The organism is Gemmatimonas sp. (genome assembly GCF_021298855.1).
In the GTDB taxonomy this organism is placed as follows: domain Bacteria; phylum Gemmatimonadota; class Gemmatimonadetes; order Gemmatimonadales; family Gemmatimonadaceae; genus Gemmatimonas.
Map to the genome: position 1 here is coordinate 57,672 of NZ_JAJTHI010000022.1, position 115,343 is coordinate 173,014.

The window sequence follows — 115,343 nt, forward strand, 5'->3', positions numbered from 1 at the left end:
CGCCTGCTCACCGGGCGATTCCCCTTCGAACGCAGCACCCCCCTCGGCGGTGCTGGTGGCGCACGTGAACACGGCGCCGCCCCGCCTGCACGAGCTGCGCCCCGATCTGCCTGGCTGGCTCGATACGCTGGTGGCGGCGCTCCTCGAAAAGCGCCCCGGCGACCGTATCCCATCGGCGCGGGCCCTGCTGGAATCGCTGGGCGAATCAGGCGTGCTCGCGCCGCAGGGCAAGGCACCGCCGGGGCCCACCGCCGGAGCGGAGGCGTGGCTATCCTCGACCGAGGCGGACGCCGTATGGGCGCGGGCGGCGGAGCTTCAGGCAAACACCGGCATGATGGTGCCGCCGGCGCAGTTCCCGGCGTCACCACCGGCGGCGTCGCCAACCCGCGGCTACGACGTGACAATGGTGAAGGACGCAGCGTCGGAGGCCGGTATCGCGCCCCGGTACGTGGAGCGCGCCCTCGCCGAACGCGAGGTGGCCAACGCCCTTGCCCAGGTCACGGTGGTACCGGGCCCGCGCATGCAGAAGCCACGCAATGCCTGGCTGGGCGAATACACGAAGATCGAGTACGAGAGTGTGCTGGACGGCGAGATCTCCCTCGAGGCGTTCGAGGAGCTGGCCGACATCGCACGTCGCTCACTGGGCGACCTGATCGCCGTCAACGCGGTGGGGCGTACACTGACGATCAACGTGAACAGCGCCCGGCAGGCTCAACAGGGGATGGTGCGGCTGCTGCAGGTCACGGTGGCCGTGCGCAACGGGCGTACCACCGTGCGGGCCTACGAGGACCTGAGCGGGGTGGCGGCCGGCGTGTACGCCGCCCTTGGGGCCGGGATTGGGGTGGTGGCCGGCGGGGTCACCGCGGCCACACTGTCCAAGTCCATGGGCTCGCTGGTCGGCGTCGGTGCCTGGCTGGGGATTCTCGCCGGGACCCTCGGCGGCGCGCGGGTGGCCTTCCAGTTCAGCTCCCGGTCCAAGCAACAGGAGTTGCGGGACCTGGTGCTGGAGCTGGCACGGTTCGCCAGCGCCTCGCTCGCCCATCCTGAACGCCCCACGCCCCCCGAACCCCGAGACCCTTCCGCCAGCCGCTAGCTTTCAGCGCATGACCAAGAAGCGTTTGATCGTCGTCGGGGATCGTGTCCTGGTGAAGCTCGAGGATGGGGAGCAGCGCTCGAAGGTGGGGCTGTATCTCCCGCCAACGGCGGTGGACAATCAGGCGGTGCAGGGTGGGGAGATTGTGGCCACTGGGCCTGGACTGGCCCTGCCGGATCTGGCCGATCAGGGGGACGAGCCGTGGCGGATTGGCGGACAGGCGGGGCGCGAGGCGCGCTACGTGCCCATGCAGGCCCAGGTGGGCGACTACGCGCTCTTTTTCCGCAAGGCCGCCGTGGAGATCACCTTCGAAAACGAACAGTATCTCGTGGTCCCGCAGGCCGCCATTCTGGCGCTGGTGCGGGAACCCCGAGAGGATATCCCTGACTACTGAAGGAGCCGGCACACATGATGTACCCCGAACAGCTGCTCATTCCCATGCGCCAGGAGCTCACGCGGCTTGGCGTGGAGGAGCTCAAGACGGTGGCTGAGGTCGATGCGAAGTTCGCCGAGCACAAGGGCACGGCGCTCGTGGTGGTGAACTCGGTGTGCGGGTGCGCGGCCCGCAACGCGCGTCCAGCGGTCGCCATGGCGCTCCAGCACACCGTGAAGCCTGATGTGGCCACCACGGTGTTCGCCGGGCAGGACAAGGAGGCCACGGAGCGGGCGCGCAGCTACTTCACCGGCTACCGGCCGTCGTCCCCCAGCATCGCCCTGCTCAAGGACGGTGATGTGGTATTCATGCTCGAGCGGTACCAGATCGAGGGGCGCAGCGCGCAGGAGATCGCGGCCGACCTGACGCACGCGTTCGACGAGCACTGCGCGCCAGCGTGACCCGAGGCCGCCGGCGGGGGATACACCCGCCGGGCGGCCTCGGGACCGCGGCACCGGTCACCCGTTCACGCGAATCCAGCGCGCGATTTCGGCGAGTGACGGCCGCTTGCCGTACATGAGCAGCGCCGTGCGATAGAGCCGCGCCGCCGCCACCATGGCGGCGAGGGCCGAGATCACGAGGAGCACGATGGAGAGCACCAGTTCGCTCGCCGGCACCGACGCCAGCCCAAGCCGCAGCGGCATGAGGATGGGCGACGAGAATGGCACGATGCTCATCGTGCGGGCAATGGGGCCATCGGGGTCGCTCAGCGCGGGCTGCAGCAACGCCATACTCCCCACCAACAGCGAGACCAACGGGGTCTGCGCCTGCTGCGCCTCCTGCTCGGAGCTCACGATGGAGCCCACCGCGGCGAAGAGCGCCGCGTACAGGATGTACCCAAACACGAAATAGGCGAGCAGCGGGGCCAGTTCGAACAGGGTGAACGCGGGGAGCGTTATGCTCGTGCTCGTAACCCCGAGCGCACCCAGCAGGCGCCCGCGATTGGCCAGCAGCGTCACCGCGCTGGCGGTCCAGAAGCCCAGCTGCACCAGCGCCACGCCGCCAATACCGAGCACCTTGCCCGTGAGCAACACGCGCGGCGACACGCTCGCCAGCACCAGCTCCGAGACGCGCGACTGCTTCTCCTCGGTCACGCCCCGCAGCACGATCTGGCCATACAGCACGATGATCAGGTACAGCAGCAGCGCCACACCAGCGCCAAACAGCAGATTCACCTGCGCCGACCCGCTGCGGCCATCCCTCATGACGCGTTCCACGGTGGCCGTTATGCGCAGCTTCGCAATGCGCTGCGCCTGCTCGAGGTCGATGCCCGCATCGGCCACGCGCCGCCGCAGTAGCTCACGCTCGGCAGCCGCCTGCACGCGCTCGGAGGTGACGATCGGCGCCCCGCCGGCCAGCAGCAGCCGCATACTGCCCACCGCCAGGGTGTTGGCGTCGATCACCGCCACCGCCGGCAGCGCGTTGCTCCCCAGGCGCGTGCGCAGCGAGTCCAGCACCTTCCCGGAGTCGGTGGCCGTCACGGCAATGACGGTGGCCCGCTGGCCGGTGGCCATGAGTCCCCCCGCCAGCTCCGTGGCTATGCCGTCTCCCATCGTCGTCCCGGTACCGTCAACGATCACCATGGACGAGAAGTCCACCGACCGCGACGACAGGTATGCCAGGTACGGCGGGCCGATGAACAGCACCGCAAAGAGGAGGGGAGCGAAGAGCGTGCTTGCCAGAAACCACTTGGAGCGGACGCGCTCGCCGAACTCCCGTTCAATGACCGCCAGCAGCTTACCCATGTCCGCTCACTCCCGGTTCCACACCTGTCGCTCCCACGCGCTCGAGGAAAATGCGATGCAATGACGCCTCGGTGCGGTCGAAACGCACCACCTCCGCATCGTGCGCCAGCAGTGCCTTGAGCAGCTGCTGGGAGTGCACGCCGGGCACGAGATCCACTTCCACCTGCTGGCCATGATCATCGAGATGCGCGACCAGCGACGGGTCAGCCAGCACCGCGCGCGCGCGATCGCGCCCGTCGTCGGCGAACTGGATGAAGACACGTCCCGGCCCGCCGAACTCCGTCTTGAGTGCCTTCAGCGACCCGTTGGCCACCACTTCACCCCGGGCAATGATGGCCACGGCGTCGCACATGCGCTCGGCCGCGTCCATGACGTGGGTGCTGAAGATGACCGTGCGCCCTTCGCGCCGGAGATCGAGCACGGTGTCCTTGAGCGCCTGCGCGTTCACCGGATCGAGCCCGCTGAACGGCTCGTCGAGAATCACCAGCTCCGGATCGTGCAGCATCGTGCCGGCAAACTGCACCTTCTGCTGCATGCCACGGGAGAGATCCTCCACCTTGGCCGTGCTCCAGTCCTGTTGCGCCCCGCGCAGCCCGAGGCGTTCGAGCCAGTGGTCGATGCGCCGGTCGGCGTCACGCGTCTCCAGGCCCTTGAGGCGGCCGAGAAAGCGCAGCACGCGTCGCACCTGCATCTTGCGATACAGCCCGCGCTCCTCGGGCAGGTAGCCGAGCCGGTCGGTGATGCCCGGGTCGGTGTTGGGACGTCCGAGGACCTCGATGCGTCCCGCGTCGGGGATCATGAGGTTGAGGATCATGCGAATGGTCGTCGTCTTGCCGGCCCCGTTGGGACCGAGCAAGCCGAAGATCGTGCCGGTGGGAACGAGCAGCGACACATCGCGCACGGCGAGGTGGTTCGCATACGCCTTGCGCACCTGTTCGACGCGAATGGCAACCGATGATGCAGACACCAGGGCAGGTCGTGGAGGAAGAGCGGTCAGCGGGCAGTCAGTATTCCCCCGCGAATGCGGTGGAAGCTAACCACGCGTCCTCCGGGATGTGGCTGGTGCTGGGCGCGGGCATGGTCGCGACATTTCTCTCGTCGCCGACGGACGGTGCGCTGCTGCCGCTGCGCCTGGGCGACCCGCGGTCCACCTTCTCGTGGTTTCCCGAAGTGCTCCGCGCCCTCGTCTGGCGACAGGCCGGGAGCGTTGGTCTCGCCCTGCTGGACGCGGGACTCATGGGCGCGTCGCTGCTGGCCGTGCGGGATCTGGCGCGCCGGGACCGCTGGACGTTGTGGGGGACACGCCTCGTCCTCGGGTTGCACGTACTGCTCTGGCGTGTCGTGCAGCCGGTCACGAGCCCACTGCTGGTGCTGGCCATCGCCCTGCCCCTGGCCTGGAGTGCTGCCCTGCGCCTGCGCGACGGCACATGGGGGGCGGGTACGCTGATGGCCGCCTTGGCCGCCACGCTGGCCGTGAACAGCCACGTCCTGTTCCCGCTGGGCATGCTGCCGGTGGCGCTCCTGCTGGCCGATCGCCGACAGGCGTCGCCCAACGCCATATGGCGCTTTGCTGCCGTCACACTGATTGGATGGTGCGCCACGCCATACCTGTTCGACCTGCCGGGCACACTCACGCGCTTCGTTGCGCGCGGCACGCTCGTTGGCGGCGGCGCGGCCATGCAGGAGCTTGCCCCCGGGTTCGCGGGGCTCGCGCACGCGCCACCGGACCTGCTGCTCGCGACCCTCTTCCTGCTGGTGCTGCCGCTGCTCCCGGCCAGCATGGGGCAGCACGTTGGCCGGCTGCGCTGGCTCGCCGTGCCGTGGCTGGCCGGGCTGCTGCTCTTCGCCCTGACGGTGCGCGGGCTGTGGCTCTGGTGGCTGTTGGCCCTGCCTCTTGTGGCGGCAACCATGGGCGCGATTCCGCTGCCCCCACCGCTGGTGCAATCGGAGCCCACGGGTGAATAGTGGGCCGTGGCGGCATTCGTCTCTTCCCACGATGGACTCCATGCGTAGTGCCCCATTCGTTCGTGCTGTCGCACCGCCTTCGCTTTCCTTCTCCCGCCACGAGCTCGCCGGCGCGTTCGGTGACCTCGGAACCGACCTCCCGTTGCTCGTGGGGGTGGTGCTGGCCACCGGTATGGACGCCCCTGCCGCCTTCGTCGCCTTTGGCGTGCTGCAGATCCTCTCGGGACTCGCCTACCGGCTGCCCATGCCGGTGCAGCCGCTCAAGGCCATGGCCGCCATTGCCATCGCCGGAAAGATCGCGCCGCCGCTGCTCGCCGCCGGCGGGCTCATTGTCGGCGTCACCATGCTCGTGCTCGCGAACTCGGGCGCCCTCGAGTGGATCGCCCGGACCGTCCCCAAGGCCGTGGTCCGCGGCATTCAGGTGGGGCTGGGTCTCCAGCTGCTCACGCTCGCCGTCACCCGGTTCCTCCCGTCGGGAGGAGGCCTTGGCTGGGCGATGGCCACCGCTGCGGTCGCCATCGTCGTGGGGCTCCGACGGAACCGCCTCGTGCCACCGGGGCTGCTGGTCCTCGCCCTCGGTCTGACGGTCGCTGCCGTCACCTGGCCCGCCGATCTCCCGGGTCCGTGGGGCTTCCATCTCCCCAGTCTCCCCAGCCGTTGGCCTACGCCGCAGGAGTTCGGGCGCGCGGCGCTGCTGCTGGCGCTCCCGCAGATTGCCCTGTCGCTCGGCAACTCGGTGCTCGCGACCCGGCAGGTGGTGACCGACTTCTTTCCCGACCGCGACCCCCCCTCGGTACGCCGCATCGGTACGACCTACGGGCTCATGAACCTGCTGGCGGCACCCGTGGGCGGGTTGCCCGTCTGCCATGGCTCCGGCGGGATCGTGGGCCATTACGTGTTTGGCGCCCGCACCGGCGGAAGCGCGGTCATTTACGGCGCCGCACTGGTGTTGGCCGGGCTGTTTCTCGTGGGGGACCCGGCCGCCTTTCAGCGGCTGGTCCCCGGTCCCATTCTGGGGGCCCTGCTCCTCGTCGAAGCGGTGGCCGTACTCCTGCTCGTTCGGGATCTGTGGCGGTGGCCTTCCGCCTTTGCCTTGGCGCTGGCCTGCGGCGCCACGGCCGCCTTTGCGCCTTATGGCTACGCGCTGGCCCTCGTGCTGGGCACCGTGAGCAGCCTTCCTCTCCGGCGCCGTTGGTCACTGCAGGCAGGTACCTGACAGGCTCCTGACAGGCTCCTGGCAGGCTCCTGGCAGGCTCCTGGCAGGCGGCCTGCGGGGCCTGCCCCCCGTCCGGGGCAACCCGTCAACCGGCTGCCGTTGACAGGATCGCGAAACACACCGTGACGTTGGTCCGTACCACAGGTATCCTTTGCATGGGCGTCGGGTATCCTCCGGTCTGTCCTCCCGGCGCCTCCCTCCAGAACGTCCCATTCTCCAGAGACCAGCCATGTCCTTGCCCCGTCGCCTTCTCGCCTCGCTCTCGCTTGTTGCCGCCGTGGCCAGTGTCGCTGCGGCCGCCCCGCGCATCATCGCCGACCTGACCGGCAAGTGGAACGTGTCGGTTGCCACCCCCGGCGGAGACCAGCCCTCCGTCATGACCATCACCCAGAAGGGCGACTCCGTGACCGGCACGCTCGAGTCGGAACTTGGTGCGGCCCCCATGGCGGGTGTGGTGAAGGGTGACACCCTGCGCTTCACCTTCCAGCTCGACATGGGCGGGCAGCAGCTCCTCATCAACGGCGTGGGCGCCATCAAGGACAAGGACAACATGAACGGCGCCCTCGATGTCTCGGGCATGGGCGTCATGCCGTTCACCGCCGTTCGCCAGCCGTAACACCGAGCGCGCGCCACTGTTCAACCAGCCGGACGAACTCGGCGCGATAGCCACCACGATCTTCCCCCAGCGCCGCGCGGGCCTGCTCCAGGACCTGCGCGGCGCTGCTGTTTCCCCGGTACTCGCTGTCGCGCAGCAGCATACCGAAGCTCGCCACCGCAGCAATGAACCGGGCATCGGTGCTCGGGCGTGCCGAGATTCGTGATGGCACGGCGTGCGACAGCAGCTGGCTCGACGCATTGCCGGGACGCTTGTAGCGCAGCTTCACGAAGAGCAGTTCGTCGCCAGCGGCGCCGCCGGCCCTCCGCATGGAAACGTCGGGTGTGACATAGCGCAGCGAGTCCACCGTACGCACGGGCACGGTGCCTTGCACCCCCGCGGGCACGACCTCGTACAGCGCCGTCACCTGATGCCCGGTGCCAATATCACCGGCATCCTTGGCGTCGTCGTTGAAGTCTTCGGTGGCCAGCAGGCGGTTCTCGTACCCGATGAGCCGGTACGACTGCACCCGTGAGGGATTGAACTCCACCTGCAGCTTCACGTCGTTGGCCACCGTGAGCAGCGTGGCCCCCAGCTCTTCCACGAGCAGCTTGCGGGCTTCGGCCGGCGAGTCCACGTAACCGGAATTGCCGTTCCCCACCTTGGCCAGCTTTTCCATCTTCGCTGCCTGGTAGTTGCCCGTGCCGAAGCCGAGCACCGTGAGGTACGTGCCGTCGCGACGGTGCTGCTCGACGAGCCGCTCGAGCTCGGCGTCGCTGCTCACCCCCACGTTGAAATCGCCGTCGGTGGCCAGGATCACCCGGTTGTTGCCACGCTCGAGGAAGTGCTCGCGTGCCGTGCGGTACGCCAGTTCGATGCCCGCCCCGCCTGCGGTGGATCCGCCGGCCTCGAGCCGATCGATGGCGTCGGCAATGCGCGCCTTCTCGTCGCCGCTGGTGCTGGGCAGCACCAGCCCCGCGGCGCCGGCATAGGCCACGATGGCCACGCGATCCTGCGGCCGCAGTTCGTTCACCAGCAGGCGCAACGACTGCTTCACGAGCGGCAGCTTGTTCCACTCGTTCATCGAGCCGGACACGTCGACGAGGAAGACGAGATTGCTGGGGGGCAAACTGGCCGTGGCGATGCGCCGTGTCTGGAGCGTAATGCGCACCAGCCGGTGCTGCGGCTGCCACGGGGCCGTCATGACCTCGCTGCTGATGGCGACCGGATCGGCGCCGCGGGGCTCGGGCAGCTCGTACGGGAAGTAGTTGATGAGCTCCTCGATACGCACCGCGTCCCTGGGCGGGCGCTGTCCGCTCGAGAGGAAGCGGCGCACGTTCCCGTAGCTGGCGCGGTCCACGTCGATGGAGAAGGTGGAGAGCGGGTTCGTGCGCACGCCGAGGAACGGATTGTCCTCGATCCGGTCGTACTGCTCGCGATTGGCACGGGCCCCGGGGGCGCGTCCGTCGCCCCGCCGAGGTGGCGCCACGTCCGACGCCGGGGCGCTCGCCAGACGGCGGGCGGATGGGACGCCGGCACCGGCCATCGGGGGCGCGGGCGTCGGCGCCATGGGCATTGGCGCGGCCGCCACCCGGCTGGCCGCCGCCTCCGCCGTCCCCTGCTTGCCGGGGAACGCCGTGACTCCGCTGGTCATGCCGTCGTTCAGCGCCGTTGCCGACGACGTGGTGCCAGGGCGCGGGGAAGCAACAGGGGCGGCGCCTCCGGATGCGGTCTCACCCGCAGGAACCGCTGCGGCTGGTACCACGGCCATCGGCGTGGTGGCGCCAGGTGCGGCCAGCGGCGGGGCCTCCGGCGTGACCGCAGGCGTGTCCGCAGGCGTGACCGCAGGCGCGGCCACTTTCCCGGCGCGTTCCGCCCCGCCTCTCCGTTCGGCATGCCGCAGCAGCATCGTCCCCCCGATCACCACAACCAGTCCGGCGGCCGCACGCCACCACCACTGCGGGCGCCAGCCGATCCCGCCGCCCTTGGCGATCGCGGCCCGCGCCTTCACCGCCGCGGGGAGCGCAGCCGGTGACGCGTCGAGCGCCCCCAGCACACGACTGCTGGCGGCCACCAGGCCACGCGCTTCGGCCACCTGGGCCGCGCACACCACGCACTCGGCCACGTGCCGCTCCACCCACGCGGCTGCGGCGGCATCCATCGCCCCATCGAGCCAGGCGTGAATCGTACCGTCCTCCACATGACCGGCCTCGTCGAACACGGGCGACAGGCGCTCCTCGGGTACCACGAACCCATCAGGCAACATCAGACCCCTCCATCGCCGCGCGCACGCCGGACCGGGCGCGCTGCAGCGTCTCGTAGACTTCGACCAGACGACGTCGGGCCCGGGAGAGCGTGGTGCCCACGCTCCCCACGCTCAGCCCCAGCGCCGCCGCGATTTCGTGATAGTCCAGCCCCTCTTCACGCATGAGCAGCGCCATGCGGTCGCGCTCGGCCAGCGCATCCACCGCCTCACGCGCCAGCGCCTGCTCTCGCAGACGGGCGGCGGTGGCTTCGGCCGTCTGGTCGCTCTCCGTTGCCTCATCCGCCAACGGTCCTGCCGCGTTCAGCTCCTCCTGCAACCGCACGAGGCGCAGGCGTTCCCGGGCATCGCGGCGCACTTCGTCGCGCAGCAGGTTGGTGGCCACGGCAAAGAGCCACGCGCGCTCCCGCGCCACCGGCCCCTGTCGCAGCGCCCGCACGAAGGTCTCCTGGGCCAGCTCCTCGGCGAGATCACGGTCGCCCAGGCGTCGCGTCAGATACCGGACGATGGGACCGTGATACTGCCGGAACAGTCGTTCGAGAGTGTCCATGATGGAAAAGGGTGGATGACAGGGTCGACCGGGGTACCCCCACGCCGTCACCCCGTAGGACGCCACCCACCGCGGAACTTGCACACCGGCTGGCCCGGGGGGATCCTTCGGAGTCCTTCTTCTCTCCTCCCGCAACACCACATGGCTCGGAACATTCCTGTTGCAGCGCTCTGTCTGGCCGTTGGCGCCGGTGCCACCTGGGCCGGTATCGGCGGCATTGGCGAGGTGCCGCCCCTGGGGGCGCTGCTTTCCCCCGCGGTCGGTCTGTGGGCCAACACCACCAACGACCTCCCCGCCACCGCGTCGGCGAAGATCCCCGGGCTGACCGACGCCGTGGACATCCGCTACGACGCCCGCAGCGTGCCGCACATCTTCGCGGCCACGGAACTCGATGCGGTCCGCGCGCTGGGGTATGTCGTGGCGCGCGATCGGCTGTTTCAGCTGGAGCTGCAGTCGCGTGCCGGTGAGGGGACGCTCACGGAGCTGGTTGGCGATGTGGCGCTCATGGCGGATCAGGAGACGCGCCATCTCGGTATGCCGCGCGCGGCCGAGCAGCGCATGCGGGCGCTCGATACGAGCAGCATGCACTACCGCATCCTCGCGGCGTACGCCGACGGCATCAACACGTACCGCCGCTCGCTCTCCACGGCGCAGTGGCCCATGGAGTACAAGCTGCTGCAGCGCCCCCCGCGGGAGTGGCTGCCGGTGCACTCCATGCACCTGCTCAACCGCATGGGCTACACGCTGGCGCACTCCCCCATCGAGCTGGATCTGCTGCAGGCGCGTGCGCTCGTGGGGGACAGCGCCGCCCGGGCGTTCTGGGACAGCTCCTCGCCGGTGCAGGAGCCCATTCAGCCGGCTCCCCGCAGTGCGCCGCGCGAGGCCTTGAGCGCCGTACCGGCGCCGGGCGCCCCCGACACCGCGGCGCTGCGGCAGGTGGCGGCGTTGGGGCATGGCGCCGGTGCGCTGCGCTGGTCACGCGATGCCACGGTCGACCCCGAATCGCGCTTCGCGCTGCAGCAGGAGCGCGCGTTCGCCTCGAACAACTGGGCCGTCGCCCCAGGGCGCAGCGCGAGCGGGCGGGCGCTGCTCGCGGGTGATCCCCACCTCGAGCTGACGTTGCCCAGCATCTGGTTCGAGGTCCATCTCGTGGTGCCAGGGGTGATGGATGTGGGCGGCGTCACCATTCCCGGTCTCCCCGGCGTGACCATCGGGTACACCCGCGCCCTGGCGTGGAGCTTCACCAACACCGGCGCCGACGTCATGGACTTCTGGCGCGAAACGGTGGACAACGCCACGCGCCCCACCCGCTACCAGCTGGATGGCGCGTGGCAGCCACTCGAAGCGCGCGTGGAATCGTATCGGGACAAGGCGGGGCGTCTCGTGGCCACCGATACCGTGTACTACACGCACCGTGGCCCCATGCGAAAGCAGGGACGCGAGTGGCTGTCGATGCGGTGGACGGTCCTGGAGGCGGGCAATGAGCTCATGGGATTCTTCGCCGCCCTGCGCGCGCCGTCGGCGGCGGGATTCCTCGATTCGCTGGCCGTCTACTACACGGCCCCGGCGCAGAACATGATCGTGGCCGACACCGCGGGCACCATCGCCATCCGCTCCACCGGCAAGCACCCCATTCGGGCACGGCAGGGGCGAGGCACGGAGATTCTCGACGGGAGCACACGCGCGAATGATTGGATCGGCTTCCGCACGGTCGCGCAGTATCCGCAGAGCCTCAACCCGGCCCAGGGATTCCTCGCGTCCGCCAACCAGGAGCCGGTCGATCCGCTGCTCGATTCGCTCTATCTCGGCACCGATGTGCACTACGAGATCTGGCGAGGGCTGCAGGTCAACCGCCTGCTGCGCGCCGACAGCCGCGTGACCCCCGACAAGATGCGCCGGATGCACACCGACCCCGGCAGCGTCCGCGCCGAGCGCCTGGCTCCCGCCTTCGTGGCGGCGGCGGACGCGCGGCGACTGCAGGGCGATACGTCGCGCAGTCTCGCCGCCGCGGCGGCCATGCTGCGCGCCTGGGACATGCGCTACACCAAGGACAACACCGGAGCGCGGCTGTTCGAGACGGCCATGGGGCGAGCGGTGTCGTTGCTGTGGGACGAGTTCATTCCGCCGGGGGAGTCGGCACCGTCGGTGCGCCCGTCGGAGTCGCGCCTGCTGCAGCTGGTGCGCGACTCCGCGAGCGTCTGGTGGGATGATCGCCGCACGGCCAGCGTGCGCGAGGATCGCGATGCACTGCTCGCGCGCGCGCTCCGTGCGGCATACGACACGCTGCGGGCCGAGTTCGGTGATCCGGCACAGTCGCCGTGGACATGGGGCACGGTGGCGCCCGCACGGCCGCGGCACCTGCTGCGGCTCGATGGGTTCGCGGCGCCGCCTACGCCGATCGACGGGGGCCGCGGTACCCTCAATCCTTCGGTGGGCTCGGCGTACGCCAACTTCGGCGCCAGCTGGCGCATGGTGGTGGAGCTCGACGGGACGCCGCGCATCCACGCGGTGTATCCGGGCGGGCAGAGTGGCAACCCGGCCAGCCCGCGGTACCTCGATCGCCTCGCGCTGTGGGGCAACGGGGCGCTCGACAGTGTCCGTACGCCGCGCACGGCATCCGAGCTGGCGGCGTCGGATGTGCGGGCCGTGCTCACGCTCACCCGCTGAGGAACCTGACCATGTCCACGATCTTCGTGTTCCTCGCCGCGCTGCTGCTCCAACTTGCGGCGCAGGCCTTCGGCGGGGTGTGGGGAGCGGCAGCGGGCGGCCTCCTCATCGGTGTCGCGCTGCGCCGTGCGGGCGCGTTCCGTATCGGCTTCACGGCGGCCGCCGCGGCGGCGGCACTGCTGCTGGGATGGGTGGCGCTGCGCGGCGGCAACGTCATGGCGTTCGCCGCCATGCTCGGCGGCAACTTCAAGCTGCCGGAGTGGGGCGTTCTCGTTGCCACGTTCGCGCTTCCGGCGCTTCAGGCTGGGGGCCTTGCCGGCGGAACGTCGAGACTGCTGCGCAACGATCGCGCGAACGCCTGACCAGCGGTCGGGGGTGGTCGTGGTCGGGGTACAGCCACCGCGGTCGGGGTACGGCCACGGCAGTCGGGGCCCTGCCACCGCGGTCGGGGCCTTACGAGCGGTCGGGGTCGTGGCCGGGCCCGGGGTGGGTCGGCGTTAGCGGGTCTCGGTCGGGGCGCAGCGGTATGGCAGCGCGGGGTGGGGTCGGGGTCTGGGGGCGCGCGGCGCTGCGCTGGCGCTGGGTCGGGGTCGACGGCGATACGGCGGTCGTGGCTCCGGCCGCGGTCGGGGGGCGCGACGCTGCGCTGGCTTCGTCGGGGTTGGGGCCCCGACCCCGACCCGCGCGCAAAGCGCCGCGCCTCCAACCAGGACCCCGACTGCTTCACCGCAGTCGACCCCGACCAGCGCCAGCGCAGCGTCGCGCACCCCCGGACCCCAACCCCACCCCGCGCCGCCGTGCTGCTGCGCCCCGACCTCGACGCTGGCCCAGACCCACCCCGGGCCCGGCCGCGACCCCGACTGCTCGTAGGACCCCGACCGCAGTGGCAGGGCCCCGACTGCCGTGGCAGTACCCCGACCGCGGTGGCTGTACCCCGACCCCGACCACCCAAGACCGCAGGTCAGGCGTCGGTCGTCAGCGCAGTTCGCCCGCGAGTTCTTGCCACACCCGCCGAATGGCGATCGGTGCCTGCTGGTCGACCAGGAACCAGGTGGCGTACGGCCCCCATTGCGCCTGCTTCACCGCCGCATCGAAGGGCAGCCCCGCGGCGCGCAGGCGGGTGGCCTCGGCAATGACCGCCGTGATGGCATCGCGGAACGCGACGAGCTCCTCGCGCGAGCGCTTGGCCTTTTCGATGAACCCGTGCCCCGGCACGAAGCGCTTCACCCGCTCGAGCGCGAGCGCCGCGTCAATCGCGCGCGCCCATTCGGACGGATACGCACTGCGCATCGCCGGAAACACGCGATTCAGGAACGCCTCACTCATGAACAGGATCTGTTCCCTGGGCAGATGCACCATGAGATCGCCGCCCGTGTGCGCGCGCCCCAGGAACCGCACGACGACCTCCGTCGTGCCGAGGTCGATGGTCTGCGTGGTGCCCGTCATGGCCGTGGGCGGCACCACCACCGGGCGCGCGGCCGTCGCCGCCGCCGAGTCGCGCTTGAGCTGCGCCAGCGAGGTGGGATGCACCACCCACGTGATGCCGGCCGGCAGCACGTGGTTGCCCGCCGTGTGGTCGCCGTGATCGGAGCCCACCACGTACCACTTGACCGGCAGCGGCGTGATCGTGCGGATGCGATCGAGCATCGTCTGCGTCGCCGCCGCCGATCCCTGCGCGTCGGCAATGAGCACGCCCTCCTTCCCGATCACGATGAGGCTCACCGTGGTGAAGCCCGGCTGGCGGATCTCCTCGTAGCCGTACACATGCTTCGAGAGCTTGACCAGTCGCGGGAACGCGCTGAGCGGAACGCCGCGCACTGCCGGATCGGCGGTACGGATCTGCGCCCGCGCCGCGGCGGGCACGGCCAGCGCGAGAAACAGCCAGGTGACGCCACGCAACGCGCGACGGAGCGGGGAAGTGGGCATGTCACGATTATGCCTCACCGTGCGCCCACCGGCAAACCGCGGCTCGCGGGGCGGTGATCCGCAACGTACAATCCCGTCGGCACGAGCCCGCCTCCCTTCCTCCGTTCACCCGCGCCACCATGCCTGCCACCGTTCTGGGCGAGTTCTTCGGCACCGTCATTCTCCTGCTGCTCGGCAACGGCGTCGTGGCCAACGTGTTGCTCACCGACGCCAAGGGACACGGGGGCGGGTGGATCGTGATCACCACCGGCTGGGCCTTCGCCGTGATGAGTGGCGGCATGGTCGCCGTGGCGCTCGGGGCGCCGGGCGAACTCAATCCCGCGGTGAGTCTCGCCAACGTGGTGACCGGCGTGTATCCGCTGGCCACCGGCCTGGCGCACGTGGGGGCGCAGATGCTGGGGGGCATCGTGGGCGCCACGCTCGTCTGGCTGCACTACCTGCCGCACTGGGCGCGCACGAACGATCCCGAACTCATCCGCGCCTGCTACTGCAACTCGCCGGCCGTCCGCAGCACGGGCCCCAATCTGGTGGCCGAGATCATCGGCACTGCGGTACTGGTCATTGTCGCCGGCGCCATTGGCGCCAAGGGCGTGCTGGGCGCGTCACCGGCCACCAACCTTGGCAGCTTCCTCGTGGGCTGCCTGGTGTGGGGCATTGGCCTGTCGTTGGGCGGCCCCACCGGCTACGCCATCAATCCCGCGCGCGACCTGGGCCCGCGCATCGCGCACGCGCTGCTGCCGGTGGCCAACAAGGGCGGCAGCGACTGGGGCTACGCCTGGATTCCCGTGGTGGGGCCCATCGTGGGCGCGACGCTCGCCGCGGGGCTCTGGAAGTCCCTCACGGCCTGAGCGGCGCGTACCCTCCGCCATGCGGAGCAACTCGAGGCGGGGTCAGCTGAGGCGTCGGTAGCGCCGCAGCCAGTCGCTGCTCCAGGTGGTGTAGTTGCCGTGGGTCAGCTCCTGGCGCGCCCGCGCCATGAGCGTGAGGAGAAAGGTGATGTTGTGCAGCGCCAGCAACCGCGGCCCCAGCGGTTCCTCGGTGACCATGAGATGCCGCAGGTACGCGCGATCGTAGTGCGTGCAGGCGGGGCAGGGGCACTCGGCCGTGAGCGGCCGGCGGTCGGTGCGATGACTGCTCTTCTGCAGCTGCACCTTGCCGTCGGGGGTGAACACCGTGCCGTGCCGCCCCATGCGCGTGGGCGCCACGCAATCGAACAGGTCCATGCCACGCCCCACGGCCTCGAGCAGATCGTCCGGGAAGCCGACCCCCATGAGGTAGCGGGGCCTGTCCCACGGCAGCAGCGGCGCACAGGTGTCGAAGGTGTCGTACATCGCGTGCTTGGCCTCGCCCACCGAGAGCCCGCCCACCGCCACGCCCGCCCAGTCGCCCGTCTGCAGGATGCCGGCAATGCTGGCCGCGCGCAGGTCGGCGTAGGTTCCGCCCTGTACGATCGGAAAGAGCGCCTGCGGCGGCGCCACGAGGTCGTCGATGTCGTGGTGCGTGTCGAGCCGCGGCGAACCATCGGTGGCCGCGTACGCGTGGACCGGTGCCCGGCCCTCTCGCGTGAGCCGGTCGAACTCCACACGGCAGCGCTCGAGCCAGCGCAGGCTGCGCTCCATGGCGTGGCGCGACGCGCGGTGATCGGCGCCCCCCTCGATCAGCTCGTCGAGCTGCATGATGACGTCGGCGCCGATGTTGCGCTCGATCTGCATGACGCGTTCGGGGGTGTACTGATGCAGCGACCCGTCGAGCTTGTTGCGGAACTCCACGCCGGCCTCGCGCACCGTGCGATAGCGGGCCAGCGAGAACACCTGATAGCCGCCGCTGTCGGTGAGCATGGGGCCCTGCCAGCGGGCAAACCCATGAAGCCCCCCGAGCGCGCGTACCATTTCGTCACCCGGACGCAGGTACAGGTGATACGCGTTGGCGAGAATCATGTGCGCGCCGGCGTCACGCACCTCGTGCATCGCCAGTCCGCGCACGCTCGCGTGGGTGCCCACCGGCATGAACGCGGGTGTGGCGACGTCCCCGTGCGGGGTACTGAAGGTCCCCGCACGCGCGGCGCCCTCCGTGGCGTCCACCCGAAAGGCAAAGCCGCTCACGACGGCCCGGGGCGTACCGCGCGTGTTCGCGACTCGCCATCCCGCTCCCGCGCCCGGCGCTCGGTTTCCTCGTCGAGCACGGCGCGAATGGTCCGCAGAATGGGATCGTCCGTCGTGTACTTCGCCCCGTACTGCAGGTTGAAGCGGAAGTCGAACCCCTCGGGCATCGCGCCCTGATTGTGCTGCAGGATGGTTTCCAGCTTGTCGAGCCCCTTCGCAATGCGCGCTTCGAGCGACGCCGCCTGCTCGTACTCGTCCCACAGCGCCACGATCTCGGCGCGGGTGTGCGCCGGCAACGGCGCGGTGAGCTGCAGCAGGTCCTTGCGCTCCTGCTCCGCCTTGTGCGGCATGCTCGCCTGCAGCGTGGCCGAGATGTCGCCGCCAATGGCTTCGCCCAGATCGTGCACGATGCAGATGCGCAGCAGTTTGCCCACATCCACCCCGGGGAAGCGCGGCGCGAACACCAGCGCCATGAGGCAGAGCCGCCAGGTGTGCTCGGCGACGCTCTCCTGCTGGCCGGTGGACGTCCACGCCACGCGCGTGGTGTGCTTCAGCGCCTCGGCGGCCCGCAGGAAGTCGAGGATGCCGTGGAGATCGGTGGGAGCAATGGACATGAGGGCAAACTATCTGGGCTCCCCATGTCCCGCAGGGCTCCCTGACGTGTGCACCCACCGCTCGACCGCTTTCGCCCCGCCGTTGCGGACGAGCCAGGCAAACACCATGGTGCGGGTCAGGCGCCCGGCGAGCAGTGCCAGCGTGAACGTCGTGAACGGCACACCGGCCGCTCCCGACGCCATGCTGGTGAGCTTGGTACTGAGGGGACTCATCGTGCTGGCGAAGATCGCCCAGCCTCCCCATTCCGCGAGCCGGGTGCGATAGGCCGCGAGGTCGGCTGGCGACAGCTCCACCAACCGCGTGACCGGGCCCTGCAGCCACACCAGCGCTTCGGCACCAACCCAGTACAGCACCATGCTGCCAATGAGCGTGCCGCTGGTCGCGACCAGCGCCAGGCGATAGGCACGCTCGGGACGTGCGATGGCGAGTGGCAGAAAGAACAGATCGGCCACTCCGGGGAAGACCAGCCCCTGCAGCAGCCCCCACGTGAACACGACGCTGTTCGACCAGCCGGCGTCGGCCCACTGCTGCAATCGCGCAAACAGGCGCGCGGCGGGACCGGGATGAGCCATGCCACAAAGCTACCGACCCGCGCAAACGGCGGCAGCACGCGCCGAAATCCGCCAGTGGGGCCCGAGCAGCGCGTCCCGCGGTAGATTCGCGCCATGCCCCCCTTCGTTCGCCATGCCGCGGTGCTGCTCGCGTGTTTCCTGGCCGGCTGTCGTGCGCCCGCGCACATGGATGCCCGGCCGTTGACCCTGGCCGCGACCATGGCCGATTCGGTGGTCACGACCCCGGTGGCCCCGGGTGCGCGCCTGCATCGGCTGGTGAACACCACGTTGCCGTGGCGCGCCTTCGTTCTCGAAGTGGATCTCACGTGCAGCCGCCTGCAGGCGCTCAAGGGCGGGGCAACGGCAGTGGGGCGCACCACGACCAGCCGTTTGCTGGCGGCGTTGCCCGACGACATGGACGCCATTGCAGCCATCAACGCCGACTTCTTTCTCTTCGCACCACCAGGGGTGCCCACCAACCTGCATGTGGAGCGCGCCGTGATGCTGGCGGGCCCCGGTCCCAAGCCGGTCATTTTCACCGACGGACGCCGGGTGCAGATCGATTCCGTAATCGCCCACGGACGGCTGACGACCAACGGGGGGGACCTGCGCCTCGAGTCGTGGAACCGCCCAGCTCCCACTCGCGTCGGCATCGTGGACGCGCGCTGGGGCGTGGCGCTCGATTCCCTCGAGCGCCGGCAGGTGTGGCGACTCGACCCGCTGGCCGGTCGTGGTGCCCGCGCGCCCGGCACCGCGGCCAGTCTCGACGGGCGCTACCGGGTGCGCCCTGCGGTGTCCGCCGATACACTCGTCTTCGGGGATACCCTGCTGGTGCACCTGCCGCCGCCTCGACCGGGCAGCCCCGCTCCCACCATGCGCGCCGGCGACACGGTGCGGATCCGGCTTGGCCTCGCCACTGCCCGCGGCCCGGTACGCATCACCGACGCGGTCGGTGGGCGTCCCATCGTGCTCGCCGACAGCACCATCACCCGCGACGTGGACACGGAAGGCAACGCGGGGTTCCGCAATCTCAACCCGCGCAGCGCCATCGGTGTCAATCGGGCCCGCACGCGCGCCTGGCTCGCGGTCATCGACGGGCGACAGCCCGGCTACAGTATGGGCATGACGCTGCGACAGGTGGGGGAACTCATGCAGGCCCTTGGGGCCACCCACGCCCTCAACCTCGATGGCGGCGGCTCGAGTGCGCTCGTCCTGCGGTCCAGCGGCGACACCACCGTACGCGTGGTCAACCGCCCGTCGGACCAAACCGAGCGACCGGTCGGCAATGCCCTCGCCGTGCTCTCCCGGTGCACCGGCACCTAGCACTCACCCGCACCCATTTCGTTCGCATGTCCGACACCCTCCGCATCGCCGGGGCGCAGCTCGCTCCCGTGTGGCTGCATCGTGACGGCACCATCGCGAAGGTCGTGCAGTCCATCACCGAAGCGGCGGCGGACGGCATCGCGCTGCTGGCGTTCCCCGAAGCGTTCGTGCCCGGATACCCGTTCTGGATCGAGCAGACCGACGGCGCACGGTTCGACAGTCACATGCAGAAGGTGCTGCACGCCCACTATCTCGATCAGGCGGTGCAGATCGAGGCCGGGCATCTCGACCCCGTCGTGGACGCGTCGGCGCGCCATGGCATGACCGTGGTGCTCGGCATCATCGAGCGACCACGGGACCGCGGTGGTCACAGCATCTACGCCAGCTGCGTCACCATCACGCCCACGCACGGCATCGTCACGGTGCACCGCAAGCTCATACCCACGTACGAAGAGCGGCTCAGCTGGGCCCCCGGTGACGGCCATGGCCTGCGCACCACCCGCGTGGGCGCCTTCACTCTGGGGGCGCTCAACTGCTGGGAGAACTGGCTGCCCCTCGCGCGCGCGGCGCTGTATGCCCAAGGGGAAGACCTGCACGTGGCCATCTGGCCCGGCAGTGTGCGCAACACCGAAGCCATTACCCGCTTCGTGGCGCGCGAGGGGCGGTCGTACGTGCTCTCCGTGTGCAGCGTGCTGCGTCGTGACCAGCTGGGGGCGCACATCCCGTTCATCGACGATCTGCGCGAACGCCTGCCGGAGGTGATCAGCGAAGGCGGCACGGCCATCGCCGCTCCCGACGGGACGTGGATCGTGGAGCCCACGCCGCACGTGGAGCAGCGGTTCGTGGCCGACATTCAGCACGCGCGCGTGCGGCAGGAGCGGCAGAACTTCGACGTCGCCGGACACTACGGCCGCCCCGACGTGCTGCGGCTGCAGGTGAACCGCGAGCGCCAGACCATCGCGCGGTTCGACGAAGGGGTGACCTGATTTCGCGGACACGCAGCCGCGATACCCTCGACGTCTCGCTTACGTGAGCGCCTCGCGCAGCGCCTGCCACGGCAGGCGTGCGCAGCCATGCCGCCCCGCGAACGGGGCAACGCCGCGCAATGGCGCGAGGACCTCCGGCAACTCCACCTCGCCGCCGCCGAGCATGCGTTCCACGGTCTCGCCGAGCGCGAGCGCTGCCTCCACCCGGAGCCCGCGCACCGCGTCGGTCATCATGCTGGCGCTGGCGGTGGCCACGGAGCAGCCGCGCCCGGAGAATGCGACCTCGGTCACCACCCCGTCCGCCAGGCGGACGGCCACCGTGATGTCGTCACCGCACACCGGGTTGCGCTGCGACGCCGTGGTGGTGGCGTGTAGGAGCTCGCGGCGGTTGTGCGGCGCCCGGTGATGCGCGAGCAGCGCTTCCTGGTAGATGGCGGCAAGGCGCGCCACGCTCGTGCCGGACCCCGCGGTCACTCCCGGGGCCCAGGCGTTGCGGCCGAACACGCCACCCCCGGAATCATTCGACGGAGGCGAACAGCTGCTGCGCCGCCGTGAGCGCACCCACCAGGGCATGTACGTCGGCCTCGTCGCTGTACACGTAGAAGCTGGCGCGGGCGGTGGCACTCACGCCCAGCCGCCGCATGAGCGGCTGCGCGCAGTGGTGACCGGCGCGAATGCATACGCCGTGCTGATCGAGAATGGTGGCCAGGTCGTGCGGATGCACGTCGGCGAGGGAGAAGCTCAGAACGCCGCTGCGCTGCGCGGGCGGTGGCCCATAGACGGTGACCCCGGGGAGCGCCCGTACCGCGGCCTCCGCGCGCTCCAGCAATGCCACCTCGTGTGCCCGCACGTTGGTCATGCCGAGCTGCTCGAGGTAGCGGATGGCGGCCGCCAGCGCCACCGCATCGGCGGCGTTGGGGGTTCCCGCCTCGAACTTGTGCGGAATGACGTTCCAGGTGCTGTCGGTGTCGCGCACCCACTCGATCATGTCGCCGCCGTACTGGTACGGCGGCATCTTCTCCAGCAGGGCGCGGCGCCCGATGAGGCAGCCGATGCCCATGGGCCCCAGCAGCTTGTGTCCACTGAAGGCGTAGAAGTCGATGTCGAGGGCATCGAACGTCACCGGCAGGTGCGGCACGGCCTGGGCCCCGTCCACGACGATAACGGCGGCCGACCGGGCCCGCACCAGATGCACCACCTCGTCGAGCGGCGTGATGGCCCCCACGGCATTCGAGACGTGGGTGATGGCCACCAGCTTGGTGCGCGTGGTCACGAGCGCACGCAGCTGGTCGAGGTCGATGGTCTGGTCGTCGCGCAGCTCCACGATGCGCAGCGTGGCTCCGGTGGCCAGCGCCAGCTGCTGCCACGGAACGAAGTTCGCATGGTGCTCGAGCGCCGTGATCACGATCTCGTCACCGGCCTGCACGTTCGCGCGCCCCCAGCTCGAGGCCACGAGGTTCATCGCCTCGGTGGTGCCGCGCGTGAAGATCACCGCGTCGGCATCCGCCACCCCGACGAAACGCGCGATCGTGGCCCGTGCCTCGTGGTACAGATCCGTGGCGCGCGCACTCAGCGCGTACGCCCCGCGATGGGGGTTCGCATTCGCGGTCGCGTAGAAATCGCGAATGGCGTCGAGCACGGCCGCCGGCTTCTGGGACGTGGCCGCGGAGTCGAGGTAGTGCAGGCCGGGATTGGCGGCCAGCAGCGGAAAGTCGGAACGCGGAGCAAGCGGGGAGAGCATTGAAGCCTTCTCGTGCAAGTGGAAAACATCGGTGACGACGGAGGCGGCGGGGAACGGGCTTTGTGAGATCAGTTCCCCTCGACCCCGCCCCCAACCAACACCACGCCGTTCACCTGCAGCACCGGGTAGACGCGCACGGCGTCCCCCTCCGACGGCCCCTGCACGCAGTGGCCGGTGCGGACATCGAAGCGCGCCCCGTGAAACGGACACTCGAGGCACCCCTCGGCCACATCCCCCCCGGAGAGCGGGAAATCGCGGTGCGGACACCGGTCTTCCACCGCGAACACTTCGTCGTGGACACGCACGAGGCACACCCGCCGCCCATCCACCAGCGTCACGGCGAGCGGGAAGTCCGAGGGCACCTCCTCCACACGCGCCACCCGTTCCCACGTACCGCCAACGCCCGCCGCGGGTTCCGTGCGCACGCCATCGTCAGACGCCACGCGCGGCTACTCGGTGCTGACGGCAGCTGGGCCTGCGGCTTCGCTTTCGAGCGCGGCCTTGAGCGTGTGCCACGCCAGCGACGCACACTTCACGCGCACCGGGAACCGCGACACACCGCTGAATACCACCAGCGGCCCGAGATCCTTGCCGGCGTCGGCATCCTTGCCCAGCACGAGCGTGTGAAAGCGCTCGAAGAGCGCCTCGGCTTCGGCCCGGGTCTTGCCCTTCACCGCCGCCGTCATGAGTGACGCCGACGCTTTCGAAATGGCGCACCCGTGGCCGGTGAACCGCACGTCGGTGATCGTGTCGTCCTGGAGCACCAGCGCCACGTGCACCTCGTCCCCGCAGAGCGGGTTCTTGCCGTCGGCTTCCCGATTCGCCTCCGGCAGCGCACCGAAATTGCGCGGCTTCCGGTTGTGGTCGAGAATGACGGACTGGTACAGCTCCTGAAGGTCGGTCATGGCAACCTTACTCGTTACTCGCCACCCGAAACCCGAAACTCCTCGTGGTCTGCGGGAGTTTCGGGTTCCGAGTCGCCGGTGGTGGGTCGACTAGTGACTCGAACTGCCCGTGAACCGCTCCACGGTGAGCTTCTCGAGCGCCTCCACGATGAGCGGGTTCTCGATGGTCTCCAGCACGTCCGCCGCAAAGGCGTACATGAGCAACTGCTTGGCCAGGACCTTGCCCACACCGCGGCTCTTGAGGTAGAAGAGCGACGTCTCGTCCATGCGGCCCACCGTGGCGCCGTGCGTGCACTTCACGTCGTCGGCGAAGATCTCGAGTTGCGGCTTCGTGTCGATCTGCGCCTTCTCGGAGAGCAGCAGCGTGTGGTTGGTCTGCTTGCCGTCGGTCTTCTGCGCCTCGGGGTGCACGTACACCTTGCCGTTGAAGACGCCGTGCGCGGCGTCGTCAATGAGCCCCTTGTAGGCCTCGCGGCTGAAGCAATTCTCCTTCACGTGCTCCACCCGCGTCTGGTGGTCGCCGTGCTGCTCGCCGTCGAGCATGTACAGCCCGTTGATGGTGCAGCCGCACCCCTCACCGCCAAGCACCGTGTACACATTGCTGCGCGACAGCGCCGCACCGGTCTGGAAGGTGAACGTGATGAAATGGCTGTCCCGGCCCTGGCGCGCTTCCACCGTGCCCACATGGTGGGCCGCACGGGCCTCGCGCTGAATGCGCACCACGTTGAGGGTGGCGCCATCCTCCACGAAGGCCTCCACTACCGCATTGGTGAAATACGGCACGTCGGCCAGGCTCACGTAGCTTTCCACCACGCTCGCCTTGGCGTGGCGTTCCACCACCAGCACGTGGCGCGGGTGGCTCATGACACCGGCGCCCGACTCGTCCATCACGTGCAGCAGGTGGATGGGATGCTCGATCACCATCTCCTTGGCCACGTGGATGAAGGTCCCCTCGCCGGCGAACGCCGCGTTGAGCGCGGTGAAGCCATCCCGGTCGGCCGGCGCCGCGGTGCCGAGCACGCGCCCGAGCTGTTCGGGCTGTTCCGCCGACGCCGTGGCCATGTCCAGCACGCGGATACCGGCGGGCAGCGCTCCCAGCGTGGAGAGCGACGGCGCGAAACGGCCATTCACGAACACCACCAGCGGCCAGTCGGCGCCGAAGGTGAACGGCGCCAGCGATGCCGCCGTCACCGCCCCGACGTGCGCCGGACGATCGATCGCCGGCACGTACTGCGCCGACGCGATGGCCGAGACGCTGGTGTAGTGCCAGTCTTCGTTGCGCGTGGACGGAAAGCCGAGCGTCTGGAAGGCCGTCGCCCCCGCGGCGCGCAACGCCCGGATCGAGCCGGGCGCGTCGGCCACCGACGCCTCCACGGCCTGTTCGGCAAATCGCAGCCCCGTGGTCACGCCACCGTCTCCAGCACCCAGTCGTACCCGCGCGCTTCGAGTTCCAGCGCCAGCGACTTGTCACCGCTCTTGATGATGCGGCCCCCGGCCAGCACGTGCACATAGTCGGGCACGATGTAGTTGAGCAGGCGCTGGTAGTGTGTCACCACGATGCTCGCATTGTCGGGGCGCTTGAGCGCGTTCACGCCCTCGGCCACGATGCGCAGCGCGTCGATGTCGAGGCCGGAGTCGGTCTCGTCGAGGATGCTGAGCGTGGGCTGCAGGACCGCCATCTGCAGGATTTCGTTGCGCTTCTTTTCGCCACCCGAGAAGCCCTGGTTCACCGAGCGGTTGAGCATGGACGCGTCCATGTCCACCAGCTTGAGCTTCTCCTCGACCAGGTCGAGGAACTCCATGGGGTCCACTTCCTCGAGCCCCTTCGCCTTGCGGATCTCGTTGTAGGCGGCACGCAGGAAGTACGCGTTGCTCACGCCGGGAATCTCCACGGGGTACTGAAAGGCCAGGAAGACTCCATGCTGGGCGCGCACCTCGGCGTCCATCTCGAGGAGATTCTCCCCCTGGTAGAGCACCTCGCCACCGGTGATCTCGTAGGCCGGATGCCCCGCGAGTACCTGGGCGAGCGTGCTCTTGCCCGACCCGTTGGGGCCCATGACGGCGTGCACTTCACCGGCGTTCACGGTGAGCGAGATGCCCTTGAGAATGGGCTTGCCGTCGATGGAGGCGTGGAGGTCTTTGATCTGGAGCATATATGGAGAAGTAGGAAATTTTGTGTGAAGCAGAGGAGTTTCGGGTTTCGGGTGGCGAGTGGCGGGTCGATCAGGAGCGGGGTACCCGCAACCGGATACCCGAAACTCCCCGACGCCCACGTCAACTCACCCCACCGACCCCTCGAGCGTGATGCCGAGCAGCTGCTGCGCTTCGAGCGCGAACTCCATGGGCAACTCCTTGAACACTTCCTTGCAGAAGCCGCTCACGATCATGCTCACGGCCTGCTCGGCGTCGAGCCCGCGCGCCTTGAGGTAGAAGATCTGGTCCTCACCGATCTTCGAGGTGGACGCTTCGTGCTCGAGCGTCGCGCTGTTGTTCCCCACTTCCACATAGGGAAACGTATGCGCACCGCACGCATTGCCCACGAGCATCGAGTCGCACTGCGTATAGTTGCGCGCCCCCTCGGCCTTGGGCAGGATCTGCACCTTGCCGCGGTAGCTGTTCTGCCCCTGCATGGCGCTGATGCCCTTCGACACGATGGTGCTCTTCGTGTTGCGGCCGATGTGGATCATCTTGGTACCCGTGTCGGCCTGCTGCTTCTTGCTGGCCACGGCCACCGAGTAGAACTCGCCCACGCTGTGGTCGCCCTGCAGGATCACGCTGGGGTACTTCCAGGTGATGGCCGAGCCGGTCTCCACCTGCGTCCACGAGATCTTGGCGTTCGTCATCGCCTTGCCGCGCTTGGTGACGAAGTTGTAGATGCCGCCCACGCCGTGCTCGTCGCCCGCGTACCAGTTCTGCACGGTGCTGTACTTCACCGTGGCGTTGTCGAGCGCCACGATTTCCACGACCGCCGCGTGCAACTGGTTGGTGTCGCGCTTCGGCGCGGTGCACCCTTCCAGGTAGCTCACGTAGGCCCCCTCATCGGCCACGATGAGCGTGCGCTCGAACTGCCCCGTTTCCGCCGCGTTGATGCGGAAATAGGTGCTGAGCTCCATGGGGCAGCGCACGCCCTTGGGGATGTAGCAGAACGACCCGTCGGAGAAGACGGCGCTGTTGAGCGCGGCGAAGAAGTTGTCGCTGTACGGCACGACCGAGCCGAGGTACTGCCGCACCAGCTCCGGGTGCTCGCGCACCGCCTCCCCGAAGCTCATGAAGATCACGCCGTGCTTCGCGAGTTCTTCCTTGTAGGTGGTGCCCACCGACACCGAGTCGAACACCGCGTCCACGGCCACGCCGGAGAGTCGCTTCTGCTCGGTGAGGGAGATGCCCAGCTTGTTGTACGTCTCGAGGAGCGCCGGGTCGACCTCGTCGAGCGAGGCGAGCGGCTTCACCGACTTGGGGGCGCTCCAGTAGCTCGCCGCCTGGTAGTCGATGGCCGGATAGGTGACGTTCGCCCAATGCGGCTCGGTCATGGTCTGCCAGCGGCGGAACGCCTTGAGGCGCCACTCGAGGAGCCACTCCGGTTCCTGCTTCTTGGCGGAAATGAAGCGGACCGTGTCCTCGGTCAGCCCCGGCGGCAACGTTTCCGTTTCGATGTCGGTGCTGAACCCGTACTGGTACTCGCGATTGACCAGCTGCTCGATGGTCGAACTCATGCCTGCTCCTGTTTCACCGTCGAAAGGTGACCTGACACGCCATATTCACAGTGACCGCAGCCGCCCAGCCGATGCGCCTGGCGCACGAGCGGGACACCCAGCAGTCGCTCCACGAACTTTTCTTCCACTGCACATGCCTGCGGAAACCGCTCGGCGATCTCCCGCATCGCGCAGTTGTGGATGCGGAGCGTGACGCGCGGTGCCTCGCTCGCCCCCTCATCCACGATGCGCTCCGGCAAGGTCGACACGACCTCCGCCATGTATCCCTTGGCCGTCAACAGCTCGGCCACCAGCGGTACCCGCTCTTCCAACGGCAACGCCTCGAGTACCGGCCCGGCTTCATCTGCCAGCCGACGCCACTCGGCCTCCAACACCGCCTCAACGGCCTGCTCGCCCGTATGGGTCCGTAACGCTTCGAGCGCCGTGGCCAGCACCTGGACGTACGACCGCGGAAACAGCGCTTCCCCGGCCGTGGTCAGAGAGTAGGCGAACACCGGGGCCCCCACGCCACGCACGTCCCGCTCGTAGCGCACCAGCCCGTCCTCCTCGAGCGCCTTGAGGTGCCGGCGCAGCGCGTTGGCGGTCAGGCCGAACTGCTCGCCGAGTTCGTGCGCAGTGAGCGGTTGCGCCTTGCGCAGCGCGACCAGCAATTCGGCACGAACCCCGCGAAATCCCCCAAGCGCCCCAACGACGTCCTCCATGCCGACAATATAGTTCGGCATTTGAGTTCGTCAACGAAAGTGTGCACGAATGCAGTGGATCTGGAGGGACAGGTCGCGCTCCGGCGGGAGTTTCCCCGCCTTGTGAAATGGTGTACTGTATGACATGCGTCATTCGGGTCGGCGTTCGGACCAGACCGGTCGCGAGCGAGGGGTTCGCGCCGTCAACGAAGCTGCTCCGCCAATGATGGCCGCGACACGCATCTCACTTTTGCCACGGGTGCTGCGGTAGTGCGACTGTCCGTATCGGTAGCCATAGTGGTGTTGCTGCTGGGGCTGTTCGCGCTGGCCCGGGCAACACGCATCAATCGTCAGTCTATCGAGCGGGATGGGCTCTCCCGCTTCCGCGACGCGTTCCGCGGCCGCTTTCCCGAGAATCTGCTGGCGCAGGTGTACGGCTATCTCGCCGAGCGGCACGGGGCGCAGGAACCGCAGTACATCGTCAATCCGACCGACGACCTCGCCCGCGTTTTCGGACTTGCCGATCTCGATCTCGAGGACGCCGTGCTGGTGATCGCCGATCGCGCCGGGGCTCGGCTGCCGCGCGCCCAGGAGCTCGACAGCCTCAAGACGTCAGTGCGCACCGTGGAAGACCTGCTGCGCTATCTCGAGCCGTACTTCCGCCCCCAGGTCGTCAAAGGGTAGCTGGCGGTTGAGCAGTCTTGGTCTGGTGCGTTTATGGCTCATTGGTGTTTCTGTAATGCTGGCGGCCTGTTCGCGCACGCGAGCGGAACCGGAGCCGCTCCCCGCTCCCCGGCCGCCCGAACGAGCGCCCGCGCCGACGCGGGCCATCGGAGCCACGCCCGGCCATAACGGCCCCCGCGACGCCGCTGTCACCGACGACGATCTCGACGCCCTGTGGCAGCGACAGCTCATGATCCCCGTCGAGGGGGCGGCGCGGCATACCATTCGGGACAACTTCACCGCCCCGCGCGGCAACGGACGCCTCCACGGCGCCCTCGATTTGCTTGCCCCGCGCGGCACCCCGGTCATGGCCGCCACCGATCACATCATCGGGCGGCTCGCTGAGGGGCCCGTGGGCGGCATCGTCATCTATGCCTACGACGCCGATGAGCGCTTCGTGTACTACTACGCGCATCTCGAGCGGTATCGCCGCGGCCTCGCCGTGGGCGATCGAGTCGCCAAGGGGTCCGTGATCGGCTACGTTGGAACGACGGGGAATGCGTCCCCCAAGACCCCCCACCTGCATTTCCAGGTGATGAAACGTGGTCGCGGGCGCGCCTGGTGGGACGGTCCCCCGATCAATCCGTTTTCGTTTTTCGCCTTCGACGGGATTCGTCCATGAGCATGACCGGCAAGGAGCGTGCGGGATTGCGCTCCGAAGCACACCACCTCGACGTCCTGGTGCACATCGGGCACGCGGGGATCACGCCGACCCTGCTCCAGAGCCTCGACGATGTGCTGCGGACCCGGGAACTGGTGAAGGTGCAGGTGGCCAAGGGGGGTGAGCTCTCGGCGAAGGCGGCCGCCAACGACGCCGCGCAACAAATGGGGGCCGAGGTCATCCAGGTCATCGGCCGCACCTTCACGCTCTTCCGGGAGAATCCGGAGCTCAAGCGCGGCGAGCTGCCGCCCTGGCGCCGGTAACGTCCGGACACTCTCCGCGCTTGTTCCGCGTTCACCGCGTAGTATCTTCCCGCATCGCCAGCTACCACCGTTCCGGCTGGCCAGACCCGAGCTTCGTCCCATGCCCTACGTCATCACTGAAGCCTGCATTTCCGTCAAGGACAAGTCGTGCGTCGACGTGTGTCCCGTCGACTGCATCTACGAGGGTGAGGACCAGCTGTACATCCACCCCGACGAATGCATCGACTGCGGTGCCTGTGAGCCCGAGTGCCCGGTCACGGCCATCTTCCCCGAGGAAGACGTACCGGTGCAGCTGAAGAGCTTCATCGGCAAGAACAAGGACGTCTTCAACGGCGCGAACCCGCCGGGGCGCCCCACACGCTGATCATCGGCGCTGTCGCATTGCCATGAGGGCCGCCACGCATCGCGTGGCGGCCCTTTGTTTGTATCCTGCTGCCTGCGTCCTGCTGCCTGCGTCCTGCTCCCTCCTGGAGCCGCGAAAAGGACGCAGGGGGCAGGACGCAGGGAGCAGGGAGCAGGGAGCAGGAAGGAGGCAACGGCTACAGCTGGCCCTTGTACCAGAACGCCGCGATGATCACCACGTACTGCAGCAGCGTCGACCGCTCGCTCCAGATGGCTTCCTTCCAGTCGTGCGGGCCTTCCGTGCTCCCCGCCGGCGGACGCCCGAACCAGCGCGGGGTGCGGGCCTTGTACTCCAGATACTCCTGCCCGAAGATCGATTCCAGCACCCCCTCCTCGTAGCGCACGATGAGCGTGTACTCGATCGCGAAAATCACGATGGCGACGGGCAGGAACCAGAACACCCCGCTCACGACCGTGAAGCCCATCCACGCGAAGAAATTGCCCACGTAGAGGGGATTGCGGCACCAGGCGAATGCGCCGTACGTGACCAGCCGCTGCACGTCGCGCGACCGTCGCCGCGTAACGGTCCCGGCCGCCGCCACGCCGGCGGTGCGAATGAGCTCCCCGAGCGCCACCAGCAACAGGCCAACCATCCAGGTGGTGGCGGTCTGGTTGCCGGGCGCGAGCAGGGGCACCGCGAGAAAGGGCACCGGCAGCCAGCCGCGATTCTTGAATAGCACCTGCCCGATACGGGCAGCGGTGGAACGTTCGGCGGCGGAAATGGCGGGCGCGGCGGCGTCGGTGGTCATGCCAGAGTGGCGAGAAAGTCGGAAAGGGCGTGCGTGGTGGCGGCAGGGCGCTCGAGGCAGGGGACATGTCCCGCTCCCGCAATGATTTCGAGCCGCACCCGCGCGGCGGAAGGTAATGCCTCGGCCATGGCGCGCGCCTCCTTGATGGGGGTCAGCGCATCGTCCTCGCCCACCACCACCAACGTCGGCACGCTGATCGTCCGCAGGGTTTCCCGCGAATCGGGACGGTCGCGCAGCGCCTGAAGCGCCCCAATCACCCCCGCCGCCGACTGACGCCCCATCATGGCCCGCAGTGCCGCCACGACCTCCGGGCGCCGGTTTCGCGTCGCCGGCCCCACCATGCCCGTGATCTGCGCGTCGGCAATGACCCGGGTTCCTCCCTGCTTGACCAGCGCCGCCAGATCATCGCGGCGCACCCGTCCTTCCTCGGTATCGGGCCCCGCCTTGGTATCGCAGAACACGAAGGCGCGTACCCGCTCGGGGTGTCGACGCCAGAGCGCCATCGCGATGTAGCCCCCCATGGACAGGCCGCACACCACCGCCTGCTCGAGCCGAAGCGAATCCAGCAGCATGACGACATCATCGGCATACTGGTCCATGGAGTACGGGCCGTGCGTGCTGCTGTGGCCGAAGCCGCGAATGTCCGGCACGATGCACCGCGCCTGAGGCGCCAGCGCCACCCGTTGCACTGCCCACAGGGTGCGATCGTGCGGAAACCCGTGCAGAAAGACGACGGGGAGTCCCTCCCCCTGATCGTCGTACCCGATCCGAAAGCCCGGAAACTGCGCGATCATGGCGGAGTCGTCGGGACGACGGGCGCGTCACCGGCTTCCACCATGGGCCCACGGTCGGCCTCCCCCATCACGTCCTCCGGTGTGATCTCCGCCCGCATCAGATCCTGCCGAGCCTTGCTGCCGCGCACGAGCAGCTTCTCCCGCGCGTTCTCCCGCTCGGCCATCATCCGCAGCGGCACGAGCACCGCTGCGGTGAGCGGCACCGCCACCATGAGGCCCAGGAAGCCGAACACCAGCGTCATGAGCGTCTGCGCCACGATGGTGATCGCCGGCGGGAGGTCCATTTCCCCGCGCATAAGGAAGGGGATGAGCAGGTTGTTCTCGACGAACTGAATCCCCCAGTAGGCGATGGCCACCGCCAACGCCTTTTCCGGCGAGTCGACGAAGCCCATGAGCACCGCCGGGATGGCGCTGAGCACCGGCCCCACCGTGGGGATGAACTCGAGCAGCCCCGCGATGAAGCCCAGGGCAAAGGCTGCCTTCACGCCGAGCAGCAGCAGCACCACGTACGACACCGTGCCGATCACAACCATGGCGACCAGCTGCGTGACCAGCCACTTGCGCAGCACTTTCGAGATCTCGGCCAGCACGATGCGCGTCTGTGCCCGCGACGTAGCCGGCACCATGGCCAGCATCCACCCGCGGTACACGTCGGGCTCGGCGCCGATGTACATGGCCAGGAAGATCAGCAGCACGAAGGCGGCGATGGCCGCCAGCGTATTCGACACGAATGAAAAGAGATACTTGCTGACACTTCCCAGGCCGTCGCTGAGGCGGCGCTTGATGGCTTCCGTGGCCGATTCGGTCGCCGCCTGGCCGGACGCGTCGACCGCCGGGGCTACCGGGGCCCCGCCGGAGGGCACCACCGCGGCCATCGAGTCCACCGGCGTGCCGGTGCCGGCGGCCGAGGAAATGAGCGACCCCAGCAGACCGCCACGCTTGCTGTCGATCCACGTCTGTACCTTCGACACGGCCGCCGGAAACTCCCGCTGCAGCTGCCGGCCCTGTTCCACCAGCGTGGGGGCCGTCAAGGCGAGCACCCCCCCAATCGCCCCCAGCGTCCCCAGCACGATGAGCGCCGACGCGATACCGCGCCGAATGCGGAACCGCTCGAGGGAATCGACCCCGCGGGCCACGGCCACGCCGAAGAGCGTCGCCAGGAAGACGAGAATCGCCAGCGAGCGGACCGACCAGAGCAGTTGCAGGCCAAACCACACCGCCAGCACCGTGAGCGCCGCGCGCGTGAGGTCGGCGGTGCGCCAGCCCCGCCGCTCCGGGGGGAGCGGGTCGGGGAGCAGAGTCTCGTCCTTGATGGTCATGGTCCCGAAACTACCGAGCAGTGTAGCTTACGGGGAGACATGCCACTGCCGCCCGCCCCTCTCTATCTCGACACGGCTGACGCCGTTGATCGCTTTCTCTCCGGACTGACCGGCGTGCGCGCGCTCGCGCTCGACACCGAAGGCGCGAGTTTTCACCGCTTCGTCGATCGCATCTATCTGCTGCAGCTGTCCACGCTGCACCATGAAGCGGTGATCGATCCCCTGCCCATCGGCACGCCGTCGCGCCTTGGCACCCTGCTCGAGGATCGCACCGTCGAGGTCGTGCTGCACGACGCCGATTACGATCTGCGCCTGCTGCACCAGGATTACGGGTGGCGTGTCACGCATCTCTTCGACACGCGCGTGGCCGCGCAACTGCTGGGCATTCGCGCGTTCGGGCTCGCCGCCCTGCTCGAACAGTTCTTCAGCGTGAAGCTGGACAAGAAGCATCAGCGCGCCGATTGGAGCATGCGCCCACTCACGGCCGACATGCTCGATTATGCGGCGCAGGACACACGCCATCTGCTGGCGCTACGTGACCGGCTGCACGATGAACTCGAACGCAAGGGACGCCTGCACTGGGCGCGCGAGGAGTTCGCGCGTGCCGAGGGCACGCGGTGGGACACCGACGGCGCCGATCCGGCCTTTCTCCGGCTCAAGGGAGCGCGGGACCTCACGCGCCGCGAACTCGCCAGGCTGCGCGAACTGGTGCAGTGGCGCGACGGCATCGCCGCCGAACTCGATCGCGCCACCTTCCGCGTGGCCGGCAACGAGGTCCTGCTCGACCTCGCCCGATCGGCGCCCACCACGCGCGAGGCGCTCTTCGGCGTGAAGGGATTTCCGCGCGGCATGAACGAGGGGCGCGCCACCGAGGCGCTGCAGGCGATCGCCCGTGGCAACGCCGTGCCCGACTCCGAACTGCCGCGATTCCCCAAGAGTGCGCGCTGGGATCGCGAGCCCGACTTCGACGATCGGGTGGCACGGCTCAAGTCGGTACGCGATACCGTCGCGGCCAGGCTCGACCTCGACCCCGGCGTGCTTTGCTCGCGTGACCGCATGGAGGCGGTCGCCCGCCGCAAACCGCGGCACGTGGACGATCTCGCCGAGATTCCCGAGCTGAGAAAGTGGCAGATCGAGGTCCTGGGCGCCGATTTCGTGAAGGCGCTCGCCGGTTTTGCGGCCAAGGACGATTCCCCGTACAAGCCCGGCTGACCTGTCGCACCAGCGCCACGTTCCTGTTGGGTGGCGCAACGTCCGGTTGTGGCGCCCGTCCAACGAGGCGGGCGGGGTGAGCAGGGACGGGGCGACGCGGGTTTTCCGTAACTGCATGCAAATATGCACGTTGCGTACGGTGTTCGACTCTCGATGGGCCACGTGACGAACGGCTGCGCTGCGGCACGTGAGGTGCGTACGGGGACTGGCACACGGTAGTCGACTCCTTCCGGATGCCTGACGCATGTCTGTCTCCATGCCTCCACGCTCGCTTTCGCCGATCTCCGGCGAATCCCCCCTCCACCGCTACCTCGGAGTGGCGGCCATCGCGGCGGCCATCGACCTCCTGACCAAGGAGGCCGCAGTTCGGTCGCTCGGGGAGTACGGCCTCTACACGCTTACCGACTGGTTCTCGCTGACGGTGGTGTGGAACCTCGGTGCTGCCGGCGGAACCGTGGTGGGGCCGTTTGTATGGCTCCTGAACGTGGTGGTCTCGGTGCTGGCGCTTGGCCTGGTCCTGTCGGTCGTGCGTCCCATGGCGGCGGTCGATCCGCGCTCGACGGTGGCGCTCGGTCTGGTCAGCGGCGGGGCGCTCGGCAACCTCGCCAGTATCGTGGCGGGCCCCAAGGGTGTGGCGGACTTCCTCGCGGTACGACTCACCCAGAACGTAACTATGGTGGCCAACGTGGCCGACCTGTTCCTCTGGAGTGGCGCGCTCATGCTGATCCCCGTGGCGATCACGGTGCTGCGCATGGCGCGCGCGGAACGGGGAGCAAAGGGCGTACCCGCGCGGGCGCGCATGGCGTGAATGCTGCCAGCCTCGCCCGGTGGGGGCTGGGCGAACGGGCAACGAGCAGGGAGCAGGGTGGGACATGACAAAGACCCGGAGCGCACCGCGCCCGGGTCTTTCCTTTTCCCCATATGCTTCTCCCTGCCTCCTGCTTCCCGCTCCCTGCCTCCCTGAGGAAGCAGTCCCGCCGTCCATCACCGGACGGCGATGCCCACTCAGAAGCCCATGTACGCGCGGACGCGCGGTTCGATTCGCTCGGGAGTCCAGGGCGGCGACCAGACGAGATTCATCTGGACATCGGTCACCCCGGGGAGCGTGCGGATCTGCTGTTCCGCTTCACCCATGATTTCGGGGCCCGAGGGGCACCCCGGCGAGGTGAGGCTCATGTCCACGCGCACTGTGCTCCCCTCGACAGTGATGTCGTACACCAGCCCGAGGTCGACGATGTTGAGGTTGAGCTCGGGATCCTTGACCCGGCGCAGTGCCAGCTTGGCCTGATCGGCCGATACGGCACCGGCGGCAGGGGCCGGCGTTTCGCTCATGACTTCGTCCATGGCAGGGTTCATACCGAACTATAGTCGGTAGAGCAATCCCCGGTTCCCAACTCGGGATTCCTCAGCCCTTGGAACGGGACGACGTCGCCTTGCCGCCACGCTTGGCCGAGGTGGTCTTCTTGCCGCTTGCCACCGACTTGCGCTTGGTGGCCGCCTTGCCTTTGGCGACCGAGGTGCCCTTGGCGGCTGCCTTGCTCTTGCCGACTGCCTTCCGCTTCCCGGCCGAGTTGGACGCCTTGCCGGTGCTGCGCGCGGCGCTGCTCCCCTTGGCCGACCGGCCCTTGGCGGCCGACCGCTTGGCGGCCGCGCGCCTGGCGGCGGCCGCCTTGCGGCGCGCACTGGCACTCGAGGCGCGGCGCGCCCGCAGGGGGCGATTCCAGTCCTGGGCCAGATCAGCCCGGAAGCTGGCCGGCATGGCCATGACGCCACCCGGGTCGTCCATGACGGCCAGCACGGCGGCATCGGCGAGGTCGTTGCGCACGTCGGCGATGACCTTGCTGGGGCGGCGCGCGCGCGCGGCATGCACCCGATTGGTCAGGAGCACCACGAACATCTGGCGATCGGGGTCAATCCAGAGCGACGTCCCCGTGAAGCCGGTGTGGCCAAAGGCGCGCTCACTCATGAACTGCCCGCACCCGGCGCCGCCGGCGCAGGTGTCCCACCCCAGCGCGCGGTGCCCGGCGGCACGGCGCGTGAACAGCTGTACGGTACTGTCGGCCACGATTCGGGTGCCGTTGTACACGCCGCCGTCGAGGAGCATCTGGGCGAAGACCGACAGGTCGGCGGCCGTGCTGAACAGCCCCGCGTGCCCCGCCACGCCACCCAGCGCGTACGCGTTTTCGTCGTGTACTTCGCCCCGCAGCGGATACCCGCGCGGCGGCGCGATTTCGGTGGGCGCAGTGCGCGCCGCATCGGCGTCGGAGAGCCGGAAGCGGGTGTCGTTCATGGCCAGCTTGCGGAACACCTGCTTCTGCAGCAACCCCTCGAGCGACTCGCCGCTCACCGCCTCGGCAATGAACCCGAGCAGGTCGGCGCCCAGATCCGAATACTCGTAACAGGCGCCCGGTGTGCAGTTGATGGGGGAGCTGATCACCGCGGCGCGAGCTTCCGCCGGTGTGCTCGCCATGCGCCACAGTTCGCGTCCCGCCGACAGGCCCGCGCGATGGGTGAGCAGGTGACGCACCGTGACCTGGTCCTTGAGCCCGCCGCTGAATTCGGGGAGGTACGTCGAAACGGGGGCATCCAGCTCCACCTTCCCCTGGTCAAAGAGCACCATGAGGGCCGTGGTGGTGGCCACGACCTTGGTGAGCGATGCCAGGTCGTACAGGCTTTCGTTGGCGGTCACGCGCGACGTGCGCGTCCAGTCGAGGGTGCCGTAGCCGCGTTGCCAGATGGCGTATCCCTTGCGCCCCACCACCAGCGACGCACCAGGATACCCGCCCGCCTCGATGCCGCGCTGCACCACCCGGTCAATGGTGGCCAGCCGTTCGGCCGACATGCCGACCGCCGCCGGCTCCCGTTCGGGGAGGCCGCCCGGCAACGGCCGGGCCACGGCAGTGACGTCGGCGGCAGCGATGGCAAGCGCGGCGAGCAGGAACACGTGGATTATCCGGCCGTAGAGTATGGCGAAGGGATGCACGGGGCCGCGCGCGGTGCCGCCCACGTGACGATCCCTCCGTGCCCTCAAGGCATCTAAGGCGACCGGTCACCCCCGTCAATACCCCGGACGGGTGAAACCGTCCGGGGGCAACGGCGGGTGTGTGACATGACGTCACCGGGTCGCAAGGGAGGGGGCAGGGGGGAAGGCAGTCAGGAAGAAGGACGCCGGTCGTGGCGTTCCCCCCCGCCCCCTGAACGCCTTCCCCTGCTCCCTGCGTTGTCATGAAACGCCGCAGGCAACCATCCCCCGCCCGCCTGTGACAGATTCCACAGCCCCCATGGAGACTGACGCCGCCATCGTTCGACGGGCGATTGACGGGGATGAACGCGCCATGCGGCTGCTGTGGAATCAGCATGCGCCGCACGTGGACGCGGTCGTCCGCCGCCTCGCCGGAGATCCCGACCTTGCCGAGGATATCGCGCAGGAGGTCTGGATCCAGATATTTCGTGCGCTCCCGTCCTGGCGTGGTGACGCCAAGTTCAGCACGTGGATTCATCGGGTGGCCATCAATCGTACGCTCAATGCGTTGCGCAGCGTGAAGCGGCTGGCGGCCACCGAAACGGGGATCGAGGAGGATTCGGCGATCGTGGAACAGGATGCGGAGCGCCGCATGTTGGCGCAGAGCATCGACGAGGCGGCGCGGCAGCTCAGTCCAGGCGCCCGCACGGTGTTCCTGCTGCACGACGTCGAGGGGTACACGCACGAGGAGATCGCGGCCGAGTTGGGGATCACTGCCGGTGGTTCCAAGTCGCAGCTCTTCAAGGCGCGGGCGAAGTTGCGGCGGCTCCTGGCGCCGTTCGTGGAGCAGCGGCGTGGCCACGAAGGCGCGGCCCGGCATTTTGCAGACGGATATGGTGAGTCTTATGGTGGAACCTATGCAGCCCAGTAGTCCGCACCTCGCTGCCGAGCGGCTGGCGGCGTTCGACGACGTTCCTCTGTCGGCTGGCGAGCTTGCCCATTTGGCGGCGTGCGCCGATTGCCGCACGGAGTACGAGGCCGTGACGGCCGTCGTCGCGATGGCTGGCGCGCTGGGGGCGCAGCCGCCATCGCCCGACGCACCGCGACTGGTCGAGTTCGACGCCATCCTTGCCGGCGTGGGCCGGAGCGAGGCAGCGCGTGCGGGGGCGTCGTGGGTCACCGGTGGGCAGAACGCGGCGGCCGCGCAGCATGTCGTGCGACCGGGTGCCGACAGCCCCGCCACGATGGCGCCACGTCGCGCGGTGGCGTCCCGCTGGCGGCAGGCCGCTGCCGCCCTGGTGCTGGTCAGCGGTGGGGCCATGCTGGGGCGCTTCACGAGCGGTACGGCGCTGACCGGGGCGTCAGTGTCCCTGGCAGGCGCTGCTGTTGGCGCGCGGCGGGCGCCCGTCGCGCCGGTGTCGCTGGCCGAACGCCCGTTTGCCGACGAGACGTACGGCAGTGTGGAGCAGGCCACTCTCGCGCTCAATGAAGCGCAGCGGGAGTACGAACGGGCGTCACTCTGGCTGGCATCGAACGACACGACGATGCGTGATCCGGAGGTGTTCCGGGCGCGTCTGGCAGCACTGGACCAGATGATGGAAGCCTCGCGCGTGGCGCTGCGGGATGCGCCGCAGGATCCGGTGCTCAATCACTACTATCTCGCCGCGTACAGTGCGCGCGAGGCCACGTTGCAGGCGCTCAGCAGCGCCCTGCCCGTGGACAAGATCATCGAACGGTACTGAGCGATGGGTGGCATGAGGGAGACGGGCGGCACGACCTCTCGGCGGCATACCGCCCCGCTGCTGGCGGTGCTGGCGGCCACGGGGCTCGTGACCGGGGTGCTCGATGCGCAGACGCCGGTGAGCAGCCGCACGCGCGCCACCGTCAGGCGGGTGGCCCCGGGACCGCTCACCAGCACCAACGTCTGCACCGAACTCGAATCGTCACCGTCGCCGCTGGTGCACGCGCCCGAGGGGTTGGCGCTGCTGCGCCTCAAGCGCCAGCTGGAGAGTGCGGCGCTCACGCTCGAGCAGCAGCAGCAGCTCGAACGCGACCAGCTGCAGCGCATTGCGCAGGTGCGGCGCGGTATGGATTCGCTCATGCAGGTGGTGGTGCGCTTCACGCGTGACGAAAATGCCGAGCGGGTGGAACGTGCGCCCGTCTACGCGCCGCCGGTGACCGGGCGGCGCATGTTCGTCACGGTGGACAGCGGGAATGGTCCGGTGACGATCGACATGGAGGCGATGATGCGCGGCGTTGCGCCCCTGGTGCGTCGGGCGGTCGACAGCACGTTCGTGCTGATCGCGCCCCAGGTCAATCGCGTCATCCGCGCGCTGCAGCCGCAGGTGGCGGCGTTCGCCGGTGAGGCGGAAGCGGCACTGCCGGGGGCGCTGGTGGCGCCGTCGGGGTACATGGGCCTGTCGTTGAGCGGTGCACAGATCCGCATCGTCACACCCGACGGCGTGATGACGAGTCACTGCGAGTACCCGCTCGTCGAGACGGTCGATGTGGGTTCACCGGCGGCGCGGGCCGGCCTGTCCGCCGGGGACACGCTGGTGGCGTACAACGGGCGCGACGTGATGCAGGCGGCGGTGAACTACGCGGAGCTCATCACCGCCGGCAGCACGGTAAAGGTGCGGGTGCGCCGTGCCGGCAAGCCGCGTGAGGTGCCGGTGCAGGTGGACGCGCGCCGCGACGAAAGCGCCGCCGCGCCGGTGCGCCTCCTGCTGCGGGGGACCCCCGATCGGTCGGCGCCGTTTCCGCCGCAGCTGTCGCTCCAGATGTTCAGCCCCAACGGGGTGGCCGTACTCGCCGGGGCGCAGTTCGCCACCATGGACGCCGACTTCGCGCAGAGTCTCGGGCTCGAGCCCGGCGTGCTGGTCCTGCGTGTGCCCGCCGGCACCCCGGCGGCCGACGCCGGACTCAAGGCTGGTGACGTCGTGCGCACGGTGAACGGCCTGGCGGTGCGCGACGTGAACGTGCTGCGGCGCGTCATGCAGGGGGCACGCGACGCGCGCCTGCAGGTGCAGGCACGTGGGGCGGCGCCGAGGGTGGTGACGATAGGCGGGCGGTAACGGCGGTCGGGGTCTACTGCAGACGGGAGACGGCAGGAACCACAGTGGGCAGACGGCAGGGATGCGGAAGAACAACACGGCGGCGTGCGCTGCGCGCCGCCGCCGATGTCCCAACCGCAAAGGAAATCGGGCGCCCTGCGAAGCAGTGGCGCCCGTTTTGTTCGACCACATCCCTGCGGCCTGCACACTGTGGTTCCTGCCGTCTCCCGTCTGCGGTCGACCCCGACTGCCGGCCCGCCCCCGGCTACCGCTTCACCGACCCCGCCGGCACCGAGTACACCAGACGTACCGTCGCCTTGTCCGCGTCACTCAGCTCGCGCACCCGCACGCGGGCCGACATGATGTTGTCGGCGTTCGTGGTGTGATCGAGGCCCAGCAGGTGTCCCACTTCGTGCAGCGCAATGGCCCGCATCTGCGGCGCGGTGATGGTGCCACCATTGGGATGGGACACGGCCAGCTGGATGTCACTTGAAAGCAGCCAGTGACTGCCGTCCCGGCTCCACACCGTCTTCCCGCTGATGCCGTTCGCGAAGTGATCGACGAAGTGCACGGTGATGTCGGCGCCCGCCGAGTCGCGCACGAAGGTGAAATGCACGGGAATGCCCGCCTGCGTCCAGGTATCGAAGGCATCGCGTACGGCAGGGGCGAAATCGGAATTCCACCCCTCCAACGCCACGGCGTCGCGCATGAAGACGCGCAACGGCCGCGTGACCCGCTCGGGCCAGCGGGCGATCGCCGAGTCGCGGGCGGTGAGCAGTTCATCCAGGTAGGTGCCGCTCGCTCCAACGGTCAGGCGGCGGCGTACATCGTCGAGGTCACGGCGGCGGTCGCGCCGTTCGCCACCGGTCACCAGGATCTCCTCGACGTGGCCGATGTCGGTATCGCCGCCCACGCTGCTGCTGGTTCCCGTCCCGCTGCCTGTCCGGTTGCCCGCGGAGCTCCCCGGGCCCGAGTCGCCGGTGGGACGCGCGATCCCGCGTGCCGGCCTGCCGGCAATCGTGCCGTCCGCCTCGTCGAGAACCGCCCGCCGCGCTCCCAGCGTCTGCCCACCAATGAAGCAGGCGAGTCCCACCACACCACAGGCGAGCAGCGTTTCGGTGAGCTTCACAGGTGCAACTCAGGAGGCCGGCGCGTCCTCCGCGAGGAAGGTGTGCACCGCGGCAAAGAATGCGTCGGGTGCTTCCCAGAAAGGGTTGTGCCCCGCCTCGGGAATGGGCACGAGGTGCGCGCGCGCCAGCAACCGCGCGGTACGCTCGGCCTCCGACAGCGGCAGGACGTCTGCCGCGCCATGGACGACGAGCGTCGGTACCGGCAGGTCACGAAGCGGGTCGCGCCAATCGTACCCGTCACGGCGCAGACGTGCCGCCACGTGGGCGCCGGTTTCGCTGTGGCCGCGCGGCGCGCTCACGTGGCGCGCAAACGCCGGGTCGGCGAACCAGGCCGGAAAGTACGCCTGCGCATAGTCGGCGTGAACGGTGAGATCGGGGCGCGTGAGCGCCTGCACATCGCACGCGGCCAGTCGGTCGTGCGCAGCCCCCGTGAGTCGGGCCAGCCCCGCGTCATGCAGCCGCGGCAACCAGTCGCCGGTCACCCCCACGGCGTTCACCAGCACCAGCCGCCGTACGGCTGCGGGAGTCGTGGCGACGTCCAGGGCGGTGGCCAGCATCGCGATGCCGCCCCCCCACGAGTGACCCAGCACATCCCACTGGGCAATGCCGAGCGCCTCGCGCAGCGCGGGCACGTCCCCCGCGTCGAACGCAATGCGCGACGCCTGCATACCGGGTGGCGCCTGCGACGCGCCTCGGCCGCGTTGGTCGTACAGCATGAGCTGCCGGTGGGTCGCCAGCGGGGCCAGCGCCGGCCACAACAGCGTGTGATCGAAGAGCAAGCCGCCGTTGATGCACAGCAGTGGTGGCGCGCCCTCCACCGGCGGTGTTTCGTACACGGCAAAATCAAGCCCGCGTGCCCGCACCGTGCGCCGCGTCAGTGGTGGCCGCGGCGGCAGCGTGCGACGGAAGGCGAGATAGCGGTCCAGGGCGGACACGGCGGTCAGCGCCGCCCCAGATACCGGTCGAAGTGCGCGACCAGTTTGCCCAGCAGGTAACGCGCATGCTGCGGCCGCGCCGTCCATCCGTGCGTCGCACTCGGCGCGATCACCATGTCGAAATCCTTCCCCTGCCGCATGAGCTCCTCGGCCAGATCGGCCGTGGTCTTGAATGGCACCACGTCATCCATGAGCCCGTGGATGAGCATGAGGTGATCCTGCAGCCCGCCCGCGTACTGCAGCGCGCCCCGCTTGAACGCCTCGGGGTGCGACTGCGGCCGGCGCGTGATGGCCACGTCGTCGCTTCCGTAGAACCGAGGGTCGGTGGCCGACGCGCCCGCCACCCCGGCCTTGAAGAGCCCGGGCCGCGTGAACAGCGCATACACCGTGATGAGACCGCCGTACGACGATCCGAAGATGCCGGTGCGTGCGGTGTCGGCCCACGGTTGCGCGCCGAGCCACTGCTTGGTGGCCGCGAGATCGTCGAGATCCTTGCCGCCCCACTCGAAGAGGAACGCCTCGCGGAAGGCGCGACCGTACCCCGTGCTGCCGCGCACATCCACCTGGATCACGGCATAGCCGCGCTGTACGAGCAGCTGCTGCAGCAGGGCATACGTGCCGCCCCACCGGTTGCGCACCGTGTTGGAGTACACCGGCCCGAAGATCACGGGCACGCGTTCGCCACGCGTGGCCGCCTCGGGGAGCCACAGCTTGGCGTGCAGCGAGTCGGCACCCGGCACATCGCCGGCACCGGGAAAGCGCACGTATTGCGGTGCCGCCACCCGGGCCGCCGCCAGCGCCGCGCCACCGGGCGTGGTGATGACCTGCTCGGCGCCACGCGGCCCGCTCACCAACACCAGATGCGGCGGCGTTACATCGTCGCTCACGATGCTCGCCACCGCGCGGCCGTCGGGGGCGATGAACACCCGGTGCGTACCGGCGCGGCGCGTGACCTGCACGGGGGCCTTCCCGCGATCCATGCGCCAGAGATGCCGTTCACTCACCACCGGAGCCGATGACAGCCAGGCGACCGCGCCATTGGGCAATGCCATGGCGGCGCCCTGCACGTCACTCGTGGCCGGCGTCACGGGCACCGGCGTCGTGTCGCTCAGAAGTACCGCGTACACTCGATAGCGATCGTCGCGATCGGTGGTGAGCAGCAGCGAACGGCCATCGTGCGCCCACGTGGACCCGTGTTCGGTGTAGATGCGCGATTCGCGGCGGTCGCTGTACACCAGCTGCGGTGCCGCGCCCGGGCGCACCACGTGCACCCAGCGACGCGTGGCGTCGTCGGCTTCGCGGTCCACCATGAGCACGCCCTGCGGCGACCACGCGAAGTTGAGGATCTGCACGGCCGTGGGGTCCTCGAATGCCAGCGGCGTGAGGGTGCCGCTGGCCACATCCACCAGAGCCACCTGCCGCGATTCGTTGGGATCCCCCGGGTACGAGCGACGCAGCTGGTTGAGCTGCGTGTCGGCGCCCAGATAGTACGGGAACGGCACGGTGCGCACCGCCCGCCGGTCCACCAGCTGCACGGCCAGGGTGCGACCATCGGGTGCCCACGCGAACGACGGCGCCGCGGTACCCCACGTGCCGGAGCCGATCTCGCGGTCGAGCCGCGCGTACGTACCGAGCGGCACGGTGGCAATGGACGGCACGCTCACCCGGGTCAGCGGTGCCGGCGTGGCCCGTGGGGCGGTGAGCGACACCGTCCACACATCGCCATTGCGCACGTAGGCGGCCCGATCGCCGGTCGGCGAGAGCGCCAGTTCGCGCGCGTCGGTGGCAACGACCGCCATGGTGTCGAGCGCGACGCGCCCCGCCGGAGCATCAGCGAGCGTCGCGCGCAGCAGCAGCTCGCCACGCAGCAGGTACAGGGCACGACTGTCGGCGCGCCAGGCGATTTCGCGTACGGCGGCGCCGCGAGCGGCCGGTGCCCCTTCGGCGGCGAGCGACAGCGCCCGGCGTGTGCGGCCGTCGGCACTCACCAGCCACACGTCGCGCGTGCCGTTGCCGCCGGTGCTGTCCCACACGAAGGCCATGGTGCGGCTGTCCGGTGCCCACACCACCGGCCCCGGGGTGCTGCCGGTGATGGCGCCGCTCTGCACGACCTGCGGCAGGGTGAGTGACTGCGCGGCGGCGCGCCCGGCGGGCAGCACCGCCGCGCCCGGCAGCGCCGCCAGCAGCAGCGCCACCGACCGCCGCGGCCGCCTCACGGGAAGATGCCCATGTCGACGTACGACTGCGCCACCTTGTTGATGGCACTCACCATGGCCGCCGTCCGCAACGTGACCGCGGGGTCGCCAATGCCACGGTGCACCTCGGCCAGCTGGCGATACGCCACGATCATCGACTCGGCGAGCCCCGAGGCCACCAGATCCTCCTCGTCGGCTCCCTCGGTGAGCGACAGCGCCTCGGCGTCGGTGAACGTCTGCCCCGTCTTGCTCTCGATGGCGCGCAGCAGCTTGCGCAGCGTCTCCTCCTCGTGACGCTTCTGCATGCGGCCGAAGCGCACGTGCGAGAGATTCTTGAGCCACTCGAAGTACGACACGATCACGCCACCGGCGTTGAGCCACACGTCGGGGAGCACGAGGATGCCGCGGGCGGCGAAGATCGCCTCGGCTTCGGGCGTGGTGGGCCCGTTGGCGGCTTCGGCGATGATCTTCGCCTGAATGCGCGGCGCGTTGTCTGCGGTGAGCTGATGCTCGAGCGCGGCGGGAACGAGGATGTCACAGGGCAGTTCGAGCGCCGACATCGCGTTGGGGATGTCCGTGGCACCGGGGAAGCCGAGCAGCGTGCCGTGCTGCTTGCGCCAGGCATCGAGCGCCACGATGTCGAGCCCCTTCTCGTTGGCCACGGCGCCGTTGTACTCGGCAATCGCCACCACGAGCGCACCCGCTTCCTGCAGGAAGCGCGCGGCCCAGTAGCCCACGTTGCCGAGCCCCTGCACGATGACGCGCTTGCCTTCGAGGCCGCGCGTGAGTCCGAGCTGCTTCATGGCCTCGCCGTCGTCGCACGCTTCACGCAGGCCGTAGAAGACGCCGCGGCCCGTGGCTTCCGTGCGGCCGCGAATGCCGCCCTGCGCGAGCGGCTTGGCGGTCACGCAGGCAATGGCGTCGAGTTCGCCGTTGGCGAGTGAGGCGTAGGTGTCGGCGATCCACGCCATCTCCTTGGAGGACGTGCCGTAATCGGGGGCAGGCACGTCGATGCCGGGGCCGATGAAGCGCTTGCGCACCAGCTCGAAGGTGTAGCGGCGCGTGATGCGCTCGAGCTCCGCTTCCGAGTACTGGCGGCGATCGATCTTCACGCCGCCCTTGGCGCCGCCGAAGGGTACGTCGACGATGGCGCACTTGTACGTCATGAGGGCCGCAAGGGCCTGCACTTCGTCGTCGCTCACATTGGGCGCGTAGCGGATGCCCCCCTTGGTGGGCGACTTGTGCTGCGAGTGCTCGGCGCGCCATCCATGGATGACCTCGATGGAGCCGTTGTCGCGGCGAATGGGGAAGCTCACCATGTAGACCGCGTTGCAGGCGCGGATCTGCTCGAGGAGCGTACGGTCGTGTTTCGTGTGAGCGGCGGCGCGATCGAACGCGGCGTTCACCTGGGCCAGGAAGCTCGTGGACACGGGGCGGGGGAGAGAGGTGGGAGGCGGCTCGCCCGTTCGCCAACGTCGGCAAACACGAGCCTGTGCAAACCGTGCAGATGTACCTACAAAGCTAGGCGGGGGAACCGCGCAACGGGGAGCGCCGAGGCCGGTGGTACGGGCCCCGTTCCTCAGGGTTCGGCCGTGTGCGTGCCGGCACGTACTGCCCGCGCGCGGTCGGCTACCACGGTTGCACGTGGTCGGCGAGACGCCCGGTTTCGATCATCTCGTGCAGCGCCTCGCCGAGCGCGCTGCTCATCGCGTTCACGCGTTCCCAGCGGGCGAACCGCTCGGCGTCGGGGAGCGTGTAGAAATCGCGGCGATCGGGGATCTTGCCGCCCGGGAGCGCGGCCACGAAGGCGGCACTGGGCGCGATGAGCAGGGTGCGCGCGAAGTTGCGCGCCCCGGCGCGGCGCCAGGGCAGGGACTTGTCGAACCAGCCAGGGATGACCCGATCCACGAAGTGCGGAAAGAGCACGAGCCCCTCGCCGTTGCCGTAATCGAGATCGAGGTGGTAATCGGTCACGCCGCCATCCCAATGCACGCCGGGTGTGTCGGGGATGCGTACGCCGTCGAGCAGCAGGGGAATGGAGCCGCTGGCCAGCAGCGCCGCCCGCACGTTGTCGGCCGTGAGGGGGCGGTGCACCGTAGGCAGGTCGCGCAAGTGGCAAAAGGGGGACGCGCGGCCGCAGGCATGGAAGATCGTGCGTCGCAGCTGCAGCGCGAGCGAGCGTCGTGAGACGAGGTTGGCCACCGCGGCAAACGCCATGGCGGTGGCCAGCACCAGGCGCGTCTCGCTTGCCGCCGGGCCACGCGCTTCGGCGGTAATGATGTGCACGCGCACCGTGGGGTGGCGCACGATCTCCTGCGCGCCGTGGGGGCCCAACAGATGGTCGAGGCAGCGGGTCAGCACCTCGGTCACCTGACGCGGCGTCGGATTCGCGGGATACACCTGATGGCGCGTATACGCGTCGTGTCCCCGCTCGAGGGCGGCCAGCGGGTCCTGCTGTGCCAGACAGGCCATGCGCCAGCTGCCAATGGAGCTGCCAATGGCGTGCAGCGGCCGCGATCGTGGCGCCTGAAGGAAGGTGCCGAACAGATAGCGGTCGAGTCCCGCCAGGGCGAGCCACTTGGCCCCCCCGGAGGCGCCGGGAAGAATGTCCACGTCCTCGGCGCGCAGCCCTCGTTCACGGAGCAGAGCGAGCGCATGCGGACCGGCGCGGAGAGTCAGGAGGCGCGACATGAGCCAAGGAAACTACGCGGGGGACCACGCGCGATCGACGACGCATTGGCGACCACGCGCTGGCGGAAACGCGTTGGCGGGGACGCGTTGGCACCAACGCGGAACAGCGTGGGCGCCAACGTGACACACGGACGTCCGGCAACTACGCGGGTCGGGGTCGGGGTCGGGGTCGGGGGGCGGCTGCGCCGGCGTCGTTGCCGGCGTCGGTGCCGGCGTCGGTGTCCGCGTCGGTGTCCGCGTCGGTGCCGGCGTCGGTGCCGGCGTCGGTGTCCGCGTCGGTGCCAACGCGTCGGTGCCAACGCGTCCCCGCCAACGCGTCCCCGCCAACGCGTCCCCGATCGCGCGTTCCTCCGCGCGTTCCTCCGCGCGTTCCTCCGCGCGTTCCTCCGCGCATCGTCCCCTCGTCGCCCCTGCGTCTCCCCGTCCAATCCCGATTGACGCGGTCGGCAATTCCCCTTATCCTCCGGTATACGTTTCTGAGAACCATTCTCATCTAGGGTCATGCGCGCGCTCCGCCCAATCCTCTTCTGGACTCACCTCGTGTCCGGTGTCGTCGCCGGGGCGGTCGTGCTCATCATGTCGGTGACCGGGGTGTTGCTGACGTACCAGAAGCAGATGACGCTCTGGGCGGACCTGCGCGGGGTCGAGGCCGGGCCTCCCACACCGGGGGCGGTGCGCCTCGCGCCCGACTCACTCCTGGCGATCGTCACGGCGCGCGGCGGCACGGCGCCCACCACCGTCGTCTGGCGCAATGGCGCCCAGATGCCCGTCGAGGTGCAATTCGGCCGGGAAGGGCGGCAGTACCTGAGCGCCTATACCGGCGAGGTCCTGGGCACCGGCAGCGTGACCATGCGCAAGGTCTTCAGCGTGGCAACCGAGTGGCATCGGTACCTGGCCATGACGAATGCGCAGCGTCCCACGGGCAAGGCCATCACGGGGTGGTCCAACATGGCGTTCCTCGTGCTCGTGCTCACCGGCATGGTCCTCTGGTGGCCGCGCAACCTCACCTGGGGTGCCGTGCGCAACGTACTGCTCTTCCGTCGCGGCCTCTCGGGCAAGGCGCGCGACTTCAACTGGCACAACGTCATCGGCATCTGGAGCGCCATTCCGCTGGCGCTGGTGGTGGCCAGCGCCACGGTGATCTCCTTCCCGTGGGCCAGCGATCTGGTCTACAAGGCCGTGGGTGAGGCGCCGCCGTCGCGTGCCCCCGAGGGGAACGCCGCCCGGGGCGCGACCATCGGCGCGTCTGGCAACGCGTCCGGCAACGCGTCCGGCAACGCGTCCGGTGGCGGGCAGCCCGCTCCCGTCGCCACGCCACGACTGGGCGATGTATACGCCGTGGCCGCCGAACGCATGCCCGACTGGCGCGCCCTCTCGCTCGCGTGGCCCAAGACCGCCGACGCACCGCTCGTGTACACCGTTGATCGCGGCATGGGTGGCGAACCCACCAAGCGGGCCACCCTCACCGTGTCGCGGAACGGGGAACCCACCTCGTGGCAGCCGTTCGATTCCCTCACCACGGGCCGTCAGGTACGCACCATCATGCGCTTCACGCACACGGGTGAGGTCCTCGGGTTCTGGGGGCAGACGCTCGCCGGTCTCGTGTCGCTTGGCGCCTCGGTGCTGGTGGTCACCGGCCTCCTGCTCTCGCTGCGACGGCTGCTGGCGTGGCGGCGACGCGGGGCGCGTGTGGACGTGCCGCTCACAGCGTAGCGAGCAGCGCACGGGGAACCGCCAACGCCGTTCACTGCTCCCGAAGACAGACGCGACACCGGTCGCGCGACAGCGGTCGCACGGCACGCGACAGCGGCCGGGGGCAGCACGTACCGCACCGTGGCATCCGACTGCGGGCATGACACGTGGGCGGTCACCATCCCCATGACGTCGCGTGACGACCACGGCATCCATGGGGAGTTCCGCGCTCCGGTCTGTGGCCAATACCTCGGCAATCCCACGCGCATCACCGGGCGACATCGGGGCACGGTGGCACGCGCCATCGCCGCCGACGTCGAACTCGCGCTCGATGCCGCCCATCGCGTCGCGCCGACCAGGGGTCGTACACCGTCAACAGGCCGGGCCATCACCCTCAACACGATCGCCGATCGCCTCGAGGAGAATCGCGAAGCGCTGGCCATGATCGAGACCATCCACCGCTGCCTCTCCGTCGCTGGTGTGCTGCGGGCGCGGCCGAGCACCCGCTGCCTGTACCCGGCGCACGCCGCCTTCGGCGGCGACAAGCAGCGCGGCATACGGCGGAAGAACCGCAAGATCATGCGCAGCCACTCCCGGCAGACCACGAACCTGCTGGTGCGCTACAGCCCCCACGCGCTGTGCGTCTTCTGAGCATCGGCGTGGTGCCGGCGCCTGCTCTGCGGCCACGCCCAGTCGGGGCGCTGACGCGTGAGAGGGAGCCGGGGCGGGGGACGCAGGGATAGGCTCACCGTTCCCCTCCACTCGAAACGCGAAACCCGAAACTCCCCGTGATCCGCCGGGAGTTTCGGGTTTCGTGTCGCGGGTAGCCGGTTCGCGAGATCAACGCACCGACACGATCACGCAAGCCCCACACACTGTGCCGTCAGCTCCCACAGCCGTTCGCCCAGCTGCTGGTTCTGCGCGCGCGCCGTCAGCTGCTGCGCGAACGCCTCGCGCCCCTGCTGCTGCCGATTGCCCCAGCTCCAGTGCACACCGCTGCGTTCGCCGAACCGGGGGTCGGCTACCACCTGCGCCAGGCGATCACCGGCAAGTTCCTGCGTCACGTAGCCCTTGGTGATGTTCTTCTGGAACCACGGAAAGATCGTCTGGAACGCGCGCGGGGTGTGCCGGAACAGCGGGGTGTCGGCCACGCAACCCGGGTACAGGGTATTGAACACGATGCCCGTCTTTTCGTGAAAGCGCCGATGCAGTTCCCGCCCCGTAATCATGTTGCACAGCTTCGAATCCTTGTACGCCTTGCCCGGCTTGAATGCCTTGCCGTTGATCATGGCGATCGGCGCCTTGAAGCCCGCCGCGAGCCCCTCGAGGTTGCCGATGTCGGCCGGCGCCGGAATGGGGATCTTGCCGCCGAACTCCTCGTAGTTGGCCGTGACGGTGCCCAGGATGATGAGGCGACGTGACGGATGCGGGCTCTGCTCGAGGTCGGGGAGCAGCAGGTTGGCCAGCAGGAAGTGCCCGAAGTGGTTCGTGGCCACGCTGATCTCGTAGCCTTCGGGGCTGCGCGCCGGTTCGGTGAGGCGCGGCAGGTACACGGCCGCGTTGCACACGAGCGCGTCGAGTGGGCACCCCAGCGCCCGGAAGGCGTCCACAAAGGCGCGCACGCTGGCCTGGGAGCCCAGATCGATATGCAGCAGGGTGCGACGGTCAGGCGCGATACCCAGCGCGTCAGCGGCGGCGGCAGCCTTGGGGAGGTCACGGCAGGCCATCACCACGTGCCACCCGCGGGCGGCGAGAGCGGCAGCGCCGTACAGTCCCACGCCGGAAGAGGCGCCGGTGATGATGCAGGTAGGACTCGGTGTCACGGGAGCGGGGAGGTCGGATGGACGCAAGCTGGCGGGCCATCGCCGGTCGCGCCGGCGTCGCATAGGGGAGCAACACACTCGGCTATGCGCGCCGGAATATCTCCGTCTCCGGCCGGGGCCGCCAGATGACACGGCGCGGGAGTTGAATCACGGCTGCGTCCGCCGCTTGCCGCCGCCCCTACCCGGTCGCATTGTGGGGGATGGCGTCAGCCCCCGAAGTGCGACCGCTCCCTCCGCCTCCTCGCGACGACGAACTCGACCTGTTCGGGATTACCCATCCCGGTCGGGTGCGGACCAGCAACCAGGATCAGTTCCTGCTCTGTACCGTGCACCCGCAGGTCGTCGTGCACGGCACCAGCCTGGCCGACACCTCGGCCATCACGCTGCGCGGCGAACGGGTGGCCACCATCATGCTCGTGGCCGACGGTGTGGGCGGCAGTGCCGACGGCAGCGAAGCCAGTCGGCTCGCCACCATTTCGGTGACCGAGTACTTCGCCTCGGCCATGAAGTGCTGGCACGCGGCCGGCTCGGCCTCGGAGTACGAGTTCACCGCCGCGCTGCGGGAGGCGGCCATCGAGGCGCACCGGCGCGTAAAGGAGCAGAGCGCCGTGCAGTTCGAGGGGCGCAACATGGCGACGACGCTGTCGGTGGGCATCGTGGTGTGGCCCTGGCTCTACGTCATTCAGGTGGGCGACAGCCGCTGCTACCACTTCCAGGACGGGCAGCTGCGGCAGGTCACGCGCGACCAGACGCTGGCGCAGGAGATGATCGATCGCGGGGCGCTCACGCCCGAGCGCGCACACAACTCGCCGCTCAATCACGTCCTGTCGAGTGCCATCGGTGCCGACGATGCCGTGCCGGAGATTTCCCGCGTCGACGTGCGCCAGCGGGGGGGCATCACCCTCGTGTGCAGCGACGGGCTCACGAAGCACGTGAGCGACGAGGAGATCGCCGCTGCCTGCGCGCGCATTGTCAACAGCGAGCAGTTGTGCCGCGCCCTGCTCGATCTCGCGCTCGAGCGCGGCGGCAGCGACAACATCACGATCGTGTGCGGACGGGCATTGCCGTAGGGGGAGTGTGGCGAGGGCCGTGCGTGCGACACACAGCAGACGGCAGACGGCAGGAACTACAGCACGCAGTACGGCAGGCATGTGGTACAACACAACGGGCGCCACCGCTTCGCGGGGCGCCCGATTTCCTTTGCGGTAGGGATATCGGCGGCAGCGCGTGGCGCACGCCGCCGTGTTGTTCTTCCGAATCCCTGCCCAACTGCGTGCTGTAGTTCCTGCCGTCTGCCGTCTGCGTGTGGTCGCCCACACCACCTGTCAGGTGATGACCGTCGGCTCCGTCCGCCCCGTCCTCGCCACGATCTCTGCCAAGCCCAGCGCCACATCGACCAGTTCACGAAGCGCGACCGCCGTCTCCATCCCCAGCCGCTCCGGTACCGTCTCGCGACTCTCGATGTACACGCGAATCGTCGCGCCCTCCGTGCCCGTACCCGACAGCCGATACACGATGCGCGCACCGTCCGTGAACAGCACCCGTATGCCCTGCTTCGCACTCGTGCTCCCATCCACCGGGTCGGTGTAGGCGAAGTCGTCCGCCGCGTGCACCGTACGTCCGCCCAGCGACGTGCCCGGCAACCCGGCGAGCGCCGAACGCAGCAGCGCCATCACGCCATTCGCCGCCTCGCTCGGCACCGCCTCGTAGTCGTACCGCGTGTAGTAGTTGCGGCCGTACGTGGCCCAGTGCTGCCGCACGATCTGCTCCACACTCTCACCACGCGCGGCAATCACGTTCAGCCAGAACAGCACGGCCCACAGCCCGTCCTTCTCCCGCACGTGATTGCTGCCGGTACCGAAGCTCTCTTCGCCGCACAACGTGATGCGCCCGGCATCGAGCAGGGTGCCGAAGAACTTCCACCCGGTGGGGGTTTCGAAGCACGGGATGCCCAGCGTCTCCGCCACCGCATCCACTGCAGCACTGGTGGGCATGCTGCGTGCCACACCGGCCAGCCCGCCCCGATAGCCGGGCACCAGCGTTGCATTGGCGGCCAGCACCGCCAAGCTGTCGCTCGGCGTCACGAAGAAGCGCTGGCCGAGGATCATGTTGCGGTCGCCGTCCCCGTCGCTTGCGGCGCCGAAATCGAGCGCGTGCACCCCGAACATCTCCTCCACGAGGTCGTGCGCATAGGTGAGATTCGGGTCCGGATGCCCCCCCCCGAAATCGGGGAGTGGCACCGCATTGATGACCGTGCCCTCCGGTGCACCAAGCTGCCGCTCGAGAATCTCCACCGCGTAGGGGCCGGTGATCGCGTGCATGCTGTCCATGCGCATGCGAAAGCCGCGCGCGAACAGTGCCCGGATGGCGTCGAAATCGAACAGCGAGGCCATGAGGTCGGCGTAGGCCCGCACCGGGTCCACCACGTCGAGCGTCACGTCGCCAAGCGGCTGTCGTCCCAGCACGTCGAGATCGTACGGCGGCAGGTCGGCCACGCGATAGCGCGTCAGCGCCGCCGCGCGTGCCGCTACGGCGTTGGTGAACGACTCCGGCGCCGGCCCGCCGTTGCCGGCGTTGTACTTGATGCCGAAATCGCCGTCGGGGCCGCCGGGGTTGTGGCTGGCCGAGAGAATGATGCCGCCAGCCGCGCCCTGCCGAATGAGGTGCGATGCCGCCGGCGTACTCAACAGCCCGCCGCGCCCCACCACCACGTGCGTGATGCCGTTCGCCGCCGCCATGCGGATGATCGTGCCAATGGCCTCACGGTTGAAATACCGACCGTCGCCGCCAATGACGAGTGACTGTCCGGCCTGGAGTGCGGCCTCCTCGAGCAGCGCCTGCACGAAGTTCTCGAGGTAATGCGGCTGCTGAAACACCGGCGTCCGCTTCCGTAAACCCGACGTCCCCGGTCGCTGGTCGGCGAACGGGGACGTGGTGACAACGGTTACGACCACTTGAGATCGACCTTGCTGAGCGGCAACTGTCGCACGCGTTTGCCCGTGGCCTGAAAGATCGCGCCCATGAGCGCGGGAATGAGTGGCGGCATGGCCGGCTCACCGATGCCGGTGGGCGAGAAGGTGGTCTTCTTCCAGTGCACCTCCACCACCGGCGGCGCCTGCTTGATGCGCAGCAGCGGGAAGTTCGTGGCCGAGCCGCTGGCCGTGGTGGCCGGCGAGAAGTTCTGCTGGTCGGCCTTGCCCGCAGTGAAGGTGACTTCCTGTCCGTAGGCCTGTCCCATGGCATCGAGGACGGCGCCCTGCACCTGCTGCTCGGCGTGGTTGGGGTTGATGATCTCGCTGCCCACGTCACCCACCGCCCACACCTTGTCCACCTTGACCTCGCCGGCCTTGCTCACCGTGGCCTGCACGACTTCGGCGAAATAGCCGCGGTGGCTGAAGTAGAAGGCCACGCCCATGCCCGTGCCCTTGGGGAGGTTGCCGCGCTTGCTCCACCCCGACACGTCGCGCGCCATCTCGAGGATGCCGATGACCCGCTGCGCATCCATCTGCCCCGCCTGCTGCTGCGGCGTGAGCGGCTGCGTGGCCGGGATCTCGCTCTTGAGCATGTCGATGCGGAACTGGATCGGGTCCTGGCCGGCCGCTTCCGCACACTCGTCGATGAACCCCTGGAAGGCGAACGACAGGGCGTTGGAACGCGGCGCACGCAGCGCGCCCGTGGGCACGCCGAGCGGCATCACCGACACATCGAGCTTGAGGTTGGGCACGAAGCGCGCCGGGTACTCGCCGGGGCCGATGTCGGCGCTCGACGCGAAGCGCTCCCCCTGCCCGAAGGTGGCGAAGTGGTTGCGGAACGCGATCAGCTTGCCGTTGGCGTCCACGCCGGCCGTGAACTTGTGGAAGCCACCGGGGCGGAACTGGTCGTGCTGCATGTCGTCTTCGCGCGTCCAGATGAGCTTCACCGGCACCTTGGCTTCGCGCGCGATGAACGCCGTTTCGGCCAGCGGCTCGTTGTACAGCCGGCGCCCGAATCCGCCACCGGCGCGCATCATGTGCATCACCACCTGGTCTTCCTTGAGCCCCAGCGTCTGCGCCACCAGCGCGCGCCCACCCTGCGGCGTTTGCGACGTGGTCCACATTTCGCAGGTGCCATCGGCATTCATGCGCGCCGTGCAGTTCTGCGGTTCGAGCGTGGCGTGGTTGATGAACGGGTAGCTGTACTCCGCCTCCACCACCTTCTTCGCGTTCTTGATGGCGCTGTCGAAGTCCCCATCGCTGCGGATGGTGCGATGCGCCGGTGCGGCAAAGAACTCCTTGGCCTTGGCCGCGAACACCGCGCTCGACTGCTGCGACGTGGGGTGATCCGCCCACGTCACCACCAGCTTCTTGCGCGCCTGCTGCAGCAGCCACCAGTTCGTGCCCACGATGGCGACGCCCGCCTTGAGGCCGGCGAGGTTGTCGGTGCCATCCACCACGAACGCGTGGGTCACGCCAGGCTGCTGCTTGATCAGGTCGAGGTTGGCGCTCTTCACCTTGGCCGCGTACACCGGCGCCTTCACGAAGGTGGCGTAGTGCATGTTGGGCACCGTCACGTCGATGCCGAAGATCGGCTTGCCCGTGGTGATGTCCCGGATGCCCACGGTCTTCTTGCGGGTCCCGATGATCGTGAACTGCTTGGGATCCTTGAGCGGCACCGCGTCGAGCGCCGGCGGTGTCATGGTGGCCGCGGTGGCAGCGAGTGTGCCGTAGGTGGCCGTCTTGCCGCTCGCCGCGTGGCTCACCACCCCCTTGGCCGTGGTGAGCTCACCCACGGGCACGTTCCACTCCTTCGCGGCCGCCGCCAGGATCATCTGACGGCCGGCGGCGCCCACGCGACGCTGGGGAATCCAGTTGGTGGGGGTGGCCGTGGAGCCGCCGGCCACCTGCGCCGGGTACCTCGTGGGATCGAAGTCGGCCTGCTCAATGCGCACGTTCGCCCAATCCACGTCCAACTCCTCGGCGATCAGCATGGGCAGCATGGTCTTGATGCCCTGACCGATCTCGGGATTCTTGGCCGTGATGGTGACGATGTTGTCGGCCGTGATGCGGATGAACGCGCTGAGCGATGGATCGGCCGCCGGCGTGCCGGCGCCGAGGCGCGTGATCGCTTCGAGCGGCTCGGCGTAGCTCGCCAGCAGGATGCCACCACCGGCGAGGGCGGTGACCTTGAGGAAATCGCGGCGGCTGCTGACGCCGGCGCCATTCGCGCCGTGCTCGGGCTTGATGGGCGTGGCCATGGTCAGTTCTCCTCCTCGTGCTTGCCCGACCCGCTGCTCGAGCCCACGGCGGCACCGCCGGCCTTGATCTCGGCGGCGCGATGGACCGCCGCGCGAATGCGCAGGTAGGTGGCGCAGCGGCAGAGGTTCGTGTTCAGCGCCGTATCGATGTCCGCGTCGGTGGGCTTGGCGGTCTTCGCCAGCAGGGAGGCGGCGGCCATCATCTGCCCCGCCTGACAGTACCCGCACTGCGGCACATCGAGCTCCTCCCACGCCTGCTGCACCGCATGGGCGCCCTTGACGTCGAGCCCCTCGATGGTGGTGATCTCGGCGCCGGCGGCCCGCGAGACCGGCAGCGTACAGGTGCGCTGTGCGACGCCGTTGATGTGCACCGTGCAGGCGCCGCAGCGGTTGGCGCCGCAGCCGAATTTGGTGCCCTTCAGATCGAGTTCGTCGCGCAGCACCCAGAGCAGGGGCATGTCCGCGGGAGCATCCACCGTGCGGGTGGCGCCGTTGACCTTGAGCGTGATCGCCATGGGACCGGAGGTCGGGGGGAAGGAAGGCGTAACCGGTGAAATCTCGCCTCCCGTGGCGGGGGCGTCCAGAGAGCCCGTCCCCGCCCGACATCCGACCGTGGACCTTTCTCCGGACGCCGACGTCCCGTAATCATCAAAGAGCCGAACGCCGGCACCGAATCCGGATCACTCCCGATATGCCCGAGGTTCACGTGCGCCCCTTGCTTGCCGTTGCTGTCGTGCTTGCTGCCTGCACGCAGGCTCCGCCGGCCACCCCGATCGGCGAGAACCCGGGGAGCCCGCCATCAGCGCAGCCGCCTGCCGACCGCTCCCCCACGCCCGCCAACACACGGGGCGTCGTGATTGCCGAAACCGTGGCTGGCGGACTCGTGAACCCGTGGGCCATCGAGTTTCTCCCCGACGGTCGCGCGCTCGTGACTGAACGGCCAGGGCGGTTGCGCGTACTCTCCGCCACGGGGCAACTGTCGGCGCCGGTCACCGGCGTACCGGCCGTGTTTGCGCAGGGGCAGGGCGGGCTGCTCGACGTGGCCGTGGACCCGCAATTCTCGCAGAACCAGCTGGTCTATCTGTCATTCGCCGAGTCCGGTGAAGGCGGCGCCGGCACGGCGGTGGTGCGCGCCCGGTTCACCGGGACCGCGCTGGTGGACGTGCAGGTGATCTTCCGCCAGACCCCGAAGCTGAATGGTGGTGGGCACTACGGATCGCGGCTCGTCTTCGATCGTCACGGGCTCCTCTACGTCACCCTGGGAGACCGCATGAACTGGCGCGATCGCGCCCAGGACCTGTCCATGGGGCAGGGCAAGATCATGCGCATCACCAGCACCGGCTCGGCGCCGAGCGACAATCCCTTCGTGGCGGTGGCGCATGCGCAGGCAATCTGGTCGTACGGTCACCGCAACGTGCAGTCAGCCGCCCTGCATCCGGAAACCGGCCAGCTGTGGACCGTCGAGCATGGTGCGCGTGGTGGCGACGAACTCAATCGTCCCGAGCGCGGGAAGAACTACGGGTGGCCCGTCATCACGTACGGCGTGGACTATTCGGGCGCACGCATCGGCGAAGGCACGACCAAGGCCGGTCTGGAGCAGCCGGTGTACTACTGGGATCCCGTCATTGCGCCTTCCGGCATGGCCTTCTACACCGCCAGCGCCATTCCCGGATGGCGCGGCAGTGTGCTCATAGGCTCGCTGTCACCGGGGGCGCTGGTGCGCCTCGAACTCACCAACGGCCGTGTCACGCGCGAAACGCGCTATCTGGGCGAACTGGGCGAGCGCATTCGTGACGTGACCGTGGGCCCCGACGGCTTCGTGTACCTCGTGACCGACAGTGGGAATGGCCGCGTGCTGCGCGTGAAGCCGGCGGCGGGGTAAGCCGCTACTTCAGCATCCACCAGCCCGCCGCCACCAGCAGCACCACCACCAGCGCACCGAGCCACACGGGCAGCGGCGTACGAGCCTGCGGCGCGGGCGACTCGGGAGCCGCCAACGATGGCGCCGCCGGCGGCGCCGCGAGCCCATCGAGCACTTTCACGACCGCCGTTGCCGAAAGCGGGCGCTGCAGAGGATCCTTTTCCAGGCAGCGCATGAGCAGGTCGGCCAGCGGCGACGGCACTTCCTGACGCAACTGCGCGAGCGGTGTGGGGGTCGCCGACACCTGCGCGCTCATGGTCGCGCGCAACGATGCACGCACGAAGGGCGGTGCCCCCGTCAGCATCTCGTAGGCCACACAGGCGAAGGCGTACAGATCAGCTTTGTGGTCCACGACGCGGGCATTGCTCACCTGCTCGGGCGCCATGTACGCCGGCGTGCCAAGAACCATGCCCACCGTGGTCAGGCGACGTCCGCTGGAGACGGCGTCGGCACTGGCCTCTTCCAGCGCCTTCGCCACGCCGAAATCGGAGATCATCGCCACGCCGTCGCTCAGCAGGATGTTCTCCGGCTTGATGTCACGATGGACCACTCCCTTGGCGTGCGCATAGGCAAGCGCCGAGGCCAGCTCCCGCAGCAGCCGCAAGGCTTCGGGCAACGGCAGTGCCCCGCGTCGGGTCAGGTGCTCACGCAATGTTTCCCCTTCCACGAACGGCATCGCGTACCAGCGCAGCGTCGACGCGGTGGCGGCGGCTGCACCGTTCGGCTCGCCCGGCACCGGTTCCCGCGCGCTCAGCAGCGGCACGAGATGCGGATGCTGCAGGCGCGCCGCGATGAGGATCTCGCGATGGAATCGCGTGCCGTCCACCCCGTCGGCGAGCTCGGTCGGCAGCACCTTCAGCACGACGGCGCGCTCGAGTGCCACCTCGGTCGCGAGGAACACTCGTGCCGATCCGCCGCCGCCCAACTCGCGCGTGATCACATACGCGTCGCCAAGCGAGCGCTGCAAGCGCTCGCGGAGCGAGCCCTCGGAGGCGGAAGGAAAGAAACTCACCCGGACAATCTACCGACCGAGGGGCGCGAATCCGACTGGCGCCCCTCGGCAGCCCGGCGTGGACTTACTTGGCGAGCTGTCGCACCACGTCCTGCAGCAGGCGGACCTTGGCGGCATCACGCGAGCGCGACGCGTCAGCCGTCAGCTGCGAGGCGAGCAGTGTGAGGGCCTGCCGGCGCGCCGCGGGCGCGGCCTTTTCGGCGGCATCGAGGGCACGCGACACGGTCGTGAGGCGCGCCGCCGGCAGGCCGTTGGAACGGTGCAGCTGGTCGATGTAGGCGCGGGCCACCGGAAAGGCCGCCGGCCAGGTAATGCGCATCTGCAGCTGCGGGTTGACCTCGTCGTACCGCACCAGCTTGGCGGCGTCGATTTCGTTCTTCGTGAGGAACTCGCTGGGCTGCAACTCGAAGAGGTCGAGGCCGCGACCAATCTCCGACCCCACGATGTAGCCGTTGTACCAGTACGTGCTCCAGAAGCCCGCCAGCGTCAGCTGGTCGGCAATGGGCCCGCGATCGAAGAAGGCGATCTCCACCGGACTGGCGGGATTGCTGAAATCGAAGACCGACAGTCCGCCCTGGTACCACGCCTGCGCCATGATGTCGCGGCCGGGCACCGGAATGAGTGACCCGTTGTGGGCCACGCAGTTCTCGCTGGCCGCCTGCGCGGCGGGAATCTTGAAGTAGCCGGTGTGCTGCAGCTTGCGGTCGGCGCCCAGGGAGAAGAGCGCGTTGGCGCCCCATGTGGGGCGATCGGAAGCTCGGCAGCGCGGAGCGGTGCCACCGCCCCATTCGTCGGTGAACAGCACTGTGGTCCCGGCGTTGTTGAAGGTGGCCGAGTGCCAGTAGGCGAAGTTCGGATCGATCACCTCGTGGATGCGCCGCGGGTTTTCGGGAGTGCTGATGTCGAGCAGGATGCCGTTCCCCGAGCAGGCGCCTGCCGCCAGCCCGATCTCCGGGTACACGGTGATGTCGTGGCACTGATCGGTGGTGCCGGTGTTCTGGGTTCCCTCGCCATGACTGCCACCCTTCCAGAGCCCGGCGATGTTCCCCTGCGCATCGGCGAAGATGCGCGGGGCATTCACCACGCGCGCCTCCTGCGGCGCTGCGAGCGGCACCTTGATGACCTCGATGCGGAACAGCGCCGACGCCGTGTCCTGGGCGCTGCGGACGCAGCCGGCCAGCTCATTGGGAGAACGCACCGGCCCCGTGCCCTGCACGTACAGGTACACGTTGGCCTTGTCGTTCTTGTCGGTCACCAGCGTATGGGTGTGCGAGCCGCGACACGTCTGCACGGCCGCGACCTGCCGGGGGTTGTCCAGATCGCTGATGTCGAAGATGCGCACGCCGCGGAAGCGCTCGCTGCTCACCGTATCGCGCACGCCCTGCGTGCCGCAATCCACGCGCCCCACGAAGTCCTCGACCGACATGAACAGCAGCGTGCCATGAATGGAGAGGTCGCCCTGCCCGCCCTGGCAGACGAACGCCTTGCGCAGTCGCGGGGCCTTGGGGTTGCTGATGTCCCAGGCCTGCCACCCGTGCCAGCCGCCCTGGAAGACCAGGTTCTTCTGGAAGGCCAGATCGGAGTTCGCGTAGTCGAAGCTGCCGATGTTCTTCGGGTCGAACCACCCCTCCTGCTTGGGGGTGTTGGACACGTGGGTGAGGTGGCGAATGGCTTCACCAGCGTCGCGGAAGCCGGTCTTGAGACCCACGCGGGGATCCTGGGCCCCGGCGGCAGTCGCCGTGCCCAGCAGGGCAGCGGCACCAAGCGCACCAGCGAAGGCGCGCACGGATGGAAACGAAGGGAACGTCATGGTGGCGGGAAGAAGGAAGGAGGGATTACCGCGTGGCGAGCAGCGCGCGCATGCGGCGGATCTCGGCGCGCTGGTCGGTGTCCACATCGGAGGCGAACTGGAAAATCATGGGATCGCGCGCCGCGTCGGCCGTGGCGAGCAGCTGCGCCACCATGACGAGGGCGCCCTCGTGGTGTTGGATCATGTACTCCAGGAACAGCCGGTCGAACGAGGCGCCGCGCGCGCGAGCCAGCGTGTCCATCTGGGCCGGCGACAGCATGCCGGGCATGGTGTGCGCGGCATGGGTGTGCTCGGCATGTCCCGGCGCCGGAGCATGCCCGGTGGTATCACGCGCGTCCCGCACTACGGGGGCGAGCGCAGGCACCGGGAGCCCGCGCGCCTCGAGCCACTGGCGCATGATGGCGATCTCATCCTGCTGGGACACGCTGAGGCGTTCCGCGAGCAGCGCCAACTGCGGATGCGACGAACGTTCGGCAACCAGGGCGCACATCACCAGCGCCTGCGCGTGGTGTCCGATCATGCCCTGCATGAACGTCACGTCGGACGGCGTGTAGCGCACGGGGGGCTGGGCCGCAGGCACGCCCTGCTGGGCCACGAGCGGGGCCGGCAGCGTGGCCATCATGAGCAGCAGGGGACAAACAAGGCGAAGCACGTCATCTCCTTCGGGTGTCCCGAAAGATATGCGCCCCCTGCGGCATGAGGCGATCAGTCGGGACGCTTGGTGGTGATCTTGATGACGCCGTTGCTGCCGCGCACGCCGAATTCGGCGGTGGAAACGGCGTCCTTCAGCACTTCGATTTTCCGGATGTCCCGCGGATTCAGGCCAATCAACCCGCCGGAGCCCGGCGTGAGTTGCTGCCCGTCCACGAGGATGAGCGGTTCGGTGTTGGCGTTGATCGACGCCGCGCTGCGAATGCGCACCTGCACCTGACCATTCACACTGTACACCTGTACCCCGGGAAAGCGCCCCACGAACAGCTCTTCCACGCGGTTCACCGGTTGTTGTCCGAACTGCGACTCGTCGAGCGAGTTGGCCGATTCCATGGTGGCGGCGACGCGCACGGAATCCTTGCGGCCCCCCGCGGGCGCTGCGGGTGCCGCAGCCGCCGTCGCCGCCGGGCGGGGGCGCGCACAGGCGGACAGGGCGGCAACGGCCAACAGGGCGGCGGGCAGCATGGTGCAGCGACGGCGGCTCGAGCTGGTACGGCGCATGGTTCCCCCGGTTCGATCGTGGGCTTCGCTGCAAGAGTGTTACCGACAAACACCCGCCGTCGCTGCCGTGTGTCCGCTGGCGGCCGGATTCATGAACACCTAATGCACGTGTCGGCAGTTGGAACAGAGAAGTACTTAGCTTGAAAATAATCGTCCAAACAGATAGAATGTGGAGATGAGCGGTTCCACGCGCGACATCTTCGGCGGCGCGCCCGTGGCGCAGCCCGCCCTGTCTGGCTCCTACGGGGCGCCCCCGCCTGGCTACCGCCTCCCGGCCGGTACCCGACTGGGCGCGGTACGCCTGCAGGTGAGCCACCTCGAGCGTTCGCTGGCCTGGTATCAGGAGATACTGGGCATGGAGCTGCTCGACGCGTCGGGGGACGTGCGCAGCCTCGGCGTGCGGGGGGCCAACGAGCCGCTGGTCGTGCTCGAGTATCGCCCCGGCACGCGTCCGGTACACCCCGGCTCGCGCCTCGGGTTGTATCACGTGGCCATCCTGCTCCCCGATCGCCCGGCGCTGGGGCGTTTCGTGCAACATCTCGCGCAGCGCGGCGTCCGTGCCGGTGCCAGCGACCACCTGGTCAGCGAAGCGCTGTACCTGCACGATCCCGACGGGTTGGGGATCGAGGTGTACCGCGACCGGCCCCGCTCCGCATGGCAGCGCATCGGCACCGAGCTCATGATGGCGACCGACCCGTTCGACGCGGCCGGGGTGGTGGAGGCAGCGGCCGACGAGCCGTGGCAGGGATTGCCGAGCGGAACGGTCATTGGCCACGTGCACCTGCACGTCGGCAACCTGGCCCGTGCCGCAGTCTTCTACAGCGATGCCCTGGGCTTCGACCGCATGGTCTGGCGCTACCCGGGGGCACTCTTCCTCGGCGCCGGTGGCTATCACCATCACCTCGGCGTCAACAGCTGGGCGCAGGGTGCTCCCGCACCGCACGCCGACGACGCGCGCCTGCTGGAATGGCGTCTTGTGGTCGACGAGCCCGCACGGGCGCTCGAGTCCGTGCGCGCTGCCGGGTTCGAAATGAACGGAGCGCTCGCTCTGGATCCCTGGGGCACGGCGGTACGGCTCAGCGCGACATCGAACGGCTGACTTGATACCGGGAGGGGGTATCAGGTAGCATACCCCCTCACCCTATCGGGAGCGACACGTGCAGAAAGCCACATTCGAGATCGCCGGCATGTCCTGCGGGCATTGCGTGAAGGCGGTTGATCGGGCGTTGCAGCAGACGCCAGGCGTCACGGTGGAGCAGGTGGCTGTGGGGTCCGCCACCGTCGCGTTCGACGCCCAGCAAACAAGCGCCCCCGCCATCGCGCAGGCCATCGACGACGCCGGCTATCAGGTCCTCGCTACGCGCTGATTGCCCGGCACCCGTTTCGCTGGCCTGCACCCGGAGTTCGCGTCATGAGCGCGCCGTCCGTCGACCCCCGTCTCGCCACGCTGCGCATCCCGGTGACCGGGATGACCTGCGCGGCCTGTTCCTCCCGTGTGCAGCGCATGCTGCAGCGCGCGCCGGGCGTGAGCGACGCCGCGGTGAATCTCATGATGAAGAGCGCCACCGTCACCTTCGACCCGCAGGCCACCTCACCCGACGCGCTGCTCACGGTCATCCGTGATACCGGCTACGGGGCAAGTCTCGCGGACAGCAGCGAAACGGCGTTTCAGGAGCAGGAAGCACGGGATCGCGCGCAGGGTGCCGAGTACCACGATCTGCGCGCGAAAGCCTGGGTGAGCGGCCTCATTGGCGTGGTGGCCATGGTCGTGAGTATGCCGCTCATGAGCGCAGCCCCGGCCGGCGGGGACGGCGTCCATGCCCACGGGGTGGTGGCCGACCCGTTCATGCGCTGGGCCATGACCTCGCTCGATCCGCTCATGCGCGCGGTCCTCCCGGCGCTGTACGCACAGCCGCCGCGTCTGCTCACCGTGGGGCTGCTGGGGGCGACGCTGCTGGTCATGGTGTGGGCCGGTCGGCACTTCTACACCCGGGCCTGGGCGGCGCTGCGTCATGGCAGCGCCGACATGAACACGCTGGTGAGTGCCGGCACCCTCGCGGCGTTCGGCTACTCGCTGCTGGCCACGCTCGCGCCGGCGTTCTTTACCGCCCGCGGGGTGATGCCCGACGTGTACTACGAAGCGGTCATCATCATCATTGCCCTCATCCTCACCGGCAACGCCTTCGAGGCGCGCGCGAAGATGCGCACGTCGGTGGCCCTGCGCGCTCTCGTGGATCTGCAGCCCGCCACGGCGCGTGTCGTGCGCTTTGGCGAGGAGGTGGACGCGCCCGTCGATACGGTGGAGCCCGACGAGATCATCGTCGTGCGCCCGGGGGAGCGCGTGCCGACTGACGGGGAGCTGGTGGAGGGCGAGAGCGCCGTGGACGAAAGCATGCTCACCGGCGAGTCGCTGCCGGTGGCGAAGCAGCCGGGCGACCGGGTCATTGGTGGTACCATCAATCGCACGGGCGCCTTCCGCTATCGCGCCACGTCCCTTGGTGCCAACAGCGTGCTCGCGCAGATCGTGCGGCTCATGCGTGACGCTCAGGGGAGCCGCGCCCCCATTCAGCACCTGGCCGACCGCATCAGCGCCGTGTTCGTGCCGGTGGTCATGGCACTGGCGCTGCTCACCTTCGGTGTCTGGTACGTCGCCGCCACCGAGGCACCGCTGGTGCGGGCCTTTGCCGCCGCCGTGGCCGTGCTCATCATCGCCTGCCCGTGTGCCATGGGGCTGGCGGTCCCCACCGCAGTCATGGTCGCCAGCGGCAAGGGTGCCGAGATGGGGATTCTCATCAAGGGCGGTGACATCCTCCAGCGGGCAGGGGATGTGCGCACGGTGGTGCTGGACAAGACCGGCACCATCACCGAGGGACGTCCGGCGGTGACCGATGTGCTGCTCTCTGCCGCGGCCGTATTCGACGAGCACACGCTCCTGCAGCGCGTGGCCAGTCTCGAACGGCTCAGCGAGCATCCTCTGGCAGACGCCATCGTGCAGGAGGCAACGGTACGGGGACTGGTGCTCACGCCTCCGGAGGCCTTCCAGTCCGTCACCGGCCGTGGCGCGCACGGCGTCGTTCAGGGCACGTCCCTGGTGGTGGGCAATGCGGCGCTCCTCGCCGAATGGGGGGTCAGCACGCAGTCACTCGACGCGGCGGCCACGCAGCTGGCGACGGCCGGCAAGACGCCCATGTTCGTGGCCGCCGACGGTACGCTGGCGGGGATCATCGCGGTGGCCGATCCCATGCGTGCCTCATCGCGCGACGCCATCGCCCGACTCCATACCATGGGGCTGCAGGTGGTCATGCTCACCGGTGACAACCCGCGCACGGCGCAGGCGGTTGGTCGTGACGCGGGTGTGGACGCCGTGGTGGCCGGCGTGTTGCCGGAGGGGAAGGTGGCCGAGGTACGGCGACGGCAGCAGGCCGGGCAGGTGGTGGCCATGGTGGGTGACGGCATCAACGATGCGCCCGCACTGGCGCAAGCCGATGTCGGGATGGCCATCGGGTCGGGCACCGATGTGGCCGTGGACGCGGGAGACATCGTGCTCATGCGCGGCGACCTGCAGGGCGTGGTACGCGCCATTGCGCTGTCCCGGCGCACGATGCGCACGATGAAGCAGAACCTCTTCTGGGCGTTCATCTACAACATCGTCGGCATTCCCATCGCCGCCGGGGTGCTCTATCCCGCGTTCGGCCTGCAGTTGAGTCCCATCCTGGCCAGCGCTGCCATGGCGTTCAGCTCCGTCAGCGTGGTCGCCAACTCGTTGCGGCTGCGCCGCGCGCGCTTCGACTGATCGCACTCTCCTTCTTCCCGCCACACATGCCCAACGTCTCCTCGACGCGCCGGTCCGCACGCAGCACGTCGGCCATGCCCGACGCGACTGCCGCCCCCGCCGCGCCGCTGGCCGAGCCCCTCGCCGGGTGCGGATGCACCGTCCCCATGGCCTCCGCCAACGGCGAGCCCCGCAAGGCCGTGGCGGTGGATGCCGGGGCCAAGGAGCGCAACCGCAAGCGTCTGCGGCGGATCGAGGGGCAGGTGCGTGGTCTGCAGAAAATGGTAGACGACGATCGCTACTGCGCCGACATCCTCACGCAGATCGCCAGCGTACACGAGGCGCTCCGCGCCGTGGGACGTGAGCTCATGCGCAATCACCTCAAGCACTGCGCCACTGCGGCCATTCGGCAGGGGCAGACCGAAGCGGAGGGGATGTACGACGAGCTCGTGGAGATGGTCTATCGCACGGCGCGGTAGGCGCGGCGCACCGCGCGGTTCAGGTGGCGCCGCGGAACAGATCGATTTGGGGCGGCGTCAGCGGCAGGCGCAGTGCTCGCAGTGCCGCGTTCGTCCAGTCGGCGCGTGCCTCGGGGTCGAGCCGCACGGCCTCGACCCCGAACCGGTGCAGCAGCTCCTCGATGATCTCGTCGATCTGCCGCTGAAAAGCGGGGCTCACCGCCCGCTTGCCATCGAACGTGGGGGCGGCGGTCACCGGCACCTTGAACAGGGTGTGATAGCTGCGCACCCACTGCAGCACGAGGGGCTCCAGTTCGGGCTGCCGTCCGGCGCTTGCCACCAGATACGCGTAGTTGTCGAGGACCGAGCGGTCGCATACCACCACCTCGTACTGCGCGGCCGCTTCGATCTCCTCGGCGATCTGCGTGTGGAGAATCCACGCCTGGGCATCGAACGTGGTGTCCTCGTTGATGGGCAACGGACACCGCCGTGCGACCTCCTTCACGATGTCCACACCCAGATCGAGACGCTTGAGCTGCGCGGCCAGATCGAAGCACAGCGTGGTCTTGCCCACCCCGTGGGTACCCACGAACGCGACCTTGAGCTGATGACGCCCGAGGGCATTGGCGGGGAGCAGGAGCGCGGCGCTGGTCATCCCTGCATCGTAACGGCACCCTGCGCCGGCGGGCATCCCTTGCCAATCGCGCGCCCTCCGCGCATTTGAGAGGCGTGGCCCGTCCGCATCGGACCGGGGGCACGTTCTTTCTTCCGTTCACGATGAGTCGCCTGCACACCACCGGGGCCGTGCTGCGCCGCCACGCGCGGGCGCGCCCGTATGACGTGACCCTCCCGCTCGCCCTCGAGCGTCTGTCGTTGGCGGCACCCCAGCCTGGCGAGGTGCTGGTGCGCGTCACCGCCGCGGGGCTGTGCCACTCCGACCTGTCAGTCATTGATGGGAGCCGCGTACGCCCCCTGCCAATGTTGCTGGGGCACGAAGCCGTGGGGGAGGTTGTCGAGCTGGGCAGCGCCGTCCGTGATCTCGCCGTCGGCGATCAGGTGGTCTGCACCTTCGTGCCCTCGTGCGGCAGCTGTCGGTCCTGCGCCGTGGGGCGGCCGGCGCTGTGCGAGCAGGCCGCCGCCGCCAACGGGTCCGGCGCACTGCTCGAAGGGGGGAGCCGCCTGCGCGACGGCACCGGCGCAGTCGTGCATCATCATCTCGGGGTCTCCGCCTTCAGCGAATACGCCGTGGTCTCGCGACGGTCCCTGGTGCGCATCGACCACGCCGTCTCGCCGCAGATTGCCGCCCTCTTCGGCTGCGCCGTCATGACCGGCGTGGGCGCCATCGCCAACACCGCCGCGCTGCGTCTTGGCGAGACGGTGCTGGTGACGGGACTGGGCGGGATCGGGTTCGCCGCGCTCCTCGGTGCCCTGGCCGGGGGAGCGAGCACCGTGATTGCCGCCGATGTGAGCGACGGCAAGCTGTCACTGGCCCGCACGCTCGGTGTGCAGCACACGGTCAACGTGGCCGATCCGCAGGCGCTCGAGCAGGTCCGTGACCTCACCGACGGCGGGGTGGACATTGGTTTCGAGGCGGCCGGTGCCGTGGCCGCACTCGAGTTCACGTACCGGGCCACCCGACGTGGCGGGCGAACGGTCACCGCCGGGTTGCCGCACCCGGAGCAGCAGGTGGGGCTGGCTCCCGTGCAGCTGGTGGCCGAGGAGCGCACGCTGCAGGGAAGCTATCTGGGCGGCTGTGTCCCCCTGCGCGACATTCCGGCGTATATCCGCCTGTACCAGCGTGGCCGGCTGCCGATCGATCGGCTGCTCACGCACGAGATGCCGCTCGCGGAGATCAATACCGGGTTCGAGCGCCTCGCGGCGGGCGAAGCCATTCGACAGGTCGTGCGGTGCTGACGCCGGCCGGAGAGAACAGATGACCGTGACCCTGTGGCACGAGCAGGCGTATGTGAACGGGGCGTGGGTACCCGCAGAGACGGCGCGCACCTTCGATGTGCACAATCCGGCCACCGGCGAACTGCTCGCGCGCGTGGCCAATGCGGGTACGGCGGAGACCGAGCAGGCCATTGCCGCGGCGCACGCGGCCTGGCCCGCGTGGCGCGACCGCACCGCCAAGGCGCGCGCCGTGGTGTTGCGCCGGTGGCATGATCTCCTGCTGGCGCACCAGGATGAGCTGGCCACGCTCATGTCCCGGGAGAGCGGCAAGGTCATAACGGAAAGCCGTGGCGAGGTGGCGTACGGCGCGGCGTTCGTGGAATGGTTTGCCGAAGAGGGGAAGCGCGCCTACGGTGACGTGCTGCCGTCGTCGGCACGCGATCGCCGGCTCGTGGTCCTCAAGCAGGGGATCGGGGTTTCCGCCGCCATCACGCCGTGGAACTTCCCCCTGGCCATGATCACGCGCAAAGTGGCACCGGCGCTGGCCGCGGGGTGCCCGGTAGTCATCAAGCCCGCGGCGGAAACGCCGCTCACGGCTCTCGCGCTCGCGGCGCTGGCCGAGGAAGCGGGGTTTCCCTCCGGTGTGTACAACACGCTACCCACCACCGACAGCGACGCGGTGGGCAAGGTGCTGTGCACGCATCCCATGGTGCGGAAGCTGTCGTTCACCGGGTCCACCGCGGTGGGCCGGCAGCTCATGGCGCAGTGTGCGCCCACGCTCAAGAAGCTGTCACTCGAGCTGGGAGGGAACGCCCCGTTCATCGTGTTCGAGGATGCGGACGTGGAAGCGGCGGTGCGCGGGGCGCTGCTGGCCAAGTACCGGCACAACGGGCAAACCTGCGTGTGCGTGAACCGCATTCTCGTCCAGCGCGGTGTGTACGATGAGTTCGTGGCCCGTTTCAGTGAAGCGGTCGCCGGGTTGCGCAGCGGTGACGTGTTCGATCCGGCGGTGCAGGTGGGGCCGCTCATCAGTGATCGCGCGGTTGCCAAGGTGGAAGCGTTCGTGGCCGATGCCGTCGCGCACGGGGCGCGGGTGGTATGCGGTGGGCGCGCCCGCGGGGGGCGCTACTTCGAGCCTACGGTGCTCGCCGATGCCACCCCCGCCATGCGCCTTGCGCGCGAGGAGGTGTTCGGCCCTGTGGCGCCCATCTTTGTCTTCGATACGGAGGCGGAGGCGGTGGCGATGGCCAACGACACGGCGTACGGACTCGCTGCCTACTTCTACAGCCGCGATGTGGGGCGCTGCTGGCGCGTGGCCGAGGCGCTGGAGTACGGCATGGTGGGCATCAACGAAGGGCTCATTTCCACCGAGCTGGCCCCGTTCGGCGGCATCAAGGAATCCGGCGTGGGCCGCGAAGGGTCGAAGTACGGGCTCGATGCCTACCTCGAGATCAAGTACCTCTGTTTTGGTGGCCTCTGAATGACGGTCCGGTTCGACGCGAGCACGCGGCGGCTGTCGCTCGAGCCGCGCCGTGCGGCATTCTACGGCAATCCCTACGCGGCTTACGCCGAGATTCTCGCGCAGACACCGGTGGCCTTCTGGGAAGAGCTGGGGATGTGGTGCTTTTTCGGCTACGAGGAGGTGAACCGGCTGCTGCGTGACCGCCGCTTCGGCCGGGAGATCCTGCACGTCACCACGCGCGAAGCGCTCGGTTGGCCACCGCCGACTGCCCACACGCGTGATTTCGACGCCATCGACGCCCACAGCCTGCTGGAACGTGAGCCGCCGGCCCATACGCGGCTGCGTGCGCTGGTAAGCCGCGCCTTCGTGTCGCGACGCGTGGAGTCGCTGCGCCCCATCATCGAGGCCCTGGCGCACGACCTCGTGGACGACTTTCCCGACGGGCCGTTCGACCTCATCGCGCGGTACGCCACCCCCATGCCGGTGCGCATCATTGCGCGCATGCTGGGCGTGCCCGAGTCGATGGCGCCGCAACTCCTCGCGTGGTCGCACGACATGGTGGCCATGTATGGTGTGGGACGCAGCGAGGCGGTCGAAGTGCAGGCCAACGCGGCCGCGGCCGATTTCTCGGCCTTCGTACGCGAGCTGGTCGCGGCGCGTCGTCACGCTCCGGGCGATGATCTGCTGTCGGTCCTCATAGCGGCCGAGGAGGATGGCTCCCGGCTGTCGGAGGCCGAACTGGTGAGTACGGTCATTCTGCTGTTGAACGCCGGGCACGAGGCCACGGTGCACGCGCTGGGGAACGCGGTGCGGGCCCTGCTCGAGCATGCGCCGCACCTCGTGGCCGCCGTGCGCGACGACGCGCTGCTGGCCCACGTGGTGGAGGAATCGTTGCGCTTCGCCCCGCCGCTGCATCTCTTCAAGCGCTACGTGCTGCACGACACGCACGACAGCGGCATCGCGTTGCGGCGCGGTGAGCAGATCGGGCTGGTGCTGGGCGCCACGGGGCGCGATCCGCGTGTGCAGGCGCATCCCCACGCGTATCTGCCCGGGGCGGCGCAGGCACGGCACACCAGCTTCGGCGCCGGCATCCACTTCTGTGTGGGGGCCCCGCTGGCGCGACTGGAACTGCAGTGCGCGTTGCAGGTGCTGTTTTCCCGGTGTCCATCGCTGCGGCTGGTAGAGACGCCGGTGGTGAAGGACAGTTGGCACTTCCACGGTCATGAGGCGCTCGTGGTGCGCAAATGAGACACCGCTCCCTCCGGGTCCTGCTCACGGGCGGCCTTCTGTTGCTGGCTGCGTGCGGCCACGATGTGCCGCCGCCCTTCGTGGCGCCGCCTTTCGTGCCGCCGCAGCTGACCCTCATGCCGGCGCCGGAGCTGCGCATTGCCAGCCCGGTCGGCAGCGACTGCAATCGCCCCTCGTTCTGGATTGGTGACCGCTTCTACCAGATCGTGAGCAACCAGCACGCGTGGCGCAGTAACGGCGCGGCCGACGCCGCCAGCGCGCAGCAGTTCACCCTGTCGCGCTTTGCCGACGACGATCCGTCGTTCGCGTGGGACGAGGCCACGCGCTGGTACGTGCACGACATCAACAGCGACGTGGCACCGACCCGCACTCCCATGCGCTGGATCGAGTCGGCGTACCGGCGCCCGGGCGATGGCGTGCTGTTCGGCCTCTACCACATGGAGGAGGGGCCGTATGTGCGCTGTGGCGCCCCCTTCGAACGGCCCTACCTGTCGGTGCCGCACATCGGTCTGGCTCGTTCCACCGACGACGGGCAGAGCTGGACCAATCTGGGGCTCATCCTCAGCGACGGCACGTTCCCCATCTCCTGCGATCTGCCCATCCGTTTTTTCGCCGGTGGTGTGGGTGACCCGAGCATGGCGGTGGGCCCCGACAGCGCGCACCTGTACATCGTCTTCACCGACTACTCGGGCGCCGACCCGCGCACGCAGGGCATCCAGCTGGCGCGCCTGGCCATGGAGCATCTGGATGCGCCGCTGGCCCCTGACGGGACCAGCCGGGCGGTCCGCTGGTTCAAGGGTGGGTGGACCGGTCCCGGGCTGCAGGGAACGAGCGGCGAACGGGTGGGACAGCAGTGGCCGGCGGGGCCGATCGGGCAGGCCACGCCGCTGTTGCCGCCCGCCCGCTCATGGCAGGATCCCGAGGGGGGCGGCTTCTGGGGGCCGTCGTTGTCGTGGAACACGCATCTGGGCGCCTTCGTGCTGCTGCTCAACAATGTGTCCGGGGCGCGCGCCTTCGACGCCGAGGGGAACTACATCACGTACATCCCCGATATCACGGCGCCAGCGCCAACCCCGCGGGTGCCGCAGCGGCTGCAGGATCTTCCTGGTGCCCCGGCCGCCGGCTGGTATGTGCAAGGGCTTGGTGATCCCGCCATGCGCGGCACCAGCGCGTTCACCGGGCAGGACGCGCGCCTGTTCGTGGGCGATCGGTCGACGCGGGTGATGCACTTCGTGAAAGGGTCGCCACACTCCGGCCGTTAGCCGCACGCGGCATGGCCAGGCGTCGCCGCCGGCAGCCGCGCGCTGAAGGCGAGGGTTCTGCGCGTCCTCAACGGTGGAGCAGGCCGATGTCCAGCGCGAATCGCACATACTCCGTGCGGTGACGAATCCCCAGCTTCTCCTCGATGCGTTCCTTGTAGGTCTCGACAGTCTTGTTGCTGATGCCCAACTGCTGCCCGATCTCGACGCCGCCGAATCCGCGCGCGGTGAGTTCCACGACGGTACGTTCACGTGTACTGAGGGCTGCCAATCCATCGCCGGCGGCGCTGCGCGGCTGCCGGCGCTGCAGGGCACGCTCGCGCTCGCGCGCGGCAAGCAGGCGCGCCACGCGAGGGCGCACGTAGGTATCGCCGGCGGCCACGACGCGAAGGGCCTCGATCAGTTCGCTTTCGACGGCTTCCTTCGTGAGAAAGCCGGAGGCGCCGGCCTCGAGGGCGGGCAGCAGGAACTCCTCCTCCGAGTGCATGCTCAGGATGAGCACACGTGGCGCACGCTCCAGCGCCGACAGGACACGCGTGATCGCGAGCCCATCCTGCCCCGGCATGTTCAGGTCGAGTACCACGACATCGGGACCGAGGCGGGCGACCTGTCGTGCGATGTCTGTCGTGGCATCGCAATCCCCAACGATCTGGACGTCCGGGATGGCATGCAGGAGCAGGCGGAGCCCGGCACGGAAGAGCGCGTGATCATCAACCAGGAGCACCCGGATGGGCTCCGATGAGGCGGCGATGCCGCGCCGGGCGTACGGGCGCTGTACCAACGCATCGGCGAGTTGGAGCAGCCGATCATCCTGTGGTTCCGGACGCATAGCGCACGCTCTCGGATTGCTGGCCCAATTGGTGTCGGGTGTTTCCCGACCGTCGGCCCCGCACCGCCCTCGGACCGTACCGAGGCTGGCGGTTGAGGTGGCCGCGTTCTCCAACGGCCGCTCTCTCTGCATGACTCATGCCTCACCCACCGCGAGCCAGCGCACGGTGCAGCCCGCGACGCCCGCCGAGGCGCCGGTGTTCCTCCACACAACCCGTGTCGACGTGAGCCTGGTCAGCTTTCCCGGTGGGCGGTGGTCAGAACTGCAGCTTGAGGCGGTCATCCACGGCTGCGACGCCCGGCGCCGACCAGGCCGCCTGCTCCGCCAGCCCGCGGGCGAAAGACGAATGCACACGCCCCTTCAAGGTGACGCAGCCATCCACCACCTCGACCGCGATATCTGCTGCCTCGAGCTCCGCCTGTCGCTTCATCGCGTCCTCGATGCGATGGCGGACATCGGCGGGTGACGCGCTGGTCTGGAGAGTGAGCAGGTTGCGCACCCCGTGTACTCCCGTGAGTTCGCGCACCGTACGCGCGGCGGCCTTTCGCTGGAACTCCCACGTCACCGTCCCGTCGAGGGTGACCCAGCCTTCGTCCACGCGCACCTTGATCCGATCGGCGGGGACCTGCACGTTCCACTTGAGGGCCGAGACGACGGCGTGGGCGATATCGGTATCCGACCGTACGTGGGCGGTCGGAATGACCACGTGCAGTTCATCGGCCACGGCCTGTACGCCACGCACCCGCTCGGCGGCGCGCGCCGCGTTGGCCTTGACCGCGAACGAGTCGACGGTTCCGCCAAGCGTGACGACGCCGGACCTTACGATCACGGCAATCTCATTGTCGCGAACGCTCGGGTCCCACTCGAGTTCACGCCGGACCTGTTCGGTGATCTGCAAATCATTGAGCATGAGACGTCTCCTGAGGATGAGCGAGGGGCGCGCCGGGCACGGTGAGCGAGCCGGACGCCACTGCGGATGGCGCCGGGGTGAGATGTCGCTGGAACCAGCGCGCCACATGGTCGCCAAGCGCCAATTCCACGGGTGGCGACGGTGTGGGCGCATGAAAGACCCGCAGTTCGGCCTTTCCCGGCGCGCTCCGCACCGCCTGCGAGGCGTAGCGGAGCATGTGCACATCGTCGCGCGTGACCAGCAGCAGCGTCGGTAACTGGAGCGCCGGGAGGAACGGTCCGGCGATATGCAGGTACGGATCGATGAGCACCGCTGCCCGGGCGACATCCGGCCGCCTCGCGATCGCGTACACGAGGGATGTCGCATCCTCCTGGCCCGCCATGATCCCGAGCGGCAGGGCGCGCGTCGCGGGCCGAGTGGCGAGGTACGCGGCCACGTCGTCGATGCGCCTGGAGAGCAGGTCCACGTCATAGCGAAACGAGCCCAGCGCCCGCTTGCCATGGTCCTCCTCCGGCGTCAGCAGGTCCGCCATCACCGTGGCGATGCCCGTGTGGTGAAGAGTGGCCGCCAGCACATGATCCCGTGGACACTCCGCGCCAGGGTGACAGCCGTGCACGATCAGCACGAGGGCGCGGGGAGTCTCCGGCAGGGTGATGACCGCGTGCAAGCCGACCGCCCCGGTCGGCAGTGTAATGCGCTGCGGTACGATTGCGCGTTCCCGTTCAGCAGCGCGGTGTTCCACTTCGTGGTCCACGGTGCGTTCACGTCCGTTGCCCATACGGCTACGTCTGCTCTGAAACGAGGCCGCGTTGCACGGCGCCATTCACGTTGGCCAGCAGCAACGATGGGGCGGAGATGCGCTCGACGAGCGTCTCGATCGTTCTGGGCTCCATGGGTCCGAGGGTGAGCGCGAGGTCGCCCTGGCTCACCACTCCCGAAACCGCCCCGTCCGGTCCCATGATGGGCAGCCGGCGGACCTGGTGCGCTCCCATGAGGCTGACCAGGTCATGGACCTCCGCGGACTCCGGGGCAGACACCAGCGGGAAAGAGCTCATGACGAAGCGGATGGCAAGTTCGGGGCCGCGCCCTTCGGCCAGAGCGCGAAGCATGAGATCGCGATCCGTCACCACGCCGACGAGCTTGGCTGGGACAGACTCGTCGACCACGGGGAGGAATCCGATGTTCCGGTCGCGCATCAGCGCGGCGGCCTCCCCCACCGAGGTGCGGGGAGTGACCGTGTAGACTGTCCTCGACATCACGTCGCGTGCACGCATGACTGACTCCGACAAAATGGAAGGCGGCGGGATCGCCGCAGCGGGGTGAGGTTGCACGCAACGTGCGATGGCGGAGGTTCGTTCGCCGTCAGGCCCCGTCCGAAGTCTGTCGGTTCCGCTCCGACCACCCAGCCGCCGTGCATGCCGGCGTTTATCGGACGGCATGTCGGAGTCCGCCTGATATGCGGATTCAGCCATCACCCACACCATGGGGATACTCGACGAGCTTCCTTGCGTTCACCGCGGTGGCTTCACCGCACGTCTCGTGGACTGACGACCATGCCCAGCTTGTCCGCCCTATCTTCGCTGGAACGCGCGTTGCGCTCCACGCTGGTCTTGAGCGTGTATTGTCGGAGCGACGCCGAAGACCCGGCAGCACGCACGGTGTGGCGTGCGGAGCTGCTGCATCGACTCTCGGCCCTCGCACGCGAGCACCACGCGGATGGTCATGCCAACCGTGAAGCGCTGCGCACGGCCGTGGCGCACGTGTCGGCCGCTGTGGATGCCATACCGGCCGCCACCTTGATGCCGGGGTGGGTGGCCTTCGCCACGACCGAGGGCGTGCACTTCGCCGAACCGCTCCTGGTATCGGTGGCACCGGGTGCGTGGTGGGGCGTGGGGCCGCGTCTCGCGCCACTGGTCGTGGCGTTGCCCCGACGCCACCCCAGTGTGGTCGCCGTGGTGGATGCCCGAGCGGTGCGGCTCTACGCCGTGGAGCCGGGTGGTGTGCAGGCCGTGGAGACCATACAGGCCGAGCAGCGACCAGGCGCGGGTCGCCACATGGGCGCGCCGCCTCAGCCGGGCTTTCACCCGGGTACGCGCGGCGACGTGGGGGCCGACACGGCCGAAACGGCAAAGCACGCGAGCGGTTTGCGCATGATCGCGCGCGCGGTCCAGCGCCTCGAGGAGTTGGCGGGCCCCGACGGCTGGATCCTCATCGGTGGCACGCACGATGCGGCGAGCGGCTTGGCCAAGCGACTCTCTCCGGAGGCGCAGCTGCGCATGCACCTGCTCCGCGGTCTGGATGTGCACGCGACCCCGGCGGTGATTCACGCGCATGCGGGGCGTGTGCTCACGGAACTCGAGTTGGCCGCCGACCAGTTGATGGTGGCGGAGTTGCTCGAGCAGGATGCTGCCGGCGGGCTGGGCACGACGGGGGCGCCGCGCTCGCTCTCTGCGCTGGGCGTCGGCGCGGTCGATCAGCTCACCGTGACTGAGTCATTCATCATCGAGCATCCCGAGCTGGCGGAAGAGGCCGTGCGGTTGGCACTGACCACGCATGCCCGCATCGGATGCGTGCGTGGGGAGGCCGCCGTGGAGCTGCATCGTGCAGCCGGCGGCATCGCCGTGCGGCTGCGCTATGCGCCCACCGCGTGGACCGCCAGCCGCGCCTCCGCCACCGTCGAGCACGGTCGGGATGTCTTGGGCACAGTGTGAGTGCGCACTCCTGCGCATCGGTCCGTCCGACACGACGTCGGATTGCGACTGATAGGCGCTCCCCCGCCCGTTCTCAAGGTTGGTCGTGCGCTCGCCAACGACGCCGGCGCATGAAGCCGGAGGGCGGCGCCCTCCACCGCACTGCCATTTCGCCCAGGGGCCAATCATGACCACCGTCACCCGCACCACGCTCGCCTTGTCGGCCCTCGTCATCCTGGGCGCCTGTACGCGTGAGCCGGAGAGCGTCAACGATCAACAGGTGGCCGCACGCATCCCCGTCGACACGCCGGTGGCATCCCCGCCACCGGACCTGGTCGACTCCGCCACCGGTGTCCTGGCGCGTCGCGTCGAGCCGCAGCAGTACTTCGACGCGACCCGGGCGGCGTTGGCAGCGAAGGAACCCGAGAGAGCCCGCAGCGGTCTGCTCGCCGCTGCGCGCTTCCTCGACCGCCAGGCGGACAGCAGTGCGGGTGCGGTCCGCGAACAGCTGCGGCTGGTCGCGCGTGACATCGACACGCTCGCGGCGGCAGTGGCGCGGCAGCGCGATGTGTCGGCGCGGCGTCTCGACCATGTCGTTGCGCGCGCGAATCTCGCTGAATCGGACCGGCACCTGGCGCGCGTGGCGTCGGCATGGACCGCCAGGGACACGGCGCGTACGGCAGATGAGCTGCTCATGGCCGCCGATCATCTCGAACGGGCGGCCACCGACGGCAGGATTCCCGAGAACAAGGCGCGTTCCGCCGCGACCGCAGCGGCCCGGTCACTCGCAACCGATCTGCTGCAGCGGCAGCCTGATGCGCCCGATCGCCTGCCGCGCACGCAGGACGCGCTGCGCGCGGCGAGTCGCGCCGTCCACGACCGACTGCAGTCGAGCGCGCCGTGAACGCGTCCGTGGGGGCGCCACACGCCGTGGGGCAGGCGCAGCGCGTGCCACGCCTCGCCTACATGGTCTGGTGTGCGAGCCTGCTCGGCGCGAGCGGGTGCGCGTCCGCCGTCCTGACGCCAGCGCCGGAGGCGCGTGTGGTTCCGGGCACCGCCAGCGCGGCCATGAGCGAGGTCGCCGGGGTGCGGGTCACCGTGCAGGCCGATGCTTGGGAGGGGGTCCGGTCGGTGACCGACCGCGTCCACCCACTGCGGGTCACCATCGAGAATCGCAGCGCCTTCACGGTGCGCGTGCGCTACGGTGATTTCGCGCTGGTGGCGGCGAACGGTGTCCGCAGGCCGGCGCTCCCCCCAGTGCGGGTCGAAGGGGACCTGCTGTCCCCGATGCTCGCGCCTGGACTAGCGCCGATCATCACGCCGCGCTTCAGCTATCGACGATTCTACGTGGCACCGTACTTTGCGCCGCTCTATCCCGGGGTGCCGGTGTACGGGCGGCCGTACGTGCTCTATGATCCGGGGTACTATGCCTTCTGGCATGTCGACTTCACGCGCGCGGTGCGTTCCTCGGTGGAGGTGCTCTCCCTGGCCCTGCCGGAAGGCGTGATCGAGCCGGAGGGGCAGGTGGCCGGGTTTCTCTACTTCCGCACGGTCGATCCGGATGCCGGCCAGGTGGTCTTCCGTGCGGCGATCGTGGCCGTACATGGTGAACGCGACGCCGTGGGCGGAACCGTACTCGGCGAAGTGGCGGTACCGTTCACCGTGACCAAACGGCGATGACGCGGGAACCGGCACCGCAAGGGGGCCTCCAGGCCTAGAGCGCCGACGGGTACGTCTCCGGTGGCTCCGCGCGTGCCCGCGTGCCCATGTGCTCCAGCGGTTCGACGGCGCGCGTGGTGTCGTAATGCAGCACCAGATCGAATTGCTCCGGGAGGCGGGCCTGGAAGTAGTGGCTTTGCCGCTCGGTGTGCGGGCGGTAGATCACGCCAATGGCACGTTCGAGTCGCGGCATGCGCAAGGCCGCGACCGCATCGTTGTCGCCGGTGAGGTCCACGAGGAAGTTCGGGGTCGCGCGTTCGCCCGAGACCTGATGGAAGAGCCATTCGTAGCTGCCGGCGAGCGCCGGACACACGGGGACGCACTGCGCCGGCTCATCCCAGTTGGAGGCCGCCGTGACCGACCCGGTATAGGTGGTAAAGCCCACGAGGCAGGCCGCGGCACCGAATCGTTCCCTGGCGAGCTGCCCCACGTTGATCTCCCCCATCGCATGCATCTCGGTGGCGCGCGCATCACCCAGATGGGAGTTGTGCGCCCAGAGCACCACGGCGGCGCCCGCCCGCGAACGCGCGTGGAAATCCACGATCCGCTCGACCGTTTCCATCATGTGTCGGTCGCGAACGTTCCATGACTCGGTGGGATGGCCGAACATCGCGCGATAGTATCGCTCCGCGTTGCGGACGAGCCGGGCGTTCTGTTCGGCGAAGAAACGGTCCTCCTGCGCCGCCAGACCGTCGCGTCGCAGGAAGGCGTCGGCCTGCCGCTGCATCTCCTCGAGCTGTGCCAGCACCGCGGCTTCGCAGTCGGCGTGCAAGCCCAGCGCCGCGAGCCGGCCGTACCGCTGCGGGTTTCGCCCACCCACCTCGAGACAGGCATAGCGCGCACGTGCGCGCCGGGCCGCCTCGGCATCCACCGTTTCGAGATACCCCACCAGCGCCTCCATGGAGGCGTGCAGGCTGTAGAGGTCCATACCGAAGAATCCCACGTGCTCGGCGGCGGGACGCGCCCCATTGTAGGCGCGCAGCCAGCCCACGAAATCGAGCACATCGGCGTTGCGCCACATCCACTGCGGGAAGCGCCGGAAGCCGGCGAGGGCGTCGGTCGCCTGGTCGTCGGCGTCAGGTCTCCAGGTCACGTGCCGATGCACACGCCACGCGTCCGGCCAGTCGGCCTCGACGACGACGGCGCCAACCTGCCCCGTGCGGATGAGGGCCTTCGTGATCTCGGCCCGGACGCGATAGAACTCGTGCGTGCCGTGCGAGGCCTCCCCCAACAGGATCAGGCGAGCGTGCTGTGCGCGCTGGAGGATCGGGGCGAAATCTTCTACTCCCCCCGAGAGCGTGCGGGCGGCACGCCGCACCGCCGCGACCGCATCGGGCGCGAGTGACTGCATGTCGGAATCCTCCTGCTGTCAGCGCTGACCGGATGCGGCTGGCAACTGGTGCTGCAGCCGCCGTTCGGACTCGGCCAGCAACGTGGCCACCTCCTCATCACTCGTCTGGCTGAACTCCGCATACCACGCCCCGACCGCGAACAGGTTGCCGGCTTCCACCACGCAAACACAGGCGTCGGCCTCGGTGCGCAATCGGGCGCAGCGGTCGGCCGCCCCGACGGGTACAGCCACGACGATCCGCCGGGCATGTCCCTGCCGCACCGCCAGCACCGCCGCTCGCATCGTGGCGCCGGTGGCGAGTCCGTCGTCCACGAGAATCACGTCACGTCCCGCCACGTCGAGTGGTGGGCGTTCGCCGCGATACCGCCGGCGACGGCGCAGCAACTCGGTGTACTCGCGCCGAATGACCCGATCCAGCAGCAGCGCGGCCGCCGGTTCGCGCTGGAGGAGGTCGTAGTCCACGACCTGGGCAACCTCGCCGTTCAGCGCCGCGATCGCGCCCATGGCCACTTCCTCGTTCCCGGGCAGCCCGAGCTTGCGCACCGGCAGGACGTCCAGCGGGGCGGCGAGCAGCGTGGCCACTTCGAAGGCCACCGGTACCCCCCCGCGTGGCAAGCCGAGCACGAGTAACGTGTGTGGGGCGGGTGAGGCATCGGCGACCGTTGCCACCATCACGGCCAGCTGGCGGCCGGCATCGCGTCGATCACGGAACACGTGGGCGGACATGCGCGCATCCTCCATGGAGCAGTACGATGTCCGATCAAATTGGCCATGGCCGGCGCGACGCGCCTTCCCGTTTGTCCGACATGGTGTCGGTTTTCGTCCGATGGTTCGGGCGCGCGGGGTTCCCCCGACAGTCCGAATGATGTCGAACCGATCGGATGACGCTCGCCAGCGAGCGGCCCCCCGGAACGTGCGCGAGCACGGCTCGGGGGGCCGCTTCGTGCGCGCCACTCTCGACGTCGCTGGCGTTCAGGAGACGGCGAAACGCTCCGCCATGCGGGCGATCGCCCACGCCGCCTGCTCGCGCACGATCTCGTGCTCGTGCTCGCGCATCGCCTCCAGCACGGCGAGATCCTCGTCGGAGCTGATGTTGCCCAGCACCACGCGCGCGTTGCGCTACGGCACTCGGATCGCACCACCCAGACTCGCGCCGCAACGCGCTTCTCTTGACGATACCGCACCCGCGCGACAAGCTCAGCGCCGAGGCCTGAGAGACTTCCCTTGCCGGTGAGGTGCAGATGCCGCTGTCGCCGACCTCATTGACGGCATGGTCCGTCTCGTCCGAACGCTGGAGTACGCTGGGAACGATCGCGTCCGAGCACCGGCTGGTGCGCGTGCTGCTGCTGGTGCTTGGTCTTCTGGGGCCATTGAACCTGCCGTTCTCAGTTCCTCCGCTTGGCCGCGACGCCAGTCCGGGATGGTTCGCCGCCTCTGCCATACCGAGCCCATACGCATTGGAGTCGGCGACAGGCACGAGTGCACCTCTTCGGATCACTCGGGTGTCCCGTCGCGCGCGTCAGGCAGGGGTGCTCCCCGGCGACGTGCTCCTGGCCGTCAACGGAGTACCTGTCACGCTCGCCACGCTGGCCGAACACCGTGCGCGCGCCGTAGGCAACCTCGTCACGCTCGATCTTCAGCGGCGCGCCGACAGCGTGCGGGTGCGCGTGCAAGTGGACGCCGCCACGATCGGATATCGGGTCTACACTACATATGTACTCTTGCTGACCTGCCTGAGCTGGCTGGTCGGCATGGCGCTCATTGCTTCACGAGGCTCCACCGGCTACGGGTTGCTGACGGGGACGGCGCTGCTGCTGATTCCTCCCATTGGATTCTCGAGCGGCGTTCCCGGGGCGGGGCTGCTCCTGACCTCGGTACGCTGGTTGTGGCACATGGAGGCGTCCGCCTTTCGCCTGTTTGTGCCTGCACTGCTGCTCCACGCGTTGGCCGTCGCCGCTCGGCGCCCGACGTGGTGCTCGCCTCGACTCTGGGTGGGCGTGTACACCCTGCTCGGCGCCCTGCTGCTGCTCGTGACGGATCTCGGTCGGGATCCGCTGGCGTGGGCCCGGCCGGGGATCCTCCGGGATCTCCGCATGCTCGTGGGGTTTCTGCTGGAAACCGTAACGGCGCTCAGCGCCGCGTACATGTTCCTGCGATCGGAGGTGTCGCAGGGTGTCACCATGCGCATCGTGTACGGCGCCATCGCCGCCGTGATGAGCTCGGCATCGCTCTTCTCCTCGACAACCCTGATGTTCGGCCCATGGCCGGGAGAGGAGTTCGTCTCGGGGGTCAACTCCGTTGCCACGCTCTTCCTGCCACTGGCGCTCGCCCTTCACTTCTTCTCGCCCGAGCGCCTGGATGATCGCGTTCGCAACGCGCCCGCCCTCGCGACATGGGGCTTTGCCGTCATTCTGTCGGCGGTACATGGGCTGGTCATCTTTGCGTCCGTCGCTGTCGTGCTCAATGGCTCCGGCCAGGATCTTGGTGGCAACGAGTGGCTGCTGTTCTCGACCGTGGTCGCCGCGACCCTGCTCCCGGCACCGGCGTTCCGATGGCTGCGTGCCACCGTCGATCGGCGGCTGATGTCCCGCTGGGTGCGGGCCGAGTCCAATGCGCAGGAGTTCGTGTACGAACTCAGCCAGGAACTCGATTCCACCCGCATCGCACGGCGCATCGAGGAAGAGATTCCCGCGCTGCTCGATGTCTCGTCGGCCGAGCTGTTCCTGGTCGGCGAACCAGGTCATCCCATCTCCGCGACCGCTCAGCATGGGGCTGGGACCGATGTACAGTTCGTCTCCGTAAGCGAACTCGAGGCGATGCGCGCAGCCGACACGCAGGAGGGCGTCACCGTGTTCCCGGTCTGGGGACTGGACGGCGTGCCGATCGCTGTGCTGCGCATTGGCGCCCGCACGGACGGCCGTCCCATCGATCTTCCGGCGCGAGTGCTCATTACGACCATTCGTCAGGGGGTAGGCGCCGCCCTGGCGGCTGCCAAGGCGCATATCGATTTGCGTCGCGCGGGACAGGAACTCGCGACGGCTGAACGCATCGCCGCCGTCGGTTCGCTTTCCGGTGGACTCGCGCACGAGATCAAGAATCCGCTGGCGGGGCTCAAGATGGGCGTGTACGTGCTGCGCCGGGACGGTGTTGACCCCGTGAAGCTGCAGCGGCTCGAACGCGACGTGGGTCGTATCGATGACCTGGTATCCGGCCTGTTACGCTTCACCAGTGACCGAGCCGATCACGGCGACGAAGTCCGTCTGGTCGATCTGCGACTCGTGGCCGCCGCGTGTGTCCGCGAACTGCGGGCCGGTGCCGAGGACCGCAGCATCGAGGTGATCGAGGAGTACCCGGAGGAGGTCGTACTGCAGCGGGGAGCGCTCCTGCAGTTTCGCCTGATCCTCACGAATCTCCTCTCCAACGCGGTCGAAAGCATCGGGGCGGTTGGCCGCGTGGTGCTGACGCTCCGTACGGAGAGTGACGTCGTGACACTGACGGTGAGTGACACGGGGTCGGGCATTCCGCCCGGTATTGTGCAACGCGTGTTCGACCTGCATTTCACCACGAAGCAGAGCGGCACGGGCATCGGCTTGGCGCTCGTGCGCCGCGAGGTGGAACGGCTCGGGGGGTACGTCGAGGTCGTTGAGACATCCACTCGCGGGACGACGCTGCGCGTTTCACTGCCTCGCAGTACGGAGGCACTGGTCTACGAGGAAACGGTTCCCCATGACGAAGCCGCTGTTCCTGATCATCGATGATGAGCGAAACTTCAGTGAGTTCCTGAAGGAGGCGCTGGAGGGGGAAGGATACGAGGTGGCGCTGGCTGGCACGGCCAGGGCGGGCCTTGAGCTGGCGCGGAAATCCCTTCCCCGTGTCGTGCTTCTCGACCAGAACCTCCCTGATCAGCAGGGGTTGGCACTGTTGCCCGAGTTCCAGCGGCTGGCATCCGTTCCGGTCGTGATCGTGATAACGGCGCATGCGGAGGTCGGCTATGCCGTGACGGCGCTCAAGGCCGGCGCATTTCATTACCTGCCGAAGCCGTTCGCCTTCGATGATCTGCTGGCCGTGCTGGCACAGGCTGCGATCACCAATGACCTCCTGTCGCCGACGTCGAGCAATGCGGCCATGCAGTCGATCATCGGCACATCGGCCGCCGTGCACGAACTCCGGCGTCAGCTGGTGCGCATCGCGGCCAGTCCTGTTCCTGCGGTTCTGCTCGAGGGCGAATCCGGCACGGGCAAGGAGCTGGCCGCGCGGGCCATCCACGACGCGAGCGCGCGGCGGAGCGCGCCCTTCGTGGCGGTCAACTGTGCGGCGTTGTCCGAGACGCTGCTGATGAGCGAGCTGTTCGGACACGAGCGTGGGTCGTTCACGGACGCCCGTCAGCAGAAGAAGGGCGTCTTCGAGCTTGCCCACGGCGGGACGCTGCTGCTCGACGAAGTGAGCGAGATGGGGGTGCGTGCGCAGGCAGCGCTGCTGCGTGCGCTGGAACAACGTAGCTTCACCCGAGTCGGTGGGCAGAGTGAAATCAAGGTCGATGTGCGCGTGATTGCCGCCTCCAATCGCGATATGCGTCAACTGGTCTCCACAGGACAGTTTCGCATCGATTTGTATCACCGGCTGAATGTGGTGCGCGTGATGCTGCCGTCACTCCGGGAACGTACGGTGGACATTCCGCTGATCGCGGAGCATCTCTCGCGCTCCATCGCGCTGAGTTACGGCGAGTCGGTTCGGCCTGTGACACCGGCGGCCGTCGCGGCCCTCGAGGGGTACGAATGGCCGGGAAACATCCGGGAGCTTCGCAATGTGATCGAGCGTGCCTATGTGATCAGCGGTGGTCCGCAAGTGGAGCTGCGGGACCTTCCGGATGAGTTGCACCCTGTGCCCGCTGCCATCCAGACCGGCGATGTAGCCGTCCGGAGCGCGGAGTCGGGCCGCTTTCAGGATGCGAAGCGCGAGGTCGTGGAGCACTTCGAACGCGGCTACCTGCTGGAGGCGCTGCGGAAGGCTGGTGGGAACGTGACGATTGCCGCCGAGCGCGCAGGGGTGCTCCGGCAGGTCTTTCAGCGCATGCTGCTGCGCCATGGCATCACCCCCACGGACTTCCGCGATTCCACCAGCACACGCGTGCGTCACCCCGAATGACTTCCCGGTACTGCACCAGAAAAGGTGCGGTGACTGGCGCACAATAGGTGCGATACGGATCGCGGCATAATGGGTGGCGATGGCAGAGGGCCAGCCTGTCGAATGCCACCAACTCTCGGCGCATCAACGGCTTGCGCGGCTGACCCGGGGGAGGCAAGGGCGGCGGACGGGACTGGCACGTCGTGTGCCTTCGAGGTGAGTGCACGCTTCCGCCCACCGCCATCCCCGCGAGGTTCCCCGTGCGAGTCCCGAGCGCGACTGCCGCCACCCTGTGCTTCACGCTCTGGCAGGCGGGTGCCACACTCGGTGCGCAGGCTCCAACGCGCGCCGCCGCGATGATGACGCCGCTCACGGCAGACCAGATCCAGTCGGTCACCTCCATGATTGCCGGTCGCGACGCCCCGATGTGGCATCCGGACGGAACGCGACTGGCGTTCCTCGGCAGCATGGGCGGGCCGATCGGCCTCTGGGAAGTGGATCGCGATGGGGGCCTGCCGCGCCAGCTGATCGCCGACCTGTCGCTCACCGGTGTCGGGTCGACGGCCTCGCAGAACCCGCGCTGGTCACCCGCGGGTGACGTCGTGGCCTATGTCTCGAGCAAGGGGGGCGCGCCGGAAATCTGGCTCTGGTCGGCGCAGACCCGGCGCGACATACCCCTGACATCGCTCGGCGGCCGCATCAACTCGATGAACTGGTCACCAGATGGCCGCCGGATGGCGTTCGCCGCCGATCGCTACGGGAGTGAGGACATCTACGTCGTGGAGCTGTCGTCGGGTGCCGTGACGCGCCTGACGAGTCATGCCGGCCATGAAGTGTTCCCTACCTGGACGCCCGACGGACGGTTCGTGCTCTTCGATCGCCTGGACGATCGCTGGATCGATCACGAGGTGATGGCCGTGCCGGTGGACGGGTCGTCAGCACCGCGGCTGATCGTTCGTGATACGGGCTTCTTCGACTATCGGGGCGGTGTGGCGTTCGGCTACGCCGACGTGGCACCGGACGGCAAGCGCGTCCTGTTTCGGTCGCAGCGCAGCGGCTGGCTCAACTACTGGACGGTTCCGTTGGCCGGCGGCACACCAACGCCAGTCGCTCCCGAGCAGGCCGAGCAGAGCGAGGCCAGCTGGTCGCCCGATGGCCGGCAGCTGGCCTTCGTCTCCAACCGGAACGGGACGCTGCGCCTGTTCGTGGTCAGCAGCGACGGCGGCCCGCCGCGCGCGCTCGTCTCGCCAACGGATGGGGTGGTGTCGAAACCCGTCTGGTCGCCCGACGGCAGCCGCATCAGCTACATGATGGGCACGACGACCGCGGCGGCCGACCTCTTCATCGTGGAGGTCGCCAGCGGGCGGAGCACACAGGTCACCCACTCGATGCCGGCCGCGATCTCTCCGGGCGCGCTGATCACGCCGCGCAAGGTCACGTATCCGAGCACCGACGGCTTCACCATCAACGCGTACCTGTATGAACCGCGCGGGGTGCGCCAGGGCGAGCGCGTCCCCGCCCTCGTGTGGGTGCATGGTGGTCCCACCTCGCAATTCATGGACACGTACCAGGCACAGGTGCAGTTCTTCGCGCAACGCGGGTACGCCGTGCTGCTGCCCAACATCCGGGGAAGCTCCGGATACGGACGTGCCTTCGAGGATGCCAACAACGGCTGCTGGGGACACTGTGACCTGAAAGACATCGTGGCCGGCGCCGAGTATCTCAAGTCCCTGCCGTATGTGAACGGCGGCAAGCTCGGCATACATGGCGTCAGCTATGGCGGATGCATGACCATGTCGGCCATCGTGAACGCGCCAGGGCTGTTCCAGGCAGCGATCCCGGAGTCGGGCTACGGCGACTGGGTGAAGTTCCACGAGTGGAACGACGAGCTGCAGCACACCAAACTGCTGGCGTACGAGTTCGGCGCATTCCCCGATAGCGCCGCCGTGTACCGGCGCAACTCGCCCATCTACAACGTACGCCGCGTAACCACGCCGACCTACCTCATGCACGGCGAGGGCGCGCGCACGCCGTGGCGGCCAGGGCAGGCCAGCGTGCCGGCCTCACTCGACTTCGCGCGGGCACTCGACGCGGAATACAAGATCTTCCGCTACAAGGCCTACCCTGGCGAAACGTACTACGTCACGTCCCGCGCCAATGTCCGTGAGAAGCTCGGGGACATGCTCGGCTTCTTCGATCAGTTCCTGAAGGACAACGTCTCCGACGCGCCATCAGCGTCTTCACGCTCACGGGAGTGACAGGCATGCAGACCATCGGTGTTGATGACCGGGTGCGGCGGTCGGTGGGAAGGGCGCCCCGAGCCCTGCTCGGTGCGCTCACCGCGCTCATGGCGGTGACGGGCGTGACGCCCGCCCGTGTGACTGCTCAGGCCGGGGGGCGCTTCGCGGTACGCTTTCCCGCATCGCTCAATGCTGCTCCCATTACGGGTCGTCTGTTCGTGGCACTCTATCAGCGGAACGACGTCGAGCCACGCATCGCGGCGTATCAGTCCGCGCGCACGCGAATCGGCCGCGTGCCGTTCTTCGCGATCGATGTCGAGCAGCAGGCGCCGGGCACGTGGGCCATGCTGAACGACAATGCCGTGGGATACCCCTATTGGAGCATCCGCGACATCCCCCCCGGTGACTACTATGCGCAGGCCGTCCTCAACGTCTACACCCGGTTTGCCCGGGCCGACGGGCACACCATCTGGGCACATCAGGATCAGTGGGAGGGACAGCGGTGGGCCTTCTCCCCGGGGAACCTGATCAGCACACCGGTGAAGGTGCGCGTGGATCCGACGCGGGGTTTTGTCATCCGCCTCGACCTCGACCGGAAGATCCCCCCGATCGAGGTCGAACCGGATACCCGCTGGGTGAAGCGCATCAAGTTCGAGAGCCCCCTGCTCACCAAATGGTGGGGGCATCCGCAGTATCTGGGCGCCACCGTGCTGCTGCCGAGGGACTACGACGAGCACCCGGAGACGCGCTATCCGGTAGTCTTCGTCCAGGACCACTTCAGCCTGGCCGCGCCGTTCAACTTCACGACCGCGGACACACCATCCACGCCAGGGCTCAATCTGGCGGCGCCCGGAATGTGGTCCGCTGCCGAAATCGGGCGGCCGGTCGGCGGTGCCGGTAAGCGGGAGTCCGGCTTCGAGTTCTACCAGCAGTGGGTCCGCGACGACATGCCGCGGATGATCGTGGTCAAGTTCCAACACCCGACGCCGTTCTTCGACGATTCGTACGCCGTCAATTCGGCCAACAACGGGCCGTACGGCGACGCCATCCTGAAGGAACTGATCCCGGAGTTGGAGAGGCGCTTTCGCATGATTGCGGAGCCGTATGCCCGGGTGCTCACGGGCGGCTCGACCGGCGGATGGGAATCGCTGGCCCTGCAGGTCTATCATCCCGACTTCTTCGGCGGGACCTGGACCATGTACCCCGACCCCGTCGACTTCCGTCGCTATCAGCTGGTGGACATTTACCGGGACACGAGCGCCTTTCTCGTGCCGAATGCCGCGCCAGGTGCCCCCGAGCGCATGATGCAGATGAGCCCGGAGGGCCAGCCCGTGGCTACCATGCGGCAAATCTCCCAGATGGAACTCGCGTCGGGAACGCGTGGCCGCTCCGCGGCCCAGATCGACATCTGGAATGCCACCTATGGTCCCGTGGGGCCGGATGGATACCCACGCCAGCTGTGGGATTTGCGCACGGGCAAGATCGATCACGAGGTAGCGATCTACATGCGAGAGCATGGATACGATCTGCGGCACTATCTCGAGACCAACTGGTCGCGCATCGGGCCCTCACTCGTCGGAAAGCTGCACGTGCTCACGGGAGACATGGACGACTTCTATCTCGGGCCGGCCGTCTACCTGCTCGAGAGCTTCCTGGAATCCACGAAGTCTCCCCATTACGGCGGAAGCTTTCGCTACGGGCGCCCCATGAAGGGCCATGGATGGCAACCCATGACCAACGCGGATCTGCTCCGCGAGATGGCCGCACACATCGCTCGCAACGCGCCCGCGGGGGCGCCGGTGCAACGATGGCGCGATTCGCGCCCGACTCCCTGAGTCGACGCGGGTGCTGCCGCACCGTCGCGCCGCACGGCAATCGCGGGTGCCCACACGATGTACACGCCGGATGACCTCTCCATTCACTTTCGAGGACCCCATGCACCTCCCCTGGCTGGCCCGAGCAGCACTCATCGTGCTCTTGGCACATGTGGTGCCATTCGCCCCCACCTACGCGCAGGATGCGCGAGCGACCCGCCCACTGAGCGGGCGCGTCACCGAGGAAGGATCCGGCGCGCCCGCAACCCAGGTGCAGATCGTCCTTGGCGCCGTCGCCCTCGGTAGCACCCGCGACGACGGGACCTACAGCGTCCGTATCCCCAATGGTGCGGTGACCGTCACGTTTCGGCGCATCGGCTTCGTGCGCAGTGACCAGGCTGTTGCCGCGAACGTGTCAACCCTTGACGTGGTGCTGCGGCGCGACCTGCTGCGGCTCAGCGAGATGGTAGTGACCGGACAAGCCACGGGGATCGAGCGGCGCAACGCCGCCACGGCCATCGCCTCCGTGAGCGCGGCGGAACTCAATCGCGTCCCGGCACCCAGCGTGGAAACCATGCTCGCGGGGCGGGTACCCGGCGCGGAAATCTCGAGCAACTCCGGCGCGCCCGGCGGAGGCAACCAAGTGCGACTCCGCGGGATCTCCACCGTGATCGGTGCGGCGACACCTCTTTATGTGGTGGATGGCGTGATCATCAGCGATGCGACGATCGCGCCCGGCGTGTTCGCCGTGACCGGGTCGTCGGCCAATCCAGTCGTCGGTGGCCGGCAGGACAACGCCTCGAATCGCGTAGCCGACCTCGATCCGAACAGCATCGAGCGCATCGAGGTCCTCAAGGGTGCGACCGCCGCCTCCATCTACGGATCGCGCGCCAACAACGGGGTCGTCCTGATCACCACCAAACGCGGCAACCTTGGAAAGCCTGCGTATACCTTCACCCAACGCTTCGGCCGGCCGGAAGTCGCGCGAACCATCGGGCTGCGCCGATTCAATTCTCAGGCAGATGCCATCGCCACCTTCGGTCCGGCGGTGGGCGCCCTGTGGAAGGAGGGGGCATTCTTTGATCATGAGCGTGAGGTGTACGGCGAGACACCGACCTCATGGGAAAGCATCATGAGCGTCAGCGGGGGCAGCAACGACACCCGCTACTTCGCCTCGGGACTGCTCAAGGACGACGGCGGCATCATTGCGAACACCGGGTACCGCAAGCAGTCCCTCACGGTCGGCCTCGATCAGAACATCAGCAGCAAGCTCACGGCCCGCGTCACGACGAACCTGCTTGGCACGAAGACCGGTCGTGGCCTCACCAACAACGACAACCGCGGTGTGGCGCTGGGGCAGGCGCTGGCGCGGAGCCCGTCCTTCATCGACCTTCGACGCAATCCCGACGGCTCGTTCCCGCGAAACCCGGCGGCGCAGAGCAACCCCCTGCAGACTGCCGCCCTCAGCAAGAACGACGAGGTCGTGTATCGCGCCATCACCTCGGGCAACCTGACCTACAACGCCTTCACTCGCACCCGTCAGGATCTGCGCTTCATCGCCAGCGGTGGCGTCGACTTCTTCAATCAGCGCAGCAACATCCTCACGCCCCCGGATCTGCAGTTCGAGCCGCTCGACGGCCTCCCCGGGACGGCGGTGCGCTCCAACGCGCAAAGCCTCAACATGAACCTCAACGTCAGCGCGGTGCACACCTATCGCTCTGCGGGTGGCGGGCTGCAGGCGACGACCTCGATAGGCCATCAGTATGAGCAGCGCGGTCTGAGCAACTCACGCGTGGTGGCCCAGAACCTCATCGGGGGACTGGACAACATCGGCCGTGCGACCGCGGTGAGTGTGGCCGAGGATGACTCGCGCACGAACGACATCGGCATCAATGCCCAGGAGGAACTGCTCCTGCTTGATCAGAAGCTGTTCCTCGCCGCCGGCTTCCGTGCCGACCGGAGTTCGAACAACAGCGACCCGAACCAGTACTACTTCTTCCCGCGCGCCCAGGCCTCCTACCGGTTCGTCTCGCTGCCGTCGATTTTCGACGAACTCAAGGTCCGTCTCGCCACGGGACGTTCGGGCAACCAGCCCCAGTTCGGGCAGAAGTTCACGGAGTTCTTCGGCGGCAACATTGCGGGCCTGCCCACGATCGAGATCGGCAGTGGTGCCCAGACGGCCGACGCCAACCTGCGCCCGGAGATTCAGCGGGAAATCGAGACCGGCCTCGATCTCTCGATGCTGAAGGGACGCGCGGCCCTGGAATTCTCGTACTTCGACAAGCAGACCGATGATCTGCTGGTCACCGCGACGCTGCCGAACTCGACCGGGTACGGGTTGCGGATCTTCAATGGCGGATCGATTCAGACACGCGGGTACGAGGCGGCGCTGAAGGGCTTCCCCATCGTGACCAAGTCGTTCGAATGGAACTCCACCACGACGTTCTCCACCATCAACGCACGCGTACGCTCGCTGCCGGTTCCGCCGTTCCAGGCGCCCGGCTTCGGTACCACGTTCGGCGTCTTCCAGATCGAAGCCGGCAAGTCACTCACGCAGATCGTCGGCAATGACTCCCTCCCGACCGGGCAGGGGATCGTGACGCAGGTCGGCGATGCCAATCCCGATTTCCGGATGGGTTTCAGCAACTCGTTCCGGATGGGTCCCTTCAATCTCACGTCGCTGTTCGACTGGCAGCAGGGGGGCGAGGTCATCAACCTGACCCGCTATCTCTGGGATGCCTCGCGGAATGGCGCCGACTGCAACGACCTGGCGCCCCTGCCCAACGCCACGAACGAAACGATCTGTGCCCGGCGCCTTCGCACCTTCCCCCGGCAGACCCGCAACTACATCGAGGATGCGAGCTTCGTGAAATTGCGCGAGCTGACCCTCACGTACGACCTGCCATCCGCGCTGGTCCGTCGCGCCATGAGCCGAGCGGAGTCGGCGCGGCTCACGCTCTCCGGCCGAAATCTCCTGATCATCACCGACTACACCGGACTCGATCCCGAAGTATCCAACTTCGGCACCCAGGCGGTCTCCCGCGGCTTTGATGTGTCTCCGTATCCGCCAAGTCGCAGCTTCTGGTTCTCCATCGACGTGAGGTTCTGACCATGATCACTCTCCGGCACTTCCGTCGTGGTCGATTGTCGACTGCATTCGCCACATCCCTCGTGCTTGCCGCCGTGGGCTGTGGAGAGATCGATGTGGCAAACCCGAACAACCCGAGTGTGGATGGGCTGGTGCAGTCGCCGAACGCCACCAGCGCGTCGGCGCTCGCCACTGGGTTGCTGCGCGGGACCCGGGCCAACGTGGCCGAGGGGATTCGCTGGCTGGGCGCATTCGGGCGCGAAGGATATCCCATGTCGGTGACCGGGGCCTCGTTGCCAGGCAGCGTGCGGGATCCACTCAATGGCAACGGGTTTCCCGGCAACGTGCTCTACGCCGATCCGTACCGGAACATCCGGTCCGCCAACCTGCTGCTGGCGGCCATCAGCGACGTGGGCGCGTGGAGCGACGCCCAGAAGGAAGCGGCACGCGGCTTTGCCAAGACGATCCAGGCCTATGACTTCCTGCAGGTGATCGTGACCCGCGACGTGTTCGGCGCCCCGCTGGATGTCGGCATCGATCCCACGGCGCCGCCAGCCCCGATCGCCACGAAGGCGCAGGTCTACGCGCGCATCGCCACCCTGCTCGACGAGGCCAGGGGGCATCTGCAGGCGGGCGGCACCGCGTTCCCGTTCCCGCTCACCAGCGGCTTCAGCGGCTTCAACACCCCCGCCACGTTCCTCCGGGTCAACCGGGCGCTGCGGGCACGCGCCGCCGTGTACACGGACAACTGGCAGGTGGCCCTGACCGCGTTGAGCGAATCGTTCATCAGTACCACGGCGCCCCTCACCCTCGGGGCCTACCACGTCTTCTCGACCAATTCCGGGGACATCACGAACCCCAACTTCCGGCCGGACCTCCTGTTCGCCCACCCCCGACTGCGGACCGAGGCCAAGCTGCGCGCCGATGGCTCGCTCGACCTGCGTGCACAAACCAAGCTCGTGACCGTGCCCACGTTCACCGTGCAGGGCATCAGCTCCAATGTGCAGTTCACGATGTACAACTCGGCCACCGCGTCCATCCCGCTGATTCGCAACGAGGAGCTGCTGCTCCTGCGCGCGGAGGCCAATCTCGGGCTCGGAAACACGGCGCTGGCCATTCAGGACATCAACCTGGTGCGCACGACGGCCGGTGGTCTGCCGCCGCTCCCCAGCAACTTCTCCGGGGATCTCCTGACGGAGCTGCTGTACGACAAGCGGTATTCCCTCGTGTGGGAGGGAGGGCACACATGGATCGACATGCGGCACTATGGCCGCCTCGCCCAGATCCCCGTACGGGCCGCAGACCCCCGGCTCTTCCCGGCAATGCCCATCCCCGTGGCGGAATGCCAACCGCGTACGCCGCAGCCGACAGGATGTGGAATCGTCGACGGCATCACTCCGCCCCCGCAACCGTAAGGCAGGGACGCGCCGGGCACCCCGTGCGGGGTGCCCGGCACGCATCACCGTTTCCCATCGACACGAGGCGCACCCGGATGCGACACCCGCTAGTTTCGCTCGCCGCCCTTGGCGCACTGCTGAGTCCTCTCCTGAACGCCGGGACCGGCGCGCAGGGGCAACCCCTCAGCGCCAGTGACGTCACGTCGGTCCGCTCCATTGTCGGGGGCGTGGCGCCGCAATGGTCGCCAGACGGAGCGCGTCTGCTCATCGGCGGTGCGCTGGGAGGTTCGGATCTGTGGACCGTCCCGGCGGCTGGCGGTCTGCCAACGTCGCTCGATATCCAACTCGGCGAGATCGCCTTCCTGCAGTCGCATCAGCCCAAGTACGCGCCCAATGGTCAGTGGCTCTCGTACATCTCGAATCGCAACGGCCCTGCCGAGCTCTTCGTGCGCTCGCTGCGGGATGGGACGGAGATGCAGCTCACGAATCTTGGCGGACGCATCAACTCCTATTCATGGTCGCCGGACGGGAATTCCATCGCGTTTGCCGGCGACAAGTTCGGGCACTTCGATGTCTACACCGTCACGGTACCCGGCAAGGCCGTCGTGCGCCTGACCAACGACACCCGGTACGAGGTCTTTCCCACCTGGACCCCTGACGGGAAGCGGGTGGTGTACGCCCGCATGGACGAGCGCTGGCTCGAGCACGAGGTGCTCGAACGGTCCGCCGCTGGCGACGGACAACCGCGAACGATCGTGAAGGATGTCGACTTCTTCGACTATCAGGCTGGCGGGAATTTCGGCTATTCGCTGGTCTCACCAGATGGCAGCACGCTGCTGTTTCGTTCGCACCGCAGCGGGTGGATCAACTATTGGATCGTGCCGATGGCCGGCGGCGTTCCGCGGCCAGTCGCGGCCGAGGCGGCTAATCAGTCCGGCGCCCGGTGGTCGCCGGACGGAAAGTCGATCCTGTATCAGGCGCTGTGGAACGGGACACAGGACCTGCGGATCGTTGCCGCTGGCGGCGGCGCGCCGCGCGTGCTGGCAAAACCCGACGGCATGGGGGTGATCAGCAACGCGGAATGGTCACCCGACGGACGTCAGGTGAGCTTCACCCGCGAAACCCCGACCGAAGCGGCCGACCTGTTCGTCGTGAACACTGCGGGAGGTGCCCCCCGCCGACTGACGACCTCATCCACCGCGAGCCATGTCGCGAGCCGGCTCATCACGCCGAAAAAGGTATCGTACAAGTCCCCGGACGGCCTGACCATTCAGGCGTATCTCTACGAGCCCACGCTGGCACCCGGCAGCAAGGCGCCCGGCATCCTGTTCATTCACGGTGGACCGACCTCGTCATTCAACGATACGTATCAGGCGCAGGTGCAGTACCTGGCCATGCGGGGGTACGCCGTCCTGCTGCCGAACATCCGGGGCAGTTCCGGATACGGCAAGATCTTTGAGGACGCGAACAACGGCTGCTGGGGACGCTGTGACCTGCCCGATGTCACCTCCGGCGTCGAGTTTCTGAAGACGCTGCCGTACATCGAGCCCACGCGGATGGGCATCACGGGCACGAGCTATGGTGGATGCATGAGCCTCGCGGCCGCGGCCTTCGCTCCCGGCGTCTTTCAGGCGGCGATCGCCGCGTCAGGGTATGGCGACTGGCTGCACTTCCACGCAGAGCAGGAGTTGCGCCACGTGAAGCTCGTCGAGTACGAGTTCGGCGACTTGCCACAGGCCGCAGACAAGTACCGCATGTCGTCGCCGATCTTCTTCATGAAGGAGATCCAGACGCCGATCATGCTCATTCATGGCGTGGGGGCGCAACTTCCGCGCTCGGTGGCCTCCGCGACCTTTGCCGATCGCCTGGAAATGAACTACAAGCCGTTCACCTACAAGACCTATCCGAATGAGAACTACTACATTCGGCGTCGTGACAACATCCAGGTCATGCTCGGGGACATGGTCGCGTACTTCGACCAACACCTGAAGGACGGTATCCGGGAGCCGGCCCGCGCGCGCGAAGGCACCCGATGAGTCGCGCAACCGGCCTCCTGCTGATCACCGGCGCACTGCTCGGCACGCCACTTGGCGTGTCCCTTGGTGCGCAGTCGGCAGAACCTCGGGCGTTGTCTGCGCGTGAACTTACGGGGATACGGTCGGCGGTTGCGAGCGAGCCGCAGTGGTCGCCCGACGGCTCCACCCTGATGTTCAATTCGTCACTCGGTGAGGGGGGCCTCTGGGCGGTCCCCGCCAGCGGCGGATTCCCCACCGCACTCAACGTCAGGACCGGGGGCACCACGTTCCTGGGGTCGGCGCAGCCGGAATGGTCACCAGACGGCAAGTGGCTCTCGTACGTGTCGACCAAATCCGGAACGCCGGAACTGTGGCTGAGTTCCGTCGCCGATGGGCAGGAGCGCCAGCTGACGAACCTGGGTGGACGGATTGGGTCGTACACCTGGGCGCCCGATGGATCCGCCATCGCCTTCTCGGATGACAAGCTGGGCAACCATGACATCTGGACCATCCGGATCGCCGATGGGCATCTGCGCCGCCTGACGAATGGGCCGCTCCTCGAGGTCTCCCCGACCTGGACTCCCGACGGACGCCAGGTGGTCTACGTCCGACTCGACTCCACGTGGCGCAATCATGACGTGCTGGTCATGGCGCCCGACGGCAGTGGTCCGCGCGTCATCGTGCAGGATACGGGCCTGTTTGATTATCAGGCGGGAGGGGCGTTCGGCCCTGCGCAGGTCTCGCCTGCCGGCACACACCTGCTGTTCCGCTCGCAGCGATCGGGATGGGTCAACTACTGGGTGGTGCCCATGACGGGCGGAGAGGCTCGCCAGATTGCCGCGGAACCTGCCAATCAGAGTGGCGCACGCTGGTCGCCTGATGGTCGCGACATTCTGTATTTGTCGCTGCAGAATGGCACCCAGCACTTGCGGGCCGTGGCTTTGGCCGGTGGCGTATCCCGATCTGTGGCGTCGCCGTCGGGAATGGGCATGGTCTCGGCAGCCAACTGGTCACCCGATGGACGGCGGGTCAGCTATGTGCTGGCGTCACCGACGACCCCGGGAGACCTGTACGTCGTGCCGTTTGCAGGAGGGCAGGCCACTCGGCTGACGAACTCGGACCCTCCGGCGCACATCGCGCAATCGCTCATCGTACCGGAAAAGCTCACCTACCGATCGGAGGACGGCCTCGAGATTTCCGCGTATCTGTACCGGCCACGTGGGCTCGCCGTCAACGAAAAGGCACCGGGGCTGCTGTGGATTCATGGAGGACCCACGGCGCAGTTCAGCGACGCGCTGCAGCGTGACGTGCAGTTCTTCGCGATGCGTGGTTTCGCCGTCTTGCTGCCGAACATTCGCGGCAGCTCGGGCTATGGCCGTGCCTTCGAGGAAGCCAACAACGGCTGCTGGGGGCGCTGCGATCTGCCGGATGTTCTGGCGGGAGTCGCCGTGCTGAAGACGCTGCCCGAGGTCCGTTCAGACCGGATGGGCATTACCGGCACGAGCTACGGCGGATACATGAGCATGGCGGCCCCGGTCTTTGCGCCGAAGGTGTTCCAGGCGGCAATCGCCGCGTCCGGCTACGGCGACTGGGTCCACACTGTGGCCGAGCAGGAAACGCGGCACGTGAAGCTGCTGGAACACGAGTTTGGCCCGTTGAGCCGCAATCTGGAGAAATACCGCCGCAGTTCACCGATCTACGAGCTGGAGAATCTCGAGACCCCGATCATGCTGGTGCATGGCGCGGCCACCACCATTCCGCGATCCGACGCCTCCCGGTTGTTCGCCGACCGCCTCGAGATGCTGTACAAGCCGTTCGTCTATCGCACCTATCCCAACGAGAACTACTACATCTCCAACCGGGAGAACACGGTTGCCCTGCTCGACGATATGCACGGTTTCTTCACGCAGCACCTGAAGGATGGTGCCGTGCACGGCGATGCCCGTGGTCCGCGGCGCTAGGCGCACGCGCCGTTGCTGAGCGACACCACCGGGGCAGCCGCTCTGGGTGGCCGCTGGTGGGTAATGATCACGACCCGTATCCCCCGCGGGCGAGACGTTCGATGCCCCACGCCGCCTGCTCGCGCACGATCTCGTGCTCGGGCTCGCGCATCGCCTCCAGCACGGCGAGATCCTCGTCGGAGCTGATGTTGCCCAGCACCACGCACGCGTTGCGCTGCAGCATCCACAGCGTGGCGCGCTTGATGGCTGAGCCCTTGAATGCCGCCGCGTACTCGGACGGCCCCATCATGAGGATCTCGCGCGCCAGGGCACGCGTGCCCGCGTGGTCGTACGACTCGGCGAACAGCTCCCGTGGTGCGAACTCCGGCAGCATCGCGTCACGCGCGCACTTCACATTCCACGGGCACACTTCGTTGAAAGAATGGCCGGAAACCCGTATTGAGATCAGGCTGTCGACTGGTCGGCTAACTCTCAAAAATACAACGACTTGAGCAAGCAAGGAGCGATTGCCTTGGGCGGCGGATTGGCCCCTCGCTCCATCTGCTCGGAAGCTTGCCCCAGAAGAAGCTTCATAGTATACTTCCGAGCATATGGACCTCCTCGAGATCCTCACCCGCCCGGAAGGCAAGACCCTCGAGTTCAAGCGCGATCTGTCCTCTCCGGATGGCGTGCTCAAGACGCTGATCGCCTTCGCCAACACGGCCGGCGGTACGCTGCTCGTCGGGGTCGAGGATCGGACGCGAAGCGTGCGAGGCGTACCTGATGCCCTCGATGTCGAAGAGCGGATCGCAAACATCGTGAGCGATTCCATCGCGCCCCGGCTGTTGCCGGACATCGAGATCCTGCCGTGGCGCCGCACGCAGGTCATCGCCATTCGGATTCATCCGAGCGCTGCTCGCCCGCACTATCTCAAACGTGAGGGAGCGGAGTCCGGGACCTACGTCCGCGTTGGCTCCACCAACCGCCGCGCCGATAACGAGATGCTGCAGGAGCTCCGCCGCACCGCGCGCGGAGAGAGCTACGACGAGCAGCCGATGATCGACCTTGACTCGGAAGCGCTCGACTTCCGAGCTGCTTCCGAGTCCTTCAAGCCCACTCGGACCCTTCGGCGTCGCGACTTGGAGACGCTGAGGCTCGTCACCAGTCATCAGGGCCACACCGTACCGACGGTAGGCGGCATGCTACTCTTCGGTCGGGAGCGCGAGCGCCACTTCCCGGACGCTTGGATCCAGGCGGGGCGCTTTGACGGGCTCGAAAAGAGCCGTATCCTCGACCGGGCAGAGTTCCGCAACCCACCGGTCGCTGCCATCGAGGACGCCATCGCGTTCATCGAGAAGCATTCCCTGTACAGTGCCGACATCGGGAGAGTCCGTCGAACGGATCGTTGGAACCTCCCGCCTGTTGCCGTACGAGAAGCTGTTATCAACGCGGTCGCCCACGCCGACTACGCGCAGCGCGGCGCTCCGATTCGTATCTCGATCTTCGACGATCGCTTGGAGATCGAGAATCCGGGTCTGCTCCCGTTCGGCCTAACGGTCGCAGACCTCGAGAATGGCATCTCCAAGCTCCGAAACCGAGTAATCGGCCGCGTCTTCCATGCCATCGGCCTTATCGAGCAGTGGGGGAGTGGCATCCAGCGAATGACCGCCGCGTGCCGCGAGGCCGGGCTGGCTGACCCCCGGCTTGAGGAGATCGCAACGAGGTTTCGCGTGACCATATTCACCTCACGGGTCAACCGCCCCACGCTCGATGACACCGATCAGGCCATCGTCGATGGACTATCAGATGGGAAGGGCAAGTTGACCAGTGAGATCGCCGCCGTCATTGGACTGACCCCTCGGGCCACCCGTACCCGACTGGCCCGCCTCGTGGGTAACGGGCTTGTTCGCGAAGTTGGAAGCGGACCGCAGGATCCGAAGCGGCGCTATTTCCTGGCGAAGTAGAGCCAATACCACGTATGGAGCTCCCCGGGCATTCCCCGATGAGCCAGATCGACGAATCGCCCCGGGTTTCAGTAGAATCGTGAGTTGAGTCCCACTTCGACCAGGTCCGAGGATCGGACACCCGTAGCTATCGCGCTTGCTACTTTGCCGGGGGACTAGTAGCCGATGGCCTCCATGATCCGCTGATCATGGTGAAAGGACCAAGGTGTGCTCTTCAGACTGCTCCGCGACTCAATTGAAGCACCGCCCACGCCGCCTGCTCGCGCACGATCTCGTGCTCGTGCTCGCGCATCGCCTCCAGCACGGCGAGATCCTCGTCGGTGCCCACGTTCCCCAGTACCACGCACGCGTTGCGCTGCAGCATCCACAGCTTCGCACGCTTGATCGCACTGCCCCTGAACGCCGCCGCATAATCGGCCGGCGTCATCATCAGGATTTCGCGCGCGAGTGCCCGCGTCCCCGCGCGATCGTGCGTATCCGCAAATAGCTCGCGCGGGCGGAACGCATCGAAGGCCGTGTCCCGCGCGAACTTCACGGTCCACGGACACACGTCATTGCAGATGTCGCAGCCGTAGAGCAGCCCGCCCACACCCTCGCGCAGCGCCGGCGGAATCGGCCCGCGGTGTTCGATGGTGAGGTAGCTGATGCAACGGTTTGCATCGAGCACCCGTGGCGCCGGAAGCGCCCCCGTGGGACAGGCGTCCAGGCAGCGGGTGCAGGTGCCGCAACGATCGGCATCGAACGGCGCGTCCTCATCGAGCGCCACATCCACGAACAGCGAGGCCAGGAACAGGTGTGAACCGGCCCCCGGCACGATGAGCATGGTGTTCTTCCCCACCCACCCGAGCCCCGCGCGCTGCGCGAGATCCCGCTCGAGAATGGGCCCGCTGTCCACGTACGGGCGCGCGTTCACCGGTCGCCCTACTTCGCGCTCCAGCCAGCCGTGCAGCTCCCGCACCCGCTCGCGCAGCACCACATGGTAGTCGTCGCCCCGCGCGTAGCGCGCCACGGGACCGGCTGGGGTGCGTCCCCCATACGAGGCGGCCACCACCACCGCGTGCGTGGCACCGGGGTGCGGCAGGCGGCTGTCGCGGCGCCGTGCCGCCCCTTCCCCCTCCAGGTACGCCATGGAGGCCTGATGGCCGGCGGCCAGCCAGGCGTCGAACGCGGCCCGTGTGGTTGGCTCACCCAATCGCGCCACGCCCGCGGCATCGAACCCCAGCCCGTACGCCTCGGCCTTGAGCCGTTCGGTGAGGGAGCGGATCGTCAGGGCTGTCGCCCCACCCACCGGGCAAAGGCGATCACGTCGCTGGCCGGCGGAATCGCCGCCTCGTCACCGTAGGCCGTGTACATGCGCCACCGTACGTAGGTCGTGGCGGGAAGCGGCAGAAACGGGAAGCGCCGGTACCAGTGCCGGTGCCGGAATCGCCACGCTACGCGCAGCAGGTCCACCGCCAGCGCCGGGGCCAGCAGGGCACGCCAGGCGAGCTGCAGGGAAAGGGTAATCCACGCCATGCCGAAACCTAGCGGAATGTGTCGTGGCGAACGACGGCCACGCTCGGGAACAGGCGCGCGGCCCCTTCCGTCGGCACCGGGCCGGCATGGCCCGCATTAGATTGCCCGCTCATGACCTTCGATGACTATCAGCAGCTGGCAGCCCGCACCCTGGGACGCGATCGCACGCCCGAGCAGCAGCTCGCCAACGCGGCGCTCGGGCTCACCGGCGAGGCGGGCGAAACCGCCGAGATCATCAAGAAGCACCTGTTCCATGCCACGCCCCTCGATCACGACGCGCTGGTGAAGGAACTCGGGGATTGTCTCTGGTACATCGGCGCCTTCGCCACCGTGCTGGACCTGTCACTCGAAGACATCGCGCAGCGCAACATCGACAAGTTGCGGCGGCGCTATCCGGATGGCTTTGATCCCGAGCGCAGCCGCACGCGGACCGAGTGACGCCCCGTGGCCGGCCCGTGCGGTCCCCGGCGACGATCGCCCCTCGCAGCCCCCCCGCGAACCGTACCGCGCGAAGCGGCCATCGGGGGCGCCGCGCCCCTCGATGGTGGTGCCCTACCGGAGGAATGATCGCCCGTCGAAATCGGTATCGGTGCGGATTGCCAGCAGATCCAGGGCCGACGGGACAATGTCGGCAGTGCGCTGTGGCGGTCGCGTGGTGGGACAATCCACGATGAGGGGCACCAGCATCTGGTCTCGAAGAAGGGCGCCGTGGGTGGAGACGTGTCGCACCGGTTCGAAACGCGCGCGCAGGTCCCACCCGCTGGCGGCCGAGACGATCACATCCCCCGACCGCGAGGAGGCGCCGAGCCAGGACAGCTGCACCAGCGCGTCGGGATACGCCGACGCGTGGGTGGCCTGCCATGCCGCGTCGGCGTCGAGATCGCGCAGCGTGCCGCCGAGGCCCAACGGGTCCCCCTCGGTGCACACATAGGACCAGCGTGGGCCGTGCGGGCTGTCGTGTCGACGCACCTCGGCCACGCCGCGCGCCGCGTGGCGCACCTGCACCGTGTGCGCATCATTGTTCACGGCGAGCAGGTCGACGGCCGGGCGGTCCGCGAGCTTGTCCAGCAGGCGCCCCCAGCTGGCCGTGTGCGAACGCCACCAGCGTCGCTCCCGTTCCTCTGGCGCGAAATAGAGATGCGCCATGGCGTTCCCTCCCACCATGAGGACGACGTCGGGGTTGCGCACGCGCAGTTGCGGGTGCGCGCGCACCCGCAGCCCTTCGCGCTGCAGCCAGCCGTGCAGGTCGTCGTGGTGGGTGACCTCCGCGTGCCCGTGGTCTCCGGTCACCCACACGTGCAGTGAATCGCGCCAGCCGCCATGCGTGGCGATGGCCAGCGCCCGGGCTACGGCGTCGTCCACATCGGCGATGGCGGCGCGCACCGCGTCGGACCGCGGCCCATGTTTGTGGGCAAGCTTGTCGGCGCTGAGAATGGCCAGCACGGCCACCCGGGGGCGCACGCGCGCGAAGCGGGCCAGAAAGGCGGCCGTGGCCTGCTGTTCCACGCGTCGCCACCCCTGCAGGTCACCGCGAAAATGCGCCGGTGCGGCCCGCAGCATCCATCCCACGCCGCGGCCGATGCGCCCGTGCGTGGCTCCGCGACCAATCATGCTCATGGCGGCAAGCGAGGGCTGCGCGTATTCGAGCAGCGTGGGAACGTGGGCGGCCACATCGCCATCCACGTGCCAGATGTCCATGCCGGCGTAGCTGCGCGATTGCCCCGGGGCCCAGCGCAACGAACGGCTGCGGTCGAACCAGCGCAGGCCGGGCAGCCCGACGCGCGCCGGGTGCTGGCCCATGAGGAACGGCACGTACGCCGGCCCGGTGACGGAGGGGAACGACGTCGTGACCGCGTGCGCGCTGCCGCGGGCCCGCAGTGCGGCCAGAGTAGGCGCACGGCCGGCATCCATCTCCTCGGTCAGTACATCGTGGCGCACGCCGTCGGCCACGACGAGGAGCAAGCGCCGGGTCGTGGTGGTATCATGCGTCACGGCGGACCCACTCGTGCCATGCCGTTGGGGCGTGCGTGCCCGCTCGTATTGCGCTTCACCGACCCCCTGTCTCCACCCGTCCACTCATGGCGAAATCCCGACGTTCGTCTCCTCGTACCGCAACAGGCAAGCAGGCCTCTCCCGTCACCCGGGCCACGGCCGAGCAGCAGTCCGTGGCCGCCTATCGGGAACGCACGGAGGCCGGGCATCGCGCCGCGGGCCGTGAACCTGCCGGCACCGCGAATCTGGTGTCGAAGGGAGCACGCGCCGTGCGACGCACCGATCCCCGACTCGTGGATCAGTCGTTGCGCGACCGGCCAATGCTTACGGAGGACGAAAAGTTGCTGCAGGCGCCACGGGAGGAGGCCACCGCCTTCACCCGCTCCGACCCCTGGCGCGTCATGCGCATCACGTCGGAGTTCGTCGAGGGGTTCGACGCGCTCTCCGACGTGCAGAAGGGGGTGACGATCTTCGGGTCTGCCCGCACCGGTCCCGACGACCCGATGTACGAGGCGGCACGGGAAACGGCGCGGATTCTTGCGCGTCAGGGGTTTTCCATCCTCACCGGCGCCGGTCCGGGCATCATGGAGGCGGCCAATCGCGGGGCCAAGGACGTGGATGGGCACTCGGTAGGATGCAACATCGAGCTCCCATTCGAACAGGGCGCCAACCCCTACGTCGATACCCTGGTGAACTTTCGTTACTTCTTCGTTCGCAAGACGATGTTCATCAAGTACTCCAATGCCTTCCTCATCTTCCCGGGCGGCTTCGGGACGCTCGACGAGCTGTTCGAGGCGCTCACGCTCATTCAGACCGGGAAGATCTATCAGTTCCCCGTGGTCCTCTTCGGCACGCACTACTGGGCGGGGCTCGTCCGCTGGATCACCTCGCGCATGGCTGCTGAAGGCAAGATCTCGCCGGGGGATCTCGACCTGCTGCTCCTGACCGATGACCCGCAGGAGGCGGCGCAGGCGGTCATCGACGCGCACGATGCGCAAACGGCCGGGCGTCTGCGAACGGACGAGGGCTGAACGCCCCGAGACTTGAACCATTCGCCAGACACGGCATATTTCGGCCTTCCAGTGCGCCCGGCCACCACGGTCGGGCGCTCGCCTTTTATCCGGCCCCAGCTGGCACGCGCATGTTCCAGGAACTGATCGCCCAGATGGCACGCGAAGTCGAGAAGCTCCAGTTCGAGCTGAACGTCACGCTGCCCGCGGAAATCCGCAAAGCCGTCGAACTCGGCGACCTCAAGGAAAACAGCGAGTACAAGGCGGCGCTGGAGCGGCAGCAGTTCGTGCAGGCGCGACTGGGGCAGCTCACGCAGCGCGTAACCAAGCTGGCCAACATCGACATCACGCAGATTCCCGCCGACAAGGTGGGGCTCGGGTCGAAGGTGGTCGTGACCGACGAAGTCACGACGCAGCTGGAGACGTACGAGCTCGTCTTCGGTGATGCCGGCGAGCTGCATGACGGCCATGTGACCATGGGCTCTCCCATCGGCCGCGCGCTGCAGGGCAAGGCCGTTGGCGATGTGTGCATTCTCAAGCTGCCGACCAAGGTGCGACGGCTGCTCATTGTCGAGCTGTACACGATTCACGATCGCAACGCCGACGATCTCGTCTGATTACCGCCCCGACCGGAGCACTCATGTGGCAGGCCGTCTACGACACGCGCGGTGACGCCCCGCACACGCGCATCCGCTGTGTGGAGCGCGATACCCCAGCACCCGGGGCCGGTGAGGTGCTGCTGGAAATGCTCGCGGCACCCATCAACCCGTCCGATGTCCTCACCATCACCGGACAGTACGGCGCACTGCCGCCGCTGCCGGCCGTGGGCGGGAACGAGGGGGTCGCGCGCGTCGCGCAACGGGGCGCCGATGTCCGGCGACTGGCCGTGGGTGACCTGGTCCTCATGCCGGTGGGCGCCGGCACCTGGAGCTCGCATGCGGTCGCCCGGGCCGACACGCTGCTGCCACTCCCCGCCGGCGGTGATCCGCTCCAGTTGGCCATGCTCACGGTCAACCCGCCCACCGCGTCGCTCCTGCTGTCGGAATTCGGCACGCTCGCTCCCGGGGACTGGGTCGTGCAGAACGCGGCCAACAGCGCCGTGGGGGAGTATCTCATCCAGCTGGCGCGTGCGCGCGGCATTCGCACCGTGAATGTCGTGCGCCGCGACGCCATGGTGCCCGTGCTGGAAGCGCTCGGTGGCGATGTCGTGCTGGTTGACGGCCCCGATCTGCCAGAGCGCGTGGCGGCCGCGACCCAGGGAGCGAAGGTGCGCCTTGCCTTCGATGCCGTGGGGGGCACTGCCACCGATCGGCTGGCTCGGTCGGTGGCCATTGGCGGCACCGTGGTGAATTACGGCGCCATGAGTGGCGAGGCCTGCAAGGTGGCCCCCGGGTCGTTCGTCTTTCGCGATGTCACCCTGCGCGGATTCTGGCTGGCGTTCTGGTTCCGGCATGCCACGGGCGAGCAGCAGCGTGCCCTGTACGGGGAGCTCGCGCAACGGGTCGCTGCAGGGACGCTGGCCGCGCGCGTGGATCGCACCTTCCCGCTGGCGCAGATACAGGATGCCGTGGCGTATGCGGCCGCCGGCGGGCGCAACGGCAAGGTGCTGCTCGTTCCCTGAGTCAGCTACACGGCATCCACCGCAAACAGCCGCGTCACCTCGGCGTCGTACGCTGCCAGCGCGGCCGCCGTGGTGGTCGCACTCCACTGGAGCGCTGAGGCCATGTGCGGCGCAATGCATCGTGCCGCCGCGCGACCGTGATCGCGCGTTTCGAAGGCGATGTGCGTACGACGCACCAGGACATCCGCGAGCGTGCACGCCAACTCGTGTTCCACCGCGTGCCGTACTTCGGCCAGCACGTACGGCAGCTGCTCCACAATGCGTGTGCCAAGCCGCTCGTCGGCTTCCGCGTACTGCCAGACCCGCCGCCAGTGGGCGCCGTACGACTGCGCCAGCTGCTCGCCCACGGCGGCGTCTCGCGTCGTGGCGCGTGCTTCGGCCAGGAGGGGTTCGCGGTGCGGGAACGCGCCGCCGGGCAGTGGGGTGCTGGTACTGTCCTGCGGGGGACGACGCGACACGAGTGCGGCGCCGGTGGCCGCCGCCCCGCGGGTGGCATGGGTGAGGACATCGGCGGCCATGGCCCGGTAGGTCGTGAGCTTGCCCCCGGTCACACTGACCAGACCGTCCGCACGGTGTACCACGGCATGCTCGCGTGATGCCGATCCCGCGTTGCCGGCGCCGGCCCGCGCCGCGGCCAGGGGGCGAATACCGCACCACGCGCTAATCACATCGTCGCGTGACAGGCGGGCGTCGCCAAACTGCCCGTTGACGCTCTGGAGCAGGTAGGTGATCTCGGCTTCCGTGGCGCGAATCTCGTCGGGGCCGCTGCGCGCAGCTCGCTCGGTGGTGCCAATGATGGTGTGCGCCCCCGCCGGGAGCACGAACATGACGCGCCCGTCGAGCGGCGAGACCATCGTCACCGCATCGTGGTTCCCCACGCGGTTCCGCGGTACGGCAATGTGCGAGCCTGCAGAACCGAGCAGTTGCGTGCCCTGACTCTCACCGGTGAGGGCCGCCGTGGCATCGCTCCACGGCCCGGTGGCGTTGACCACCACCCGCGCCTGCACCACCAGTTGCTGATCACCGAGCCGGTCGTGCACGAGCACGCCGGTGAGCCGGCCGCTGCTGCGCACGCCCCCTACCACGGCCGCATGGTTCACGATCACCGCCCCGGCGTCGCGGGCGGCCAGGGCCGTGGCCAGCGTGAGGCGCGTGTCATTGGTTGCCGCGTCCCAGTACCGGGCCCCGCCCTGGAGCCCGTGCGTGGCGAGGGCGGGCTCCTGGGCATGCACCTCGGCTGCCGAGAGTCCCTGGTGCGGGTGCACATTGCGAAAGAGCGACAGGGCATCGTACAGCGCCAGTCCGGCGCGCACCTTCCAGAGCGGCACTCGCGCCCCGCGGTAGACGGGCCACGTGAAGGCCAGCGGGCGCACCAGATGCGGCGCGAGCTGCAGGAGCAGCCGGCGTTCGCGGCTCGACTCGAAAACGAGCCCGAGATGTCCGTGCTCGAGGTAGCGCACCCCACCGTGCACCAGCCGCGAGGAGCGACTGGAGGTGCCGGCGGCAAAATCGTCACGCTCGAGCAGCGCGGTGCGGTAACCGGCAAGCGCCGCCTCGCGTGCCACGCCGGCGCCCGTAATGCCGCCGCCGATCACGACCAGATCGAAGGGCTCGCCGGCAAGCGCGGCCCAAACCGCGGGGCGGTGCGGTGGCGGTGGCGGTGCGCTGCTCCCCATGCCGCATCATCGCGAACGGACCGGCACCCGGCAAGCGGAGGCCGTCGGCCCTGCGGCCCACTGGTTATGTTTGCCCCATGCCCACCTTCGGTAACGGCCGACGCATCGCCATCATTGCCGGCGTCCGCACGCCGTTTGCGCGCTCCGGCACGGCGCTCAAGGACCTCACGGCCATCGACCTCGGTCGCGCCGCCGTCGGAGAGCTGGTGCAGCGCACCAGCCTCGACGCCAGTACGGTGGACCTGCTGGTGTACGGGACGGTCATCCCGTCGGTCATCGCCCCCAACATTGCGCGCGAACTGGCGCTCATGCCGCACTTCCCGCGTACCGTGCAGGCCTACACCGTGGGACGCGCCTGCGCGTCGTCCAATCAGGCCATCACCGACGCGGCCGACCAGATCGCGCTGGGGCACGCCCACGTGGCCATCGCCGGCGGAAGCGAGAGTCTCACGCAGGTCCCCATTCTGCATTCCCGCGGCATGAGCGACATCCTCGTGGCCGCGTCGAAGGCCAGGAGCATGCGCCAGCGCGTGGCCACGCTCGCGCGCGTGCGACCGGGCGACTTCGTGCCGATCACGCCGGCCATTGCGGAGCCCAGCACCGGCGAGACCATGGGGCAGAGCGCCGACAAGATGGCCAAACTGAATGGCATCAGTCGCGAGGCCCAGGATCGGTTTGCGCTGCGCTCGCATGAACTGGCGGCGCGCGGTCTCGACGACGGCCGGCTTGCGGCCGAGATCGTGCCCCTGCCCGTGCCTCCCGCCTACGACACCATGCTCGCCACCGACAACGGCGTGCGGCGCGACAGCAGCTACGAGCAGCTGGCGCAGCTCAAGCCCGTGTTCGATCGGCAGTACGGCACCGTCACGGCGGGTAATGCGTCGCCGCTCACCGACGGCGCGAGTGCCGTGCTCCTCATGAGTGAGGAGCGGGCGCGGAGTCTGGGCTACACCCCGTTGGCATTCATTCGGTCGTACGCCTACGCGGCCGTCGATCCAGGGGAGCAGCTGCTGCAGGCACCAGTGCTGGCCGCGCCCCTCGCGCTCCAGCGCGCCGGCCTGTCGCTGGCCGACATCGATCTCGTGGAAATGCACGAAGCCTTCGCGGCGCAGGTGCTCAGCAACCTGCAGGGGCTCGCCTCCAGCACGTGGGCGGCCCGCGCCGGACTGGGGGCGCCCGTGGGTGAGGTGAACCCCGACCGGCTCAATGTCATGGGTGGCTCGCTCTCCATTGGCCACCCCTTTGGCGCGACCGGCGCGCGCGTGCTCACCACGCTGTGCAACGAGCTGCAGCGGCGCGGCGGGCAGTTCGGTCTGCTGACCGTGTGCGCCGCCGGCGGACTCGGCCACGCCATGATCGTGGAGCGCGTGTGATGACGGAGGCGCAGCGCAGGGAAGGTGCTGACGGTCTCGTGGCCGACGCGGCGACCGGAGTGACGTGTACGGTGGAGCAGGGCGTGGCCGTGATCTGCTACGACCAGCCGGGTTCGCCGGTGAATACGCTCAACTCCCGGGTCGCGCCGGTGTTCGATGGTCTCTTCCGTCGCATCGAGCAGGACGAGGCGATCGTCGGGGCCGTGCTGCTGAGCGGGAAGCCCGACAGCTGGATTGCCGGTGCCGATATCGACGAGCTCACGCGCATTGACACGGCAGCGCAGGCCGAGGGGCTCTCGCGCGCCGGACAGGCGGTGCTCGATCGACTGGCGGCCATGCGCAAGCCGGTGGTGGCGGCGGTGCATGGCGCGGCGCTGGGCGGCGGGCTGGAAGTGGCGCTGGCCTGTCGGCATCGTGTGGCCACGGACCATGCCAAGACGGTCCTCGCCCTCCCTGAGGTGCAGCTGGGGCTCATTCCCGGCGCCGGCGGCACCCAGCGCCTGCCGCGTACGGTGGGGCTGCAGGCCGCGCTCGACATGATTCTCACCGGGCGCAACATCAGGGCGCGCAAGGCGTGGCAGATGGGGCTGGTGCACGAGTTGGTGCATCCCGCCATCCTGCGCGAGGTGGCGCTCCGTCGCGTGCACGATCTGGCCGGAGGGCGTCCCACGCCGACGCGCCGTCGCGCCAGCGGCGCTGCGGTGGTGCTGCTCGAAGACAACGCGCTGGGGCGCACGCTCGTGTTCCGCAAGGCCCGCGAAGGGGTGATGGGCAAGACGCGGGGGAAATACCCCGCGCCACTTGCCGCCATCGACGTGATCCAGCAGGGGTACGCGGAAGGCATGGAGGCCGGGCTGCGGGAAGAGGCGCGCCGGTTCGGGGAGCTTGCCATGTCACCGGTGTGCCGACAGCTCACGTATCTCTTCTTCGCCACCACGGCGCTCAAGAAGGACAGCGGACTGCCCGCTGGCGTGGAGGCAACGCCCGCCGCGGTGCGCAAGGTGGGGGTGCTCGGGGCCGGCTTCATGGGCGCCGGCATTGCCGGCGTGGCCGTGCAGGCGGGCACCCAGGTGCGGCTCAAGGATGCCTCGGTGGAGCGCCTGGCTACGGGTTGGCGTGCGGTGCGCGACGTGCTGCGCGAGCGGCTGCGCAAGAAGCAGCTGACCCGCGCGCAGTTCGACGACACGCTGGCGCTGGTCGGCAGCACCACCGATTACCGTGGCTTTGCCAACGCCGACCTCGTGATCGAGGCGGTGTTCGAAGATCTCGCGGTGAAGCATCAGGTGCTGCGCGAAACGCAGGCGGCGGCGCCCCGCGCCATCTTCGCCTCGAACACCAGCACGATTCCCATTCGGGACATCGCCGAGGCGGCGGCGCGCCCTGATCGGGTGGTGGGCATGCACTTCTTCTCGCCGGTGCACAAGATGCCGCTGCTGGAAGTGATCGTGACGCCACGCACGAGTGCCGCCACCACCGCCACCGCCGTGCACTACGGCCGACAGCTGGGCAAGACGGTCATCGTGGTGCAGGATGGCGCCGGCTTCTACGTCAATCGCATCCTCGCGCCCTATCTCAACGAAGCGGGACGCCTGCTGGACGAGGGCGCGCGCATCGAGGAGCTCGACGCGGCGCTGGTGGACTTCGGTTTCCCGGTCGGACCCATCACGCTGCTCGATGAAGTGGGGCTCGACATTGCCGGCAAGTCGGGGCCGATCATGGTGGCGGCGTACGGCGATCGCATGCTGCCGTCGGAGACGCTGCGACGCGTCGTGGAAAGCGGTCGGCTGGGACGCAAGGCACGGCACGGCTTCTATCGGTACGACGAGCACGGCAAGCGCGACGGCGTGGACGAGAGTGTCTACGCTCTCACGCCTGCCGGCGCGTCGCGGCAGGCAATGGGAGGCAGCGAGATGCAGACGCGCTGCGTCCTCCCCCTGCTCAACGAGGCGGTGCGCTGTCTGCAGCACGGCATCATCCGCAGCGCGCGCGACGGCGACATCGGTGCCGTGTTCGGCATTGGCTTTCCGCCCTTCCTCGGCGGTCCGTTCCGCTACCTGGACACGTTGGGTCTTCCCGCCGTGGTGGCGCAGCTCGACACGCTCAACGCCCGCTTCCCAGGCCGCTTCGAACCGGCGGCCCTGCTCCGGGAAATGGCGGCGAGCGGGCGCCGCTTCCACCCCTGATCCCCTGACCATGTCGACACCCGCCCTGCATCCACGCATTCACGAGGTGATCACCGCGCTGGAGGATGCCCAACGCGAGACCGAGGCCCTGCTGGCCACGCTCACCGCCGCGGATGAAGCGCGCCGGTTGGGTGACGGCTGGACGGTGGCGCAAGTGCTCGAGCACATGGCCATCGTGGAAAGCGGCGCCGGACGCGTGGTGGGTACCATCGCCAAGCAGGTGGCCGACCAGCCCGAATCGAGCGACGAGCCGGTCGCACCGTCGGTACTGCGTTTCAAGGTGGCCGACCCGACCGTGCGCAAGGTGGCCGCCCCGGAGATGGTACAACCGGTCCAGGGAACGCCGATGGCTGAATCGGCTGAACAGATGCGCGCGGCGCGCGCGCGACTCATTGCGGCGTTCGCCGCCGCGTCGGGACGCGCCCTCGGACAGGCGCACTTTCCGCACCCGCGGTTCGGGCCACTCGATGGCTACCAGTGGGGACACCTCGCCGCACAGCATCAGCTTCGCCATCTGGTGCAGATCCGCACCATCCTCGCCTCCTGACTCATGTCGCCGCCAATGCCACGCCTCGCGTGCTCCCGTGTCGCCGCGCTTCCGGGGGCGGTGCTCGCCGCCATCGTTCTGGCGGGATGCGCCGCGGCCCCCGGCACCGCGCAGCCCGCCGCGTCCGCTCTCGCACTGCCGCGCACGCGCGCCGAACGCACCGACTATCGCGAGACGTCGTCGTACGCCGACGTCATGAGCTTCCTCGACTCGCTGCGCGCGCTGGGCGCGCCCATCAGCGTCAGCGAGCTGGCGCGCTCCCCCATGGGCAAGGCGGTGCCCCTCGTGGTGGCCTCGCGCCCGGTCGTGCGCACGCCGGCCGAGGCCCGGCGGCTGGGGCGGCCGGTGGTGTACGTACAGGCCAACATCCATGCCGGTGAGGTGGAAGGCAAGGAGGCCGTGCTGGCGCTGCTGCGCGACTGGTCTTTCGGGGCCCGCCCCAACGTGCTCGACTCGCTGGTGCTGGTGGTGGTCCCCATCTACAACAGCGACGGCAACGACAAGCTGGCGCCGCAGGCGCGCAACCGCGGGGCGCAGAACGGTCCCGAGATGATCGGGGAGCGGCCGAACGGCGCGGGGCTCGATCTCAATCGCGATTACGTGAAGGCCGAGGCTCCCGAGACGGTGGGCGCACTGGCGGCGTTTGCCGCCTGGACGCCTGACGTGTTCATGGATCTGCACACCACCAATGGCAGCTACCATGGGTACGCGCTGACCTATTCGCCGTCGCTGCATCCGGCGGCGCCGCTGGCCCCCTTCACCGCCGACACGCTGCTTCCGGAGATTCGGCGCCGCATGAAGGCGAAGCACGGCTTCGAGGTCTTTCCCTACGGCAACTTCACCGGGGCCAATGGGCGCGAGAGCCTCGCGGCCGACCTCAAGTCGGGGTGGGCCACCTACGAGCACAAGCAGCGCTACGGAACCAACTACGTGGGACTGCGCGGTGCCGTGAGCATTCTCAGTGAGGCCTACTCGCATGATCCGTTCGCGCGCCGCGTGGCGAGCACGCGGGCGTTCGTGCAGGAGATCCTGAGTTACGTGGCGGAAGACCGGCCGCGCATCCTGCGCCGGGTGGCGGCCGGGGTGGCGGCGGCCACCTTCACCGGTGCCCGGCGCGCCGATATTCCCATTCGCGGCCGCTTCACGAGCCGGCCGGATACCCAACCCGTGCTGGTCGAGCGCCTCGACCGCGTAGCCGATACGACCCAGCTGACCGAGCCGGGGGTGCCGCGCGGCCTCCGGCGGTCGGGGGTGATCACGGCGCAGCGCATGCCGGTCATCGACCGCTTCGAGGCCACCCTGACGCGCACCCCGTCGCCGTACGGCTACGCCATCGAAGGCGACTGGCCGCGCGCGCGGGAACTGCTTGCGGCGCACGGCGTGGCCTTCCGCCCCCTCGCCGCTCCGGCCTCCGTGACGCTGCGGGAGTTCGTCGTGGACTCGGTGGTGGCCAGCGGACGCCCGTTCCAGGGGCACCGGGAAATGTCCGTGCAGGGCCGGTGGCGTGACGCAACCCGCACGCTCGCGGCCGGCACCGTCATCGTGGCTGCCGGGACGCCACAGGATCTGGTGGCCTTGCTGCTGCTCGACCCGGAGAGCGACGACGGCCTGCTCACGTGGAACGTGTTCGACACCGCGCTTGCCAAGGGCGCGGTGGCACCAGTCGTGCGCCTGACGGCGCCCATCCGCTAATTTCCGGCCATGCTCAGGACGTCCCTCCTCTATCTCTCGCGCCAGCAGCGCGTCTTCGACTTCGTCAAGAATGTCGGGTTCGCGCGCAAGATGGCGTCGCGCTTCGTGGCCGGCGAAACGATCAGCACCGCCGTCGAAGCGGTGGCGCAACTGAACGCCAAAGGCATTGCCGCGTCACTCGACCTGCTGGGCGAAAGCGTGCACAGCGAGGCGGAGGCGCGCGCGACGGGCCGGCACTACCTCGAAATCCTCGATCGCATTCACGAGCGCCAGCTCAATGCGAACGTGTCGGTCAAGCTCACCGCGCTCGGGCAGGACATCTCCGATGACCTCGGGGTCGAGGTGGTGCGGGAGGTGATCGCGCGCGCGCGGCAGTACGACAGTTTCGTGCGACTCGACATGGAGTCCAGCGCCTACACCGATCGCACCCTCGATACGTTCGAGCAGCATCTGTTCCCCGGCTTCGAAAACCACGTGGGCATCGTACTGCAGAGCTCCCTCCGTCGCACGCTCGACGACGTGGCGCGCGCGAACCGCCTCTCCGCGCGCGTGCGCATCTGCAAGGGCGCCTACCTCGAGCCGCCCGACGTGGCATTCCCGGACAAGGCTGACGTGGACAAGAACTACGTGGCCGCGATGCACACGCTGCTGACCGAGGGGCGCTACCCCGGCATCGCCACGCACGACGAGGCCATCATTGCCGAGGCGAAGCGGTTCGCGAAAGCGCAGGGCATCGCCCCCGACCGCTTCGAGTTCCAGATGCTTTACGGCGTGCGGCGTGACCTGCAGGAGCAGATCGTGAAGGAAGGGTACCGCATGCGCGTCTACGTGCCCTTCGGCAGCCAGTGGTATCCCTATCTCATGCGCCGCCTCGCCGAACGTCCGGCCAACATTGCCTTCATGGCCGGCAACATCGTGAAGGAGTCGCTTGGCAGCTGACCAGGGCGATGCGTCGCCGACGGTACATCACGGTCATCATCAGCCGCCCGATCATGCGGCCGGCGATGAGCGGACGCTTGGCGGCTACATGGCGGTGCACAAGCGGCCGGCGGCCTTCGAGGGCGCCGACGGGTGCGCCTACTCGGTGGACATCCTCACCGATACCACCGGCCAGCCTGAGGCGCCGTGGGGCGCGTATCTGTTCTTCGTGCGCTGGAGCCACGGAGAGCCCGAGGTGCAGGGGCATCTCGAAACCGGGTTCATGGTGACCGGTTTCAGCGAAGCAGCGGTCCGGCATCAACTTGGCGGCATGGCGCTCTCGCTGGTGAAGGCCACCCTCGACGGCCTCGTGCGCACGCGGTCGGCCCCGTGACCCGCGACGCGAGCCTGTTCGTGCAGCAGGGGCCCGCGCCGCCGCCAGATCACGCCGTGGAAGGCGTCGTCGTGCAAGGCACGGGCGGGGTGTGGGATGTGCGGCTCGAGAGCGGGGCCGTCGCGTCGGCGTCCCTGCGTGGACGGCTCAAGCACGAGGCGCACGGGGCACTCAAGCTGGCCGTGGGCGACCGGGTGCGGCTGCGTTGGGACAACGGCGACCCGGGCGCGTGGTTCATCACCGACATTCACGAGCGCCGCAGCAAGCTGGCCCGACGTGCGCCCGGCGGAGCGCGCGGTGAACGGGTGGTGGTGGCCAATCTCGACCAGGTGCTCGTGGTCTTCGCCGCCGCGCGTCCGGAACCGCACCCGCGCATGCTCGACCGATTCCTGGTCATTGCCGAGGCCAATGGACTGCACGCGCGCATCGTGGTGAACAAGTGCGATCTCGTGTCCCCAGAGGGGGCGCGCGCGCTCTTTGCCGAACACGTAGCCGCGGGATACCCGGTGCACTACACCAGTGTGAAGACCGGCGAAGGGCTCGAGGCACTACGGGCGGAGTTGGCCGGCCGCAGCTCGGCGCTCTCCGGCCCCTCGGGCGTGGGGAAGTCGTCACTCATGAACGAGCTGTTCCCGGGGCTCGAGCTGCGCACGGCTGCCATCAGCGACAGCGTGAACAAGGGGCGCCACACCACGGTCGGGGCCGTGCTCCATCCGTTGCCGGGCGGTGGGTTCCTTGCCGATACCCCCGGCCTGCGCGAGGTGGGGCTCTGGGGGATCGATCCCTCGGAGTTGCCGCACTGCTTCCCGGAGTTCGCTCCCCTGCTCGGGGCCTGCCGTTTCGCCGATTGCTTGCACACCGTGGAGCCGGGGTGCGCGATTCGTGACGCCGTCGAGCGCGGCACGATTGCCCGCGGTCGCTACGAGAGCTACGTGAAGCTGCGCGAGGAGTTGGCGGCGTAGGGTGCCGTCCATGGTGCGGCGCCACGGTCCCGGAATTCCCAGCGGTTCCGGCAGGAACCGCGGACCGCAGTTGGGGATTGGCCCGATATGACGCCCCCTCTCGTTCTCATTGTCGGTGCCACCGGTGGCATTGGCCAGGCGCTCGCCCACCGGCTCCACGCCGCCGGCGTGCCCCTCCTGCTCGCGGCGCGGCGCGCCGAACCGTTGGCGGCCCTTGGCGCTGCGGTGGAGGCGCCGAGCCTGGTGACCGACGCAACCGACTGGAACCAGCTCGACGCCCTTGTCGACGCGGCGGTCGCGCACGCGGCGTCGCGTGGCACCACGCTGGGCGGGGTGGTGAACACGGCCGGCTCTCTGCTCCTCAAACCGGCCCATCTGACGCGCGCGGATGAATACCAGCAGGTGATCGCGCAGAACCTCACGACGGCGTTCGGGGTCGTGCGCGCGGCCGCTCGCGTCCTGACCGGAGGCGGCAGTGTGGTGCTGTGCAGCACGGCGGCGGTGCGGATTGGTCTTGCCAACCACGAGGCCATCGCAGCGGCCAAGGGAGGGGTGGAGGGACTCGTACGCTCGGCGGCGGCCACCTACGCGGCGCGCGGGCTTCGCGTGAACGCCGTGGCGCCCGGGCTTGTGGCGTCGCCCCTCACGGCGCGCATTACCGCGTCCGCGCCGGCGCTCGCCGCCTCGCAGGCCATGCACGCGCTCGGCCGTATCGGGACGCCCGACGAGGTGGCGTCCCTGATCGCCTGGCTCACCGGTCCCGACGCCGGCTGGGTGACCGGCCAGGTGTTCGGGATCGACGGCGGGCTGGGGAGCGTGCGAACGCGCTAGCGCCGGACGCTCCGCCTGCCGCCGCGCTCACCACTCCCTGACGTCGCCCCACGCAACCCAACCCAGCGCTCCTCCCTTGAACAAGGGACCGAGCCGGCCGAGCTCCGCCGACTTCGCCGTCAGGGCCGCGATCTCCTCGGCGGTGAACTTGCCCTCGAGGGCCTTCTTCAACTCCGGGTCCGACTGCGCCATGGCCCACAGCGCCATGCGCTCCCGCAGCAGGCCAAATTCCTCGCGCGTCATGGCCTTCCGCGCCTCAGGCGTTGGCTCCAGCGGCTTTGCGCTCTTGCCGTTCAACCACGGCTGCTCGGAGCCGTCCACGTACGCCTGCCCGCGGATTGAGGCTTCCAGGGCAATCAGCTCGGGGGGCTGGTGCGGATACGCGCAGCGGCCACCCATGGCGATGACCTGTGTGGTGGCCGAGAGCACCTGAATCGAGTCACGGAGCGCAATGACCGCCTTGGCGTCCTTGCGGGCCATCGCAGCCTGCACACGCTTCTCCATCGCCTCGCCCTGCTTCTGCATCCCCTCGAGCCGGGCAATGCTCTTCTCGTCCATCGACATCATGGCGGCCGGGCTCACCGACTTCTGCGCC

At 68.6% G+C, this 115,343-nt stretch carries 104 protein-coding genes (1 of these 104 only partly in view); 56 read left to right on the forward strand and 48 right to left on the reverse strand.

Annotation, left to right across the window (positions count from 1 at the left end; all coding sequences use genetic code 11):
- Positions 1–64 precede the first annotated feature (64 nt).
- Genes LW840_RS08325 through LW840_RS08335 form a run of 3 tightly spaced genes read left to right on the forward strand, consistent with a single transcriptional unit; the run spans position 65 to position 1,927 of the window.
- The gene (locus LW840_RS08325) at positions 65–1,093 is read left to right on the forward strand and encodes a hypothetical protein (RefSeq protein WP_291276793.1); all 1,029 of its coding nucleotides are present in this window, start codon (positions 65–67) and stop codon (positions 1,091–1,093) included.
- A 10-nt stretch (positions 1,094–1,103) separates the two neighbouring features.
- On the forward strand, positions 1,104–1,487 hold the full coding sequence (locus LW840_RS08330) for a co-chaperone GroES family protein (RefSeq protein ID WP_291261153.1): 384 nt from the start codon (positions 1,104–1,106) through the stop codon (positions 1,485–1,487).
- A 17-nt stretch (positions 1,488–1,504) separates the two neighbouring features.
- Complete coding sequence (locus LW840_RS08335) at positions 1,505–1,927, forward strand: BrxA/BrxB family bacilliredoxin (RefSeq protein WP_343213756.1); 423 nt, start codon at positions 1,505–1,507, stop codon at positions 1,925–1,927.
- Positions 1,928–1,984: 57 nt separating this feature from the next.
- Here the strand turns inward: LW840_RS08335 and LW840_RS08340 are convergent, their stop codons facing one another.
- The gene (locus LW840_RS08340) at positions 1,985–3,271 is read right to left on the reverse strand and encodes an ABC transporter permease (RefSeq protein ID WP_291276794.1); all 1,287 of its coding nucleotides are present in this window, start codon (positions 3,269–3,271) and stop codon (positions 1,985–1,987) included.
- On the reverse strand, positions 3,264–4,238 hold the full coding sequence (locus LW840_RS08345) for an ATP-binding cassette domain-containing protein (RefSeq protein ID WP_291261150.1): 975 nt from the start codon (positions 4,236–4,238) through the stop codon (positions 3,264–3,266). Before LW840_RS08345 ends, LW840_RS08340 begins: the two co-directional genes overlap by 8 nt.
- Between LW840_RS08345 and LW840_RS08350 the strand changes: the two genes are divergently transcribed.
- The 3 genes from LW840_RS08350 to LW840_RS08360 all read left to right on the forward strand — a co-directional run bounded on the left by LW840_RS08350 (position 4,226) and on the right by LW840_RS08360 (position 7,068).
- The gene (locus LW840_RS08350; RefSeq protein WP_291268349.1) at positions 4,226–5,236 is read left to right on the forward strand and encodes a hypothetical protein; all 1,011 of its coding nucleotides are present in this window, start codon (positions 4,226–4,228) and stop codon (positions 5,234–5,236) included. The two genes, LW840_RS08345 and LW840_RS08350, sit on opposite strands and share 13 nt — an antisense overlap.
- A 40-nt stretch (positions 5,237–5,276) precedes the next feature.
- Positions 5,277–6,452 carry a putative sulfate/molybdate transporter gene (locus LW840_RS08355; RefSeq protein ID WP_291276795.1) on the forward strand — a complete coding sequence of 392 codons (1,176 nt, stop codon included), beginning with the start codon at positions 5,277–5,279 and terminating at the stop codon, positions 6,450–6,452.
- Between the two features lie 229 nt (positions 6,453–6,681).
- Positions 6,682–7,068, forward strand: coding sequence for a hypothetical protein (locus LW840_RS08360; RefSeq protein WP_291261147.1), 387 nt, complete (start codon positions 6,682–6,684; stop codon positions 7,066–7,068).
- Here LW840_RS08360 and LW840_RS08365 read toward each other — a convergent pair.
- Entirely contained in the window at positions 7,046–9,313 is a 2,268-nt protein-coding gene (locus tag LW840_RS08365) for a von Willebrand factor type A domain-containing protein (RefSeq protein WP_291276796.1), read from the reverse strand. The genes LW840_RS08360 and LW840_RS08365 overlap by 23 nt on opposite strands.
- Positions 9,303–9,860, reverse strand: a complete 558-nt coding sequence (locus LW840_RS08370) for a sigma-70 family RNA polymerase sigma factor (protein WP_291261145.1) — start codon at positions 9,858–9,860, stop codon at positions 9,303–9,305. Before LW840_RS08370 ends, LW840_RS08365 begins: the two co-directional genes overlap by 11 nt.
- Positions 9,861–10,001: 141 nt before the next feature.
- Here LW840_RS08370 and LW840_RS08375 point away from each other — a divergent pair, with 141 nt between their 5' ends.
- Together LW840_RS08375 and LW840_RS08380 are read left to right on the forward strand one after the other, a co-directional pair.
- A complete protein-coding gene (locus LW840_RS08375; RefSeq protein WP_291270118.1) occupies positions 10,002–12,527 on the forward strand; it encodes a penicillin acylase family protein in 2,526 nt (841 codons plus the stop codon).
- An 11-nt stretch (positions 12,528–12,538) separates the two neighbouring features.
- Positions 12,539–12,889 (forward strand): hypothetical protein, encoded by a 351-nt coding sequence (locus LW840_RS08380; protein ID WP_291268345.1) that lies wholly within the window; start codon positions 12,539–12,541, stop codon positions 12,887–12,889.
- Between the two features lie 613 nt (positions 12,890–13,502).
- On the opposite strand, the gene LW840_RS08385 is transcribed toward LW840_RS08380, so the two are convergent.
- A complete protein-coding gene (locus LW840_RS08385) occupies positions 13,503–14,453 on the reverse strand; it encodes an MBL fold metallo-hydrolase (RefSeq protein ID WP_291261139.1) in 951 nt (316 codons plus the stop codon).
- A gap of 119 nt (positions 14,454–14,572) precedes the next feature.
- Between LW840_RS08385 and LW840_RS08390 the strand changes: the two genes are divergently transcribed.
- Positions 14,573–15,301, forward strand: coding sequence for an MIP/aquaporin family protein (locus tag LW840_RS08390; RefSeq protein WP_291261138.1), 729 nt, complete (start codon positions 14,573–14,575; stop codon positions 15,299–15,301).
- Between the two features lie 42 nt (positions 15,302–15,343).
- On the opposite strand, the gene LW840_RS08395 is transcribed toward LW840_RS08390, so the two are convergent.
- Genes LW840_RS08395 through LW840_RS08405 form a run of 3 tightly spaced genes read right to left on the reverse strand, consistent with a single transcriptional unit; the run spans position 15,344 to position 17,742 of the window.
- Entirely contained in the window at positions 15,344–16,555 is a 1,212-nt protein-coding gene (locus tag LW840_RS08395; protein ID WP_291261137.1) for a tRNA guanosine(34) transglycosylase Tgt, read from the reverse strand.
- On the reverse strand, positions 16,552–17,169 hold the full coding sequence (locus tag LW840_RS08400) for an HD domain-containing protein (protein ID WP_291261136.1): 618 nt from the start codon (positions 17,167–17,169) through the stop codon (positions 16,552–16,554). The genes LW840_RS08395 and LW840_RS08400 overlap by 4 nt, the downstream gene beginning before the upstream one ends.
- Before the next feature lie 9 nt (positions 17,170–17,178).
- Entirely contained in the window at positions 17,179–17,742 is a 564-nt protein-coding gene (locus tag LW840_RS08405; protein ID WP_291268340.1) for a VTT domain-containing protein, read from the reverse strand.
- A 93-nt stretch (positions 17,743–17,835) separates the two neighbouring features.
- Between LW840_RS08405 and LW840_RS08410 the strand changes: the two genes are divergently transcribed.
- Positions 17,836–19,044 (forward strand): phosphodiester glycosidase family protein, encoded by a 1,209-nt coding sequence (locus tag LW840_RS08410; protein WP_291268339.1) that lies wholly within the window; start codon positions 17,836–17,838, stop codon positions 19,042–19,044.
- Positions 19,045–19,070: 26 nt separating this feature from the next.
- A complete protein-coding gene (locus LW840_RS08415; protein ID WP_291276797.1) occupies positions 19,071–20,030 on the forward strand; it encodes a carbon-nitrogen hydrolase family protein in 960 nt (319 codons plus the stop codon).
- Positions 20,031–20,069: 39 nt separating this feature from the next.
- Here LW840_RS08415 and sufU (LW840_RS08420) read toward each other — a convergent pair whose 3' ends face one another.
- The 8 genes from sufU (LW840_RS08420) to LW840_RS08455 form a co-directional block, all read right to left on the reverse strand.
- Positions 20,070–20,504: a Fe-S cluster assembly sulfur transfer protein SufU gene (gene sufU, locus LW840_RS08420; protein WP_291276798.1), complete on the reverse strand. Its 435-nt coding sequence runs from the start codon at positions 20,502–20,504 to the stop codon at positions 20,070–20,072.
- Between the two features lie 43 nt (positions 20,505–20,547).
- Entirely contained in the window at positions 20,548–21,771 is a 1,224-nt protein-coding gene (locus LW840_RS08425) for a cysteine desulfurase (RefSeq protein ID WP_291276799.1), read from the reverse strand.
- A gap of 68 nt (positions 21,772–21,839) precedes the next feature.
- Positions 21,840–22,214, reverse strand: coding sequence for a Rieske 2Fe-2S domain-containing protein (locus LW840_RS08430; RefSeq protein WP_291261130.1), 375 nt, complete (start codon positions 22,212–22,214; stop codon positions 21,840–21,842).
- 6 nt (positions 22,215–22,220) lie between these two features.
- On the reverse strand, positions 22,221–22,676 hold the full coding sequence (sufU, locus tag LW840_RS08435; RefSeq protein WP_291261129.1) for a Fe-S cluster assembly sulfur transfer protein SufU: 456 nt from the start codon (positions 22,674–22,676) through the stop codon (positions 22,221–22,223).
- Positions 22,677–22,766: 90 nt separating this feature from the next.
- Positions 22,767–24,083, reverse strand: coding sequence for a Fe-S cluster assembly protein SufD (sufD, locus tag LW840_RS08440; RefSeq protein ID WP_291276800.1), 1,317 nt, complete (start codon positions 24,081–24,083; stop codon positions 22,767–22,769).
- Positions 24,080–24,829, reverse strand: coding sequence for a Fe-S cluster assembly ATPase SufC (sufC, locus tag LW840_RS08445; RefSeq protein ID WP_291261127.1), 750 nt, complete (start codon positions 24,827–24,829; stop codon positions 24,080–24,082). The genes sufD and sufC overlap by 4 nt, the downstream gene beginning before the upstream one ends.
- Positions 24,830–24,955: 126 nt before the next feature.
- Positions 24,956–26,389 carry a Fe-S cluster assembly protein SufB gene (sufB, locus tag LW840_RS08450; protein WP_291268334.1) on the reverse strand — a complete coding sequence of 478 codons (1,434 nt, stop codon included), beginning with the start codon at positions 26,387–26,389 and terminating at the stop codon, positions 24,956–24,958.
- Positions 26,386–27,090: a helix-turn-helix domain-containing protein gene (locus tag LW840_RS08455; protein ID WP_291261125.1), complete on the reverse strand. Its 705-nt coding sequence runs from the start codon at positions 27,088–27,090 to the stop codon at positions 26,386–26,388. The genes sufB and LW840_RS08455 overlap by 4 nt, the downstream gene beginning before the upstream one ends.
- A gap of 249 nt (positions 27,091–27,339) precedes the next feature.
- Between LW840_RS08455 and LW840_RS08460 the strand changes: the two genes are divergently transcribed.
- The 4 genes from LW840_RS08460 to LW840_RS08475 all read left to right on the forward strand — a co-directional run bounded on the left by LW840_RS08460 (position 27,340) and on the right by LW840_RS08475 (position 29,080).
- Positions 27,340–27,753: a hypothetical protein gene (locus LW840_RS08460; protein WP_291261124.1), complete on the forward strand. Its 414-nt coding sequence runs from the start codon at positions 27,340–27,342 to the stop codon at positions 27,751–27,753.
- A gap of 55 nt (positions 27,754–27,808) precedes the next feature.
- A complete protein-coding gene (locus LW840_RS08465) occupies positions 27,809–28,414 on the forward strand; it encodes a M23 family metallopeptidase (RefSeq protein WP_291276801.1) in 606 nt (201 codons plus the stop codon).
- On the forward strand, positions 28,411–28,716 hold the full coding sequence (locus LW840_RS08470) for a YhbY family RNA-binding protein (RefSeq protein WP_291268332.1): 306 nt from the start codon (positions 28,411–28,413) through the stop codon (positions 28,714–28,716). The genes LW840_RS08465 and LW840_RS08470 overlap by 4 nt, the downstream gene beginning before the upstream one ends.
- A 100-nt stretch (positions 28,717–28,816) precedes the next feature.
- A complete protein-coding gene (locus tag LW840_RS08475; RefSeq protein WP_291261121.1) occupies positions 28,817–29,080 on the forward strand; it encodes a ferredoxin family protein in 264 nt (87 codons plus the stop codon).
- Positions 29,081–29,255: 175 nt separating this feature from the next.
- Here LW840_RS08475 and LW840_RS08480 read toward each other — a convergent pair whose 3' ends face one another.
- From LW840_RS08480 to LW840_RS08490, 3 genes are read right to left on the reverse strand one after another with little or no spacing between them, the layout of a single operon-like run.
- On the reverse strand, positions 29,256–29,867 hold the full coding sequence (locus LW840_RS08480) for an isoprenylcysteine carboxylmethyltransferase family protein (protein ID WP_291276802.1): 612 nt from the start codon (positions 29,865–29,867) through the stop codon (positions 29,256–29,258).
- Positions 29,864–30,661, reverse strand: a complete 798-nt coding sequence (locus LW840_RS08485) for an alpha/beta fold hydrolase (protein ID WP_291261119.1) — start codon at positions 30,659–30,661, stop codon at positions 29,864–29,866. Before LW840_RS08485 ends, LW840_RS08480 begins: the two co-directional genes overlap by 4 nt.
- Positions 30,658–31,980, reverse strand: a complete 1,323-nt coding sequence (locus tag LW840_RS08490) for an AI-2E family transporter (protein WP_291276803.1) — start codon at positions 31,978–31,980, stop codon at positions 30,658–30,660. Before LW840_RS08490 ends, LW840_RS08485 begins: the two co-directional genes overlap by 4 nt.
- A gap of 39 nt (positions 31,981–32,019) precedes the next feature.
- Between LW840_RS08490 and LW840_RS08495 the strand changes: the two genes are divergently transcribed.
- Both LW840_RS08495 and LW840_RS08500 read left to right on the forward strand, forming a co-directional pair.
- Positions 32,020–33,192, forward strand: coding sequence for an HRDC domain-containing protein (locus tag LW840_RS08495; protein ID WP_291261117.1), 1,173 nt, complete (start codon positions 32,020–32,022; stop codon positions 33,190–33,192).
- 256 nt (positions 33,193–33,448) lie between these two features.
- Positions 33,449–34,000, forward strand: a complete 552-nt coding sequence (locus LW840_RS08500) for a signal peptidase II (protein ID WP_291276804.1) — start codon at positions 33,449–33,451, stop codon at positions 33,998–34,000.
- Positions 34,001–34,197: 197 nt separating this feature from the next.
- On the opposite strand, the gene LW840_RS08505 is transcribed toward LW840_RS08500, so the two are convergent.
- Positions 34,198–34,548 (reverse strand): metal-sulfur cluster assembly factor, encoded by a 351-nt coding sequence (locus LW840_RS08505; RefSeq protein ID WP_291261115.1) that lies wholly within the window; start codon positions 34,546–34,548, stop codon positions 34,198–34,200.
- Positions 34,549–34,597: 49 nt separating this feature from the next.
- Positions 34,598–36,136 carry a serine hydrolase gene (locus LW840_RS08510; RefSeq protein WP_291276805.1) on the reverse strand — a complete coding sequence of 513 codons (1,539 nt, stop codon included), beginning with the start codon at positions 36,134–36,136 and terminating at the stop codon, positions 34,598–34,600.
- Positions 36,137–36,473: 337 nt separating this feature from the next.
- Between LW840_RS08510 and LW840_RS08515 the strand changes: the two genes are divergently transcribed.
- From LW840_RS08515 to LW840_RS08525, 3 genes are read left to right on the forward strand one after another with little or no spacing between them, the layout of a single operon-like run.
- Positions 36,474–37,085, forward strand: a complete 612-nt coding sequence (locus tag LW840_RS08515; protein ID WP_291261113.1) for a sigma-70 family RNA polymerase sigma factor — start codon at positions 36,474–36,476, stop codon at positions 37,083–37,085.
- Positions 37,072–37,896, forward strand: a complete 825-nt coding sequence (locus LW840_RS08520) for a hypothetical protein (protein ID WP_291273955.1) — start codon at positions 37,072–37,074, stop codon at positions 37,894–37,896. The genes LW840_RS08515 and LW840_RS08520 overlap by 14 nt, the downstream gene beginning before the upstream one ends.
- 12 nt (positions 37,897–37,908) lie before the next feature.
- Positions 37,909–39,228 carry a PDZ domain-containing protein gene (locus tag LW840_RS08525; protein WP_291276806.1) on the forward strand — a complete coding sequence of 440 codons (1,320 nt, stop codon included), beginning with the start codon at positions 37,909–37,911 and terminating at the stop codon, positions 39,226–39,228.
- Between the two features lie 244 nt (positions 39,229–39,472).
- Here the strand turns inward: LW840_RS08525 and LW840_RS08530 are convergent, their stop codons facing one another.
- The 5 genes from LW840_RS08530 to LW840_RS08550 form a co-directional block, all read right to left on the reverse strand.
- Entirely contained in the window at positions 39,473–40,336 is an 864-nt protein-coding gene (locus LW840_RS08530) for a matrixin family metalloprotease (RefSeq protein ID WP_291273956.1), read from the reverse strand.
- Positions 40,337–40,345: 9 nt separating this feature from the next.
- Positions 40,346–41,272: an alpha/beta hydrolase gene (locus LW840_RS08535; RefSeq protein ID WP_291269274.1), complete on the reverse strand. Its 927-nt coding sequence runs from the start codon at positions 41,270–41,272 to the stop codon at positions 40,346–40,348.
- A 5-nt stretch (positions 41,273–41,277) separates the two neighbouring features.
- Positions 41,278–43,488 carry a prolyl oligopeptidase family serine peptidase gene (locus LW840_RS08540; protein ID WP_291276807.1) on the reverse strand — a complete coding sequence of 737 codons (2,211 nt, stop codon included), beginning with the start codon at positions 43,486–43,488 and terminating at the stop codon, positions 41,278–41,280.
- On the reverse strand, positions 43,485–44,897 hold the full coding sequence (locus tag LW840_RS08545; RefSeq protein WP_291268322.1) for a Glu/Leu/Phe/Val dehydrogenase: 1,413 nt from the start codon (positions 44,895–44,897) through the stop codon (positions 43,485–43,487). The genes LW840_RS08540 and LW840_RS08545 overlap by 4 nt, the downstream gene beginning before the upstream one ends.
- Before the next feature lie 199 nt (positions 44,898–45,096).
- A complete protein-coding gene (locus LW840_RS08550) occupies positions 45,097–46,158 on the reverse strand; it encodes a patatin-like phospholipase family protein (RefSeq protein ID WP_291268321.1) in 1,062 nt (353 codons plus the stop codon).
- A gap of 501 nt (positions 46,159–46,659) precedes the next feature.
- Here LW840_RS08550 and LW840_RS08555 point away from each other — a divergent pair.
- A complete protein-coding gene (locus LW840_RS08555) occupies positions 46,660–47,871 on the forward strand; it encodes a PepSY-associated TM helix domain-containing protein (protein ID WP_291276808.1) in 1,212 nt (403 codons plus the stop codon).
- 165 nt (positions 47,872–48,036) lie between these two features.
- Positions 48,037–48,501, forward strand: coding sequence for an aldehyde dehydrogenase family protein (locus LW840_RS08560; protein WP_291276809.1), 465 nt, complete (start codon positions 48,037–48,039; stop codon positions 48,499–48,501).
- Between the two features lie 206 nt (positions 48,502–48,707).
- Here LW840_RS08560 and LW840_RS08565 read toward each other — a convergent pair whose 3' ends face one another.
- A complete protein-coding gene (locus LW840_RS08565; RefSeq protein ID WP_291276810.1) occupies positions 48,708–49,673 on the reverse strand; it encodes a protochlorophyllide reductase in 966 nt (321 codons plus the stop codon).
- A gap of 200 nt (positions 49,674–49,873) precedes the next feature.
- On the opposite strand from LW840_RS08565, the gene LW840_RS08570 reads away from it, so the two are divergent.
- The gene (locus tag LW840_RS08570) at positions 49,874–50,743 is read left to right on the forward strand and encodes a protein phosphatase 2C domain-containing protein (RefSeq protein WP_291267732.1); all 870 of its coding nucleotides are present in this window, start codon (positions 49,874–49,876) and stop codon (positions 50,741–50,743) included.
- 255 nt (positions 50,744–50,998) lie between these two features.
- On the opposite strand, the gene LW840_RS08575 is transcribed toward LW840_RS08570, so the two are convergent.
- Genes LW840_RS08575 through LW840_RS08585 form a run of 3 tightly spaced genes read right to left on the reverse strand, consistent with a single transcriptional unit; the run spans position 50,999 to position 55,421 of the window.
- A complete protein-coding gene (locus LW840_RS08575; protein ID WP_291267733.1) occupies positions 50,999–52,627 on the reverse strand; it encodes an alpha-D-glucose phosphate-specific phosphoglucomutase in 1,629 nt (542 codons plus the stop codon).
- Entirely contained in the window at positions 52,618–54,906 is a 2,289-nt protein-coding gene (locus LW840_RS08580) for a molybdopterin cofactor-binding domain-containing protein (RefSeq protein ID WP_291276811.1), read from the reverse strand. The genes LW840_RS08575 and LW840_RS08580 overlap by 10 nt, the downstream gene beginning before the upstream one ends.
- Positions 54,907–54,908: 2 nt before the next feature.
- Positions 54,909–55,421: a (2Fe-2S)-binding protein gene (locus LW840_RS08585; RefSeq protein WP_291261911.1), complete on the reverse strand. Its 513-nt coding sequence runs from the start codon at positions 55,419–55,421 to the stop codon at positions 54,909–54,911.
- 176 nt (positions 55,422–55,597) lie between these two features.
- Between LW840_RS08585 and LW840_RS08590 the strand changes: the two genes are divergently transcribed.
- Positions 55,598–56,788, forward strand: a complete 1,191-nt coding sequence (locus LW840_RS08590) for a PQQ-dependent sugar dehydrogenase (protein ID WP_291267735.1) — start codon at positions 55,598–55,600, stop codon at positions 56,786–56,788.
- 4 nt (positions 56,789–56,792) lie between these two features.
- Here the strand turns inward: LW840_RS08590 and LW840_RS08595 are convergent, their stop codons facing one another.
- The 4 genes from LW840_RS08595 to LW840_RS08610 all read right to left on the reverse strand — a co-directional run bounded on the left by LW840_RS08595 (position 56,793) and on the right by LW840_RS08610 (position 60,861).
- Complete coding sequence (locus LW840_RS08595; RefSeq protein WP_291269278.1) at positions 56,793–57,839, reverse strand: serine/threonine-protein kinase; 1,047 nt, start codon at positions 57,837–57,839, stop codon at positions 56,793–56,795.
- A gap of 64 nt (positions 57,840–57,903) precedes the next feature.
- Positions 57,904–59,625 carry a hypothetical protein gene (locus tag LW840_RS08600; protein ID WP_291276812.1) on the reverse strand — a complete coding sequence of 574 codons (1,722 nt, stop codon included), beginning with the start codon at positions 59,623–59,625 and terminating at the stop codon, positions 57,904–57,906.
- Positions 59,626–59,674: 49 nt separating this feature from the next.
- Positions 59,675–60,301, reverse strand: a complete 627-nt coding sequence (locus LW840_RS08605; RefSeq protein ID WP_291261915.1) for a DUF305 domain-containing protein — start codon at positions 60,299–60,301, stop codon at positions 59,675–59,677.
- A 53-nt stretch (positions 60,302–60,354) separates the two neighbouring features.
- Positions 60,355–60,861, reverse strand: coding sequence for a TonB-dependent receptor plug domain-containing protein (locus LW840_RS08610; RefSeq protein ID WP_291267738.1), 507 nt, complete (start codon positions 60,859–60,861; stop codon positions 60,355–60,357).
- 175 nt (positions 60,862–61,036) lie between these two features.
- Here LW840_RS08610 and LW840_RS08615 point away from each other — a divergent pair, with 175 nt between their 5' ends.
- The 4 genes from LW840_RS08615 (at position 61,037) to LW840_RS08630 (ending at position 65,112) form a co-directional block, all read left to right on the forward strand.
- Complete coding sequence (locus LW840_RS08615; protein ID WP_291276813.1) at positions 61,037–61,960, forward strand: VOC family protein; 924 nt, start codon at positions 61,037–61,039, stop codon at positions 61,958–61,960.
- Positions 61,961–62,018: 58 nt separating this feature from the next.
- Entirely contained in the window at positions 62,019–62,228 is a 210-nt protein-coding gene (locus LW840_RS08620) for a cation transporter (protein WP_291268633.1), read from the forward strand.
- Positions 62,229–62,272: 44 nt separating this feature from the next.
- Complete coding sequence (locus tag LW840_RS08625) at positions 62,273–64,654, forward strand: heavy metal translocating P-type ATPase (protein WP_291269280.1); 2,382 nt, start codon at positions 62,273–62,275, stop codon at positions 64,652–64,654.
- A gap of 146 nt (positions 64,655–64,800) precedes the next feature.
- The gene (locus tag LW840_RS08630; RefSeq protein ID WP_343213690.1) at positions 64,801–65,112 is read left to right on the forward strand and encodes a metal-sensitive transcriptional regulator; all 312 of its coding nucleotides are present in this window, start codon (positions 64,801–64,803) and stop codon (positions 65,110–65,112) included.
- Between the two features lie 19 nt (positions 65,113–65,131).
- Here LW840_RS08630 and LW840_RS08635 read toward each other — a convergent pair whose 3' ends face one another.
- Entirely contained in the window at positions 65,132–65,746 is a 615-nt protein-coding gene (locus LW840_RS08635; protein WP_291261921.1) for an ATP-binding protein, read from the reverse strand.
- A 122-nt stretch (positions 65,747–65,868) separates the two neighbouring features.
- Here LW840_RS08635 and LW840_RS08640 point away from each other — a divergent pair, with 122 nt between their 5' ends.
- The 4 genes from LW840_RS08640 to LW840_RS08655 are packed head-to-tail and all read left to right on the forward strand — an operon-like array spanning position 65,869 to position 70,956.
- The gene (locus tag LW840_RS08640; RefSeq protein WP_291273666.1) at positions 65,869–67,005 is read left to right on the forward strand and encodes a zinc-dependent alcohol dehydrogenase family protein; all 1,137 of its coding nucleotides are present in this window, start codon (positions 65,869–65,871) and stop codon (positions 67,003–67,005) included.
- A 19-nt stretch (positions 67,006–67,024) separates the two neighbouring features.
- Positions 67,025–68,464: an NAD-dependent succinate-semialdehyde dehydrogenase gene (locus LW840_RS08645; RefSeq protein ID WP_291268629.1), complete on the forward strand. Its 1,440-nt coding sequence runs from the start codon at positions 67,025–67,027 to the stop codon at positions 68,462–68,464.
- Positions 68,465–69,694 (forward strand): cytochrome P450, encoded by a 1,230-nt coding sequence (locus LW840_RS08650; protein ID WP_291276814.1) that lies wholly within the window; start codon positions 68,465–68,467, stop codon positions 69,692–69,694.
- Positions 69,691–70,956, forward strand: a complete 1,266-nt coding sequence (locus tag LW840_RS08655; protein ID WP_291276815.1) for a hypothetical protein — start codon at positions 69,691–69,693, stop codon at positions 70,954–70,956. Before LW840_RS08650 ends, LW840_RS08655 begins: the two co-directional genes overlap by 4 nt.
- Positions 70,957–71,023: 67 nt before the next feature.
- Here LW840_RS08655 and LW840_RS08660 read toward each other — a convergent pair whose 3' ends face one another.
- The 4 genes from LW840_RS08660 to LW840_RS08675 form a co-directional block, all read right to left on the reverse strand.
- Complete coding sequence (locus LW840_RS08660; protein ID WP_291268627.1) at positions 71,024–71,782, reverse strand: response regulator transcription factor; 759 nt, start codon at positions 71,780–71,782, stop codon at positions 71,024–71,026.
- Between the two features lie 256 nt (positions 71,783–72,038).
- Positions 72,039–72,692 (reverse strand): BON domain-containing protein, encoded by a 654-nt coding sequence (locus LW840_RS08665; protein ID WP_291276816.1) that lies wholly within the window; start codon positions 72,690–72,692, stop codon positions 72,039–72,041.
- Positions 72,682–73,470 carry a hypothetical protein gene (locus LW840_RS08670; protein ID WP_291261928.1) on the reverse strand — a complete coding sequence of 263 codons (789 nt, stop codon included), beginning with the start codon at positions 73,468–73,470 and terminating at the stop codon, positions 72,682–72,684. Before LW840_RS08670 ends, LW840_RS08665 begins: the two co-directional genes overlap by 11 nt.
- Positions 73,471–73,474: 4 nt before the next feature.
- The gene (locus tag LW840_RS08675) at positions 73,475–73,966 is read right to left on the reverse strand and encodes a CBS domain-containing protein (RefSeq protein WP_291261929.1); all 492 of its coding nucleotides are present in this window, start codon (positions 73,964–73,966) and stop codon (positions 73,475–73,477) included.
- A 279-nt stretch (positions 73,967–74,245) separates the two neighbouring features.
- On the opposite strand from LW840_RS08675, the gene LW840_RS08680 reads away from it, so the two are divergent.
- The 3 genes from LW840_RS08680 (at position 74,246) to LW840_RS08690 (ending at position 77,062) form a co-directional block, all read left to right on the forward strand.
- Complete coding sequence (locus LW840_RS08680) at positions 74,246–75,403, forward strand: hypothetical protein (protein ID WP_291276817.1); 1,158 nt, start codon at positions 74,246–74,248, stop codon at positions 75,401–75,403.
- A 166-nt stretch (positions 75,404–75,569) separates the two neighbouring features.
- Complete coding sequence (locus LW840_RS08685; protein WP_291268624.1) at positions 75,570–76,286, forward strand: hypothetical protein; 717 nt, start codon at positions 75,570–75,572, stop codon at positions 76,284–76,286.
- A complete protein-coding gene (locus tag LW840_RS08690) occupies positions 76,283–77,062 on the forward strand; it encodes a hypothetical protein (RefSeq protein ID WP_291261932.1) in 780 nt (259 codons plus the stop codon). The genes LW840_RS08685 and LW840_RS08690 overlap by 4 nt, the downstream gene beginning before the upstream one ends.
- A 34-nt stretch (positions 77,063–77,096) precedes the next feature.
- On the opposite strand, the gene LW840_RS08695 is transcribed toward LW840_RS08690, so the two are convergent.
- From LW840_RS08695 to LW840_RS08705, 3 genes are all read right to left on the reverse strand, one after another.
- On the reverse strand, positions 77,097–78,452 hold the full coding sequence (locus LW840_RS08695; protein WP_291276818.1) for an erythromycin esterase family protein: 1,356 nt from the start codon (positions 78,450–78,452) through the stop codon (positions 77,097–77,099).
- An 18-nt stretch (positions 78,453–78,470) separates the two neighbouring features.
- Entirely contained in the window at positions 78,471–79,178 is a 708-nt protein-coding gene (locus tag LW840_RS08700; protein ID WP_291261934.1) for a phosphoribosyltransferase family protein, read from the reverse strand.
- A 246-nt stretch (positions 79,179–79,424) separates the two neighbouring features.
- Positions 79,425–79,559: a hypothetical protein gene (locus LW840_RS08705; protein ID WP_291276819.1), complete on the reverse strand. Its 135-nt coding sequence runs from the start codon at positions 79,557–79,559 to the stop codon at positions 79,425–79,427.
- A 395-nt stretch (positions 79,560–79,954) separates the two neighbouring features.
- Here LW840_RS08705 and LW840_RS08710 point away from each other — a divergent pair, with 395 nt between their 5' ends.
- From LW840_RS08710 to LW840_RS08745, 8 genes are all read left to right on the forward strand, one after another.
- Positions 79,955–82,210, forward strand: coding sequence for an ATP-binding protein (locus tag LW840_RS08710; protein WP_291276820.1), 2,256 nt, complete (start codon positions 79,955–79,957; stop codon positions 82,208–82,210).
- Positions 82,179–83,597 (forward strand): sigma-54 dependent transcriptional regulator, encoded by a 1,419-nt coding sequence (locus LW840_RS08715; protein ID WP_291266645.1) that lies wholly within the window; start codon positions 82,179–82,181, stop codon positions 83,595–83,597. The genes LW840_RS08710 and LW840_RS08715 overlap by 32 nt, the downstream gene beginning before the upstream one ends.
- Before the next feature lie 239 nt (positions 83,598–83,836).
- Positions 83,837–85,834, forward strand: a complete 1,998-nt coding sequence (locus tag LW840_RS08720) for a prolyl oligopeptidase family serine peptidase (RefSeq protein ID WP_291266646.1) — start codon at positions 83,837–83,839, stop codon at positions 85,832–85,834.
- 5 nt (positions 85,835–85,839) lie between these two features.
- Positions 85,840–87,651, forward strand: a complete 1,812-nt coding sequence (locus LW840_RS08725; protein WP_291261939.1) for an alpha/beta hydrolase-fold protein — start codon at positions 85,840–85,842, stop codon at positions 87,649–87,651.
- Positions 87,652–87,721: 70 nt separating this feature from the next.
- A complete protein-coding gene (locus LW840_RS08730; RefSeq protein WP_291276821.1) occupies positions 87,722–90,739 on the forward strand; it encodes a SusC/RagA family TonB-linked outer membrane protein in 3,018 nt (1,005 codons plus the stop codon).
- 2 nt (positions 90,740–90,741) lie between these two features.
- On the forward strand, positions 90,742–92,133 hold the full coding sequence (locus LW840_RS08735; RefSeq protein ID WP_291261941.1) for a RagB/SusD family nutrient uptake outer membrane protein: 1,392 nt from the start codon (positions 90,742–90,744) through the stop codon (positions 92,131–92,133).
- Between the two features lie 77 nt (positions 92,134–92,210).
- Positions 92,211–94,151 carry a S9 family peptidase gene (locus LW840_RS08740; protein WP_291266649.1) on the forward strand — a complete coding sequence of 647 codons (1,941 nt, stop codon included), beginning with the start codon at positions 92,211–92,213 and terminating at the stop codon, positions 94,149–94,151.
- Positions 94,148–96,091 carry a S9 family peptidase gene (locus LW840_RS08745; RefSeq protein ID WP_291276822.1) on the forward strand — a complete coding sequence of 648 codons (1,944 nt, stop codon included), beginning with the start codon at positions 94,148–94,150 and terminating at the stop codon, positions 96,089–96,091. The genes LW840_RS08740 and LW840_RS08745 overlap by 4 nt, the downstream gene beginning before the upstream one ends.
- Before the next feature lie 67 nt (positions 96,092–96,158).
- Here LW840_RS08745 and LW840_RS08750 read toward each other — a convergent pair whose 3' ends face one another.
- Entirely contained in the window at positions 96,159–96,485 is a 327-nt protein-coding gene (locus LW840_RS08750) for a hypothetical protein (RefSeq protein ID WP_291276823.1), read from the reverse strand.
- A 196-nt stretch (positions 96,486–96,681) separates the two neighbouring features.
- Here LW840_RS08750 and LW840_RS08755 point away from each other — a divergent pair, with 196 nt between their 5' ends.
- Complete coding sequence (locus LW840_RS08755; protein WP_291276824.1) at positions 96,682–98,034, forward strand: helix-turn-helix domain-containing protein; 1,353 nt, start codon at positions 96,682–96,684, stop codon at positions 98,032–98,034.
- A 214-nt stretch (positions 98,035–98,248) separates the two neighbouring features.
- Here the strand turns inward: LW840_RS08755 and queG are convergent, their stop codons facing one another.
- Together queG and LW840_RS08765 are read right to left on the reverse strand one after the other, a co-directional pair.
- Positions 98,249–99,322: a tRNA epoxyqueuosine(34) reductase QueG gene (gene queG / locus LW840_RS08760; RefSeq protein ID WP_291261946.1), complete on the reverse strand. Its 1,074-nt coding sequence runs from the start codon at positions 99,320–99,322 to the stop codon at positions 98,249–98,251.
- Entirely contained in the window at positions 99,301–99,549 is a 249-nt protein-coding gene (locus tag LW840_RS08765) for a hypothetical protein (RefSeq protein ID WP_291261947.1), read from the reverse strand. Before LW840_RS08765 ends, queG begins: the two co-directional genes overlap by 22 nt.
- 111 nt (positions 99,550–99,660) lie before the next feature.
- Here LW840_RS08765 and LW840_RS08770 point away from each other — a divergent pair, with 111 nt between their 5' ends.
- On the forward strand, positions 99,661–99,987 hold the full coding sequence (locus tag LW840_RS08770) for a nucleoside triphosphate pyrophosphohydrolase family protein (protein WP_291261948.1): 327 nt from the start codon (positions 99,661–99,663) through the stop codon (positions 99,985–99,987).
- A 114-nt stretch (positions 99,988–100,101) separates the two neighbouring features.
- Here the strand turns inward: LW840_RS08770 and LW840_RS08775 are convergent, their stop codons facing one another.
- On the reverse strand, positions 100,102–101,541 hold the full coding sequence (locus LW840_RS08775; RefSeq protein WP_291267527.1) for an alkaline phosphatase family protein: 1,440 nt from the start codon (positions 101,539–101,541) through the stop codon (positions 100,102–100,104).
- A 320-nt stretch (positions 101,542–101,861) separates the two neighbouring features.
- On the opposite strand from LW840_RS08775, the gene LW840_RS08780 reads away from it, so the two are divergent.
- From LW840_RS08780 to LW840_RS08790, 3 genes are all read left to right on the forward strand, one after another.
- Positions 101,862–102,572 (forward strand): TIGR00730 family Rossman fold protein, encoded by a 711-nt coding sequence (locus LW840_RS08780; RefSeq protein ID WP_343213658.1) that lies wholly within the window; start codon positions 101,862–101,864, stop codon positions 102,570–102,572.
- A gap of 110 nt (positions 102,573–102,682) precedes the next feature.
- Positions 102,683–103,168, forward strand: coding sequence for a GreA/GreB family elongation factor (locus LW840_RS08785; RefSeq protein WP_291261951.1), 486 nt, complete (start codon positions 102,683–102,685; stop codon positions 103,166–103,168).
- 23 nt (positions 103,169–103,191) lie between these two features.
- Complete coding sequence (locus tag LW840_RS08790) at positions 103,192–104,172, forward strand: zinc-dependent alcohol dehydrogenase family protein (RefSeq protein ID WP_291267526.1); 981 nt, start codon at positions 103,192–103,194, stop codon at positions 104,170–104,172.
- A 5-nt stretch (positions 104,173–104,177) separates the two neighbouring features.
- Here LW840_RS08790 and LW840_RS08795 read toward each other — a convergent pair whose 3' ends face one another.
- Positions 104,178–105,848 carry a glycerol-3-phosphate dehydrogenase/oxidase gene (locus LW840_RS08795; protein WP_291267525.1) on the reverse strand — a complete coding sequence of 557 codons (1,671 nt, stop codon included), beginning with the start codon at positions 105,846–105,848 and terminating at the stop codon, positions 104,178–104,180.
- 77 nt (positions 105,849–105,925) lie between these two features.
- Here LW840_RS08795 and fadI point away from each other — a divergent pair, with 77 nt between their 5' ends.
- The 8 genes from fadI (at position 105,926) to LW840_RS08835 (ending at position 114,748) form a co-directional block, all read left to right on the forward strand.
- Positions 105,926–107,221, forward strand: a complete 1,296-nt coding sequence (fadI, locus tag LW840_RS08800) for an acetyl-CoA C-acyltransferase FadI (protein WP_291273938.1) — start codon at positions 105,926–105,928, stop codon at positions 107,219–107,221.
- A gap of 38 nt (positions 107,222–107,259) precedes the next feature.
- Positions 107,260–109,404 carry a fatty acid oxidation complex subunit alpha FadJ gene (gene fadJ, locus LW840_RS08805; protein ID WP_291276825.1) on the forward strand — a complete coding sequence of 715 codons (2,145 nt, stop codon included), beginning with the start codon at positions 107,260–107,262 and terminating at the stop codon, positions 109,402–109,404.
- A 10-nt stretch (positions 109,405–109,414) separates the two neighbouring features.
- Positions 109,415–109,951, forward strand: coding sequence for a DinB family protein (locus tag LW840_RS08810; protein WP_291267523.1), 537 nt, complete (start codon positions 109,415–109,417; stop codon positions 109,949–109,951).
- Positions 109,952–109,966: 15 nt separating this feature from the next.
- Positions 109,967–111,643 (forward strand): M14 family zinc carboxypeptidase, encoded by a 1,677-nt coding sequence (locus tag LW840_RS08815; protein WP_291276826.1) that lies wholly within the window; start codon positions 109,967–109,969, stop codon positions 111,641–111,643.
- A gap of 9 nt (positions 111,644–111,652) precedes the next feature.
- A complete protein-coding gene (locus LW840_RS08820) occupies positions 111,653–112,582 on the forward strand; it encodes a proline dehydrogenase family protein (protein ID WP_291267521.1) in 930 nt (309 codons plus the stop codon).
- Positions 112,572–112,955 (forward strand): hypothetical protein, encoded by a 384-nt coding sequence (locus LW840_RS08825; RefSeq protein WP_291261959.1) that lies wholly within the window; start codon positions 112,572–112,574, stop codon positions 112,953–112,955. The genes LW840_RS08820 and LW840_RS08825 overlap by 11 nt, the downstream gene beginning before the upstream one ends.
- Complete coding sequence (gene rsgA, locus LW840_RS08830; RefSeq protein ID WP_291261960.1) at positions 112,952–113,917, forward strand: ribosome small subunit-dependent GTPase A; 966 nt, start codon at positions 112,952–112,954, stop codon at positions 113,915–113,917. Before LW840_RS08825 ends, rsgA begins: the two co-directional genes overlap by 4 nt.
- Positions 113,918–114,004: 87 nt before the next feature.
- A complete protein-coding gene (locus LW840_RS08835) occupies positions 114,005–114,748 on the forward strand; it encodes an SDR family oxidoreductase (protein ID WP_291262804.1) in 744 nt (247 codons plus the stop codon).
- 27 nt (positions 114,749–114,775) lie between these two features.
- Here LW840_RS08835 and LW840_RS08840 read toward each other — a convergent pair whose 3' ends face one another.
- Positions 114,776–115,343 carry the 3' portion of a hypothetical protein gene (locus LW840_RS08840; protein ID WP_291276827.1) on the reverse strand. Its footprint extends 329 nt past the window's final position, so 568 of the gene's 897 nt are visible here — the last part of the coding sequence; the start codon falls outside the window, past its right edge — the gene reads right to left on this strand; the stop codon is at positions 114,776–114,778.

Coding starts and splice junctions, on each gene's coding strand:
- LW840_RS08770 (WP_291261948.1), top strand. CDS start 99,661: ATGACCTTCGATGACTATCAGCAGCTGGCAGCCCGCACCCTGGGACGC.
- LW840_RS08490 (WP_291276803.1), bottom strand. CDS start 31,980: ATGACCATCAAGGACGAGACTCTGCTCCCCGACCCGCTCCCCCCGGAG.
- LW840_RS08370 (WP_291261145.1), bottom strand. CDS start 9,860: ATGGACACTCTCGAACGACTGTTCCGGCAGTATCACGGTCCCATCGTC.
- LW840_RS08660 (WP_291268627.1), bottom strand. CDS start 71,782: ATGCGTCCGGAACCACAGGATGATCGGCTGCTCCAACTCGCCGATGCG.
- LW840_RS08730 (WP_291276821.1), top strand. CDS start 87,722: ATGACCTCTCCATTCACTTTCGAGGACCCCATGCACCTCCCCTGGCTG.
- LW840_RS08695 (WP_291276818.1), bottom strand. CDS start 78,452: ATGCAGTCACTCGCGCCCGATGCGGTCGCGGCGGTGCGGCGTGCCGCC.
- LW840_RS08480 (WP_291276802.1), bottom strand. CDS start 29,867: ATGACCACCGACGCCGCCGCGCCCGCCATTTCCGCCGCCGAACGTTCC.
- LW840_RS08390 (WP_291261138.1), top strand. CDS start 14,573: ATGCCTGCCACCGTTCTGGGCGAGTTCTTCGGCACCGTCATTCTCCTG.
- LW840_RS08385 (WP_291261139.1), bottom strand. CDS start 14,453: ATGCCCACTTCCCCGCTCCGTCGCGCGTTGCGTGGCGTCACCTGGCTG.
- LW840_RS08625 (WP_291269280.1), top strand. CDS start 62,273: ATGAGCGCGCCGTCCGTCGACCCCCGTCTCGCCACGCTGCGCATCCCG.
- LW840_RS08725 (WP_291261939.1), top strand. CDS start 85,840: ATGCAGACCATCGGTGTTGATGACCGGGTGCGGCGGTCGGTGGGAAGG.
- LW840_RS08550 (WP_291268321.1), bottom strand. CDS start 46,158: ATGTCGCGCCTCCTGACTCTCCGCGCCGGTCCGCATGCGCTCGCTCTG.
- LW840_RS08755 (WP_291276824.1), top strand. CDS start 96,682: ATGGACCTCCTCGAGATCCTCACCCGCCCGGAAGGCAAGACCCTCGAG.
- sufC (WP_291261127.1), bottom strand. CDS start 24,829: ATGCTCCAGATCAAAGACCTCCACGCCTCCATCGACGGCAAGCCCATT.
- LW840_RS08365 (WP_291276796.1), bottom strand. CDS start 9,313: ATGTTGCCTGATGGGTTCGTGGTACCCGAGGAGCGCCTGTCGCCCGTG.
- LW840_RS08455 (WP_291261125.1), bottom strand. CDS start 27,090: ATGGAGGACGTCGTTGGGGCGCTTGGGGGATTTCGCGGGGTTCGTGCC.
- LW840_RS08780 (WP_343213658.1), top strand. CDS start 101,862: ATGCTTACGGAGGACGAAAAGTTGCTGCAGGCGCCACGGGAGGAGGCC.
- LW840_RS08555 (WP_291276808.1), top strand. CDS start 46,660: ATGCGCGCGCTCCGCCCAATCCTCTTCTGGACTCACCTCGTGTCCGGT.
- LW840_RS08740 (WP_291266649.1), top strand. CDS start 92,211: ATGCGACACCCGCTAGTTTCGCTCGCCGCCCTTGGCGCACTGCTGAGT.
- LW840_RS08470 (WP_291268332.1), top strand. CDS start 28,411: ATGAGCATGACCGGCAAGGAGCGTGCGGGATTGCGCTCCGAAGCACAC.
- LW840_RS08590 (WP_291267735.1), top strand. CDS start 55,598: ATGCCCGAGGTTCACGTGCGCCCCTTGCTTGCCGTTGCTGTCGTGCTT.
- LW840_RS08815 (WP_291276826.1), top strand. CDS start 109,967: ATGCCACGCCTCGCGTGCTCCCGTGTCGCCGCGCTTCCGGGGGCGGTG.
- LW840_RS08630 (WP_343213690.1), top strand. CDS start 64,801: ATGGCCTCCGCCAACGGCGAGCCCCGCAAGGCCGTGGCGGTGGATGCC.
- LW840_RS08650 (WP_291276814.1), top strand. CDS start 68,465: ATGACGGTCCGGTTCGACGCGAGCACGCGGCGGCTGTCGCTCGAGCCG.
- LW840_RS08675 (WP_291261929.1), bottom strand. CDS start 73,966: ATGCGTGCACGCGACGTGATGTCGAGGACAGTCTACACGGTCACTCCC.
- LW840_RS08560 (WP_291276809.1), top strand. CDS start 48,037: ATGACGTCGCGTGACGACCACGGCATCCATGGGGAGTTCCGCGCTCCG.
- LW840_RS08615 (WP_291276813.1), top strand. CDS start 61,037: ATGAGCGGTTCCACGCGCGACATCTTCGGCGGCGCGCCCGTGGCGCAG.
- LW840_RS08610 (WP_291267738.1), bottom strand. CDS start 60,861: ATGCGCCGTACCAGCTCGAGCCGCCGTCGCTGCACCATGCTGCCCGCC.
- LW840_RS08330 (WP_291261153.1), top strand. CDS start 1,104: ATGACCAAGAAGCGTTTGATCGTCGTCGGGGATCGTGTCCTGGTGAAG.
- LW840_RS08745 (WP_291276822.1), top strand. CDS start 94,148: ATGAGTCGCGCAACCGGCCTCCTGCTGATCACCGGCGCACTGCTCGGC.
- LW840_RS08500 (WP_291276804.1), top strand. CDS start 33,449: ATGCCTCCACGCTCGCTTTCGCCGATCTCCGGCGAATCCCCCCTCCAC.
- LW840_RS08640 (WP_291273666.1), top strand. CDS start 65,869: ATGAGTCGCCTGCACACCACCGGGGCCGTGCTGCGCCGCCACGCGCGG.
- LW840_RS08375 (WP_291270118.1), top strand. CDS start 10,002: ATGGCTCGGAACATTCCTGTTGCAGCGCTCTGTCTGGCCGTTGGCGCC.
- LW840_RS08670 (WP_291261928.1), bottom strand. CDS start 73,470: ATGGGCAACGGACGTGAACGCACCGTGGACCACGAAGTGGAACACCGC.
- LW840_RS08505 (WP_291261115.1), bottom strand. CDS start 34,548: ATGAACCCTGCCATGGACGAAGTCATGAGCGAAACGCCGGCCCCTGCC.
- LW840_RS08525 (WP_291276806.1), top strand. CDS start 37,909: ATGAGGGAGACGGGCGGCACGACCTCTCGGCGGCATACCGCCCCGCTG.
- LW840_RS08765 (WP_291261947.1), bottom strand. CDS start 99,549: ATGGCGTGGATTACCCTTTCCCTGCAGCTCGCCTGGCGTGCCCTGCTG.
- LW840_RS08645 (WP_291268629.1), top strand. CDS start 67,025: ATGACCGTGACCCTGTGGCACGAGCAGGCGTATGTGAACGGGGCGTGG.
- LW840_RS08635 (WP_291261921.1), bottom strand. CDS start 65,746: ATGACCAGCGCCGCGCTCCTGCTCCCCGCCAATGCCCTCGGGCGTCAT.
- LW840_RS08335 (WP_343213756.1), top strand. CDS start 1,505: ATGTACCCCGAACAGCTGCTCATTCCCATGCGCCAGGAGCTCACGCGG.
- LW840_RS08810 (WP_291267523.1), top strand. CDS start 109,415: ATGTCGACACCCGCCCTGCATCCACGCATTCACGAGGTGATCACCGCG.
- LW840_RS08485 (WP_291261119.1), bottom strand. CDS start 30,661: ATGATCGCGCAGTTTCCGGGCTTTCGGATCGGGTACGACGATCAGGGG.
- LW840_RS08355 (WP_291276795.1), top strand. CDS start 5,277: ATGCGTAGTGCCCCATTCGTTCGTGCTGTCGCACCGCCTTCGCTTTCC.
- LW840_RS08495 (WP_291261117.1), top strand. CDS start 32,020: ATGCCACTGCCGCCCGCCCCTCTCTATCTCGACACGGCTGACGCCGTT.
- LW840_RS08665 (WP_291276816.1), bottom strand. CDS start 72,692: ATGCTCAATGATTTGCAGATCACCGAACAGGTCCGGCGTGAACTCGAG.
- sufU (WP_291261129.1), bottom strand. CDS start 22,676: ATGACCGACCTTCAGGAGCTGTACCAGTCCGTCATTCTCGACCACAAC.
- sufB (WP_291268334.1), bottom strand. CDS start 26,389: ATGAGTTCGACCATCGAGCAGCTGGTCAATCGCGAGTACCAGTACGGG.
- LW840_RS08415 (WP_291276797.1), top strand. CDS start 19,071: ATGTCCGACACCCTCCGCATCGCCGGGGCGCAGCTCGCTCCCGTGTGG.
- LW840_RS08585 (WP_291261911.1), bottom strand. CDS start 55,421: ATGGCGATCACGCTCAAGGTCAACGGCGCCACCCGCACGGTGGATGCT.
- LW840_RS08410 (WP_291268339.1), top strand. CDS start 17,836: ATGCCCCCCTTCGTTCGCCATGCCGCGGTGCTGCTCGCGTGTTTCCTG.
- LW840_RS08350 (WP_291268349.1), top strand. CDS start 4,226: ATGATGCAGACACCAGGGCAGGTCGTGGAGGAAGAGCGGTCAGCGGGC.
- LW840_RS08465 (WP_291276801.1), top strand. CDS start 27,809: ATGCTGGCGGCCTGTTCGCGCACGCGAGCGGAACCGGAGCCGCTCCCC.
- LW840_RS08475 (WP_291261121.1), top strand. CDS start 28,817: ATGCCCTACGTCATCACTGAAGCCTGCATTTCCGTCAAGGACAAGTCG.
- LW840_RS08425 (WP_291276799.1), bottom strand. CDS start 21,771: ATGCTCTCCCCGCTTGCTCCGCGTTCCGACTTTCCGCTGCTGGCCGCC.
- LW840_RS08380 (WP_291268345.1), top strand. CDS start 12,539: ATGTCCACGATCTTCGTGTTCCTCGCCGCGCTGCTGCTCCAACTTGCG.
- LW840_RS08405 (WP_291268340.1), bottom strand. CDS start 17,742: ATGGCTCATCCCGGTCCCGCCGCGCGCCTGTTTGCGCGATTGCAGCAG.
- LW840_RS08570 (WP_291267732.1), top strand. CDS start 49,874: ATGGCGTCAGCCCCCGAAGTGCGACCGCTCCCTCCGCCTCCTCGCGAC.
- LW840_RS08735 (WP_291261941.1), top strand. CDS start 90,742: ATGATCACTCTCCGGCACTTCCGTCGTGGTCGATTGTCGACTGCATTC.
- LW840_RS08795 (WP_291267525.1), bottom strand. CDS start 105,848: ATGGGGAGCAGCGCACCGCCACCGCCACCGCACCGCCCCGCGGTTTGG.
- fadI (WP_291273938.1), top strand. CDS start 105,926: ATGCCCACCTTCGGTAACGGCCGACGCATCGCCATCATTGCCGGCGTC.
- LW840_RS08680 (WP_291276817.1), top strand. CDS start 74,246: ATGCCCAGCTTGTCCGCCCTATCTTCGCTGGAACGCGCGTTGCGCTCC.
- LW840_RS08715 (WP_291266645.1), top strand. CDS start 82,179: ATGACGAAGCCGCTGTTCCTGATCATCGATGATGAGCGAAACTTCAGT.
- LW840_RS08820 (WP_291267521.1), top strand. CDS start 111,653: ATGCTCAGGACGTCCCTCCTCTATCTCTCGCGCCAGCAGCGCGTCTTC.
- LW840_RS08700 (WP_291261934.1), bottom strand. CDS start 79,178: ATGTCCGCCCACGTGTTCCGTGATCGACGCGATGCCGGCCGCCAGCTG.
- LW840_RS08515 (WP_291261113.1), top strand. CDS start 36,474: ATGGAGACTGACGCCGCCATCGTTCGACGGGCGATTGACGGGGATGAA.
- LW840_RS08685 (WP_291268624.1), top strand. CDS start 75,570: ATGACCACCGTCACCCGCACCACGCTCGCCTTGTCGGCCCTCGTCATC.
- LW840_RS08655 (WP_291276815.1), top strand. CDS start 69,691: ATGAGACACCGCTCCCTCCGGGTCCTGCTCACGGGCGGCCTTCTGTTG.
- LW840_RS08360 (WP_291261147.1), top strand. CDS start 6,682: ATGTCCTTGCCCCGTCGCCTTCTCGCCTCGCTCTCGCTTGTTGCCGCC.
- LW840_RS08580 (WP_291276811.1), bottom strand. CDS start 54,906: ATGGCCACGCCCATCAAGCCCGAGCACGGCGCGAATGGCGCCGGCGTC.
- LW840_RS08520 (WP_291273955.1), top strand. CDS start 37,072: ATGCAGCCCAGTAGTCCGCACCTCGCTGCCGAGCGGCTGGCGGCGTTC.
- LW840_RS08340 (WP_291276794.1), bottom strand. CDS start 3,271: ATGGGTAAGCTGCTGGCGGTCATTGAACGGGAGTTCGGCGAGCGCGTC.
- LW840_RS08790 (WP_291267526.1), top strand. CDS start 103,192: ATGTGGCAGGCCGTCTACGACACGCGCGGTGACGCCCCGCACACGCGC.
- LW840_RS08785 (WP_291261951.1), top strand. CDS start 102,683: ATGTTCCAGGAACTGATCGCCCAGATGGCACGCGAAGTCGAGAAGCTC.
- LW840_RS08835 (WP_291262804.1), top strand. CDS start 114,005: ATGACGCCCCCTCTCGTTCTCATTGTCGGTGCCACCGGTGGCATTGGC.
- LW840_RS08400 (WP_291261136.1), bottom strand. CDS start 17,169: ATGTCCATTGCTCCCACCGATCTCCACGGCATCCTCGACTTCCTGCGG.